General features: G+C 50.8%; 115 protein-coding genes, 1 tRNA gene and 2 pseudogenes (2 of these 118 cut by a window edge). 43 read left to right on the top strand and 75 right to left on the bottom strand.

Annotation, left to right across the window (positions count from 1 at the left end):
* The 3 genes from chlG to L103DPR2_RS05000 form a co-directional block, all read right to left on the bottom strand.
* A protein-coding gene (gene chlG / locus L103DPR2_RS05010; protein ID WP_055360030.1) for a chlorophyll synthase ChlG crosses the window boundary here: on the bottom strand, positions 1-726 show its 5' portion. 198 nt of this gene lie to the left of the window's left edge; the window shows 726 of its 924 coding nt (coding positions 1-726); its start codon is at positions 724-726; its stop codon lies off the left edge, out of view.
* A 102-nt stretch (positions 727-828) separates the two neighbouring features.
* Positions 829-2,223, bottom strand: coding sequence for a transcriptional regulator PpsR (gene ppsR / locus L103DPR2_RS05005; protein WP_055360029.1), 1,395 nt, complete (start codon positions 2,221-2,223; stop codon positions 829-831).
* Positions 2,224-2,340: 117 nt separating this feature from the next.
* Complete coding sequence (locus L103DPR2_RS05000; protein WP_156339859.1) at positions 2,341-3,156, bottom strand: cobalamin B12-binding domain-containing protein; 816 nt, start codon at positions 3,154-3,156, stop codon at positions 2,341-2,343.
* Positions 3,157-3,318: 162 nt separating this feature from the next.
* On the opposite strand from L103DPR2_RS05000, the gene bchF reads away from it, so the two are divergent.
* Genes bchF through L103DPR2_RS14305 form a run of 16 tightly spaced genes read left to right on the top strand, consistent with a single transcriptional unit; the run spans position 3,319 to position 20,402 of the window.
* Entirely contained in the window at positions 3,319-3,840 is a 522-nt protein-coding gene (gene bchF / locus L103DPR2_RS04995; protein ID WP_055360028.1) for a 2-vinyl bacteriochlorophyllide hydratase, read from the top strand.
* Complete coding sequence (locus L103DPR2_RS04990) at positions 3,837-5,135, top strand: ferredoxin:protochlorophyllide reductase (ATP-dependent) subunit N (RefSeq protein WP_082466722.1); 1,299 nt, start codon at positions 3,837-3,839, stop codon at positions 5,133-5,135. Before bchF ends, L103DPR2_RS04990 begins: the two co-directional genes overlap by 4 nt.
* A gap of 9 nt (positions 5,136-5,144) precedes the next feature.
* Positions 5,145-6,677, top strand: a complete 1,533-nt coding sequence (bchB, locus tag L103DPR2_RS04985; protein WP_055360027.1) for a ferredoxin:protochlorophyllide reductase (ATP-dependent) subunit B — start codon at positions 5,145-5,147, stop codon at positions 6,675-6,677.
* Complete coding sequence (locus tag L103DPR2_RS04980; protein ID WP_082466721.1) at positions 6,652-10,476, top strand: magnesium chelatase subunit H; 3,825 nt, start codon at positions 6,652-6,654, stop codon at positions 10,474-10,476. Before bchB ends, L103DPR2_RS04980 begins: the two co-directional genes overlap by 26 nt.
* Positions 10,473-11,384 (top strand): ferredoxin:protochlorophyllide reductase (ATP-dependent) iron-sulfur ATP-binding protein, encoded by a 912-nt coding sequence (bchL, locus tag L103DPR2_RS04975; RefSeq protein ID WP_055360025.1) that lies wholly within the window; start codon positions 10,473-10,475, stop codon positions 11,382-11,384. Before L103DPR2_RS04980 ends, bchL begins: the two co-directional genes overlap by 4 nt.
* Before the next feature lie 25 nt (positions 11,385-11,409).
* Entirely contained in the window at positions 11,410-12,117 is a 708-nt protein-coding gene (bchM, locus tag L103DPR2_RS04970; protein ID WP_055360024.1) for a magnesium protoporphyrin IX methyltransferase, read from the top strand.
* A complete protein-coding gene (locus L103DPR2_RS04965) occupies positions 12,114-13,532 on the top strand; it encodes a BCD family MFS transporter (protein WP_055360023.1) in 1,419 nt (472 codons plus the stop codon). Before bchM ends, L103DPR2_RS04965 begins: the two co-directional genes overlap by 4 nt.
* 29 nt (positions 13,533-13,561) lie before the next feature.
* Entirely contained in the window at positions 13,562-14,323 is a 762-nt protein-coding gene (gene puhA / locus L103DPR2_RS04960) for a photosynthetic reaction center subunit H (protein WP_055360022.1), read from the top strand.
* Positions 14,320-15,006, top strand: a complete 687-nt coding sequence (gene puhB / locus L103DPR2_RS04955) for a photosynthetic complex putative assembly protein PuhB (protein ID WP_055360021.1) — start codon at positions 14,320-14,322, stop codon at positions 15,004-15,006. Before puhA ends, puhB begins: the two co-directional genes overlap by 4 nt.
* A complete protein-coding gene (gene puhC / locus L103DPR2_RS04950) occupies positions 15,003-15,521 on the top strand; it encodes a photosynthetic complex assembly protein PuhC (protein WP_082466720.1) in 519 nt (172 codons plus the stop codon). The genes puhB and puhC overlap by 4 nt, the downstream gene beginning before the upstream one ends.
* The gene (acsF, locus tag L103DPR2_RS04945; RefSeq protein ID WP_055360020.1) at positions 15,518-16,600 is read left to right on the top strand and encodes a magnesium-protoporphyrin IX monomethyl ester (oxidative) cyclase; all 1,083 of its coding nucleotides are present in this window, start codon (positions 15,518-15,520) and stop codon (positions 16,598-16,600) included. Before puhC ends, acsF begins: the two co-directional genes overlap by 4 nt.
* Positions 16,594-17,379 (top strand): putative photosynthetic complex assembly protein PuhE, encoded by a 786-nt coding sequence (gene puhE, locus L103DPR2_RS04940; RefSeq protein ID WP_082466719.1) that lies wholly within the window; start codon positions 16,594-16,596, stop codon positions 17,377-17,379. Before acsF ends, puhE begins: the two co-directional genes overlap by 7 nt.
* Before the next feature lie 7 nt (positions 17,380-17,386).
* Positions 17,387-18,946 carry a phytoene desaturase gene (locus tag L103DPR2_RS04935; protein WP_082466718.1) on the top strand — a complete coding sequence of 520 codons (1,560 nt, stop codon included), beginning with the start codon at positions 17,387-17,389 and terminating at the stop codon, positions 18,944-18,946.
* Entirely contained in the window at positions 18,933-19,997 is a 1,065-nt protein-coding gene (locus L103DPR2_RS04930; RefSeq protein ID WP_055360019.1) for a phytoene/squalene synthase family protein, read from the top strand. Before L103DPR2_RS04935 ends, L103DPR2_RS04930 begins: the two co-directional genes overlap by 14 nt.
* A gap of 30 nt (positions 19,998-20,027) precedes the next feature.
* Positions 20,028-20,240 carry a hypothetical protein gene (locus L103DPR2_RS04925; protein ID WP_156339858.1) on the top strand — a complete coding sequence of 71 codons (213 nt, stop codon included), beginning with the start codon at positions 20,028-20,030 and terminating at the stop codon, positions 20,238-20,240.
* 18 nt (positions 20,241-20,258) lie between these two features.
* On the top strand, positions 20,259-20,402 hold the full coding sequence (locus L103DPR2_RS14305) for a hypothetical protein (protein ID WP_156339857.1): 144 nt from the start codon (positions 20,259-20,261) through the stop codon (positions 20,400-20,402).
* Between the two features lie 49 nt (positions 20,403-20,451).
* Here L103DPR2_RS14305 and L103DPR2_RS04920 read toward each other — a convergent pair whose 3' ends face one another.
* The 19 genes from L103DPR2_RS04920 to L103DPR2_RS04835 all read right to left on the bottom strand — a co-directional run bounded on the left by L103DPR2_RS04920 (position 20,452) and on the right by L103DPR2_RS04835 (position 36,475).
* The gene (locus L103DPR2_RS04920; RefSeq protein ID WP_055360017.1) at positions 20,452-21,813 is read right to left on the bottom strand and encodes a PucC family protein; all 1,362 of its coding nucleotides are present in this window, start codon (positions 21,811-21,813) and stop codon (positions 20,452-20,454) included.
* Positions 21,814-21,879: 66 nt separating this feature from the next.
* Positions 21,880-22,080, bottom strand: coding sequence for a light-harvesting protein (locus L103DPR2_RS04915; protein ID WP_055360016.1), 201 nt, complete (start codon positions 22,078-22,080; stop codon positions 21,880-21,882).
* Positions 22,081-22,089: 9 nt separating this feature from the next.
* Positions 22,090-22,239 carry a light-harvesting antenna LH1, beta subunit gene (gene pufB, locus L103DPR2_RS04910; RefSeq protein ID WP_055360015.1) on the bottom strand — a complete coding sequence of 50 codons (150 nt, stop codon included), beginning with the start codon at positions 22,237-22,239 and terminating at the stop codon, positions 22,090-22,092.
* 125 nt (positions 22,240-22,364) lie between these two features.
* Positions 22,365-23,228 (bottom strand): carotenoid 1,2-hydratase, encoded by an 864-nt coding sequence (locus L103DPR2_RS04905; protein WP_055360014.1) that lies wholly within the window; start codon positions 23,226-23,228, stop codon positions 22,365-22,367.
* On the bottom strand, positions 23,225-24,757 hold the full coding sequence (gene crtD, locus L103DPR2_RS04900) for a 1-hydroxycarotenoid 3,4-desaturase CrtD (protein ID WP_055360013.1): 1,533 nt from the start codon (positions 24,755-24,757) through the stop codon (positions 23,225-23,227). The genes L103DPR2_RS04905 and crtD overlap by 4 nt, the downstream gene beginning before the upstream one ends.
* Positions 24,750-25,562: a hypothetical protein gene (locus L103DPR2_RS04895; RefSeq protein ID WP_055360012.1), complete on the bottom strand. Its 813-nt coding sequence runs from the start codon at positions 25,560-25,562 to the stop codon at positions 24,750-24,752. Before L103DPR2_RS04895 ends, crtD begins: the two co-directional genes overlap by 8 nt.
* A gap of 8 nt (positions 25,563-25,570) precedes the next feature.
* Complete coding sequence (pufC, locus tag L103DPR2_RS04890; protein WP_231717684.1) at positions 25,571-26,638, bottom strand: photosynthetic reaction center cytochrome PufC; 1,068 nt, start codon at positions 26,636-26,638, stop codon at positions 25,571-25,573.
* Positions 26,635-27,612: a photosynthetic reaction center subunit M gene (pufM, locus tag L103DPR2_RS04885; RefSeq protein WP_055361854.1), complete on the bottom strand. Its 978-nt coding sequence runs from the start codon at positions 27,610-27,612 to the stop codon at positions 26,635-26,637. The genes pufC and pufM overlap by 4 nt, the downstream gene beginning before the upstream one ends.
* Before the next feature lie 14 nt (positions 27,613-27,626).
* A complete protein-coding gene (gene pufL, locus L103DPR2_RS04880; protein ID WP_055360010.1) occupies positions 27,627-28,469 on the bottom strand; it encodes a photosynthetic reaction center subunit L in 843 nt (280 codons plus the stop codon).
* A gap of 86 nt (positions 28,470-28,555) precedes the next feature.
* Positions 28,556-28,756, bottom strand: a complete 201-nt coding sequence (gene pufA / locus L103DPR2_RS04875) for a light-harvesting antenna LH1, alpha subunit (RefSeq protein ID WP_055360009.1) — start codon at positions 28,754-28,756, stop codon at positions 28,556-28,558.
* A 10-nt stretch (positions 28,757-28,766) separates the two neighbouring features.
* Positions 28,767-28,991 carry a hypothetical protein gene (locus L103DPR2_RS04870; RefSeq protein ID WP_055360008.1) on the bottom strand — a complete coding sequence of 75 codons (225 nt, stop codon included), beginning with the start codon at positions 28,989-28,991 and terminating at the stop codon, positions 28,767-28,769.
* 37 nt (positions 28,992-29,028) lie between these two features.
* On the bottom strand, positions 29,029-29,172 hold the full coding sequence (gene pufB / locus L103DPR2_RS04865; protein ID WP_055360007.1) for a light-harvesting antenna LH1, beta subunit: 144 nt from the start codon (positions 29,170-29,172) through the stop codon (positions 29,029-29,031).
* Between the two features lie 11 nt (positions 29,173-29,183).
* Positions 29,184-29,324 (bottom strand): hypothetical protein, encoded by a 141-nt coding sequence (locus L103DPR2_RS14300; protein ID WP_156339856.1) that lies wholly within the window; start codon positions 29,322-29,324, stop codon positions 29,184-29,186.
* Positions 29,321-30,817, bottom strand: a complete 1,497-nt coding sequence (gene bchZ, locus L103DPR2_RS04860; protein ID WP_055360006.1) for a chlorophyllide a reductase subunit Z — start codon at positions 30,815-30,817, stop codon at positions 29,321-29,323. Before bchZ ends, L103DPR2_RS14300 begins: the two co-directional genes overlap by 4 nt.
* Entirely contained in the window at positions 30,814-32,361 is a 1,548-nt protein-coding gene (gene bchY / locus L103DPR2_RS04855; protein ID WP_055360005.1) for a chlorophyllide a reductase subunit Y, read from the bottom strand. The genes bchZ and bchY overlap by 4 nt, the downstream gene beginning before the upstream one ends.
* 5 nt (positions 32,362-32,366) lie before the next feature.
* On the bottom strand, positions 32,367-33,374 hold the full coding sequence (locus L103DPR2_RS04850) for a chlorophyllide a reductase iron protein subunit X (protein ID WP_055360004.1): 1,008 nt from the start codon (positions 33,372-33,374) through the stop codon (positions 32,367-32,369).
* A complete protein-coding gene (gene bchC / locus L103DPR2_RS04845) occupies positions 33,371-34,324 on the bottom strand; it encodes a chlorophyll synthesis pathway protein BchC (protein WP_055360003.1) in 954 nt (317 codons plus the stop codon). Before bchC ends, L103DPR2_RS04850 begins: the two co-directional genes overlap by 4 nt.
* 61 nt (positions 34,325-34,385) lie before the next feature.
* Positions 34,386-35,573 (bottom strand): methyltransferase, encoded by a 1,188-nt coding sequence (locus L103DPR2_RS04840; RefSeq protein WP_055361853.1) that lies wholly within the window; start codon positions 35,571-35,573, stop codon positions 34,386-34,388.
* The gene (locus L103DPR2_RS04835; protein WP_055360002.1) at positions 35,570-36,475 is read right to left on the bottom strand and encodes a polyprenyl synthetase family protein; all 906 of its coding nucleotides are present in this window, start codon (positions 36,473-36,475) and stop codon (positions 35,570-35,572) included. The genes L103DPR2_RS04840 and L103DPR2_RS04835 overlap by 4 nt, the downstream gene beginning before the upstream one ends.
* A gap of 150 nt (positions 36,476-36,625) precedes the next feature.
* On the opposite strand from L103DPR2_RS04835, the gene L103DPR2_RS04830 reads away from it, so the two are divergent.
* The 4 genes from L103DPR2_RS04830 to hemC are packed head-to-tail and all read left to right on the top strand — an operon-like array spanning position 36,626 to position 40,863.
* Positions 36,626-37,954, top strand: coding sequence for a DUF3422 family protein (locus L103DPR2_RS04830; RefSeq protein ID WP_055360001.1), 1,329 nt, complete (start codon positions 36,626-36,628; stop codon positions 37,952-37,954).
* Positions 37,955-37,964: 10 nt separating this feature from the next.
* Entirely contained in the window at positions 37,965-38,873 is a 909-nt protein-coding gene (gene hemF, locus L103DPR2_RS04825) for an oxygen-dependent coproporphyrinogen oxidase (RefSeq protein ID WP_055360000.1), read from the top strand.
* A 35-nt stretch (positions 38,874-38,908) separates the two neighbouring features.
* Positions 38,909-39,910 carry a porphobilinogen synthase gene (gene hemB / locus L103DPR2_RS04820; RefSeq protein ID WP_055359999.1) on the top strand — a complete coding sequence of 334 codons (1,002 nt, stop codon included), beginning with the start codon at positions 38,909-38,911 and terminating at the stop codon, positions 39,908-39,910.
* Between the two features lie 17 nt (positions 39,911-39,927).
* A complete protein-coding gene (gene hemC / locus L103DPR2_RS04815) occupies positions 39,928-40,863 on the top strand; it encodes a hydroxymethylbilane synthase (protein WP_055359998.1) in 936 nt (311 codons plus the stop codon).
* 50 nt (positions 40,864-40,913) lie between these two features.
* Here the strand turns inward: hemC and L103DPR2_RS04810 are convergent, their stop codons facing one another.
* From L103DPR2_RS04810 to L103DPR2_RS14480, 5 genes and pseudogenes are all read right to left on the bottom strand, one after another.
* The gene (locus L103DPR2_RS04810; RefSeq protein WP_055359997.1) at positions 40,914-42,590 is read right to left on the bottom strand and encodes an FAD-dependent oxidoreductase; all 1,677 of its coding nucleotides are present in this window, start codon (positions 42,588-42,590) and stop codon (positions 40,914-40,916) included.
* Positions 42,587-43,780: an FAD-dependent monooxygenase gene (locus L103DPR2_RS04805; protein ID WP_055359996.1), complete on the bottom strand. Its 1,194-nt coding sequence runs from the start codon at positions 43,778-43,780 to the stop codon at positions 42,587-42,589. The genes L103DPR2_RS04810 and L103DPR2_RS04805 overlap by 4 nt, the downstream gene beginning before the upstream one ends.
* 9 nt (positions 43,781-43,789) lie before the next feature.
* Positions 43,790-44,779, bottom strand: a complete 990-nt coding sequence (locus L103DPR2_RS04800) for a Bug family tripartite tricarboxylate transporter substrate binding protein (RefSeq protein WP_055359995.1) — start codon at positions 44,777-44,779, stop codon at positions 43,790-43,792.
* A gap of 60 nt (positions 44,780-44,839) precedes the next feature.
* A complete protein-coding gene (locus L103DPR2_RS04795) occupies positions 44,840-46,567 on the bottom strand; it encodes a thiamine pyrophosphate-requiring protein (protein WP_231717683.1) in 1,728 nt (575 codons plus the stop codon).
* A 2-nt stretch (positions 46,568-46,569) separates the two neighbouring features.
* A pseudogene (locus L103DPR2_RS14480) lies at positions 46,570-47,547 on the bottom strand (Bug family tripartite tricarboxylate transporter substrate binding protein).
* Positions 47,548-47,755: 208 nt separating this feature from the next.
* Between L103DPR2_RS14480 and L103DPR2_RS04780 the strand changes: the two are divergent.
* Both L103DPR2_RS04780 and L103DPR2_RS04775 read left to right on the top strand, forming a co-directional pair.
* Complete coding sequence (locus L103DPR2_RS04780; protein ID WP_082466717.1) at positions 47,756-48,745, top strand: Bug family tripartite tricarboxylate transporter substrate binding protein; 990 nt, start codon at positions 47,756-47,758, stop codon at positions 48,743-48,745.
* Between the two features lie 8 nt (positions 48,746-48,753).
* A complete protein-coding gene (locus tag L103DPR2_RS04775) occupies positions 48,754-50,415 on the top strand; it encodes an FAD-dependent oxidoreductase (protein WP_055361851.1) in 1,662 nt (553 codons plus the stop codon).
* 13 nt (positions 50,416-50,428) lie between these two features.
* On the opposite strand, the gene L103DPR2_RS04770 is transcribed toward L103DPR2_RS04775, so the two are convergent.
* Positions 50,429-51,412 (bottom strand): amidohydrolase family protein, encoded by a 984-nt coding sequence (locus tag L103DPR2_RS04770; RefSeq protein ID WP_055359991.1) that lies wholly within the window; start codon positions 51,410-51,412, stop codon positions 50,429-50,431.
* A 125-nt stretch (positions 51,413-51,537) separates the two neighbouring features.
* Between L103DPR2_RS04770 and L103DPR2_RS04765 the strand changes: the two genes are divergently transcribed.
* On the top strand, positions 51,538-52,509 hold the full coding sequence (locus L103DPR2_RS04765; protein ID WP_055361850.1) for a Bug family tripartite tricarboxylate transporter substrate binding protein: 972 nt from the start codon (positions 51,538-51,540) through the stop codon (positions 52,507-52,509).
* Positions 52,510-52,554: 45 nt separating this feature from the next.
* Here L103DPR2_RS04765 and L103DPR2_RS04760 read toward each other — a convergent pair whose 3' ends face one another.
* The 14 genes and pseudogenes from L103DPR2_RS04760 to L103DPR2_RS04695 form a co-directional block, all read right to left on the bottom strand.
* Positions 52,555-53,022 carry a DUF3237 domain-containing protein gene (locus L103DPR2_RS04760; protein WP_055359990.1) on the bottom strand — a complete coding sequence of 156 codons (468 nt, stop codon included), beginning with the start codon at positions 53,020-53,022 and terminating at the stop codon, positions 52,555-52,557.
* A 44-nt stretch (positions 53,023-53,066) separates the two neighbouring features.
* Entirely contained in the window at positions 53,067-53,513 is a 447-nt protein-coding gene (locus L103DPR2_RS04755) for an FKBP-type peptidyl-prolyl cis-trans isomerase (RefSeq protein WP_082466716.1), read from the bottom strand.
* Between the two features lie 42 nt (positions 53,514-53,555).
* Positions 53,556-53,939 (bottom strand): VOC family protein, encoded by a 384-nt coding sequence (locus L103DPR2_RS04750; protein ID WP_055359989.1) that lies wholly within the window; start codon positions 53,937-53,939, stop codon positions 53,556-53,558.
* A gap of 87 nt (positions 53,940-54,026) precedes the next feature.
* On the bottom strand, positions 54,027-54,239 hold the full coding sequence (locus L103DPR2_RS04745) for a DUF4287 domain-containing protein (RefSeq protein WP_055359988.1): 213 nt from the start codon (positions 54,237-54,239) through the stop codon (positions 54,027-54,029).
* Positions 54,240-54,601: 362 nt separating this feature from the next.
* Positions 54,602-55,194, bottom strand: a pseudogene (locus L103DPR2_RS04740) (tripartite tricarboxylate transporter substrate-binding protein).
* 210 nt (positions 55,195-55,404) lie between these two features.
* Entirely contained in the window at positions 55,405-55,821 is a 417-nt protein-coding gene (gene arsC / locus L103DPR2_RS04735) for an arsenate reductase (glutaredoxin) (protein WP_055359986.1), read from the bottom strand.
* A gap of 471 nt (positions 55,822-56,292) precedes the next feature.
* The gene (locus L103DPR2_RS04730; RefSeq protein WP_055359985.1) at positions 56,293-56,880 is read right to left on the bottom strand and encodes a response regulator transcription factor; all 588 of its coding nucleotides are present in this window, start codon (positions 56,878-56,880) and stop codon (positions 56,293-56,295) included.
* The gene (locus tag L103DPR2_RS04725) at positions 56,873-58,453 is read right to left on the bottom strand and encodes an ATP-binding protein (protein WP_082466714.1); all 1,581 of its coding nucleotides are present in this window, start codon (positions 58,451-58,453) and stop codon (positions 56,873-56,875) included. The genes L103DPR2_RS04730 and L103DPR2_RS04725 overlap by 8 nt, the downstream gene beginning before the upstream one ends.
* Before the next feature lie 281 nt (positions 58,454-58,734).
* On the bottom strand, positions 58,735-59,739 hold the full coding sequence (locus tag L103DPR2_RS04720) for a transketolase family protein (protein ID WP_055361848.1): 1,005 nt from the start codon (positions 59,737-59,739) through the stop codon (positions 58,735-58,737).
* 11 nt (positions 59,740-59,750) lie between these two features.
* Positions 59,751-60,578: a transketolase gene (locus L103DPR2_RS04715; RefSeq protein WP_055359983.1), complete on the bottom strand. Its 828-nt coding sequence runs from the start codon at positions 60,576-60,578 to the stop codon at positions 59,751-59,753.
* 16 nt (positions 60,579-60,594) lie between these two features.
* Positions 60,595-61,854: a TRAP transporter large permease gene (locus tag L103DPR2_RS04710; protein WP_055359982.1), complete on the bottom strand. Its 1,260-nt coding sequence runs from the start codon at positions 61,852-61,854 to the stop codon at positions 60,595-60,597.
* Positions 61,851-62,375, bottom strand: coding sequence for a TRAP transporter small permease (locus L103DPR2_RS04705; protein ID WP_055359981.1), 525 nt, complete (start codon positions 62,373-62,375; stop codon positions 61,851-61,853). The genes L103DPR2_RS04710 and L103DPR2_RS04705 overlap by 4 nt, the downstream gene beginning before the upstream one ends.
* 59 nt (positions 62,376-62,434) lie before the next feature.
* Positions 62,435-63,424: a TRAP transporter substrate-binding protein gene (locus L103DPR2_RS04700; protein WP_055359980.1), complete on the bottom strand. Its 990-nt coding sequence runs from the start codon at positions 63,422-63,424 to the stop codon at positions 62,435-62,437.
* 27 nt (positions 63,425-63,451) lie between these two features.
* The gene (locus L103DPR2_RS04695) at positions 63,452-64,201 is read right to left on the bottom strand and encodes an SDR family NAD(P)-dependent oxidoreductase (RefSeq protein WP_055359979.1); all 750 of its coding nucleotides are present in this window, start codon (positions 64,199-64,201) and stop codon (positions 63,452-63,454) included.
* A gap of 150 nt (positions 64,202-64,351) precedes the next feature.
* Here L103DPR2_RS04695 and L103DPR2_RS04690 point away from each other — a divergent pair, with 150 nt between their 5' ends.
* Entirely contained in the window at positions 64,352-65,248 is an 897-nt protein-coding gene (locus tag L103DPR2_RS04690; protein WP_055359978.1) for a LysR substrate-binding domain-containing protein, read from the top strand.
* 293 nt (positions 65,249-65,541) lie between these two features.
* Here L103DPR2_RS04690 and L103DPR2_RS04685 read toward each other — a convergent pair whose 3' ends face one another.
* The 6 genes from L103DPR2_RS04685 to L103DPR2_RS04660 are packed head-to-tail and all read right to left on the bottom strand — an operon-like array spanning position 65,542 to position 72,308.
* Positions 65,542-65,823: a hypothetical protein gene (locus L103DPR2_RS04685; protein ID WP_055359977.1), complete on the bottom strand. Its 282-nt coding sequence runs from the start codon at positions 65,821-65,823 to the stop codon at positions 65,542-65,544.
* A 10-nt stretch (positions 65,824-65,833) separates the two neighbouring features.
* Positions 65,834-66,385, bottom strand: a complete 552-nt coding sequence (locus tag L103DPR2_RS04680) for an alpha/beta hydrolase (RefSeq protein WP_055359976.1) — start codon at positions 66,383-66,385, stop codon at positions 65,834-65,836.
* A 15-nt stretch (positions 66,386-66,400) separates the two neighbouring features.
* The gene (locus L103DPR2_RS04675; RefSeq protein WP_156339855.1) at positions 66,401-66,715 is read right to left on the bottom strand and encodes a hypothetical protein; all 315 of its coding nucleotides are present in this window, start codon (positions 66,713-66,715) and stop codon (positions 66,401-66,403) included.
* Positions 66,716-66,758: 43 nt separating this feature from the next.
* Positions 66,759-69,659, bottom strand: coding sequence for a DEAD/DEAH box helicase family protein (locus L103DPR2_RS04670; RefSeq protein ID WP_055359974.1), 2,901 nt, complete (start codon positions 69,657-69,659; stop codon positions 66,759-66,761).
* 1 nt (position 69,660) lies between these two features.
* Complete coding sequence (locus L103DPR2_RS04665; RefSeq protein WP_055359973.1) at positions 69,661-71,688, bottom strand: site-specific DNA-methyltransferase; 2,028 nt, start codon at positions 71,686-71,688, stop codon at positions 69,661-69,663.
* Positions 71,685-72,308 (bottom strand): GIY-YIG nuclease family protein, encoded by a 624-nt coding sequence (locus L103DPR2_RS04660; RefSeq protein ID WP_055359972.1) that lies wholly within the window; start codon positions 72,306-72,308, stop codon positions 71,685-71,687. The genes L103DPR2_RS04665 and L103DPR2_RS04660 overlap by 4 nt, the downstream gene beginning before the upstream one ends.
* A gap of 111 nt (positions 72,309-72,419) precedes the next feature.
* Here L103DPR2_RS04660 and L103DPR2_RS04655 point away from each other — a divergent pair, with 111 nt between their 5' ends.
* The gene (locus L103DPR2_RS04655) at positions 72,420-73,475 is read left to right on the top strand and encodes a hypothetical protein (RefSeq protein ID WP_055359971.1); all 1,056 of its coding nucleotides are present in this window, start codon (positions 72,420-72,422) and stop codon (positions 73,473-73,475) included.
* A 2-nt stretch (positions 73,476-73,477) separates the two neighbouring features.
* Positions 73,478-75,010 carry a hypothetical protein gene (locus tag L103DPR2_RS04650; protein ID WP_055359970.1) on the top strand — a complete coding sequence of 511 codons (1,533 nt, stop codon included), beginning with the start codon at positions 73,478-73,480 and terminating at the stop codon, positions 75,008-75,010.
* 39 nt (positions 75,011-75,049) lie between these two features.
* Here L103DPR2_RS04650 and L103DPR2_RS04645 read toward each other — a convergent pair whose 3' ends face one another.
* Entirely contained in the window at positions 75,050-75,595 is a 546-nt protein-coding gene (locus L103DPR2_RS04645) for a GNAT family N-acetyltransferase (RefSeq protein WP_055359969.1), read from the bottom strand.
* A 226-nt stretch (positions 75,596-75,821) separates the two neighbouring features.
* On the opposite strand from L103DPR2_RS04645, the gene L103DPR2_RS04640 reads away from it, so the two are divergent.
* On the top strand, positions 75,822-76,190 hold the full coding sequence (locus L103DPR2_RS04640; protein ID WP_055359968.1) for a hypothetical protein: 369 nt from the start codon (positions 75,822-75,824) through the stop codon (positions 76,188-76,190).
* Between the two features lie 164 nt (positions 76,191-76,354).
* Positions 76,355-76,861, top strand: coding sequence for a hypothetical protein (locus L103DPR2_RS04635; RefSeq protein ID WP_055359967.1), 507 nt, complete (start codon positions 76,355-76,357; stop codon positions 76,859-76,861).
* Between the two features lie 8 nt (positions 76,862-76,869).
* Here the strand turns inward: L103DPR2_RS04635 and L103DPR2_RS04630 are convergent, their stop codons facing one another.
* Both L103DPR2_RS04630 and L103DPR2_RS04625 read right to left on the bottom strand, forming a co-directional pair.
* Positions 76,870-77,442: a tyrosine-type recombinase/integrase gene (locus L103DPR2_RS04630; protein ID WP_055359966.1), complete on the bottom strand. Its 573-nt coding sequence runs from the start codon at positions 77,440-77,442 to the stop codon at positions 76,870-76,872.
* Between the two features lie 535 nt (positions 77,443-77,977).
* Positions 77,978-78,568: a hypothetical protein gene (locus L103DPR2_RS04625; RefSeq protein ID WP_055359965.1), complete on the bottom strand. Its 591-nt coding sequence runs from the start codon at positions 78,566-78,568 to the stop codon at positions 77,978-77,980.
* A 108-nt stretch (positions 78,569-78,676) separates the two neighbouring features.
* Here L103DPR2_RS04625 and L103DPR2_RS04620 point away from each other — a divergent pair, with 108 nt between their 5' ends.
* Positions 78,677-79,120 (top strand): DUF6641 family protein, encoded by a 444-nt coding sequence (locus L103DPR2_RS04620; protein WP_055359964.1) that lies wholly within the window; start codon positions 78,677-78,679, stop codon positions 79,118-79,120.
* Between the two features lie 112 nt (positions 79,121-79,232).
* Positions 79,233-79,415 (top strand): hypothetical protein, encoded by a 183-nt coding sequence (locus tag L103DPR2_RS04615; protein WP_055359963.1) that lies wholly within the window; start codon positions 79,233-79,235, stop codon positions 79,413-79,415.
* Between the two features lie 116 nt (positions 79,416-79,531).
* Here L103DPR2_RS04615 and L103DPR2_RS04610 read toward each other — a convergent pair whose 3' ends face one another.
* The 21 genes from L103DPR2_RS04610 to L103DPR2_RS04515 form a co-directional block, all read right to left on the bottom strand.
* Positions 79,532-79,897 (bottom strand): DUF6876 family protein, encoded by a 366-nt coding sequence (locus tag L103DPR2_RS04610; protein ID WP_055359962.1) that lies wholly within the window; start codon positions 79,895-79,897, stop codon positions 79,532-79,534.
* Positions 79,898-79,983: 86 nt separating this feature from the next.
* Positions 79,984-80,268: a hypothetical protein gene (locus L103DPR2_RS04605; RefSeq protein WP_055359961.1), complete on the bottom strand. Its 285-nt coding sequence runs from the start codon at positions 80,266-80,268 to the stop codon at positions 79,984-79,986.
* Positions 80,269-80,270: 2 nt separating this feature from the next.
* Positions 80,271-80,471 (bottom strand): hypothetical protein, encoded by a 201-nt coding sequence (locus L103DPR2_RS14475; protein ID WP_231717682.1) that lies wholly within the window; start codon positions 80,469-80,471, stop codon positions 80,271-80,273.
* Positions 80,471-81,871 (bottom strand): tyrosine-type recombinase/integrase, encoded by a 1,401-nt coding sequence (locus tag L103DPR2_RS04600; protein WP_055359960.1) that lies wholly within the window; start codon positions 81,869-81,871, stop codon positions 80,471-80,473. Before L103DPR2_RS04600 ends, L103DPR2_RS14475 begins: the two co-directional genes overlap by 1 nt.
* A gap of 67 nt (positions 81,872-81,938) precedes the next feature.
* Positions 81,939-82,553, bottom strand: coding sequence for a hypothetical protein (locus L103DPR2_RS04595; protein WP_055359959.1), 615 nt, complete (start codon positions 82,551-82,553; stop codon positions 81,939-81,941).
* 550 nt (positions 82,554-83,103) lie between these two features.
* A complete protein-coding gene (locus L103DPR2_RS04590) occupies positions 83,104-83,982 on the bottom strand; it encodes a sugar phosphate isomerase/epimerase family protein (RefSeq protein ID WP_055359958.1) in 879 nt (292 codons plus the stop codon).
* Positions 83,983-83,985: 3 nt separating this feature from the next.
* On the bottom strand, positions 83,986-84,915 hold the full coding sequence (locus L103DPR2_RS04585) for an NAD(P)-dependent oxidoreductase (protein ID WP_055359957.1): 930 nt from the start codon (positions 84,913-84,915) through the stop codon (positions 83,986-83,988).
* A 34-nt stretch (positions 84,916-84,949) separates the two neighbouring features.
* Complete coding sequence (locus L103DPR2_RS04580; protein WP_055361847.1) at positions 84,950-85,660, bottom strand: SDR family NAD(P)-dependent oxidoreductase; 711 nt, start codon at positions 85,658-85,660, stop codon at positions 84,950-84,952.
* A gap of 8 nt (positions 85,661-85,668) precedes the next feature.
* Positions 85,669-86,649, bottom strand: a complete 981-nt coding sequence (locus L103DPR2_RS04575; protein ID WP_055359956.1) for a Bug family tripartite tricarboxylate transporter substrate binding protein — start codon at positions 86,647-86,649, stop codon at positions 85,669-85,671.
* Between the two features lie 42 nt (positions 86,650-86,691).
* Complete coding sequence (locus tag L103DPR2_RS04570) at positions 86,692-87,876, bottom strand: dihydrodipicolinate synthase family protein (protein ID WP_055359955.1); 1,185 nt, start codon at positions 87,874-87,876, stop codon at positions 86,692-86,694.
* A gap of 8 nt (positions 87,877-87,884) precedes the next feature.
* Entirely contained in the window at positions 87,885-89,048 is a 1,164-nt protein-coding gene (locus L103DPR2_RS04565) for a Gfo/Idh/MocA family protein (RefSeq protein WP_055359954.1), read from the bottom strand.
* A 9-nt stretch (positions 89,049-89,057) separates the two neighbouring features.
* Entirely contained in the window at positions 89,058-90,422 is a 1,365-nt protein-coding gene (locus L103DPR2_RS04560; protein WP_055359953.1) for an enolase C-terminal domain-like protein, read from the bottom strand.
* Entirely contained in the window at positions 90,419-91,252 is an 834-nt protein-coding gene (locus L103DPR2_RS04555; RefSeq protein ID WP_055359952.1) for a sugar phosphate isomerase/epimerase family protein, read from the bottom strand. The genes L103DPR2_RS04560 and L103DPR2_RS04555 overlap by 4 nt, the downstream gene beginning before the upstream one ends.
* Positions 91,249-92,742 (bottom strand): tripartite tricarboxylate transporter permease, encoded by a 1,494-nt coding sequence (locus L103DPR2_RS04550; RefSeq protein WP_055359951.1) that lies wholly within the window; start codon positions 92,740-92,742, stop codon positions 91,249-91,251. The genes L103DPR2_RS04555 and L103DPR2_RS04550 overlap by 4 nt, the downstream gene beginning before the upstream one ends.
* A 9-nt stretch (positions 92,743-92,751) precedes the next feature.
* Positions 92,752-93,234: a tripartite tricarboxylate transporter TctB family protein gene (locus tag L103DPR2_RS04545; RefSeq protein WP_082466713.1), complete on the bottom strand. Its 483-nt coding sequence runs from the start codon at positions 93,232-93,234 to the stop codon at positions 92,752-92,754.
* 39 nt (positions 93,235-93,273) lie between these two features.
* Positions 93,274-94,275 (bottom strand): Bug family tripartite tricarboxylate transporter substrate binding protein, encoded by a 1,002-nt coding sequence (locus L103DPR2_RS04540; RefSeq protein ID WP_055359949.1) that lies wholly within the window; start codon positions 94,273-94,275, stop codon positions 93,274-93,276.
* 105 nt (positions 94,276-94,380) lie between these two features.
* On the bottom strand, positions 94,381-95,028 hold the full coding sequence (locus L103DPR2_RS04535; protein ID WP_055359948.1) for a TetR/AcrR family transcriptional regulator: 648 nt from the start codon (positions 95,026-95,028) through the stop codon (positions 94,381-94,383).
* Between the two features lie 49 nt (positions 95,029-95,077).
* Positions 95,078-96,043 (bottom strand): MBL fold metallo-hydrolase, encoded by a 966-nt coding sequence (locus tag L103DPR2_RS04530; RefSeq protein ID WP_055359947.1) that lies wholly within the window; start codon positions 96,041-96,043, stop codon positions 95,078-95,080.
* Positions 96,044-96,139: 96 nt separating this feature from the next.
* Positions 96,140-96,427, bottom strand: coding sequence for a DUF1330 domain-containing protein (locus L103DPR2_RS04525; protein ID WP_055359946.1), 288 nt, complete (start codon positions 96,425-96,427; stop codon positions 96,140-96,142).
* Between the two features lie 19 nt (positions 96,428-96,446).
* Entirely contained in the window at positions 96,447-97,706 is a 1,260-nt protein-coding gene (locus L103DPR2_RS04520; RefSeq protein ID WP_055359945.1) for a HipA domain-containing protein, read from the bottom strand.
* Positions 97,703-97,942, bottom strand: a complete 240-nt coding sequence (locus L103DPR2_RS04515) for a helix-turn-helix domain-containing protein (RefSeq protein WP_055359944.1) — start codon at positions 97,940-97,942, stop codon at positions 97,703-97,705. The genes L103DPR2_RS04520 and L103DPR2_RS04515 overlap by 4 nt, the downstream gene beginning before the upstream one ends.
* A gap of 227 nt (positions 97,943-98,169) precedes the next feature.
* On the opposite strand from L103DPR2_RS04515, the gene L103DPR2_RS04510 reads away from it, so the two are divergent.
* From L103DPR2_RS04510 to L103DPR2_RS04490, 5 genes are read left to right on the top strand one after another with little or no spacing between them, the layout of a single operon-like run.
* Positions 98,170-98,610, top strand: a complete 441-nt coding sequence (locus tag L103DPR2_RS04510) for a LexA family protein (RefSeq protein WP_055359943.1) — start codon at positions 98,170-98,172, stop codon at positions 98,608-98,610.
* Between the two features lie 27 nt (positions 98,611-98,637).
* Positions 98,638-99,921: a Y-family DNA polymerase gene (locus L103DPR2_RS04505; RefSeq protein WP_055359942.1), complete on the top strand. Its 1,284-nt coding sequence runs from the start codon at positions 98,638-98,640 to the stop codon at positions 99,919-99,921.
* Positions 99,922-99,951: 30 nt separating this feature from the next.
* Positions 99,952-100,887, top strand: coding sequence for a hydroxymethylglutaryl-CoA lyase (locus tag L103DPR2_RS04500; RefSeq protein WP_055359941.1), 936 nt, complete (start codon positions 99,952-99,954; stop codon positions 100,885-100,887).
* On the top strand, positions 100,880-101,959 hold the full coding sequence (hppD, locus tag L103DPR2_RS04495) for a 4-hydroxyphenylpyruvate dioxygenase (RefSeq protein WP_055359940.1): 1,080 nt from the start codon (positions 100,880-100,882) through the stop codon (positions 101,957-101,959). The genes L103DPR2_RS04500 and hppD overlap by 8 nt, the downstream gene beginning before the upstream one ends.
* Positions 101,960-101,968: 9 nt before the next feature.
* Positions 101,969-102,496, top strand: coding sequence for a VOC family protein (locus tag L103DPR2_RS04490; protein WP_055359939.1), 528 nt, complete (start codon positions 101,969-101,971; stop codon positions 102,494-102,496).
* A 21-nt stretch (positions 102,497-102,517) separates the two neighbouring features.
* Here the strand turns inward: L103DPR2_RS04490 and hrcA are convergent, their stop codons facing one another.
* Complete coding sequence (gene hrcA, locus L103DPR2_RS04485) at positions 102,518-103,522, bottom strand: heat-inducible transcriptional repressor HrcA (protein ID WP_055359938.1); 1,005 nt, start codon at positions 103,520-103,522, stop codon at positions 102,518-102,520.
* A gap of 28 nt (positions 103,523-103,550) precedes the next feature.
* On the opposite strand from hrcA, the gene L103DPR2_RS04480 reads away from it, so the two are divergent.
* Genes L103DPR2_RS04480 through rapZ form a run of 3 tightly spaced genes read left to right on the top strand, consistent with a single transcriptional unit; the run spans position 103,551 to position 106,993 of the window.
* Positions 103,551-104,447, top strand: coding sequence for an NAD kinase (locus tag L103DPR2_RS04480; RefSeq protein WP_055359937.1), 897 nt, complete (start codon positions 103,551-103,553; stop codon positions 104,445-104,447).
* A gap of 3 nt (positions 104,448-104,450) precedes the next feature.
* The gene (recN, locus tag L103DPR2_RS04475) at positions 104,451-106,115 is read left to right on the top strand and encodes a DNA repair protein RecN (RefSeq protein WP_055359936.1); all 1,665 of its coding nucleotides are present in this window, start codon (positions 104,451-104,453) and stop codon (positions 106,113-106,115) included.
* Between the two features lie 20 nt (positions 106,116-106,135).
* Positions 106,136-106,993 carry an RNase adapter RapZ gene (gene rapZ / locus L103DPR2_RS04470; protein ID WP_055359935.1) on the top strand — a complete coding sequence of 286 codons (858 nt, stop codon included), beginning with the start codon at positions 106,136-106,138 and terminating at the stop codon, positions 106,991-106,993.
* Here the strand turns inward: rapZ and mutY are convergent.
* Positions 106,969-108,045, bottom strand: coding sequence for an A/G-specific adenine glycosylase (gene mutY, locus L103DPR2_RS04465; RefSeq protein WP_055359934.1), 1,077 nt, complete (start codon positions 108,043-108,045; stop codon positions 106,969-106,971). The genes rapZ and mutY overlap by 25 nt on opposite strands.
* The gene (gene mutM, locus L103DPR2_RS04460; protein WP_055359933.1) at positions 108,030-108,845 is read right to left on the bottom strand and encodes a bifunctional DNA-formamidopyrimidine glycosylase/DNA-(apurinic or apyrimidinic site) lyase; all 816 of its coding nucleotides are present in this window, start codon (positions 108,843-108,845) and stop codon (positions 108,030-108,032) included. The genes mutY and mutM overlap by 16 nt, the downstream gene beginning before the upstream one ends.
* A gap of 77 nt (positions 108,846-108,922) precedes the next feature.
* On the opposite strand from mutM, the gene L103DPR2_RS04455 reads away from it, so the two are divergent.
* From L103DPR2_RS04455 to L103DPR2_RS04435, 5 genes are all read left to right on the top strand, one after another.
* The gene (locus tag L103DPR2_RS04455) at positions 108,923-110,623 is read left to right on the top strand and encodes a tetratricopeptide repeat protein (RefSeq protein WP_082466712.1); all 1,701 of its coding nucleotides are present in this window, start codon (positions 108,923-108,925) and stop codon (positions 110,621-110,623) included.
* Positions 110,624-110,646: 23 nt separating this feature from the next.
* Entirely contained in the window at positions 110,647-111,189 is a 543-nt protein-coding gene (locus L103DPR2_RS04450; protein WP_156339854.1) for a lipoprotein insertase outer membrane protein LolB, read from the top strand.
* Positions 111,186-112,064 (top strand): 4-(cytidine 5'-diphospho)-2-C-methyl-D-erythritol kinase, encoded by an 879-nt coding sequence (gene ispE, locus L103DPR2_RS04445; RefSeq protein ID WP_055359930.1) that lies wholly within the window; start codon positions 111,186-111,188, stop codon positions 112,062-112,064. Before L103DPR2_RS04450 ends, ispE begins: the two co-directional genes overlap by 4 nt.
* 41 nt (positions 112,065-112,105) lie before the next feature.
* A tRNA-Gln gene (locus tag L103DPR2_RS04440) sits at positions 112,106-112,182 on the top strand.
* A 109-nt stretch (positions 112,183-112,291) separates the two neighbouring features.
* Positions 112,292-112,897, top strand: partial view of a ribose-phosphate pyrophosphokinase gene (locus L103DPR2_RS04435; protein WP_055359929.1) — the 5' portion only. The gene runs 372 nt beyond the window's last position; 606 of the gene's 978 nt are visible here — the first part of the coding sequence; its start codon is at positions 112,292-112,294; the stop codon falls past the right edge of the window.

Genomic DNA, 112,897 nt, shown 5'->3' with positions numbered 1-112,897 from the left:
GAGCAATGCGGCGACCACCACTTGCGGTGTCCACATCATCAAGCAAGCGATGCGTGCAGCACCATCGGGGCCATATTTCACAGGCAAAGAAGCAATGCCCATTTGACGATCGCCTTCAATGGCTTTGAAATCGTTCAAGGTCATGATGCCGTGCGCGCCTAAGCTGTAGAGCAAGGCCAAACAAATTGAGTTCGTGCCAGGCCACGCACCGCCCAGCATCACGGCTGTGCCAGTGAGCCAGGCCAAGCCTTCGTAGCTGAGGGCACAAGCTGCAGCACCCCACCAACCATTGTTTTTCAGGCGCACGGGTGGCGCGCTGTAGGCCCACGAAAATGCAATGGCCAACGCACACGCGACAAAACCCCAAGTGCCCATCAGCGTCGCCCACAACAACGACAAGCCGGTCCACAACACGGCAATGCCCAAGCCCCATTTGCCGGGCATTCGGCCTGAAGGTATGGGTCTTTGAGGTTCGTTGATGGCATCGACATGGCGATCGAACCAATCGTTGACAGCCTGGCTGCTGGCGCAAACCAAAGGGCCCGTTAAAACCAAGCCCAACACGATCAAGGCCCAGTTGTCAGAAAGACTTTGGCCCGAGGCTACAGCGCCGCACGCAAAAGCCCACACAGGTGGAAACCAAGTGATGGGCTTGAGAAGTTCTGCAACCGTTCGTAAACTGGGCCGCTGTAGGGGTTGCGAGAGCGCAAGGATGGGATTGTCCATGCCCCCATTGTGAGAAGACTTTGAGAATTGTCAATTAGAATTGACACTATATGTCAATTAAAAAATACATCTCGCCATTTTTTGGCGAGGTGGCGGGCCGCTTTAAGGGAGCTCGGTGTCAGATTCCGTGTCGGACAAGATGCCAAAACGGCGCAGTTTGACATACAGACTTTGCCTCGAAAGCCCCAACATTTCGGCCGCAGAGGCCCTGTTGTTGTGGGTCAATTCCAAAGCGGCCTCAATGCACATGCGCTCAATGGTGTCGACCGTTTCGCCCACAATGTCTTTGATGGGTCTGCGGCCCACCAACTGAGACAACTCGGCAAAAGGATGTGGCGCCGCCGTTGTTGTGCCGGCAGCAACCTGCATGCGGCGGTCCATGTCGCGGACAAAGAAGGCATACATCGGCTCGGGCCGTGAGAGGTAAACGGCAGAAACTTCCACAGGCAAGGTCATGCCCGACAGGGTTCTAACCTCGGTTGCAAAATTGCGCACAGGCAAGTGCTGCTTGAGGGACGTGTTCAGCACCCCCCAGTCCACAGAACCCCTCAACAACCAGCGCTCCATCGATTGACCAATGACCTGCGATGAGGCTGTGAGACCCAACAAGGCCATGCCTTCTTCATTGACACTTTTAACCGTACCAACAGTGTCTGTGAGCAGCCAACCGTCTGGGAATTGCTCCATGGCTTCGCTGAGCACTGCAGAAGACTCTGCGTCTACCGAAGAACCAGCAGATGCTTCGCGCTGTGTCAAGCGCACCAAGTATTGCGCGCCACCCTCTTGCCTGAAGACCGTTGCAGAAACTGTGAGGGGCACATTCGCACCCATGAGCGTGGCTGAGCACATCTCAATGCGGCCTGTGGCCAATGCGGTTCGGAGCAAGGACTGAACCTCGCCCTGGCTGCTGGTCTCAAAACACTCTCGAAAATCGCGACCTACCAAACGCTTGCCTGCGTCTTTGAACAAGGCTTGGGCACCGACATTGGCTTCGATCAAGCGGTAAGAAGCTGCATCGATCATCAGCACGGCCTCAGGCGATGTTTCAAACAAAACCCGATAACGCGCTTCAATGTGCCGTAGACGCAAGTAATCACGTTCGACAGACTGTTGTGTTTCAACCAACCTGCGCTGCAATTCAGCCAAGCGCTCGAGGTTGCGGCCGACGGCCAAAAATTTGTTGCCCTTCAAAGGCACTGTGACGTATTGAATGGCCGCCTCGCCACCGGAGGGGGTGGGATGATTGACGTGACGCCAATTGAGGACTGCGTTTTCATCTGAGACTTGCAACAAGTCTTGAATTTTTTTCTTACTCTCGACGGTCACGGTGTCTGTCCAGCGCTTGCCCATCCAAGCCTGGCAGCCCAACGTCGCCATGGTGTCTTGCGCCGTAGAAACATCCTCAATGACACCTTCACTGTCAATGATCAAGCTGACGTCCGAAACCACGCCCAATAGCTTGGAAAATGTGGCTGGATCGAGGTTTTTGGTGTTCATTGAGACTGCAAATTGACTTCAGTGATGTGAAGTTGACACTTTTTATTGTTGCCGAAGCATACACTCAAAAATGCCATTGTTCCCTAGGGCAAATCTTAAGTATTGATACAAGACAAACTAAGGTGTCACGTTAATTTGACGCTCCATGTTGAAAAGGGTTTGGGTCACAGATTCGACGGCTTGCAAGGCGTTGCCTTTCAGCAGATGCGTGTCTGTCCATGTAATTTTTTCGGGTGCAAAACTCGCCACGGGGCCACCCACAAAGACTTGAACCGCTGTATTCACACAGTCTTTGAGCAATTCAGGCAGTGCAGCTTGAATCTCAGGCAGATGGCGCTCTGTGGACAGCGACAAGCCAATGACATCGAACCAATCCGCTTGGAAATTTCGTTTGAAATCGTTCATGTCTAAGGGGTTCACCAAGGTGACGTTCCAGCCTGCCCGCCTGAAAAACTCGCTCAACATGAAAACGCCCAAGCCATGTTGCGTGGTGGGCTCGGTCATCAGTAGCACGCTATAGCCGTTAGGATCTAGGCGGCCTTCTGTGACAAACTCTGCACTGAAATCATGCAACATTTGATGCAACCTCGAAAAGCCAATGGTGCACTCGGCAAAACTCAATCGGTCGGACAACCAGTGCTCGCCCAAGGCTTTGGCGCTTTCGGCAATGCCTGCAATGTAAATCTGCATCAAAGACAAACCTTGTCGTTGCCAACCCACAATGACTTTGCGGGTTTCTTCCAAACTTTGCAGGCTGGCATCGCCCAAAAGCACCACTTGGGCCTTGTCAATCCCATCGTTTCTACCAAAAGTGGTGCCCCCCACCAGGCGGGGACCCACATTCAGGTTGGATTTTTTGCCGTTCACAGAAGAGCCAGCACGCCAGCGCTCTGCATCCTGCCCTACTGAACGATCAAATTGATGCTGACTCACAGCGTTCACCCATTTCCTGAATTAACGCAGTCAGTGTCCCTGAAGTTCCTTCAGCTTCAATTCGGTGTAAACCCTACATAACATATATATTGTCAATTTATATTGACACTCGTCAGATTGAACCTTAAAGTTGGCTCAGTTCATCAGTCAATAAGAGGCGACATGCAGGATAAGCAAGCACAGGTTTTGTACACGCCCGAGCAACGCGCTCGGCGTGATGCAACGAAGTGGACACTTGTTCAAGGCTTGTTGGCGCCTGTTCAGTTCCTGATATTTCTCGTCAGCTTGTACCTGGTCCTCAGCAGTTTGCGCACAGGCGAGCACACCGATTGGGCCTTGGCCTCAGTGGTCATCAAAACACTGGTGCTCTACGCCATCATGATCACAGGCTCCATTTGGGAAAAAGTGGTGTTTGGCAAGTACCTGTTTGCCCACGCTTTCTTCTGGGAAGACGTGGTCAGCATGCTGGTGCTAGCCCTGCACACCGCCTATTTATGGGTTTGGTGGGAAGGCCAATGGTCTTCCACCGATCAACTGATGTTGGCGCTCGCCGCTTATGTCACCTATGGCATCAATGCTGCGCAATACATTCGCAAATTGCGCATGGCGCGTTTGCAACGCCCTTCAGAACCTTCCCGCGACCTTGAACACACGACCTCAACAGGTCCACAGGTAAGTCTATGAGCCCCGTCATTCCTATTCGCGCAGAAACCAGTATCGGTTGCACCGATGTCACGCCCTTGGTCCAACGCGGGCAACGTGAGGTTTTCTGCGGCCTCACAGGCATCATTTGGCTGCACCGAAAAATTCAAGACGCTTTCTTTTTGGTGGTGGGTTCTCGCACCTGCGCACACCTGATTCAATCGGCTGCAGGCGTGATGATTTTTGCCGAACCTCGTTTCGGCACCGCCATCATTGACGAGCGCGATTTGGCAGGCTTGGCCGATGTTCATGACGAACTTGATCGCGTGGTGCATCAGTTGTTGAACCGCCGCCCCGACATTCGCATGCTGTTCTTGGTGGGCTCTTGCCCCTCCGAAGTAATCAAGTTGGATCTGTCGCGCGCTGCACAGCGATTGAATCAAATTCATCACCCTGCTGTGCGAGTACTGAACTACTCTGGCAGCGGCATTGAAACCACGTTTACACAAGGTGAAGACGCATGCTTGGCCGCGCTGGTACCTGGCTTGCCCAGCATGAATCCCCAAGTGCCATCGCAAACCAAACCGCAACTGATGGTGGTGGGTACCTTGGCCGATGTGGTGGAAGACCAGCTTCGCAATTTGCTGGAGCAGATGAACATCACCGTGAATTTCTTCCCACCGCGCAACAGTCAAAAAATGCCTGCAGTGGGCGCCAACACGAAGTTTTTGTTGGCACAACCTTTCTTGGCAGATACAGCCAGAGCTTTACAGGACAGAGGTGCCACACACTTACCCGCCACTTTCCCATTGGGGATAGAAGGTACGACTGTGTGGTTGCAAGCTGCAGCACAAGAGTTTGGTGTATCACCCTTGTTGTTCGAAAAAGTGACCGCTGCGCCTAAGCAACGTGCAGAAAAAGCTTTAGCAGTGCACCGTCAAATGCTCGATGGCAAACGCATTTTCTTCTTCCCAGATTCGCAACTTGAAATTCCATTGGCGCGCTTCCTGAACCGCGAAATGAACATGGACTTGGTGGAAGTGGGAACGCCCTATTTGCACCGTCAACACATGGCCGCTGAATTGGCATTGTTGCCCACAGGCACCCGCATCAGCGAAGGTCAAGACGTCGACTTGCAACTCGATCGTTGCGTGGAAGACAAGCCCGACATGGTGGTCTGTGGTCTGGGCTTGGCCAATCCATTGGAAGCGCAAGGCATGACCACCAAGTGGGCCATCGAGTTGGTCTTCACCCCCATTCAAGGCTACGAGCAAGCCGCCGATTTGGCTGGCTTGTTCAGCCGGCCATTACGACGTCGCGAAAAGCTGGCGGCATAGGAGTACCAGATGCAACTCACGCTTTGGACATACGAAGGACCGCCCCACGTTGGCGCCATGCGCATTGCCACCGCCATGCGCGATGTGCACTATGTGTTGCACGCCCCACAAGGCGACACCTACGCCGACTTGCTGTTCACCATGATTGAGCGCTTGCCCCGCCGCCCGCCTGTCACGTACACCACCTTCCAAGCGCGTGATTTGGGTGGCGACACGGCAGAACTTTTTAAAGATGCGGCACGTCAGGCCATTGAACGCTTCAAACCTGCGGCCATGTTGGTAGGTTCTTCGTGCACCGCCGAGTTGATTCAAGACGATCCAGGCGGTTTGGCGCAAGCCTTGAAACTGGACATTCCTGTCATTCCTTTGGAGCTGCCTTCGTACCAGCGCAAAGAGAACTGGGGCGCCAGCGAAACCTTTTACCAACTGTGCCGTCATCTGGTGTTGAAACCAGAACAGAAAACTGCCAAGAGCCGTCCTAGTTGCAACATCTTGGGACCTAGCGCTTTGGGCTTTAGGCACCGTGACGACGTCAGAGAAATAAAGCAGTTGCTCGACAAATTGGGCATAGCCATCAACGTGGTGGCGCCTTTGGAAGCCACTGTGGCCGACATTCGCAAGTTGGCCGATGCCGATTTCAACGTGGTGCTCTACCCCGAAATTGGCATGAGCACCGCGCAATGGTTGATGCGCCAGTTTGATCAGCCTTACACAAAAACAGTGCCACTCGGCTCCAATGCCACACAAGATTTCATTCGCGAAGTTTGCGGCTTTGCGGGTTTGGAAGTGCCTGCCATTGAAGAGATGACAGCCCGTGCACGCTGGTACGCACAATCGGTTGACTCCACTTACCTCACAGGCAAGCGCGTGTATTTGTTTGGCGATGCCACCCACGTGGTGAGCGCAGCCCGCATTGCCTCCGAAGAGATGGGCTTTGAAGTGGTGGGACTAGGCACTTACAGCCGCGAGTTTGCCCGCGAAGTGCGCGACTGCGCCAAGAAATACGGCGTGGAAGCTTTGATCACCGACGACTACTTGGAAGTTGAAGCGCAAATTACCGAACTGCACCCCGAACTGATTTTGGGCACGCAAATGGAACGTCACATTGCCAAGCGCCATGGCATTCCGTGCGCCGTTATTTCGGCGCCCGTTCACGTACAAGACTTTCCTGCTCGGTATGCACCTCAGATGGGCTTAGAAGGCGCCAATGTGTTGTTTGACACCTGGGTGCACCCGCTCATGATGGGCCTAGAAGAGCACTTGCTGGGCATGTTCAAGCAAGACTTTGAATTCCATGAAGGTGCATCGCCCTCTCATTTGGGCAGTGCGCGTCCTGCAGAAATCATAGTGGAAGCCGCTTCACAAAAAGAGGCTTCCAACCAAGCCACTTGGAGTGTGGAGGCTGAAAAAGAACTGGGCAAGATTCCATTTTTTGTGCGTGGCAAAGCCCGTCGCAACACCGAAAAATATGCCCTCGACCAAGGCGTCGCAACCATCACTGTGGACACACTTTACGATGCCAAAGCTCACTACAGCCGTTGAGATGAAGGGTTCTTCATCCACCACCAAGTCAGCGCGCGCTGGCATGCGGGTGGTGATGCTGACGCTGGACACGCATTTGTCCAGTGCGGCGCAACGGTCTGCGGCCAAGTTGGCGCAAAAGCTGCCCGGTTTGGAATTCAAACTTCACGCGGCCAGTGAATACCGCGCCAGCGAAGATGCCTTGAAGCGATGCTTGCAAGACATTGATCGCGCGCACATGGTCATTGTGTCCATGCTGTTCATGGAAGATCACTATCTACCCGTGATTGACGCCTTGACCGCCAAGCGAGATCACTGCGATGCCATGGTCTGCATCATGTCGGCCCCGCCTGTCATGCAACTCACGCGGATGGGCAAGTTTGCCATGGGTGGCCAATCTTCTGGCTTGATGAGCCTGCTGAAAAAACTTCGTCCCAAGGCCAAAGAAAATACCGAAGAAAAGTCTTCAGGCAAGTCTGAAGGCGCAAAACAAATGGCCATGTTGCGTCGCTTGCCCAAGTTGCTGCGTTTCATTCCGGGTACAGCGCAGGACTTGCGCATGTTCTTCTTGACCATGCGCTATTGGCTGGCTGGCTCTGAACAAAACATCACCAACATGGTGTTGAGTTTGGTCAACCGCTATGCAGCGCCCGAACGTCAAAACTTCAAACTGGGATCGCAAGCTGAAGAACCCATCGAGTACCCTGAGGTGGGCCTGTACCACCCCAAAATGAAGGGCAAAATTTCTGAAAGCCTTCAGCAATTGCCCAAAGAACTGGATGGCAAGCCCACGGTCGGTTTGTTGCTCTTGCGCTCCTACTTGTTGGCTGGCAACGCCCTGCACTACGATGCGGTCATTGCCGCCATTGAGTCGCGCGGCTTGCGTGTTATTCCAGCCTTTGCCAGTGGCCTGGATTCTCGCCCTGCCATTGAGAATTTCTTTTTGCAAAATGGCAAATCCAAGATTGATGCCCTGGTGTCATTGACAGGCTTCTCTTTGGTGGGCGGTCCCGCTTACAACGATGCCAAAGCAGCTGAACAAATTTTGGCGCAACTCGATGTGCCCTACATTGCGGCTCACCCTGTCGAGTTTCAATCTCTAGACCAATGGGGCAGTTCACAGCGCGGCTTGTTGCCCGTCGAGAGCACCATCATGGTTGCCATTCCTGAGCTAGATGGCTCCACCATTCCCATGGTCTATGGCGGCAGACCTGGCCCTGCCGGCACCAGCTGCACAGGTTGCGAGCGCAACTGCCACTTCACCACTGAACACCAATCGCAAGACATGTTCACTTGCGCTGAGCGCACCGACATGCTGTCAAGGCGCGTTGAAAAGCTAGTGCAAAGCCGCTTGAAACAAAGAAGCGAGCGCAAGCTGGCCTTGGTCATTTTCAACTTCCCGCCTAACAGCGGCAATGTGGGTACAGCGGCTTATTTATCGGTGTTTGAGTCTTTGTTCAACACGCTCAAAACACTGAGCAACGAAGGCTACAACATTGAAGTTCCCGCCAATGCAGATGTGCTGCGCGACATGGTTCTGAACGGCAACCGCGAAACATACGGTGCCGATGCCAATGTGCATCACATCATTCCCTCCTCAGAGCATGTGCGCAATGAACGTTGGTTGAAGCAGATTGAAGCCCAGTGGGGCCCCGCACCCGGCAAGCTGTTGACCAACGGCCAAGGCTTGTTTGTGCAGGGCGTTCAGTTAGGTCAAGCTTTGGTTTGCATTCAGCCAGGCTTTGGCTACGAAGGTGACCCCATGCGCTTGCTGTTTGAAGCCGGCTTTGCACCGACGCACGCTTTCAGCGCTTTCTACCGCTACCTGCGCCAAGACTTCAAAGCCGATGCTGTGTTGCACTTTGGCACGCACGGCGCCTTGGAATTCATGCCCGGCAAGCAGTCTGGTTTGTCTGGCAATTGCTGGCCCGATCGTCTCATTGACGACCTGCCCAATCTGTACTTCTACGCCTCCAACAATCCCTCTGAAGGCGCCATTGCCAAACGCCGTGGCAGCGCCACTTTGGTGAGCTATTTGCCGCCTACTTTTGCAGAGTCTGGTTTGTACAAAGGCTTGTCTGAGCTTAAACAAACCCTCGACAGATGGCGCGCGCTGGACGACGAATTGAGCGAAGAGCGCAACGACTTGGCCGCCATGATTCATCAACAGGCTGTTGCATTGGAACTGCGAGTTCCTGCTTCTGTTCCTGCTGAGTTTTCATTGTCTGAGCCTTGGATCGATTCTCTGGTGGACCAATTGCTAGAGCTTGAGTACTCGCTCATTCCCGAAGGCTTGCATGTGATTGGTCAATTGCCCACACGCTCACAGCGCTTGGCCACTTTGAAAGCCATGGCCAAGGCAATGGAAATTGAAGAGCCAGAGTTACTCGAGCGTTTGGTGGATGGCGTCACAGAAGATCAACTCAAGCGCAGTGCCAAGCACCTCACAGCAGCGCAACAAGATGCCTTGCACCAATTGGTTCACTCCAATGTGTTGTTGAACCAAGAGAGCGAATTGAACGGCCTGCTGCGCGCCTTGGATGGTCGCTACGCTTTGCCCGCACCCGGTGGCGATTTGCTACGCAACCCCGATGTGTTGCCTACGGGTCGCAACTTGCACGGCTTGGACCCCTTCAAATTGCCCACAGCCTTTGCTGTACGTGATGGCCAAAAGCAAGCTGAAAAACTTTTACAACGCTACGCCCAAGACGGCTCGGGTTTGCCAGAGTCCATTGCCATGGTGCTGTGGGGGACCGACAACCTCAAAACCGAAGGCGGCCCCATGTCGCAGGCTTTGGCGTTGATGGGTGTGTTGCCCCGTTTTGACACCTACGGCCGCTTGGCCGGTGCGCAATTGATTCCTTTAGAGACATTGAATCGCCCCCGCATTGACGTGGTGATCACCTTGTCCGGCATCTTCCGCGACTTGCTGCCCATGCAGATCAAACTCTTGGCCGAAGCCAGTTTCTTGGCGGCCAGTGCCGACGAGCCTAGCGAGATGAACTTCATTCGCAAACATGCCTTGGCCTACATGGCAGAACATGGCGGCGACATTGAAGCCGCATCGCTTCGTGTTTTCGGAAACACCGAAGGCGCCTATGGCGCCAACGTGAACATGTTGGTGGACAGCTCTTCTTGGCAACAAGAAGACGAGTTAGGCGATGCCTTCACATCGCGCAAGGGTTTTGCGTATGGCCGAGAAGGCAAGCCTGTGCGCAACAACCAACTGCTCAAAAGCGTTTTGGCCGATGTGTCCTTGACCTACCAAAACCTCGACTCAGTGGAGTTGGGTGTGACCAGCATCGACACCTACTTTGACACCTTGGGCGGTATCAGCCGCGCCGTTTTGCAAGCCAAGCACGACCGTGATGGCGACGCTGCAACGGCACCGCCTGTGTACATCGTCGACCAAACACAAGGCGATGGCGTGGTGCGCAGCCTCACAGAACAAGTGGCCTTAGAAACACGCACGCGCATGCTGAACCCCAAGTGGCACGAAGGCATGTTGCAACACGGCTACGAAGGCGTACGCCAAATTGAAGTGCACCTGACCAACACCATGGGCTGGTCTGCCACTACCGGCCAAGTGCAACCATGGGTCTACCAACAATTGGCGCAAACCTTTGTGCTCGACCCTGCCATGCGTGAGCGCATGGCGCAATTGAACCCCACATCATCGGCCAAGCTTGCAAATCGCTTGATCGAAGCTTCTCGTCGCGAGTATTGGAAACCCGATGCTGAGACCATGAATGCCTTGCTGCGCGCCGGCGAGGAACTTGAAGACCGCCTTGAAGGCATTAAAGAGGGACAACCCGCATGATCGAAACGACCAGCATCCCAGTACAGAACATCAAAAAGAGTTCACGACTCGACGGTGAGGGCAGCGTTCAGTTTCAAATGGACCCCAACCTCAAAATTGGCACGGCCAAAGTGTTTGCCGTTTACGGCAAAGGCGGTATTGGCAAGAGCACCACATCGTCCAACTTGTCGGTGGCTTTCAGCAAATTGGGCAAACGTGTTTTGCAAATTGGCTGCGATCCCAAACACGACTCCACCTTCACGTTGACCAAAAAATTGATGCCCACAGTCATCGATGCTTTGGAAACCGTCGACTTTCACGCAGAAGAACTGCGCCTCGATGACTTTGTCTTCAAGGGCTACAACAACGTGATGTGTGTCGAAGCGGGCGGCCCGCCTGCCGGCACAGGCTGCGGCGGTTATGTCGTGGGTCAAACCGTCAAGCTACTCAAAGAGCATCACTTGCTCGAAGACACCGATGTGGTGATTTTTGATGTGTTGGGCGACGTGGTGTGCGGCGGCTTTGCAGCCCCCTTGCAACACGCAGACCGCGCCTTGATTGTCACGGCCAACGACTTTGACTCCATTTTTGCCATGAACCGCATTGTTCAAGCCATTGGTGCCAAAGCCAAAAACTACAACGTGCGTTTGGGCGGCGTGATTGCCAACCGCAGCGATGCCACCGACCAAATTGACAAGTACAACGCCGTAGTGGGTTTGAAGACCATGGCTCACTTCCCCATGTTGGACGAGATTCGCAAGAGCCGTTTGATGAAGAGCACGCTGTTTGAACTGGAGCCAACACCCGCAGTGAAGGCTGTACAAGACGAATACATGCGCTTGGCTGCCGCCTTGTGGCTGGGCAGCGACCCTTTGCCTGCGGTGCCCATGAAAGACCGCGATATTTTTGACTTGCTCGGTTTTGATTGAAGCGACTCACTGGAATCTGAAGAACATGAACACTCGCGCTTACGAACAACGTCGCAGTCAGATCGAACATTATTTCGATCGCACAGCTGCCGACGCCTGGGCTCGCCTCACCTCCAACGAACCCGTGGGACGCATTCGCGCCACCGTTCGTGCCGGTCGCGACACCATGCGCAACACCCTGTTGTCGTGGTTGCCTGAAGACTTAACAGGCAAGCGCATTTTGGATGCAGGTTGTGGCACTGGCGCTTTGGCCGTAGAAGCTGCACTACGCGGTGCAGAAGTGGTGGCCATTGATTTATCGCCGACGCTGGTGAAACTGGCTGGCGAACGCGTGGCCAGCGATCACCCTCAATTGCCAGGCAGCATTGAGTTTTTATCCGGCGACATGCTGAGCCCCGACTTGGGACACTTTGACCATGTGGTGTGCATGGATTCGCTGATTCATTACAACTGCGACCAGATCGCTGATGCATTGGCAGCGCTGGGTCAACGCACCCGTGGCAGCATGGTGTTCACCTTTGCACCCCGCACACCTTTGTTGGCCTTGATGCACAGCATGGGCCGACTTTTCCCAAGCTCGGATCGTTCGCCCTCTTTGTCACCTGTGGCGCATTCCGCTTTGCTGAACAAGTTGGACACCCATCCAGAACTTACCCAATGGCAAGGCGGTCGCATGCAACGCGTAGCCAGTGGTTTCTACACCTCTCAAGCTTGGGAGTGGTCACGCGCATGACACTGAAAATGCCAGCATGGTTGTCGGCTTATGCAACGCGCTTCATGCCGTTTGCAGATGCCGCCTCGCCCGATCTGCCTTTGGGCAGGTTGTTGCGCTTGTCCATGTTTCAGCTGGTCATTGGCATGATCACCGCTTTGTTGGTGGGCACCTTGAACCGCGTGATGATTGTGGAATTGCATGTGCCTGCTTGGTGGGTGGCCTTGGCAGTGGCCATCCCCATGGTGTTTGCCCCTTTGCGAACCCTCATTGGCTACCGCAGTGATACGCATCCCTCTGCCTTAGGACTCCGACGCATTCCTTATTTGTGGACAGGCAGCTTGCTGTTGTTTGGTGGATTGTCTGTGATGCCTTTTGCATTGCTTTTGTTGGCCGAAGCTGTGCCAGAAACTTTGTTGCTAGGACAACTGGGCGCTGGACTGTCATTTATCTTGATTGGCACCGGCCTTCAAGTGACGCAAACGGCCGGCATGGCACTGGCCAACGACGTGGCGCAAGAAGACAAGCGTCCCCGTGTGGTGGCTTTGCTGTATTGCATGTTGCTGCTGGGCATGATTGTGAGCAGCGTGTTGTTCGGCTTGTTCTTGGCCGACTTCACGCCCCTCAGAATGATTCAAGTCATTCAAAGCTCTGCTGTCTTGGTCATTGTGGTCAACCTGATTTCGATGTGGAAACAAGAATCCCGTCAAGCCAAACGCGGCGCGCGCGCGCCCGGTGGTTTCAGCGCCAGCTGGAAAGAACTGATTGCCATGCCCCAGATGCGCCGGTTCTTGTGGACCGTGGGTTTGGGCTCTCTGGCCTTCAGCATGCAAGACATTGTTCTAGAGCCCTACGGTGCCGAAATTTTAGGCCTGGACGTCGGCAACACCAGCTCTCTCACCGCCATGGGCGCCATCGGTTCTTTGGTGGCTTTTGGTTTGTCAGCCAAATGGTTGGCCTCCGGCTGGCACGCATGCCGACTGGCCAGCTTTGGCATCTTGATTGGCCTGCCCGCCTTTGCCTTGGTCATCTTTGCAGCCCCCACCGAGTCTGTGGCCATGTTCCGCACTGGTGTGGTCTTGATTGGTTTTGGCTCTGGCTTGTTTTCTGTCGGCATGCTGGTCACCGCCATGTCTTTTCAGAACGCACGCATGAGTGGTTTGATTTTGGGCACTTGGGGTGCTGTGCAAGCCACGGCCACAGGCGCTGCGATGGCCATGGGCGGGGCCCTGCGAGATGTGGTTTCAGAAATGGCTTTGTCGGGTCATCTGGGTGAAGCACTCAACTCACCTATCACCGGCTACAGCTTTGTGTACCACTTGGAAATTTATTTGTTGTTTGTGGTGTTGATTGCCTTGGGGCCACTGCTGAAAAGCAGCAGCCGCGAAGCAAGGACACCAATTTTGAAATTTGGTTTGGCTGAATTGCCAAATTGATGGGCATTGATTTAACAAGGAGCAGTCTTATGGAAACAGGCGCTATTACGCAGTATGTCGACGTGGCACAACTGGTGCTTTACGTATTTTGGGCATTTTTCGCAGGCCTGATTTATTACCTCTTGCGCGAGAACCACCGCGAGGGCTACCCCATGGACTCTGGCCGTGAGAATGGTCCCAAGCAAGAGGGCTGGCCACCTGTGCCCTCACCTGTCACTTACAAAACCCACGACGGTCATGTGATGCTGTCACCCGACCTGAACCGTCCTGATGGTCAATACAGTGCACAACCCACCACCCAATGGAATGGTGCCCCCATCGAACCCGTAGGCGATCCTTTGTTGGCAGGTGTCGGCCCAGGTGCTTGGGCGATGCGCGCTGATGTACCGGACATGGAACACGGCGCCCCCAAAATTGTGCCTTTGCGTTTGGCACCCGACTTTTCTGTGGCGCATCAAGACATTGAGCCGCGTGGCTTGGCTGTCGTTGGTGCTGACCGCAATGTGGCGGGTCATGTGGTGGAACTTTGGGTGGACCGCATGGAAATGATCTTCCGTTACATCGAAGTGAAATTGGATGGCTCTGAGAAAACGGTGTTGCTGCCCATGAACTTTGCCAGGATCAAAAAGCAAGGCATTCATGTGCATGCCTTGTTGGCGCATCAATTTGCCAATGTGCCGCAAACCAAATCGCCTGATCAAATCACCATGCTAGAGGAAGAAAAGATCACGGCCTACTTTGGTGCCGGCACTTTGTACGCAACTCCTGAGCGTCAGGAGCCCCTGCTGTGAGAGCCAAAAACATCAGTGCGACGCACGAGCATGAGTGGGAAGCAGCCCCTGGCTTGCCTTCCACGCTGCCCGAAGGTGAACACATCGTTTGGCAAGGATCGCCCGATTGGCAACAGTTGGCGATACACGCTTTCCATGTCCGCAAAATTGCCATTTACTTTGCACTGATGGTTGGCATTCAACTGACGCACCTTTGGGGCGAAGGTCTTGAAGGTCACGAGTTGATTGTCCCCATCGTGGTCAGCGCCTCATTGGCCATGCTGGCACTGGCATTGCTGACCACCTGTGCATGGTTTGCTGGCAAGAGTTCTCTCTACACCTTCACCAACAAGCGTGTGGTGATGCGCATCGGCATTGTGCTGACGCTCACCTTCAACTTGCCCTACCGCCGCATTGCGGGCGCTTCGGCCAAAGGCTATTCAGACGGCTGTCAAGACATTGCGTTAGAGCTGTACGCAGAAGATCGAATTGGTTGGGCGCATTTGTGGCCGCACCAAAAGGCTTGGCATGTCAAGCACCCCCAGCCAACGCTGCGCTGTGTGCCCCAAGGCGAAGCCGTCAGCGCTTTGCTTTTCAGCATGTGGCGCGAACACCATCAGGCCGACAAAGTGGTCACAGGCGCAATGAACGTGACGCCTTCCAACGACGGCCGTACGCATCAACCACAAGGCGCCATGGCATGACACGCGAAACGACCTTGCCTTTGGCAACGCGCTCGACGCCCACATCCGCTTCATTGCCTTGGGCTGTGAAGCTGCTCGGCAGCATGTTGCTGCTGATTTTGTTGGCCGTGGGCTTTGCAAGATGGCAAGGTATTTCAGACAAACAAGTCGACGCTGCCACTGTTTGGCAGCGTGATTTGATTTTTGTGGATGGCCCACAAGGTTCAGTGGTCGTGAAAGATGCCAAGAATCAAATGGAGATTGCCAAGTTTGAAGGTGAACAGGGGTTTCTGCGCAGCACTTTGCGCGCCCTGGCGCGTGAGCGCAAACGCCAAAGCATTGGCCCCGATGCACCCATGCAATTGCTGGGACGTGCGGATGGCCGCTTGACATTGCTTGACCCCAGCACCCAACAACGCATTGACTTAGAAGCCTTCGGCCCCAGCAATGTGGCTGTCTTTGCAGGCTTGCAAAAAATCGGTCTTGCACCAATACAGATTGTTCAAATTTCAGGAAATGACAGGAGCTCCCAATGAATGCCTCAGCCGTTCGCAGCATTGAAACCGTTGAAGATGCCAACAAAAAGGCAGTTCATGACGATTTGATCAGCCCCCGCTTTTACACCACCGACTTCGCTGCCATGGACCGCATCAACATTGAGCCTGTGCGCGCCGAGTGGGACAAGATGATGGCCGAGTACGAAGGCGACAACAACCACGATCACTTTCAGCGTGATGCTGCTTTTGCAGACGAAGTGCGCGACAACATGGCCAAACTCTCGCCTGAAATGCGCCAAGAGTTCATGGACTTTTTGGTCAGCTCGCTCACCTCAGAGTTTTCAGGCTGCGTGTTGTACAACGAAATTCGCAAGAACGTCACCAACCCTGACATCAAACAACTGATGACCTATTTGGCACGCGACGAATCGCGCCATGCGGGTTTCATCAACTTGTCTTTGCGTGATTTCAATTTGGGCATTGACTTGGGCAACCTCAAGCGCACCAAGAAATACACCTACTTCAAACCCAAATACATTTACTACGCCACCTACCTGTCCGAGAAGATTGGCTATGCACGCTACATCACCATCTTCCGCCAGTTAGAGAAACACCCCGAAAAACGTTTCCACCCCATCTTTCGATGGTTTGAACTTTGGTGCAACGATGAGTTTCGCCATGGCGAATCCTTTGCGCTCATCATGCGTGCCAACCCCAAGCTTCTAAGCGGTGGCAACAAACTGTGGATTCGCTTTTTCTTGCTGGCTGTCTACGCCACCATGTATGTGCGAGATCACACACGCCCCATGTTGCACGAAGCCATGGGTTTGGATTCCAGTGAATACGACTACCAAGTGTTCCGCATCACCACAGCCATCACGCAGCAAGTGTTCCCGCTGGCCTTGGACACCGACAATCCTAAATTCCGCCGCGGTCTTGAGCGCTTGTTTGCCATTTCTCAAGACATGGAAAAAGCCAAAGCGCGTGGTGGTCTCATCGGTAAATTGCAACAAGGTGTTTGTGCTGTCAAAGCATTTGGCACCTTTGCCGGTCTGTACATGATGCCCGTCATTCAGCAAGACTTGTCGCCACAAGTTCGCATGGAACCCGCATGGTAATGGACGTCGTTTGGGCCTGTGTTTTCACAGCCATGTGCTGGTGGTTTGGCACAGGTGTGATTTTGTGGCTCGATCGTTTACCGCCTGCAAGCTTTCGCTGGAGTTTGTTGGGCTGGAGCATGCTCTTGATTTTGAGTTTCAAGGGCGTTTATGAAAGCATGCGCGAGGTCAGCGTTGCCAATGCTTACTTAGCTTTTGGCAGTGTGATTGTGATGTGGGGTTGGCACGAATTGGCTTTCCTCACAGGATGGATCACCGGCCCGCGCAAGGTCCCCTTGACCGAAGGCGCCCAAGGCTGGCAACGGTTTCAAGAATCGGTGCAAGTCATGCTTCATCATGAAGTGGTCTTGCTCATCAACTTCGGCATTTTGTGGCTGATGCAAATGGACCAACCCAACCATGTAGCCCTTTGCACATATGCGCTGCTGTGGTTCATGCGTTTGTCGGCCAAACTGAACCTCTTTTTTGGGGTGCCACAAAACGGCGCACAGTACCTGCCTGCGCATCTGGTTTATTTGGCCAGCTACTTTCGCTCACGCCTGATCACCCCTTGGTTTGTGGTTTCCATCAGTGCAGCCATTGGCACTTGGTGTTGGTTGGTTTGGCAAGCCCAGCAAGGCGCCATGGCCATCACCACAGGTTGGGTCATGTTGGCCACCCTCTTGGGCTTGGCCATTGTGGAACACCTCATCATGATTTTCCCATTGCCACTTGAGCGGCTTTGGGGTTGGGCCATGGGCCAGTCCTCGGTGGAATCAGCTCTCTCCACCCCACCTTAAGGCTTTCATGAACGCATTCAATGCCAATGGTTTTTCGCATCCCGGTCTGAACGCAAGGCAGCCCGGGGGCAACGACGGCAGCTCGGATGCCAGGCCCATGGCTGTCATCATTGGCAGTGGCTTTGGCGGCTTGGCCGCAGCCATTCGTTTGAGTGTCAAAGGCTATCAAGTCAAAGTGTTGGAAAAGCTAGATGCCCCGGGTGGCCGCGCTTATGTGCACCGTCAAGATGGCTTTACCTTTGATGCCGGTCCCACCATCATCACCGCACCGTTTTTGTTAGAAGAGCTTTGGACACTGTGCGGTAAAAAGTTTGCAGACGACGTGTCGCTGGTGCCCATGGACCCGTTTTATAGAATTCGCTTTGACGATGGCACTTGGTTTGATTACAGCGCCGATGAAGCCAAAATGTTGGACGAAGTGGCACGCTTCTGCCCCGAAGATGTTCAAGGGTATTTGGATTTTGTGAAAGATGCAGAGCGCTGCAAAACACTTGGGTTTGAAGGTTTGGGCTCGATTGCCTTTGACACCTTGGGCGATCTGATCAAAGCCATTCCCTCCTTCCTCAAAATGGGCGCTTGGCGCAGCATTTACGCCTTGGTGGCCAAACACTTTAGCAATGACAAGCTTCGCACGGTCATGAGCTTCCACCCCTTGCTGATTGGTGGCAACCCTTTCTCGGTCACAGCGGCTTATGCCTTGATCAACTCCCTCGAAAGAACCTGGGGCGTTCACTCTGCCATGGGCGGAACCGGCGCCATTGTGAAAGCCATGGTGGGTTTGCTGGATTCACGCGGCATTCAATTGCGCCTGAATGCACCTGTCACACAAATTCGCATTGAAAACGGCAAAGCGTGTGGTGTTGAGTTGGCGTCGGGCGAGTTCATCGCCGCCGACATTGTGGTGAGCAATGCAGACACAGCATGGACATACAAGAACTTGGTGGCACCGCAACACCGCCGCCATTGGACCAATCGCAAAATTGAAAATGGTCGCTATTCCATGGGCTTGTTTGTTTGGTACTTTGGCACCTCCAAGCAATACCACGATGTACCACACCACATGATGGTGCTAGGTCCGCGCTACAAAGGCTTGCTCACAGACATTTTCAAGCGTCACCATCTGGCCAAAGATTTCAGCCTGTACTTGCACCGCCCCACCGCCACCGATCCGTCCTTGGCGCCAACAGGTTGTGACACTTTTTATGCGCTGTCGCCAGTTCCGCACTTGGACAGTGGCACCGATTGGGTCCAATACGCTGAAACCTACCGCGCCGCCATTGCGGAAGCCTTAGAAGCTTCCGTTCTGCCTGGATTGCGGGAATCCATCGTCACTTCCAAAATCACCACGCCGCAAGACTTTCACGATAACTTGTGGTCCTATAAAGGCGCTGGCTTTGGACTAGAGCCTTTGCTCTTGCAAAGTGCGTGGTTCCGTCCTCACAACCGAAGCGAAGACATTCCGGGTTTGTACATGGTGGGGGCTGGCACACATCCAGGAGCGGGCGTGCCTGGGGTGTTGATGTCGGCCAAGGCACTTGAAACGGTGGTACCCCATGTTTCAGTTTAATCCCATCCCCAACACGGCCAACCTCGAGGCCTGCGTCGCCATGATGAAGGGCGGCTCGAAAACTTTTTTTGCAGCCAGTCGATTATTGCCCCCTCGCATTCGAACAGCCTCCATTGCCTTGTACGCTTTTTGCCGAGTGGCCGATGATCTGGTGGATGAAGCCTTGCCCGGCCAAGCACCGCTTGACGTTCTGCGTGAACGCCTCGACGCCATCTATGCAGGCACGCCTAAAGACCATGTGGAAGATCATGCTTTGAGCATGGTGGTTCAACAATATGAGCTGCCCCGACATTTTTTAGATGCCTTGATTGAAGGCTTTGCGTGGGATGCCAAAGGCCGGCGTTATGACAGCATTGAAGAAGTGCACGACTATGCGGCCCGCGTAGCAGGCAGCGTTGGCGCCATGATGTGCTGGATCATGGGTCCGCAAAACACAGACACCCTTGAGCGCGCGTGTGAACTGGGTGTGGCCATGCAGCTGACCAACATTGCGCGAGATGTTGGCGCGGATGCCGCCATAGGCCGAATTTATTTGCCGAGACGTTGGCTGATTGAAGCCGGTGTGCAGCCTGAAGAATGGTTGCAAAACCCTATCTTGACCCCCGGCATCCAAATCGTTGTGGCCCGCCTGCTTGAAGAAGCAGATCGCCTGTACAAGCAAGCCCAACCCGGCATTGCCGCATTGCCCCCCGATTGCCGTTCAGCCATTCTGGCAGCCAGCATGATTTACAGAGAGATTGGCGTTCAACTTAAACGCGAAGGACTGGACTCGGTCAGCACACGCACCGTGGTCAGTACCACGCGCAAATTGGTGTTGCTGGCCTCCGCTTGGACTCAAGCCGCTTGGATTCGAACGGCAGAAAACCAACCCAAACCTTTGCAGGCCATTCAATTTTTAGCGCTGCACAACCAAAACACACAAGCCAGTGCGCAATGGGTCGGGGCTTACTTTCCCAACCGTGCCATGCCGCAACGCGTGGCATGGGTTTTTGATTTACTCGAACGACGTGAAAACGAGCGCCTGCAAGGGCGTCAACGGCTTCACTCTTGATATTGCAAACCATCTAACAAGGAGAAGATGATGAAAATTCAAAGCGGACTGAACGTTGTCAGTGCTTTCTTTTGGACATTTTGGGCAACGCTGTCGTTGGCTGGCTTGATTCAGCACAGCGATACAGGGTATTTTTATGTGTTTGCGGCAGCGTTGGTAGCCTGCCTGGGCATGCACCGCGTCACGATGAAGGCCATCGAGAAATTCATGGCCATGCACGCCAACAAATCAGCATCACACTGATTTGCATGAAGGTACCTGATGCAAGTTGATGCATTGCACATCAACTTGCAGACTGGCCGTTTTCGGCCAGCTTTGCGTGCGCAGGTTTACTTGCGTGGGCGATTGAACCAATTGGCCAACATGAACAGACAGAACACCACGTACATGATGATGAGAATGTGAGTTGTTTGCATCGTATCTTCCTTTGCCTATTGCTGATGAATTGGAATCTTTAAGAATTTCTTAATAAGGGCTTCATGGCCACCAAGGTGAGAAGCAGCATCACAACTTCAATGCCATAAACAGCGGAGTAACCCGTCACAGAATTGGTCCATTGTGCCACGCCATCGCGCAGCAAGCCACCCAAGGCCATGCCAATGCCCGAAGCTGTCGCCTGAACGGCTCCCCATGCACCCATGGCCAAGCCCACTTGATCGGGCGGTGCCAAGTTCATGCTAGCGGTCAAGGTACCGTGCGCAAACAGGCCGCCCCCCAAGCCAATCAAGAACACACCCAAAATAAACAGTGGGACCGACATCAGAGGCGCTGCCAAAATAATGAATACAAAAGCAGGCAACCCTGTCCATGCGCCCCAGCTGGCCATTTGATACGGATCTGCACCTCGGGTAATGACCCGAGACGCCCAAGCGAAGCCGATCAATCCACCCAAAGCCAAGGTGAAGGTCAGGAGTGTGGTGGAAGACACGCTGAGTTTGAGTATTTCGCCACCATAGGGCTCCAGCAGCACATCTTCCATGGTGAAGGCCATTGAGCCTAAGCCCACAGCCAAGAGCCTTCTAACGGTGTGGGGGCCTTCACAAAATAATCGCCAAGAATCCTGGAACGATGCTTCAGGCGACGCGCCTGGCTGCCTTTGGCGACTGCGTGCTTCTTGCTTCCACACCGCCACCACATTCAAGACCAGCGTGATCACTGCCACTGCTTGAACCACTCGGATCAATGCGCCAGGGCTGTAATCGGCCAATAAATCGCCTAATACCAACGCACTGCCCATCATGCCCATGAGTTGCATGACATACATCAGTCCCACCACTTTGGCCTGCTTCTCTTGCGGTGCCAAATCGGTGGCCAATGCAAGACCTGCCGTTTGGGTGGTGTGAATACCCACCCCGACCAAAATGAAGGCAACGGCTGCGCCAAACTGGCCCACCCATTGCGGCGCTTGGGCAGACTGTCCGGCACCCGACAAGACCAACAACGCAAAAGGCATGATGGAGAAGCCACCAAATTGCATGAGGGTGCCCATCCAAATGAAGGGCACGCGGCGCCAACCCAGATGCGAACGGTGGTGATCAGATTGGAAACCAATCAAAGCGCGAAACGGTGCAATCAGCAAGGGCAAAGCCACCATGAAAGACACCAAGCTTGTGGGGACGCTCATCTCGACAATCATCACGCGATTGAGCGTGCCCACCAGCATGACCATGGCCATGCCGACAGAAATTTGAAACAAGGAAAGACGAAGCAAACGGGACAGTGGCAAATCTTCACTGGCAGCGTCTGCAAACGGCAAGAAACGTGGGCCCAACTGACTGGCCCAAGAAACAACCCACTGGGTTCTTGTACGGTTCATTTTGAAAATTCAAAAGAAAGTACCAAGCGCGGTAAAGCGCTTGGTCTTTCGTCGGGGAACACCCCGTTACTTTTTAACTGCCGGTTCAGCGGCAGGTGCTGCAACTGCAACAACCTTACCAGCTCCGCCATTCAAAAAGCCTTTCACCCAAGTGGTGTTCAGTGTCAGTGCCAGGTGCACGCTGAATGAGGCAATAGCCACAGCAGCGATGAACACTGGAATGCCAACTGAAGGTTTCACCACGGTCCACATTTTTGCGTAAATCATGGTGACTCCTTATTTAAGCCAGGGTGAATAGATATAGGCCAACAGATGGGCAAATGCGGCAACCATGCCGAAAATCTGTGTGCCTTGGATGAGATTACGGTGAATCTCTTCTGATTCGGCCTCGGTCAAACCGCTGGGCCCTACTTTGTCAGATGACATAGCATTCTCCTAGGAGGAAGACGTGCACAACCCGCACGAGGGTATTCAGGGTCGGGTGACCCAGAATTCGGAATATCACGCTGCATCTGCAACGTGATGGAATGACTGAAAAGCTTGTTCAACATTCAAGCTCTCCTTGGCATTCGAAATGGCAGCATCGCCTGCACCACAGGCGACAACAAACGGGGCACTGACAAGGTCTCGTGAAAGGCCAGCAGCTTTTCGCCGGCGTACGAGAAGTTCAGCAATGCGCGTTGATAAAAAGGGGTGTCTTCGAGTTGCTCATGAACCGAGACTGGCGTGTCGCTTCGCATGCGCCTTCCAATTTGCCAACCTGTCTTGCGCAGGGTTTGCACTGGCGCAGAAGGCACGGCTTCGACTTGGCCTTGCGGTGTAAACCGCAGCGAGAGCAGTTTGTCCTCTTGATCTGGCCAAGCCATGTCGTAGAACACCAAACTGCTGTTGTCTTTCATCTTGGCGCGCGACCAATTCCAAGTGTGAAAAGCCTCGGTGATGGGCTCGTCGCCTTCATTGGAATCGAGATAGGCCTGACCCTTCCATTGCAAGTTGGGTGAAGTTAAATTCACCTCCACACGTGCAGATGGCGCAAGGGGCCCCCAGCGATGTGCGCCTTGTTGATCAATGGGCACCGAGAAGTTGAACAATTGTTCTGGCCATACGCGAATTTCGCCCTGAATGCTTTGCAGCCAAGGCGTTGAAACTTCATCGATCTGAATGCGCAATGAATCACCATCCCACGTCACAGAACTAGGGCCAATGACAAATTCTTTGGCGTCACGTGAGCAGCTTTGTTTGCCGCGCTCCGTCATGGCCCAGCGGCTTGCACCTTTGCTGTAAATGGCCACATTCAAAGCACAATAATTTTCGGGATCGGCCTGCCCTGCGCGCCTGGCCCACGTGTAATAAGGCGAGAACACACTGCCCACAAATGCAATGAGTGTCATGCCGTGTTGTCCGTCGTCACTCATAGCGTCGATGTACCACCAGAGGTAGCCGTTTGCGGGAACCGATTGGTCAAACCGTGGCTGGCCATCAGGGCCTCGGCCGCCAATCGACCGGACATCGCTGCCATGGGCACGCCGGGTCCCGGATGCACACTGCCCCCGGCCAGAAACAGGCCTGGGAGGGGCGTTTTCGATCCAGGACGAGAGAACAGACTGGTCCATCCATGCGTGGCCTGGCCATACAGCGCGCCCCCCGATGCTAGAAAGCGCTGGTGAAATTCCGCTGGACTGGTCCGCACACAATTGAAAGGCGTGATTTCCAGTTTCAAGCCCAAACGCTCTAAATGTTGGAAGCTCTCTGTTTGACATTGTTCTAAGGCCTCCTCGTTCAACCCGTTCACATCGCCCACCGCAGGTGCATTGACCAAACACAGCAAACGCTGTGGCGCCTCTTGCGACACATGACCGGGTTGGTCTTGCGCACAAACATAAACCGTGGGCTGATGGGGCAAGCGTTGGCGCTTGAAGATGTCTTCAAACTCGCTTGAATAATCGTCATGGAAAAAGACGTTGTGGCGATCCAGCGCAACACCTTGGGCTTTGGCATGAACCGACCAAGTCAAAGCCGACAGTGAACGCGGCGGCGCTTTAGAAGGCACCGCACTTCGCACTTCGTTGGACAGCAAGCCCTCACGCAAAGCAGATGCATCGCCATTGAAGACCACCGCATCGGCTGGAATTTCTTCTCCGCTGCTCAAGCGAACGCCAGAGACACGGCCTTGTCTTTGCAAAATTTGGCTGCAAGCGGCGTTGTATCTAAACTGCGCACCCCGCGCCTGTGACAAACGTGCCAAAGCTGCAGACAATGAGGTCATGCCACCTTTAGCCGACCAGACGCCGGCCATCTCAACTTGGGCAATCAATAACAAGGTAGCGGGGGCTTCCCAAGGGGAAGAACCACAGTAAGTGGCATAACGCGCAAACAACTGGCGCAAGCGCTCATCTTTGAATTGCAGACACATCTGCTGCCAAAGGGTTCGCAGGGGCCCCAATTGCGCCAACTGTCCCAAGCCCTGCGGACCCAAGCGGGTCATCAGCGACAACATGTTGGGCCGCGCGGAACGGATGACAGGCCCTTCCAAATTGCGGTAAGTTGCTTGTGCAGTTTGACAAAATTTTCGAAACAGCAAAGCTTCAGAGGGGCTGGACCATGTTTCGATGTTGGCTTCACTCTCTTGCGCGTTGGCAGACAAATCAAGCTGACTGCCATCTGGCCAAAAATGCCTGGCCAACACCGACAAGGGTGTGAGCGAGAGTTCTTGCGACAGGCTGGTGCCTACCTCTTGAAACAATTCGTCAAAAACCCAGCGCATGGTGAAAACCGTTGGGCCACTGTCAATTTTGGCGCCTTGCACCTCGCGGGTATGAACCTTGCCACCCGGTACCGATGAGGCCTCCAGAACGGTCACGTCGTAGCCGTGGTGTGACAAGTGCAAAGCACTGGTCAAGCCGCCCATGCCAGCGCCCACAATGACCACCCTTTGTTTAGACATGGGCCGCCTCTTGCTCACTCGAGTTGGCAGCCAACTTGGTTTGCACAGCGTCCATGCCCAGGTCATCACCAAAATCTTTCCCCATCCACTGGCCACTCATGCCCAGCACCTGCATGTGAACAAACAAGGATTCAGAGAAGAAATCGTTTTTGTAGGCCGCTGTGATGGCCGTTTGATGCGAGCCCTGAAATGCGTAGTCACGCATGGCTTGTTGGTCTTGCCACAAACTGAAGGTGCATTGCCTCACGAGGGGGATTTCTCCCAAGCCCATCGATAACAAACAGCCTTTTGAATTTTGCAAATCTGCCTGTGCTGCTGGGGCATAGCGCCAAAAAGACATGGTCTTAGAAGGCACGATGCTAGCCCGCGTTAAGACGGCCAAAGGTCGGGGCTTGTTGCCGGACAGGACCGCGCCGAACTTGCGACTGACTTCATCGGTCAATGGCCATTTCGCTTGATCCCACGCGCCACGTGCTGAGGTTACGGCAAGCAGGCCACACCAACTTTCACGGGCTTTTTCGCGCATGGCACTGACGTGGGGGCCATGCAAAAATTTAAGCGCCGAATCGGTGTTTCTAAAACGGCAAACCAATCCTTGATGTGAAGGGCTGGGCCGAATGCTAAAGCCACCAGCATGACCACTGCCCATCACTTTGGCAAACAACAAGCCTGGCACTTGCTTCAACGCTGAGGGGCCAGCCACCAGTCGCATCCATCCCCAACTGCGGTGCTGCCGCACGTAGTCCACCAGCACGATCACAACCACGCCTGAGACGTCAGTGTTGACAAATTCAAGCGTGTTCATGAATGTGCTTATTTGGTTGCAACCGTGGTGGCGGTCACCTCGGATTGACCACCCAGCTCAGGGAAGTCTTTGGCCATCTTGGCGCCATTCAAAGGTTTGTAAGCACCTTGGTGGCACGTGGCGCAATTGACCTTGGCCACATCGCCCAGTTCACCCTTGCGGTGCGCAGGGAAAGTGTCTGTCAAGGGCGCCATGTAGTCCTTGTTCAAATCACGGGCCATGCGAATACCATACCAAGCCGTTGCACGTTGTGGCGGATTGCCTTTCCAACTCACAAACGACTGGGTGTTGTGACAGTACGTGCAGTTCACACCCAAAGAGGTGGACATGTGCGTCATCAAACCGTAGGTCCACTCAGCTTGTTTGATCGATTGATTGTTACCCGCTGGCAATGCGGTTGTGGCACCCACGCGAATGTTTTGCGCATCCAACAAGAACGGCGTGAAAGGGTCATTGGGCAGTGAGCTCAAGTTGACCACTTTGGAAGGTTCGTTCTGCCCTGCCTTGTCGCCCATGAAGTTAGAGCCATAAGGTTGGTGATTGGCCTTGAACCAAATTTCTTTAGGCACAGGCTGACCACGGTGACAGGTATAGCAAGTGACGCCTGTAGCACTCACGTGCGGCTGCCAATCTTTGTTGATGTGGCGTGTCATTTCCACCATGCGCCTTGCCACCACCTTGGTGTACTTGCTGTCTTCTGCAAAATTGGCAGGGTTGTGACAGTACAAGCAACCTTGTTCAGGCGGCGCCACCCACGATGACATGGACACCATCAAGCGTGTGAATTGACCCACACTCAAATCGCCCAAGACCTTGACGTTTTTGTAAACCGATGAAGCCTTGGGACCGGATGGATCGCCTGCAGGCAAAGCAAAAGGTGCCGCATGCTTTTCAGCATTTTCTTCAAGGGTGGTGGGGTTGTAAATTTGCACCATGCCTGTACCGCGATAGCCGCGCTGTACAGATTCCATCGGCGGTCTTTCACAAGCCGACAGTAGCAAGGCCACCACGAGCAACAGCAGCCCATGAAATCCTTTGCGAAATGCATGCATTCCCGATGTCATTGAATGGTTCATGGCTTAACTCCTGTGGCCAAAGAAGGATCCATCACCATGGGGAACACTTCAGGGTATGGGGGTGCGACGCCATGCTTGATGGCCCAGAGGTACCAGTTGTCCACCACAGTACCTGTCAGCAAAATGCCAATACCGCCTGTGATAGGACACAACACCGCAAACCACCAAGCCCAGCGGTGAATGGATTCCATCGTGGCGTTGAAGCCCATGGTCCAACGCCAGAACAAGGCAGCACGCTCAGAGGCTGTCCCGCGATCGGTGATTTGTTCAATCTCGCGTTCGCCGCCAAACCGAGTGACCGCCAAAATGGTGGCACCGTGCATGGCGAACAGCAATGCTGAGCCATACAAGAAGACAATCGACAAGGCGTGGAAGGGGTTGTAGAAAAGATTGCCGTAACGCAAAGAAAATGCGGCCGTCCAATCCAGGTGCGGGAAGATACCGTAAGGCACAGCCTCACCCCATGAACCCATCAAGATAGGACGGAACAAGCCCAATACCAAGTACAACCAGATGGCTGCAGCAAAGGCCCAGGCCACGTGTGTGCCCATGCCCAACTCGCGAGCACGGCGATACGTACGCGCCCACCAGAGGAACAATGATGCAGTTAAGAAGACGCCAGTAATAAGCCACCAACCGCCTTGATTGAGTGGCGGCATTTGCAAGCCATAACTTGGCGGTGGCGGCTCTAGGGCCAACCAAAACAGCTGACGGATGAATTGAATGGGATCGTAGTTGACGGAGGCCAACATGTTGAAGCCAATGGTGACAAAGGCAATCAAGCCACACACCAGTGAAGCAAGGCCCAGGCCGCCCAAGTAAATGGGGCCCAGTTGGGCATTGCCAATTTTGCCAATCCAGTAATTGAGGACAGGCTCTCCCAAACGCGGGCTATTGCCCTGACCTAACTCAACGCCATGGTGAACAGGGCCAACGGCTTGAACGGTGGTGAACAGGTTTTGATATTGCGGCATCTTTTCGCTCCTGTTTATTTGGTCACCGGCCACTGCGACCAGATAGGAAGGTTCAACCACCAGCTCCACCATTCAGGCCAGCCTTTGCTCCAGAAGGGGCCGCTCAGCACAATGCACAAGGCACTGAAAAGAACGGCGGCCAGTGCCAAGAACAGACCCAAACGGTGAATGCCCAAGGTACCAATGGAGTAGCCAATGATGTCGCGGAAGAAAGTGTCCTCATGCTCTGGCGTGCGAACGGTCTCGCCTGGCGCAGGGTTGGTAGAAGACAAAATCAGACCACCGTGCAATGACAAAGCAAACACGCTGGCAAAAAAGAAACTCACCGCAATCATGTGTGCGGGGTTGTAGTGAAAGTGCAAATATTGGTAGCCCACGTTGGACACCCAGTCCAAGTGGCTGTAAATGCCGTAAGGGAAACCATGTCCCCATGCGCCCATCAACACAGGGCGTATGACCACCAAGGTGACATAACCAAAAATAGCCACACCAAAAGCAAATGGCACGTGGTACCCCATGCCCAGCTTTCTGCAAATTTCAACCTCGCGCAGCATCCACGAGACAAACGCCCCGATGGCACAGACTGTGATGAGCTGCCACAAGCCGCCCTCCAGCAAAGGTGCGAAACCCAGACCGTACGAGATGTCCGGTGGTGCAATGCTGATTTGCCACAGATTCCAAGTGGGGCCTTGCGAGGCACCCCACAAAATCATGGCAGTTCCTAGGAATGCAAAAAAGATGGTGGTGATTCCAAAGAATCCCACATAGAAAGGACCGACCCAAAAGTCAAATAAATCCCCGCCCACCAAGGTACCCCCTCGGACGCGATATTTTTTTTCAAAGTTCAGCATGGCCATGGTTCGGTCTCCAGCTTTTTAAAAACTCACTCAGGTGCTATTTGCGCAGGACGTACACAAACAGCACCCGTACTTCTTTAATCCGATCAGGACTTTGCAGCAGGAACCGCAGCAGGCATTGGCGCGTTTTGCGCCGCTGTTGCAACCGGTTTCTTTGCACCGTCTAACCAGTTAAATTTGTTGGTGCTGAGCAAAATGAGGTGAATCATTGCTGCCAGACCAAACAAGAAAATCCCTTGAACCACCATGGCTCGCAGGGGATCGAAAAGTCGCCAAATTCGCCACATGATGTATCTCCTAAATGATGTGGGACATGAAGGTATAAACCGCAGATTTCACACCTTGGCTCATGCTCTTTGCATCTTCAGCACCGGGCAAATAATTTCGCCAATGGATACCAAAAAGGTTGCCCAAAAGAACCAACACGAACAAAACCGCAAAGCCCACCATGAAGATGGTCCAATACGCTTTTGACTCAGTGTCAGATGACTGCACAGAGTTGAGTGACGATGTGTCTTGCATGAAGTTTCCCCTTCAAACGGATGAAAAAATATCTAACTTAGAACCAGGGTCGCCACGCCCAAACCAAGATGTGTGCCAATACAGCCACAGCCGTAAAGCCCACTGCACCTTGCATCCAGTAGTGGTGAAACTCCTGAGCTTCTTCGTCGGACAGTCCTGAAATGGATGCCTTATTCGACATATTTGCTCCCTTCAATACGGCCTTGCGGCCAAAGTGCGCACAGCCCGCGCAGATAGGCAGCCGCAACCCGAAGGCCACGACATCTCGGTTGACGCGCCACTCAAGGCGGCGGTGTCAAATGTTTTCAAATCAACTTTCAAGCTGTGCGTCATGCAGTCACTCCCATGCCCAGGGCGTGTCCTGCTGCTTCAACATGCTCACGTGTGACGGTTTCGCCACCCGTGATGCGAGAAATTTGTTCTGCTTGATCCCGCAAGCGTTTGGCTGCGGAAATTTGTACCAACACGGGTTGGTGCTGGATCAGATCTCGCAACAGGTTTTGGGCGTCGTCTTGCCAAGTGGCATTGGGCGTGACCAAACCACGCGCCTGCGTGGCTTCGACCTTGTCCATGTCCGTGCCCAGCGGCAGGATGTGAAACAGTGCATCAAACAAGGCGTTGCAAACCTCTTGAATGAGGTAGGTTGCACCGCTGTAGCCCATGAATGGCGTCCCTGTGTGGCGACGAATGATGGCGCCAGGAAAGGACGCAGGAATGTACGAGGGCTTCATGGGGCCTTGGCCTGCCATTTCGCTCATGTACATGCGCTCGTTGTAGCTGCCAAACAAAATGAGGGGCGTTTGGGTATGCACCAACTCACGCACTTTGGCGTTGTCTGTTTTGTTACCCGCAGTGCGTGACACACTGAAGCGACAAGGCAAGCCCATCTCACCTTCTAGGAAGTTCTTCAGCCCTCTTGTGTAGGTTTCACCTGCGACCACGGCAAAGCTGGCTGTGCTGAAAAAGTCCTGCGTCACCGAACGCCATAGATCCCAAAGCGGTTTCAGGGTGGTATGGCGTTCCCGTTCGATGAAAGGCTCGGGATCGATCTCGAGCATCTGCCCAAGCTTGCGCAGGAAACGCGTGGTGGTGTGCAAGCCAATGGGCGCCTGCAAATAGGGGCGCTCTAAAGCTTCACACAGCATGCGACCGAACTCGCGGTACATGCAAACATTCACATCCGCATCGGCCAGTTTGGGCACATCGGCCAAATGACTTCCAAGTGGGAACACCATGTTGACTTCAGCGCCAATGCCTTCAATCAAACGGCGAATTTCCGCCAAGTCACTGGCACTGTTGAACGTGCCGTAGGCGGGGCCAATGATGTTGACCCGGGGTTTTTCGCCTGCGGGACGCTCACTGAAAGGTTTGCGCGCAGGTATTTTGCGCAGGCCATATTCGCTCCACAACCAATACATGGCGCGGTTGGCGCATTGCCATTGGTCTTCATCGATAGTGCGCGGCAAGAAGCGTTGAATGTTGGTGCCTTCTGGCGTGACGCCGCCACCGATCATCTCAGCGATGGAGCCTGTGACCACCACGGCAGGCAAGTCGGGATCCAATGTTGCATGAGCACGCTTCATGGAACCTTCAGTGCCTTCGCGACCCAACTGCTCTTCTGCCAAGCCAGTCACCACAATGGGCAACTCGTGCGGTGGCAAGCCATCGGTGTAATGCAACACAGAGGTGACTGGCAAGTTTTCGCAGCCCACAGGGCCGTCGATCACAACTTGCAAACCTTTGATGGCGGTGAACACATACACCGCGCCCCAATAACCGCCTGCGCGGTCATGGTCCAAAATGAGAGGCGACTTGACGGTGCTCATGTTCCCATCGCCTCCGATTTGCGTTTTTGAATTTGCTTTTCAAGCAAGCGGCGAGTTTCTTTTTTGAACTCCGGCCGGTCGACGGGCACAGACTCCCAAACGCCTGCATTCGGGCCTAAGCCCACTTCACCGAAGAAGGCTTTCATTTCGTCAAAGCGATGCTGATTGCCAATGGCCGACTGCACCACTTGCACCAAAGAACCCGCACCTGCTACACCCATTAAAGGACGAGCAGAAATCAGGTTGGTGAAGTACAAAGATGGAATACTGAGTTCTTTGGCCGCTTGAACCAAGGGCGTGGTGCCAATGGCCAAGTCGGGACGGAACTCGTGAACGGCCGCCATGTCTTGCTCAAGCGATGCGCGCATCTGCACTTGCACGCCGTGTGCTGCCAGCCATTGCCTGTCGTGTTCATTCCAAGGTGTGGCGGGGCAAGCTGAACCGACGTAGCGAAGGTCAGCACCGCATTCCACCAACAAGCGTGCCACCAACAACTCAGAGCCTTCATAGCCACTGAGCGTGATGCGACCTTTAATGGGCTTTTGCGACAACAAACCGCGCATGGCGCCCAGTTGTTGATTGCGTGCCACATCAATTTGATCTTGGGCAATGCCTGCCGAAATACCAATGTTTTGCAGCCAGTCTTGCGTGCCTTCTAAACCAACGGGTGCAGAACCGACAACAGGACGGCCTGCTGCTTGGAACTCACGCACACTGGCGGTGTAAAAAGGATGGATGGCTGCAGCCACTGAGCAGTCAAGCGCTGCATACAGCTCGCGCCATTCGCGGGTGGGAACCACAGGACCTGCTGCCAAGCCCATGGGCGCCAGCATTTGACCAATGATGACGGGGTCGGCCGGGAACATCTCACCCAGCAAGGCAACTGTAGGCACCGCAGAGCGTCCACCTTTAGGCGAAGCCACAGGGCCATTCATCACCTCTTCACGTGCGTACTTCAGCATGGCGCCTGCCAACACGTCTTTGGCTTCTGCGTGCGTTGGCACACCAAAGCCTGGTACATCGATGCCAATGATGCGAACGCCGTTGATCTCTTTGGGCAACAACTGAAGTGGTACACCACTGGCAGTCGGTACACACAAGTTGATGATCACCACAGTGTCAACTTTATTGGGATCGGCTTCGGCATGAACTGCTTCGCGAATGTCTTCAAACAGTTTGCCTGTGACCAGTGTTTCGGAGTTGAAAGGCACATAGCCCACACTGCGTCTGGCACCATAAAAGTGCGATGTGAAGGTGAGTCCGTACACACAACAGGCAGAGCCCGACAAAATGGTGGCTGTGCGCTTCATGCGAAGGCCAACGCGCAACGAACCAAACGCTGGGCACATGCTTTGCGGTTGGTCGTGCGGTCCCGCATCGGCTTTGCGGGGATAGTCTTTGGCGTATTGGTCCAGCACCTCTGACTTGCCGGCACTGCGCGCAGCTTCCAGCATTTGGTCTGCACCCGCATGACAGCCTAAGCCGTCTGCAGGCGCCTGCGCTGCTTGCGCAGGCACAGCTTGGATAGGAATGGTACGTGCCATGGTGCTTAGGCCTGGTCGTAAATAACTTCGAGGCTGGGCTTGATGACTTCGTTTTTGCCCACCATGTCAAACATGGTGGCTGGCTCCAACACCACATTGCGGCCTACGGTGTCAGCGCTGAACAAACCTAACAACTCATCTTGCGTTTGTGGCTTTGGACGCATCGGTGGCGCTTCAGCGACGTTCTTCGCCAAATCAGCAAAAAGGGAGCCCCACTCACTGTCGGGCTTGCCAATGATTTCGTAACTGGCACTCTTACGGCGAATGTCTTCGTTGGCAGGAATAGCGGCGAGCACTGGAATGCCAGCGTTGGCAGCAAAAGCTTGCGCTTCGCCTGTGCCGTCGTCTTTGTTGATGACCATGCCGGCCACACCCACGTTGCCACCCAGTTTGCGGAAGTACTCCACCGCTGAGCAAACGTTGTTGGCCACATACAAGGACTGCAAATCATTGCTGCCCACCACAATCACTTTTTGGCACATGTCGCGGGCAATGGGCAAACCAAAGCCGCCGCACACCACGTCGCCCAAAAAGTCGAGCAACACATAGTCAAAGCCCCAATCGTGGAAGCCTAATTTTTCAAGCGTTTCAAAACCGTGGATGATGCCGCGGCCACCGCACCCACGACCCACTTCGGGGCCGCCCAGTTCCATGGCAAACACACCATCGCGCTTAAAGCACACATCGCTGATGCTGACGGCTTGACCGGCCAGTTTCAAACGTGAAGAGGTTTCAATGATGGTGGGGCAAGCCTTGCCACCAAACAACAAGCTGGTGGTATCACTCTTTGGATCACAACCAATCAGCAAAACTTTTTTGCCTTGCTGCGCCATCATGTAACTGAGGTTGGCCAGTGTGAAGCTCTTGCCAATGCCGCCCTTGCCGTAGATGGCAATGATCTGCGTTTCCTTGGTCACCTCTTTCGTGCTGATGGGCTCTAGAGGCTCTGCGGCCTCACTGCGAAGTCGATCAACAAATTGAACGGTGTGCTCGGTGGTAGTTTGTGTGTTCATGCGTGTGCGCTCCAATCAAGGACCATCTTGAGACAAGAAACATCACCGAACGCGGTCTCATACGCAACGGTGGCAGAGTTGGAAGTTTGGACGTGAGTGACCAAACCTTTGAGTGACAGTTGTCCGTTGTTCACCAATTCATTGACAGCCAATAAATCGGGACGCTTCCATTCGGCAGCAACGCGAATTCGTGCTTCACGCATGAACGCGGGTGCGTAGGCAAATTGCAAGTTGTCTTTGTAAAAACCTGCCAACACCACTTCACCGCCAGGACGAATTCTTTGAATGAGTTTGTCGAGCAATGACGAATCACCACTGACGTCATAAATGGCCTGATACCCTTTGTGATCATCGTCTTGAGGGTTAACGACCTTGTAGCCTTCAGCACCTTTTGCACGCTCGGCATTGGTTTCCCAAACGGTAGGCGGTGGGAAGCCAGCAGCCACTGTGAGGCGCGCCAGCAAACGGCCCATGACGCCGTGACCAATGATCAAATCGGGTGGGTTGTACGGCTCTTGCTGACCGCCACCCGATACCGCGTGATACGCCGTCGCGGCCAATGCAAACAGCACAGCATCGCTGCCAAGGTCGTTGGCCACAGGCAGTATTTTTTGATCTGAAACCACCAAGCGCGATGCAGCACCGCCAAACAAGCTTCGAACACCTGTGAAGCAGTTGGCGCCGGGGACAAACACGGTTTGGCCTTCTTTGAGCTTGGCGCCTTGAGGGGCACGCACCACTTGACCCACGGTTTCGTAGCCCGGCACAAGGGGGTAACCCATGCCGGGAAATGGCGGCATGCTGCCATCCCACAACATGCGCTCTGTGCCCGTGCTGATGCCACTGTATTGCACAGCCACTTCGACTTGGCCTTCTTGCAAAGAAGGCAAATCCAATGCCTGAAGCGACAATTGCTTGGGGTTGTCAAATACGACTGCGGTGGCTTTCATAACTGTATTCTTTGCGTTACATCAATTTGTGTCAAACGATGTTTACATATAATCATATTGATTAGGGTAAACACTTAGACTTTCTGCCCACAATGAGCTGCGCATGGATGGGCATGGCGTTGGGCAAGTGCTCAATCTGGCCAAATCCGGCCTCTGCCATCAAATGCATCAGCTCTTCAGGGGTGCGAAGGCGCCCTGCGCCCATGGCCAGCAGGTAAAAGTGGAAATACGCGTCCGACTGGGCCGGGCCGGCATAAGACTCCGACAGGGCTTGCGCCATGGGTTCTGCCAACAAGAGGACTCCACCCAATGGGAGCGCTGCATGAATTTTTTGCAGCAACTGGCGCACCACGTCGTCAGGGTGATCGTGGGCCACGCGCACCAGCGTGATCAAATCGGCGCCTGTGGGCAAAGCGTCGTGCAAAAAACTGCCTGGGTGAAAACTCATCCGATCGCTCAAACCACGTTGCTGAACGTTGGCTTTGGCCAGTTCCAACACGGGTGGCAAATCAAACAATTTGACTTTCAAGTGGGGTGCATGCACAGCCATTTCTGAGGCAAAACGGCCCTTGCCAGCACCCACATCCAAGACGCATTGGTGCTCATCAAAGAAATAGCTGGACAAGATTTCTTCGATCACAAAACCTTGAGATGCCGCCATCAAATCGGAGTACCGGCTGAACTTGTCTTGAGGCTCACGCGTGGCAGCATTGGCGTCGTGCGCATAGGGCCAATAGGCCGCCATGTCGCCTTGCCATGCGTTGTTCAAAAAGCCCACCGGATCTTGCATGTCGGCGTACAGCAAATGGTTGTGCTCAATCATGGCGGCAATGCCGTCGTGCGTTGCCAAAGGCACGCCCAATGGGCCTAAGCCAAAACGTGCGCCACTTCTGCACTCCAACAAATTCAGCGAGACTGCCGATAAAAGCAGGCGCTGCAAGACGGGCGCAGGCATGTTGACGCGGGCTGCAATTTGGTGCAAATCGGCCGGCGCTTGGTGCAACATTTTGAACAGGTCGAGTCGAATGCAACCCAGCATCACCTGGGTGTGCACAAAGCCGGCCATCAAATCAAACAGCTTTTGAGTGCGACGGCGCGTCACCCAGCGCGTGAGCGGATTGGTGAGTGAAAAACTGTAAAGACGTGGACTGGCATAGAGCCGCTCTAGCCACGCCAAAAATCGATCATGCCAAGCGTCAGCCCCGTGCCCGGAGGCTGGCAAACTGGCCAAGTCAAGTTTGTGATTCACGCCCATTTGACAGCCTTGGCCAATGCAGCTTGCTTGCGGTAGTCCTCACACATCGACTTGGGGACCAATCGCTCTGACTCATGCAGCACCAATTGCTTCAACATGTCGCGGCAATTGCAATCCGGAATCGAGTCACCCGCTTTGGCGATCAAGCTGTCAAAGTGATGAATGGCGCCTTCCAAGCCCAAAGCTTGCGCCGAACTGGGCCTTGCATTCAAGACATCCTGCCCTGCTGGTTTACCCAAACTGGCCACATCGCCCAGAACATCGCGAATGTCATCGGCTACTTGGTAGGCCTCGCCCAAATACGCACCCAGCGGCGCCCATGGCTCATGCGCTTGACCGCTGGCAATGGCGCCAGCACAAGTTGCAGAAACAAACAGCGCACCCGTTTTGGCGCGTTGATACTGCCCCAAATCGGCCGTGGTTTCACACTCCCAGGCCTGGCCCGCCACAATGCCATTTGGCAAACCCACGCCTCTTGACAGGTTGTCCATCAATTCAATGAGACGGTCTGGATAGGTCCGGCCAGCTTGCAACAGCGCTTGGTAGGCCATCACGATCAGGCCATCCCCCGTCAACAAGGCCAAAGGCTCCGAGAAAGCCTTGTGGACCGTGGGTTGTCCCCTACGGAAATCGGCATTGTCAAAGGTGGGCATGTCGTCGTGCACCAAGGATGCACAGTGCATGAATTCCAAGGCGACAGCGGCCGCATTGGTCAACTCGGGGGCATCGTCGCCACAGGCGGTGGCAACGGCCATGCACAGCTGGGGGCGAATGCGTGCACCGCCCGAAAACACCGCATGCTGCATGGCGGCTTGAAGCCGTTGGGGTGCACCAGCGCCCGCAGCGGCGTCGAAATGCAATTTCAGCGCCGCTTCCGCTCTTGTTAATAGACTCATGACACCCCCAGAGGAACCGTCAACGAAACGTGACAGAATTAGATGTCAATATAGTAATACGTTGAGAAATGTCAATAGATGTTGACACTTAGTTTATTTTTGGCTGATTTAGGGCCAAATCATGGGGTGAAAAACCCCTTAGGGAGCGATATGCATGAACGTTCATTGCCTTGTTTGCCCATCGACGATGCGCAACGCTTTGTGCTGCACAACGAAATTCACACGCGACCCTCTGCCACCTTCAAGCTGCCAGCCCTGATTGTTTATGTTGCTGTCTTGAATGCAGGTGTCAGCGTCTCGGACGAATGCCAACACCTGCGGCAATTGGCCGGTCAAGACAGTTTGGACATCGACCAAATGAAGGGCAACTTTTTGCAACTTCAAAGTGATCAGTTCAAAATCATTTGGGAACGCCATACCGAATTCACGCGCTACACCATTGTTCAGGCATTGCCCGTGCATGCGCATTGGGGCAGCACCTTGCCCGACCTGGCCACCCACGTTGCCACGGGCATGGCTTGGTTAAAAGGCATTCCCGGCAAAACCATCACAGCCATTCACTTGGCCATGCTGAACGAAGGCATGGACGATCCAGATGCCATCTACAAATCCAAATTGTGGTTGGGCGAAGGAACCGTCATTGGCGCCAAAATGGGCCGCACCGCCGACGCCAATTCACACTCACACCTGATCACCAATTTGCGCATTGGCGCAGATGGCTTTGAAAGAATATTGGTGATGGCTGCACCCGGCACATCCGAGAACAGAGCCGGACGTATTGCACAGCGATTGTTGGAACTTGAAACCTATCGCATGATGTCTTTGCTCAGCTTACCTGTGGCCAAGCAATTGGCAAGCAAGTTGGCAACCACAGAAGCACAATTGGTCGAGATCACCGCGCGCTTAGAAACCAATACCGTCAGCGACGAAGTCCTGTTGAGCGATTTGGCCAGTTTGGCCGCGCAAGTGGAAAGCACCACCGCTGAACACAGCTACCGTTTCTCGGCAGCACGCGCCTACGATGCCATTGTCAAAGAACGCATTTCTGAAATGCGTGAACGTCCCTTGTCGGGCATTCAAACAGTAGGCGAATTCATGCAAAGACGCTTGGCACCGGCCATGGCCACTGTCAATGCCACCTCCGAGCGTTTGGCTGCCCTGGCCCAACGTGTGTCACGCGCCAGCGCATTGCTTCGAACACGCGTCGAGATTGCGGCTGAAGCACAAAACCAGCAACTGCTGGAAAAACTCACACGCGGACAAGCGCTGCAACTCAGACTGCAATCCACTGTGGAAGGCCTGTCGATTGCAGCCATCACTTACTACGTCGTCAGTCTCTGCCTTTACCTGGGCAAAGCATTGAAGGCGGCTGGCTTGAACATCAACCCAGAAATGCTGGCTGGATTTAGCACCCCCTTAGTTTTGTTGGTGTGTTGGCGAATGATCCAACACATCCACCGAAGCTTGAAAGAACTTTGAGATTGAGAACATGGACACTCAAGTCGTTAGAAATTACTTAACATCCTTGCAAAGCAGCATTACCACACGCATTGCCAACTTAGATGGCGGCAGCTTTTTGTCAGATCACTGGCACAAGCCACCTGGTGAGCCTTTGCAAGGCAGTGGCATCACGCAAATCCTTGAAAACGGCGCTGTGTTTGAAAGAGCAGGCTGTGGCTTTTCTCATGTAACAGGACCCAAACTGCCACCTTCTGCCACACACGACAGACCTGAGTTGGCGGGCGCCCCCTTTGAAGCCATGGGTGTTTCCTTGGTTTTTCATCCACGCAATCCCTACGCGCCAACAGTGCACATGAATGTGCGCATGCTGTCAGCCAAAACAGCAGACGGCCAGACCGTGGCTTGGTTTGGTGGCGGCATGGACCTCACGCCCTACTATGGTTTTGAAGAAGATGCAGTGCATTTTCACCAAACGTGCAAAGACGCATTGACGCCACACGGTGCGCATTTGTACCCCCGCTTCAAAGCTTGGTGCGATGACTATTTTTGCTTGAAACACCGCAATGAACAACGCGGCATTGGCGGTGTTTTCTTTGACGACTTTTCAGAGTTTGGCAGCGAGAAAAGCTTCGCTGTTTTGAAAAGTGTGGGCGACGCATTTTTAAGCGCCTATATGCCAATCGTTGAAAGACGCAAGGACACACCCTACGGTGAGAGGGAGCGTGCACACCAGCTTTACAGACGCGGCCGCTACGTTGAATTCAATTTGGTTTGGGACCGCGGCACGCATTTTGGTTTGCAATCAGGTGGCCGTACAGAATCCATTTTGCTGTCTATGCCGCCCTTGGTCAGTTGGTCTTACCAGCACCAAGCGCCAGCTGGCACCCCCGAACACGATTTGATGCAAAACTTCATCGTGAAACGCGATTGGGTTTGACATCCCACTGCTCAACCAGAGATGACATCCACACCATGACAAACTCCTTTCCCGCCCATCGCCCTCGCCGTTTGCGCCGAACAGACTTTAGCCGCCGACTGGTGAGAGAACATGCACTCAGTGTCAACGATCTCATCTATCCGGTGTTTGTGCTTGAAGGCGAAAACCGCCGCGAGTCTGTCAAATCAATGCCCGGCGTCGATCGCGTCAGTCTGGATTTGCTGATGCATGTGGCAGAAGAATGCGTTGAGTTGGGCATTCCTGTGATGGCGCTTTTTCCTGTCATCAGCGCACACCTCAAAACACCCGATGGCATCGAGGCGACCAACCCCAAAGGTTTGGTGCCGCATGTGGTGGCCACTTTGAAAAAACATTTTCCAACGCTGGGCATCATGACCGACGTTGCGCTCGACCCCTACACCAGCCACGGACAAGACGGTTTGCTGGACGAGGCGGGCTACATCCTGAACGATGCCACTGTCAAAGTGCTCACACAGCAAGCTTTGGCACAAGCGCAAGCGGGTGTCGACATGGTGGCGCCCAGCGACATGATGGATGGCCGCATTGGCGCCATTCGCGAAGCACTTGAGGCACATGGCCACATCAACACCCAAATCATGGCGTACAGCGCCAAATATGCCAGCGCCTTTTATGGCCCGTTCCGCGATGCCGTAGGTTCAGCCGCCAATCTGGGCAAGAGTGATAAAAAAACCTACCAAATGGACCCCGGCAATTCAGACGAAGCCTTGCGCGAAGTGGCGCTTGACATTGCTGAAGGCGCCGACATGGTGATGGTCAAACCTGGCATGCCCTACCTCGACATCGTAAGACGGGTCAAGGATGAGTTCAAAGTACCCACCTTCGCCTATCAAGTGTCTGGTGAATACGCCATGCTCAAAGCAGCTGCGCAAAATGGCTGGCTCGATCACGACGCCGTGATGATGGAAAGCTTGCTGGCATTCAAACGGGCCGGCGCTGATGGCATCTTGACTTACTTTGCCATCGACGCTGCCAAAAAATTAAAGACTTCCAACTGAAATCAAAGCACTTCTTTATGACCTCCACCATCACCATTGCAACCCGCGAAAGCCGACTGGCTTTGTGGCAAGCACATCACGTGAAGCAATTGCTTGAAGCACAAGGCCATCAGGTGTCATTGCTGGGCATGACCACTCTAGGCGATCAGATTTTGGATCAACCTTTAAGCAAGGTGGGCGGCAAAGGCTTGTTCATCAAAGAACTTGAAGTTGCACTGGCAGATGGCTCGGCCCACATTGCGGTGCACTCCTTGAAAGATGTGCCCATGGATTTACCGCAAGGCTTTGCACTGGCGTGCATCTTAGAACGTGAAGATCCGCGCGACGCCTGGGTTTCGCCTCATTTTGACTCCCTCGAAAGTTTGCCTCAGGGCGCCGTTGTTGGCACCTCCAGCTTGCGCAGAACCGTGTTGCTGCATGCCCTGCGACCTGATTTGAAAATCGAACCCCTGCGTGGCAACTTGGACACACGCTTGCGTAAACTCGATGAAGGTCAATATGCCGGCATTGTGTTGGCCACAGCGGGACTCAAACGCCTAGGGTTGGCTGAACGCATTCGACATAGCTTTGATTTAGACCGCATGATGCCTGCCGCAGGACAAGGCGCCATTGGCATTGAAATTTGCGACGATCGCCCCGACTTGGCAGCGCTGTTGACACCCTTGAATGATTTGCCAACCGCCATCAGGGTGTATGCAGAGCGCGGTGTCAGTCGCACCATGGGCGGAAGTTGTTCAATGCCATTGGCGGCCCACGCCACACTTGAGAAGGGTGTCTTGGCCATCAGCGCTGCATGGGGTGATCCCCATAACAGCCATGCCCCATTGATACAAGCCAAAGATCAATGCGAGATCGACCTGAACCATCCCACAGTACTGCAGCAATCCAGTGAATTGGGCATCAGAGTTGCACAACAACTGATTCAAAAAGGGGCTGTTGCCGTCATCAAATGAATTGGCATCAGGCCCTGGGATTCAAGCAATTGAATGATTGAAGCTTTGTTTCAGTGCGAAGCAAATCCACACAATTTTGCAATCACCCCTTGAGCAGTTTCTAGGTTCAAAGCATCACCTCGCCAAACTGTGTGCGCATCCGAGCGCACCAGCACAAAAGCATGGCGATACTCAGGCGGCACATTCGCTTGCGAGGAGACGTCGATGACAGCCAAAGGCATGCGCGCGACTGCGGCTTGCCCTTTCAAGGCTTCGACTGTTTCGCAAACCGGGTTGACAAAGCAAAGCAAGGTGTAGGCTGGCCCCAAGGCGTCATAAACTGAGCGCCCCTCTGCCAGCCAGAAATGCGGTGCACGACAACCGGGAACTGAGGAGGATTGAAAGCTGCCCATGCTGTAATCGGGCGCGCGCTCTTCGTCATAGACCATCACAGGCGACTGATCGTAGTAGTAGCCGAAGTTCAGCCCTGCACAGCAATACTGCTGAACATTCAAGTCGTACAAATCTTGGCCAAACTCGGTGCGAGCCGCTTGACCAGCCGGACTGTCTTCTTCCAGATTCTCTGGAATTTGCCGGCGTCGTTGGCTCATGGCATGCGCATGGTTCATGGCAAAGCGCGACACTTGCTCGGTGATGGGATGTCGCTCTTTTTCATAAGCACTCAAAGCTTGTGGCGCCGCCCAGCCTTCTAGTTGTGCTGCCAAATGCCAGGCCAAATTGGCCGCATCTGCCAACCCTGCATTCATGCCATAGCCTGCATAGGGTACCCACAAGTGGGCGGCATCTCCGGCCACAAAGACTTTGCCACTTTGCAACTGATCACTGACCAGCCTTCGCCCAATCCAGTCTTCCTTGCTCATGACTTGATATTCGAAATCATCACCCACACCCAAAATGGTTCGGATGGCCCAATCTCGATCGACGGCCTCAAAATCCACCTCATGGTCGCGCAAGTAGTTGTGAATCAGCCAAACCTCTTTGCCATCAATGGCGTAGATGTTGCCGCTACGGCGCGGGTTGACCGTGAACATGGCCCAAGCCGGTGCAGCTTTCATTTTCGCAATCAGTCCCGGGGCACGGATGCAAGTGCTTTGAACCCGTTGCACCACTTCGTCGCCGACCAATTTGGCGCCAATGCCTTTACGGACCATGGAGCGTCCGCCATCGCAGCCCACCAAATACGAGGCTTGAATGGCGAAAGCAGGTGCATCAGGCTGTTCCAAGTTTTGAACTTGCGCGGTAACTTGGTGTTCATCCTGTTCAAAGGCAATCACCTGGTGCTTGTACAAACAAGTGATCAAGGCTTGCTTTTGAACATGCTGCCGCAGAATGGGTTCGATGTAACGCTGATTGATTCTGTGCGGAGGCTCTGGTGTTGGCCAATGGCCATCCGGACCTGAGTGATCGGTGAGGCGTGTGTTTCGGCCTGGGATGTGAATTCTGGCAATCTCTTCACCCAAGGTGCTGGTTCTGTAAGACACACTGTGCGGGTAGTCATCTGGCAGACCTGCTGCGCGCAAGTCTTGCGACACCCCCAAGGCTCGGAACAGTTCCATGCTGCGCGCTGAAATGTGGTTGCACTTCACATCGGGCAATACCTCTGCGGCGCGCAATTCCACCAAGACACTGGCAATGCCTCTTTGGGCTAAACACAAAGCCATGGTCATGCCCACGGGGCCAGCGCCCACAATCAACACAGGTGTGTTGAATTTGATGTCGGCGCTCATACTGTCACCTTCAATGCATCGTATTCAAACAGCCAGTCGTAGCGTCGGCGAACTTTTTCGGGCTCCCATTCAGTGCTGACATAGTCAACCGCTTTGTTGGCATCGGAAAGTTGGGGGTTGTGAAAGCGCTTGGCGTTGTCACTAGAGCGGTTCACGATGTCGGCTGTGCGTTGCCAACGCAGTGCTTCAAATTTCTCAAAGGCTTCTGGGGCCGTTGAATAAGCGTCTAAACAACGCGCCATGACAGCAGCATCTTCGATGGCCATGTTGGCGCCTTGCGCTAAAAAAGGCAAGGTGGGATGTGCGGAATCGCCCACCAGGCAAATCGATCCTTGCGCCCATCCTCTTTGTGGGGTTCTGCCAAGCAAGGCCCATTTAAAGGGTTGCTCAATTTTGCGCATCAACGCAAGCACATCCTCATGCCAGTGACCAAAGTCTTGAAGCAGCTCTTCGTGCGTGCCCTGCTCTGTCCACGATTCACCCTGCCAGCCCTCTTTTTCAATGATGCCCACCACGTTCATCAGTTGGCCACCGCGAACAGGGTAAGTGATGACATGCGCACCCGGCCCCACCCAATTGGTCCCCACGGGCGCTTGTAAATGCGACGCAATGGATTGAATGGGAACCAAACCACGCCAAGCCAACAAACCTGTGAATTGCGCTTTGTCTTCGCCCAACAACTTTTCGCGCAACACCGAGTGAACGCCATCAGAGGCAATCAAGCCATAGGCTGTGTGGCGACTGCCATCTTGCAATTCGAAACTTGCACCGCCTGAGGTACTTTGCGCAGACACCACCCGGGCATTCAACCTCACCGGTGCATCCGACCTTGCGTTGAAAGCATCTAACAACACTTTGTGCAGGTCACCTCGGTGCACCATCCAATAAGGCGCGCCAAAGCGCGACAAGCAATCATCACCCAGGTCAAACAACTTCCAACGTTGACCTGTATTCCACATGCGAATCTCTTTGCCCTGCGCTTTAGACACCACTTGGCGCAAGGCATTTTCCAAACCCAAACTTTGAAGAATGCGTGTGCCGTTGGGTGAAATTTGCAGGCCTGCACCCACCTCGCCTAATTGCGATGCTTGCTCATAGACATCCACCTTCCAACCCAACTGCAACAAAGACAGCGCAGTGGTCAGGCCTGCGATGCCAGCGCCAGCAATGGCGATTCGCTTGTCATTCATTCAGAACCATCACTCAGCTTTGATGTTGTTGTCTTTGGCCACTTGGGTCCAAAGTTGAATTTCTTGCGAAATGGTTTTGGCCAAATCTGCAGAAGAGCTGCCCACAGCTTTGATGTCCAACTTGGCCATGCGCTCTTGCACATCAGGCAAGGCCATGATGCGCGCCACTTCTTCTTGCACACGCTTCACAATCGGCGCCGGCGTGCCTGCAGGCGCCAGCAAGCCACTCCAGAAATTGACCGACACATCCACGCCCTGCTCTTTCAAGGTTGGCACTTGAGGGTAGGCGGCCAGGCGCTGCTCTGAGGTCACACCCAGTGCACGCAATTTGCCAGCTTTCAACAAAGCGGCAATGGGGCCCGAGTCAATCAAGGTCATTTGCACTTCTTGGGTGAGCACCGCATTGATGGAGGGGGCACTGCCTTGATAAGGCACGTTCATGGCTTTCAAGCCCGTTTTGGTTTTGACCAACTCCATCACCAGCTGAAACGAAGCGGATGGGTACGAGTAATTGAACTTGCTCGGGTTGGCCTTGGTGAGGTTGACCAGTTCGGCAAACGTCTTGGCAGGTGATGCTTCGTTCACCGCCAAAATCATGGGGAAAGAACCCACCAATGAAATGGGCGTCAAATCGGTCATGGGGTTGTATGACAGTTTGGCTACCAAAGCGGGATTGAACACAATGGGTCCACTGGCCGCCATCAGCAAGGTGTAGCCATCGGGGGCCGCTTTGACCACCAACTCGGTCCCCACAATGGCACCAGCACCAGGTTTGTTTTCAACCACCACAGGTTGACCTAATGCCGGCGCTAATTTTTCGGCCACCACGCGGGCCAAGATGTCGTTGGCGCCACCGGGCGCATAAGGCACCACAATGCGCACCGGCTTAGAAGGCCACGCAGTTTGTGCATGCACCACGCCAGCCAAACTGGCCAACAAGGTCAATGCCGTTCCAACAACAGCCATGCGCTTGCTTGAAGAAAATTGGGTGTGTGTCATGTTTGTTTCCTGTTCAATCTCAATGCTTTGGAAAAACTCAATCTTTAACGAGGCGTTCAGTTAGAGTGGGGTGATGCGCACATGCAGCAGTGCGCTTTGTCCAGCGTCCAAGGCCGCCAAGCAGCGTGCCACAGCGGCAGCAACATCCGCTGGATCTGACAGCCTCTCGCCATGCGCGCCTGCGGCTTCTGCAATGGCTGCGAAATCTGTGCCGTAACCCAAATCGGAAGCAAATTGATTGGTCTCTTTCGCTTCCCCTTGGGGGTACATGCGCAAGGTCGACTCCTTCACAGCCGACCATCCGCCGTTGTCTAGAAGGACCGTCAGGATGGGCAAGTTGTATTGACGCGCCACTGCATACACCGCACTGGGGTTGCTAAAGTAAAACGAACCATCGCCCACAAAATGAATCACGCGGCTCTTAGCTTGCGCCAATTTAATGCCCAAAGCCGTGCCTGCGGAAAACCCAAGTCCACCGCCCGACAGGCCGACCAAACTGCCTGGCAATTCACGCGGAATTTGCTCAAAGACCGCCATGGTGTTGCGAATGGCCTCATTCAAAATCACATCGTCCGGCTTGATTTGTTGCGCCAATGCCGCACACAGGTAGTGCGGATTGATGGCATTCAAGGTGCCCGGTGCACTGGCCAATGCAGCCACTCGCTGCTGATTGGACTGATGTGCCTGTTGAAGTGCTTGACCACGCGCTTGCGCTTTGCGTTTGAATTCGGCACTTGCTGTTTGCTCAATGACCGCAATCAATTGCTGGAGTAACTTGACGCTGTCGCCTTCGATGCGTGCATTCAAGGGGAAGCCCCACATCGGAATGTCGCGCTTGATGGCATCGACATCCAACTGCGCCCAATAAGCTTTGGGATTGACGCGCGTTGTTTTGGGAATCCAAGGCACATCCACGTCAACCATCAAACCAAAGTCGGCCTGCTCTGTAAAAGCTGCGGGGTTGTAGCCTGCAAAATAAGGTGAATCTCGGCGGATGTTCAGATAGATCGTGTTGAACTCACAAACACGCATGCCGCACAAGGTCGCCAATTTTTCAATCAAAGCAGGCGCCTCATGGTTTCTGCCTGCATAGGCCGTGACCAGCATCGGATTTTCTGAAGCCATCAACTTGTCCGCAATGGCTTGCACCGCCGCCAAATCAGCACCCTGCGCTTTCACAGGCAAATGGTTTTGATGACCGTAAGCACCGATGCTGCTGGCATCTACGGGCGCCGCCAAGACCTCGCGGGGCAGTGTGAGGTACACCGGTCCTGTTGGATCGCTTTGCATCACCGCCCCTGCCCTTGAAACAACCTCATGCGCCATGGCGGGCCATGCCAAGTTGTATTCCCATTTCACATAGGGCCGAACCACACTGGCTTGGTCAAAAGGCTCTTGAATGAAATGCACATAGGTGTCGCGACCACCCGTGGCTTGATCGAATGTGCTCATGGGCGCACGACCCGCAATCAACAACACTGGAATCCGTGTGCGGCACAGGTTGTGCAGGCCCATGGCCGCGTTGGCAGTGCCAGCATCCACGTGCACCAGCACCGCCTGTCCGCGGCCTGTTGCTACGGCATAACCGCCCGCCATGTGAACCGCCGTGTTCTCGTGCGGACACAAGATCAGTTTGGGAAACGAGCGACCTTGTGCACGCCAATGCGCCATCTCTTCAATCAGGGGGGCGTGGTCTGTGCCCAAATTGCAAAACAAATAGTCAATGCCTAAATCAACCAAGCCTTGAAGCAAGTCATGGGAAGCTGTGCGTGTGTAGGTGTCGGTCATGGTCATTTGTTGAGGAGGCCAGCCGATTTGACAACGGGCAACATCGATTTCAATTCAGATTCAATTCTTTGGCGAACCACCTCGGGGCCGGCACTGTCGCTTTCATGGCCCAGCTTGCTGAAGGCTTCGCGGGTGCTGGGCATGTCCAAGAACTTTTTCACTTCTTGTCCAACGCGCGCCACAATGTTGGCAGGCGTTTTGGCAGGCGCATACAAGGCCAACCAAATTTCAAACTCATTGCCTGGATAGCCTGCTTCAGCCAAGGTGGGCACCTCTGGCATAAAGCGGGAGCGCTGATGCGAGGCCACTGCCATGGCACGCAACGTACCCGCTTGAATTTGCCCTTTGACTGGCGCCAGGTCGGCCATCACCATCACCACACGGCCCGTGACCAAGTCGGAAACGGCTGGCGGGAATCCTTGGTAAGGCACGTGAATCATGTCCACGCCAGCGCTTTGCGTCAGCATGGCGGTGCCCACATGGCCCATGGAGCCGATGCCGTTGCTGGCATATGGCAATTGGCCTGGTTTGGATTTGGCATCGGCCATCAACTCTTTCAGCGAGTTGTACTTGTTGACCGGCGATGTGATCAGGAAAAAAGGCAAACGCGACACCATGCTGACGGGTGCAAAGTCTTGCTATGGGTCAAAGGGCAACTTGCCAGGGTGAGTGAGGGGCAGCAGGGACATGGTGGAGCCACCTGTCAGCAGAAAGGTGTAACCATCGGGTGCTGCACGTGCCACCATGTCCGCACCGATCACGGTGCCGCCACCTGGCTTGGGATCGATCACGGTGGACTGACCCAACACGGTGGTGAGATGCTGCGCGACCAATCGGGCCGCGGCATCCACACCGCCGCCGGCTGGATACGGCACCACGATGCGGATGGGTTTGGCCGGCCACTCTTGCGCAAAACTGCCAAAAGGCAACAAGCCCAGCAGGCAGAGGAGGATGAGTTGGCGAATCAAGGGGATCTGCATGATGAGGTCACTTCCACAAAAACTGTGTTGTCACGCTATCACGCCCCTTAAGGGCGGCAAAGCATGAAAACCCCAAGTTTGTGAGCTTCCGTCACACACCTACGCGCTCTGGCTCTTGTGGCGCTGAAGAATAGCGAGGATGGGTTGAACCACCCATTGCCAATGCAAAAACGCACCGCTAAAGTTGTCGCCAATTCAAGGAGCATTTATGTACAGTCGCATGATTCAATGGAAGTCTTTGGTCTTCAGCGCTTTATTGGGCTTGACGATTTGCCAAAGCGGCTTTGCACAATCCAATGACTATCCCACCAAGCCCATCAAAGTGGTGGTGACCTTCCCCCCGGGTGGCAGCTCGGATGCCATCATCCGAATCTTGTCCACGCGCCTGAACGATAAATTGGGACACCCACTGGTTTTAGACAACCGACCTGGTGCTGGTGGCAACATTGGTTTAACCGCAGTGGCCAAAGCCGCACCCGATGGTTATGTGTTGGGCGTAGGGGCTGCTGGCGGGCTGACCGCCAACGTCAGCCTCTACCCCCAAATGCCATTTGATGTGACCAAAGATTTTGCGCCCATCACCATGTTGGCCTCCATTCCCTTCGTGCTGGTGGGTCATCCTTCAGTGCCAGCCGACAACCTGCAGCAGCTGATTGCGTTGGCCAAATCACAACCGGGCAAAGTGTCGATTGGCCACGGTGGCAATGGCACCGCCATGCATCTGTCGACAGCCTTGTTCACCCAAATGGCCGACGTCAAATTGATCGAAGTGCCTTACCGCGGTTCTGGACCTGCCGCCATGGACACGCTGTCGGGTCAAATTCAATTGTCGATCACCGATTTGGCAGCAGCACTGCCCCACATCAAAGCGGGCAAGCTCAAAGCCTTTGCGGTGACCAGTCCCAAACGCTTGAGCAATTTACCCGACGTGCCCACCTTGTCTGAAAGTGGTCTCACTGGCTATGACTCTACCGGTTGGTTTGGCTTGGTGGCGCCTACCGGCACACCGCCCCAAATCATTCAACGCCTGCACGCCGAATTCACAGCAGCTTTGAACGATGAAGCGATCAAATCGCAAATGCGTCAAAACGGCATGGAACCTGTTGCCACGTCGATCGAAGGCTTTGATGCATACATCAAAAGCGAAACCCAAAAATGGGCGCGCGTGATTCGCCAAGCCAATATCAAATTGAATTGAAGTTCAACATGTCTACAAAATTTGACAGCGATGTCTTGGTGGTGGGCGCAGGCCCCGTGGGCTTAACACTGGCCACCGATTTGGCGCAGCGCGGCGTCACCGTCTTGATGGCTGAAATTCGGGAATTTGCCCAACCACCCAATGTGAAATGCAACCACGTTTCAGCGCGCAGCATGGAGCACTTCAGACGTCTGGGCATAGCGCCAACATTGCGCGCTGCAGGTTTGCCAGAAGACTACCCCAACGACGTGGTGTTTCGCACCAGCATGACGGGCATGGAACTGACGCGCATTCCCATCCCCGGCAGAAGCACGCGTTATACAGAAACCCAAGGTCCCGATACAGGCTGGGACACACCCGAGCCGCCGCACCGCATCAACCAAATCTATTTGGAACCTTTGCTGTTGAAGCATGCTGTGTCGCACAAGGGCGTGAGCTTGCGCAACCGAACCCAAGTGACCGACATCGTGCAAGACGAAGAAGGTGTCAATGTCAGCTTGCTGAATTTGGACACCCAAGAAAGTCAAACTGTACGCGTACGTTACGTGGCGGGCTGCGACGGTGGCAGTTCGTTTGTGCGCAAAAAGATAGGTGCCAAGTTAGAAGGCACTGAAATGATTCAGCGCGTTCAGTCGACCTACATTCACGCCCCCGATTTGATCCATTTGCTGCCAGGCAAACCCGCTTGGTGCTATTACTCGGTCAATACCCGCCGGTGCGGCACCGTGTTTGCAATCGATGGCAAGGATAACTGGTTGGTGCACAACCATTTGCACCCTACCGAGCCCGAGTTTGACTCCGTTGACCGTGACCAATCGATTCGCAACATTTTGGGTGTGGATGCCGATTTCAAGTACGACGTCATCACCAAAGAAGACTGGGTGGGTCGTCGCTTGTTGGCCAACCAATTCCGCGATCGCCGCGTGTTTTTGGCAGGCGATGCAGCGCATTTGTGGGTGCCCTATGCGGGCTACGGCATGAATGCAGGCATTGCCGATGCCACCAACTTGGCATGGCTGTTAGACGCCGCCATCAAGGGCTGGGCAGCGCCCTCCATTTTGGACGCCTACGAAGCCGAGCGCTTCCCCATCACAGAGCAAGTCTCGCATTTCGTGATGAACCATGCGCAGAAAATGATCAAAGCACGCCGTGCCGTGCCACACAACATTGAAGCCATGGACGCAGAGGGAGAAGCCGCTAGAAAAGCCACAGGTGACGAAGCCTACGAGTTGAACGTTCAGCAATTTTGCTGCGAAGGTCTTAACTTTGGTTATTACTACGAAGGCTCACCCATCATTGCGCATGAGGAAGAGGCTGCGCCAGCTTATTCCATGGGATCGTTCACACCTTCCACGCTGCCGGGTTGCCGTACGCCTCATTTCTGGCTGGATGACGGCACTTCGCTTTACGACCTGTTGGGCAAAGGTTACAGCCTGCTGCGCATGGACGACACAGTGGATGTGCAAGGCTTTTTAGACCAAGCCAAGGCACAGAATGTGCCCATGACCTTCGTTGATTTGGTCAAGCAAACTCAAATTCCTGAAGCCTACAAGCACAAATTGATTTTGTGCAGAACCGATCAACACGTGGTGTGGCGTGGCAACAGCCTGCCCGATGCAGCAGAAGACTTGATGGCCCTGCTGAAGGGTCAGGCCACTGCCATGGCCTGACGATCGTCGTGGCTTAAGTGATGTTGAACACGCGTTCAGCATTGCTACCGCGAATGGCTGCACAGGCTTTGTCGGACAGCTTGGCCGTGTTGGCGAACGAGCCTTTGGTGTCGTGCACTTGGTGCGGCCAATCGGTGCCAAACATCACGTGGTCTTGTCCCACCACCGAGATCAAATACTCCAACGCACCCAAGTTGTAAGTGATGGTGTCGTAGTAAATGTGACGCAAGTAGTCTGTGGGCTTTTGCTTCATTTGACGGCGTGAAGCAATTTCCACTTCATCGCCTTTTTCAAATCGGCCCACCAAATAGGGCAAGGTGCCGCCGCCGTGCGATGCAATGATTTTGAGTTTGGGGTACTTGTCAAAGAAGCCTTCAAAAATCATGCGCGTGATGGCCAGCGTGGTGTCAAACATGAAACCCACAGACCAGCTCAAATCGAATTTGGTCATGTCCATCATGTCCACGCCAGGCGGATCGGTGGGGTGTACCAACACGGGCAAGCCGCGTTTGTCGATCTCGGCCCAAATGGGCGCAAACATAGGATCGGTCAGGCTTTTGCCAGAAATATTGGCCAAGACCATCACACCGCTTGCGCCGTTGCGGCAGGTGCGGTCTAGCTCCTCAATCGCCCTTTGAGGATATTCCCAGGGTAAGGATGTAAACCAACGAATGCGGTCGGGGTAGGTCGTTTGCGCTTGGGCCATGGTGTCATTGGACTCGCGGGCTGCACGGCAGCTGATCTCTTCATTGCCCCAATACACATTGGGACAAGTGAGCGACACCACTGAAATGTCGATGCCTGCAGCGTCCATGTGCTTGATGCGCAGGTCGTAATCGAAATGACCCTTTTGCGGAATGACCACCGGTGTGTCCCCGCGAAAAACCTCTTGCTGACCGTCTGGCCTTGTTTTGATGTTGTACTGGCCGCCTTCGGCTTTCAGCAGCTCCAGCCACTTGGGGGTAAACATGTGCGTGTGAACATCAATGACTGACATGGTCTTGGTCTCCGTTGAATGAATATTTGGCTGACATCATGAAAACCCCAATGGGCTTTGTGCCTGATTATGGCCAAACTTGGTCTTTTCAGTTGTCCATTGATTTCACCACGATAGGAATTCTCATGAAGCGTCAATTTTTGAAACTTGCTCTGTTGAGCGCTGGCATGGCATTGGCTGGCTTTTCGGGTACTGCAATTGCACAAGACAAACCGACTTTGAAAATTCTCGTGGGCTTTCCGCCAGGTGGCTCTGTTGACGTGGTGGCCCGTTTGTTGGCCGAACGCATGCGCACCTCGCTCGATCAGAACGTCATCGTCGAAAACAAACCCGGCGCCGCGGGTCGCATTGCACTTGGCGAACTGAAGCGCGCCAATCCCGATGGCAACACCTTGGCCTTGGTGCCCTCGGGTGGTTTGGTCATCATGCCTTGGTTGTACAAAAACTTGGGCTACGACCCTGTCAAAGATTTCTCGCCCATTGCGCGCGTCACCACGTTTGACTTTGCAGTCACCACAGGCCCCGGTGCCCCCGCAACAGACATCAAATCTTTGATGGGCTGGCTGAAGGCCAATCCAGGCAAAGCCAACTACGCAACCTCTGGCGCAGGCACGGTGCCTCACTTTGCAGGTCAGTTGTTGGCCCAAGAATCCAACACACCCATGACGCATGTAGCCTACAAAGGTGGCGCGCCCGCCGCACAAGACCTCATAGGTGGCCAAATTCCCGTCATGATTGACACCGCCTCCGAAACACTCGAGCACCACAAAACAGGCAAGCTGAAAATTGTGGCTGTGACAGGTGAATCACGCTCTGCTGCTTTACCCGAAGTACCCACCTTGAAAGAAGTCGGCATCAATGTGGTGGCCGATGCTTTCTTTGGTTTGTATGGCCCTGCCGGCATGCAAGCCGACCGCACACAAAAGATCAGCGATGCTGTGGCGCAAGCTTTGAACAATCCTGAAATTCAAAACCGCATCAAAGGCTTTGGATTGGTACCTAGTTATGCCAATGCCGCGGCTTTGACAGCTTCGCAGGCCACACACTTGAAGCGTTGGGAAGCGCCTATTAAGGCTTCGGGTTATACCGCGGAATAAGCTACGAGTTCCTATCGCAGTGCTCAAGGCCCTAGGACTTGGGCACTACATCACTTCAAAAAAGCGCATGACCACTTTGTCGGGATGCCTTGCACCAGTGCCAATGAACAATTTTTCGCTGATCCAAGACAGCGATTTTGAAGCTGTTTCAAATTGGGGTGTGCAGCGGAAGTAAACAAGTTGCGGGTCTACTTTCTCGCCGCGAATTAATCGCGCCATGACCTCGGGTGGTGCAGTGCGAACAGCGCGATTTTGAACAAAAATGAAATCGCCGGCATCCGTTTCCAAAACGTACCTTGCATCGAGTTCTGCCAAACTCTGATTCACAATCATTTGAAAATCTGCACCACCGCGAAGCACGCGGGCCGTCCAGCCATTGCCATGAACTTCGCCGCCCAAGATGGGGATGACACGGCGCTGCCCATGCACAGTGGCACCAACCTCTTGCGGCTTGTCCACTTGAACCGACAGATCGGCAAAGAATTTGAGTTCGGGGGTTGGTAAATCAAACATGAGTAGAGTCAGTTTTGGGCAGTTTTCAAAAAGATGGCGTGAATTTATCGACCCGCAATGGCAATCAGTTCAACTTCAAATTGCAGCGTTGCGTTGGGCGGAATGACGCCACCAGCACCCCTGGCGCCATAGGCAATACCTGGCGGGCATGTCAACTTGGCCTTGCCACCCACCTTCATCAATTGAACACCTTCGGTCCAGCAAGGAATGACAGCGTTCAATGGAAAGTCGATGGGCTGATTGCGCTTGTAGGAGCTGTCAAATTCCTTGCCATCGGGAAACGTACCGCGGTAATGCACTTTCACCTTATCGGTGGCGGAAGGACTTGCGCCCTGTCCGTCTTGCAACGATCGGAACACCAATCCGGAAGCGGTAACTTTGGCGCCTGACTCTTTGGCCGCCACATGCGCAAAGTCGCTTTGCGCAAGTGCAGAAGAAGCAGCAACGGCACACAAAGCCAGTGCAGTGAAAGTAGCTTGAATTGAATGCATCTTGAATGTCTTTGGTAAGTTGTCTGAATTTTTTCTGCAAGCTTACTTGGCAGGACGATGCAAAACGCAAATCTTGTTGCCAATGGGATCGCGAAGGTAGGCCAAATTCAAAGTGCCAAATGAACCTTCACGGGGTCCTGGTGGATCTTCACAGGGCGTTCCACCGTTGGCAATGCCGGCTGCATGAAATGCGTGGACTTGCTCTAGTGTTTCTGCCAGAAAGCCAATCGTGCCACCATTGGCGGGCGTAGCGGGCTGGCCGTCCAGAGGTTGGGTGATGGAAAAAGAACCCTTGGGGGTGCGGTAGAAATAACGCGTGTTGTTATTGATCACACCAGGGCCGATGCCCAAAGTGCCAAGCACTGCGTCGTAAAACTTTTTGGATGCCTCGAGGTCATTGGCGCCGACCATCACGTGACTGAACATTGATTTTTCCTTTGGTTAATGGGTTTTAGCAACTTGAATCATTTTCATTCAAATTGAAGTGTTGAGGTATCAGTATTAAGCAAGGGCTTATTTCTGCTGTGCAAGACAATACGCAACGATGGCATTGGCGTGCCCGTGACCCATGCCGTGTTCACTCTTCAGCCAACTCACAAGTTCCATGTGTTTCAAACATTTATGTTGCTTCACAAGCTTGATCCAATGGTCTATGGGTTGCCCGTATTTCTTTTCAATGGATGGAAAGTAAGAAGCTGGGCCTGTCGCTTTGAGTTGTTCGCTCATCTCGTTTCTTTCATTAACTGATAACCATCAGACTGTCATGCAATAGACCGCCACCACAGAACCATTTCCAACGGTAGCAGCTTGTCCATCAAAGGGCTTCATGACGCTTCTTTTTAAGGATTTTTGCATTATTGCGCAACCATTGACCTGATATTTTAGGACTGGAATCATAGGCAGGACGTAAAAAAACCCTGTCATTCCTGACAGGGCTTTTCTTCATTCAAAGTGTCAAGCAGTGTTGCCATTTACTCAGGCTGCAAATTAATGGCCTTGGCAATACCTCTGTAGCGAGCCGTGTTGTCTGCATAAATTTTATTCATGGCAGCCAGCGGCTGTGGACGAGGAACAATCATCGACTGCGCCTACAGTGCTTCGCGCACTGAAGGGTCGTTGGCCACTTCACTCAAAGCCTTGTGCAACGCCTGCACCACGGCTTCAGGTGTATCTTTGCTCACAAAATAACCAGACCACATTTCAAAGACAAAATCTTTGAGTGCTTTGCTTTCGTTCAATGTAGGCGCTTTCTTGAACATGCTTTGGCAGTCTGCAGACAGCACACCCACCACTTTGAGCTTGCCCTCTTCCACCAGTTGGACATGTGCTCGCCCAGCAAGTGGTAAATGGAGCCAGGACCCACGCTGGCGAAAGTCATGGGTGCACCAGATGCTGCAGCCTTTTTGGCGTTGGCCACCAGTTCATCGCCGTTATTCACGGGTAAGTCTTTGCGGGCTAAGACGGCCATGGGATTGATGGTGATCATTTGCACCAGGCGAAACTCATCGCTCTTGTACTTCACCGCTGCGTTGGCCAATGGGGCCAAGATCAGCTCGTTCGGGCCACCTTGAAAAATGATGTGACCATCGGCAGGGGCGTTCAGCACTTTTTGTGCGGCAATGGCGCCACTGGCACCGCCTAAGTTTTCAATAATCACCGGTTGACCCAGGTGTTTGGCCATCCGCGGCAGTGCGCCTCACTTGGTAGAGGTAGAAGTCAAGCTGACGCCCTAGCTGAATGACCACGCCAGGTTTGGATTGGTCACTTTGGCGAACAAGGGGGAGGCTTTGTACTTGAATGAAATACGCAAGCTGATGCGGCAGAGTTTCAAATAAGCTTTTGATTCACTCTTTTAGAAAGCTCTTCAAGAATAGACAGTTAATCAGACAACTTAGACACGCATGCCCTTTTCATTGATCACCACTTCACCATCTTCTTTGGTAAATGCGCCGCGCTGGGGTTCTACAAGAATATCAAGCACGAGCTCAGAAGGACGACACAACTTGGTTCCAAGTGATGTCACCACGATTGGACGATTGATGAGGATTGGATGCGCCATCATGAAATCCAACAAATCATCGTCAGACCATTTTTCGTTTCCCAAATCTAGCTCTTCGTACGGGGTGCCTTTCTGACGAAGCACATCCCTGACTGGCAAGGACATGTCAGAAATCAACTTCTTGAGTTGTTCTTTTGAAGGCGGTGTCTCCAAGTAAAGAACCACCTCAGGTTCGACACCAGCGTTGCGAATCAGGGCTAAAGTATTGCGCGAAGTGCCGCACTTTGGGTTATGGAAGATTGTGACCATCAAGAACTCCTAATTAGCTCAACTTTATCATTTCAGAACTTCGCATTGAGCAGGATAGCTTATGGCCAATGATGCAAGATGAATGCCGTTCGTTCTGATTTGTTATCTTTTTCTGATGAGATTGGAGGAGGAGCAGGTAAGCGCCAACTTGATTTAAATTGACGCATAGCAGACTGAACGATCACTGGAAACTGAGTGGACCCTTCATTGATTAGTTTTCATTCACATCAAGAATAAAACCTACAACAAATAAACCAAGTGAAAAGAAATACAAGCCTGTGAATTCGTCGGTCAACGAATGGACTATGAGTGCAACGACCAGCAACAAGGTGCCAACCATTGAACAGCCAATAGCGAAGAGGTTGGAATTCGAAGTGGGCATTTGCAACTTTCTGTAGTTGCCCCAATGTAGAAAAACCACCCCAGTTTGTAAATTCGCCCCAAGCCGTACGGGCAAGCCCTTATGTCAACTTAAGATTTGACCGAAATGCGTAGAAGGTCAGCAAGCGTCTTTATTCCCAGTTTTTCCATCACCCTAGCCTTATGAACCTCTACCGTTCTCGGACTGATTTTTAGTAATTCTCCGATTTCACGATGACTTTTCCCTTGGGAAAGAACATGAAAGACTTCTTTTTCCCGAGGAGTCAGCAAGCTCAGCTTTTGATTTTGATGGATATGTTCGGTAGTGGCAGATAAATTCTGAAATGAACGATTGATAGACTCCAAAAGCTGTTCAAGTACAAATGGCTTTTCCAAAAAGTCCACGGCATTGCCTAAAAATGCTTCACGCATCACTTGAACATCTGCAAAAGCAGTTAGAAAAATGATTTGAACTGGTGTCTTTAAACTGAGCAAACGGTTTTGTAGCTCAAGTCCGCTCATGCCTGTCATCTTCAAATCCAAAATGATACAAGCGGGGCGATTGGGCAAACTAGATAGGAAAGACTCAGCACTTTCATAAGTCCGGCAGTCGTAGCCTTTCAAACCAAGCATTAAGCTGAGTGAGTCACGCACAGATGCATCATCATCAACAATACATATCAGCTGGTTTTCAAACATCTATTTTGTTCCCAGTTGGCAATGAAACAACAAAACATTTTTTAGGTTTTGATCGGTACGAAATTGATCCGTCATTGTTTTCAATCAACGACTTACTGATAGACAAACCTAATCCCAAACCATCTTTTTTTCCACTGTAGAAAGGCTTAAAAATAATTTCAGTTTCGTAGATATCAAGAGTTTTACCTGAATCAAAAATACTTATTTCAACTCGCTGCTGCTTATTTAATGCAAACATTACCTCAACGAGTCCATCCGAGTTGGCTGACTCTATCGCATTCTTGATCAAGTTGCCTAATGCCGTTTTCACTTGAGTGATGTCCACCATCACCCACACGGGTTCGCTGAGCTTTTCAATCTTTAATTGAACATTTAACTTTTGAGCGTAGCTTTCTAACTGCGAAACTGCATCTATCACCAACTGATCAACATCTACCAACTTAATGTTTGAAGCACCTCCGATGAAAAAACTTCTCAAACCACGAACAATCTCAGACGCACGAATCGACTCTTTGATGATTTGATCTAGTGTTTTTCGCAATGTATCTTTGTTTTTTCCGTTTAACTCGGTGTGTTCACTTGACGAAAGCAACATCGCAGATTCAGCATAGGCATTGATAGCACTCATTGGCTGATGCAGTTCGTGCGCAAGAGATCCTGCCAACTCACCCGCTGCCACCAACTGCAATGTTTCTTTCAACTTTTCTTGTGTATTCAATCTTTCGTCAACAACAGTACCAATAAGCAAACCTGTCATAGATAAAGTAAACATCACAATTTGCATATCAATCAAATCACTGGGCAACACGCCTATCTGTGTAAAACTGATCACTAAAGGTACTTGAATCACCGCCGCGGCAAATGTAGCACCTGGCAAAGAATGCGCCGCACCAATCAAGCCGACTGCAAAGAATAGTGGGAAAAAATATTTCATCTGCAATGCAATAGGCAAGGAAAAAACAAAATATTCACAAATTAGGAGCCCCAAGAACAATAGCCAAAATGATTGACTTTTAAACATTTGCTTAAATTGCTCTTGACGGTATGGATTTAAAAACAGAAGAGACAACGGAAGTACAACCACCAGCCCCAATAAATCACCGACAAAAAAACGATAACTCGCCTCAACAAAATCGTCTTTGACTAATTTTCCAATTAATGTTTGAAAGCCAACATACAAGATTGCTGTAACTACCGCGCCAATCACGCTGACCAAACTCAGTTTCAAAACCTCTACTCGGTTTTGCAGTCTCGGAACACCTTTCATCAGTTTGATCAAGACATAAGAAATACTTGAGTAGCAGCCAATCAATATCGCATTTCCAATCAAAACAGAAGAAGAAAAGATAACTGAATCGCGGATTAGCCAATCAGCAAATCCAATTGTGAAAAAAACCCACGGAGCCCACATCAATCCAGCCCAAGTTAGGAAAAGTACTTGAACAGCGGCAGGCGGATTCCAAGGCGTGATGTTGAGCTGCCCCATAGGATGAATAAAACTTAGCCAGTCAACGCATACATACACAAGCGAAAACACCATCGCTAAAATTAAGTTTTTGATTGAATGAGTCATTATTTGTAAAGTTATACCTCAGCCTTATATCAGCTAACTACAAATAGAACTTTGCTCAACAGTCAACAACTTAAAGAAGCCGAACCAAGTGTGAAAGTTGTGCAGCATGAAAAAAGCGACTCGAATGAGTCGCTTTTAAAGTGGTGGGCCCACCAGGACTTGAACCTGGGACCAAAGGATTATGAGCAGCTTCAATAAAAAATAACCAATATAAATCAATAGGTTACATGCACTCAACAGAGGTGTGGAAGCAAATGTGGAAGTACAAAACCCCACATCAATTAAATCAACCAAGCCTTCAACCTAGCACCCATCTTCTCTGCAGAAATGCCATACCTGTCGTGCAAAGTGGGTAATGCACCGGCATCTAAGAACGCATCTGGCAGCCCAATGAATTTGAAATTCTGCGGATGCACACCCTCTAGCATTAAGAGGCTAGCCACTGCTTCTCCCAAGCCACCAATCACCGAGTGATTTTCAGCAATCACCACCAAACGACCAGGACGAGAGACCTCTTTCAGGATAGTTTCAGTGTCCAAAGGTTTGATGGTGGGCACATGCAACACAGCAACATCAACTTTATCTGCCTCTAATTGCTGCGCCACTTCCAAAGAGCGCATGGTCATGAAGCCACTGGAGATGATCAAAATATCTTTGCCATCGCGCAAAGTTTTGGCTTTCCCCAATTCAAACTTGTAGTTGTACTCATCCAAAACCAGAGGCACATTACCGCGATGCAAACGCATGTAGACGGGTCCTTGGTGTTCGGCAATCTGCGGCACAGCTTGTTCTAAATCAAGGGCATCGCAGGGGTCCACAATGGTCAAACCTGGAATGGCGCGCATCATCGCCAAGTCTTCAGTGGCTTGATGGCTAGGTCCATAACCTGTTGTCAAACCCGGAAGTGCACAGCAAATTTTGACGTTCAAATTTTCTTCAGCAATGACTTGGTGAATAAAGTCATACGCGCGTCGCGTTCCAAACACGGCATACGTTGTGGCAAAGGGTGTGAGTCCCTCTTTTGCCATGCCACCAGCCGCCGCCATCAGGAGTTGCTCTGCCATGCCCATTTGAAAAAATCGCTCAGGATAAGCTTGAGCAAACAAATGCAAATCCGTGTACTTGGCCAAATCGGCAGTTAGGCCTACCACATTGGGCTTGTCTGCCGCGTATTCCACAAGTGCTTTGCCAAAAGGTGCAGCCTTTACACGCTGCCCCTCAGATGCGATCGAGGCAATCATGGCTGACGTTGTCAGACGCGGCTTTTTTTCTGTTGCGGTATTCATCTCAAGCATCCTCAAGGTTTTGATTGATCAAGCACAGCAATGGCTTGTTGCCACTCAGGTGCATCAACTCGAATAAAGTGATTTTTTTCACGTACTTCCAAAAATGGAACGCCTTTGCCCATTAAGGTATTGCAAAGAATGACGCGTGGTTTTGCTTCTTGAAGGTTTCTTGCGGTGTCGAACGCTTTGAGTACAGCAGGCAAATCATTGCCATCCACCCTCTCAACATGCCAACCAAAAGAAATCCATTTGTCTGCCAAGGGTTCGAACCCAAGGATTTTGCTAGAGGGACCATCTGCTTGCTGATTGTTAATGTCAACAATGCAAATCAAATTAGATAAACCATGGTGCGCAGCAGACATGGCTGCCTCCCATGTTGACCCTTCGTCCAACTCTCCGTCAGACATCGAGTTGTAGACAAACGCAGGGTTGTTTTTGTGTCGCAGGCCCAAAGCCATTCCAACTGCAATGGGCAAGCCCTGACCGAGTGAACCACCTGAAATTTCCATGCCAGGTGTGTATGTGGCCATGCCAGACATTGGCAAGCGGCTGTCGTCACTGCCATAAGTTTCAAGCTCGGATTCTGGAATCACACCGGCTTCAATTAACGCCGCATAAAAAGCGATGGCGTAATGACCGTGCGAAAGCAAGAAACGATCACGCCCTTCCCACTCCGGCTCGTTCGGACGAATGTTCAATGCATGGCCATATGCGACGGCCAATACATCGGCATACCCAAGGGCCTGCCCGATATAGCCTTGTCCCTGCACCTCACCCATGCGGAGCGCATAGCGGCGAATTCGATATGCACATTCTTGAAGCTCTTTTAAATTTGACATTCTGTAATCTCATCAATCAGTAAATGGTCAACCAAGGCAAATAGGCAAAACCCAAGAGTAAGCCGATGGCCACGAGGTAGAAAGGAATCAGTTCAACCACCACATCACCAATGCGTACTTTTGCAATGGTGCTGGTAATGAACAAGGTGGTACCAATGGGTGGGTGATACAAACCAATCGAAAGATTGACGATCATCATGATGCCCAGCTGAATTGAATCCATGCCAACAGCAGATGCGAGCGGCACAAACATGGGCGTTAACAACAACACTGCAGCAGGCAGATCAATGAACATACCTGTCGCAAGCATGATCAAGTTCATGGCCAAAATGATCAACCAAGGTGACTTCAATGTCTCGGTAGCAAATTTGGTGAACTCTGCTGGAATTTGCTCATAAGTCACAATCCAACCAATCACGCTGGAAGCCATGATGATCAATAGCACAACACCAGTAGACACACCTGCTTCAACAGCAGCATGCTTGAGCTTGGCCCACGATAAATCGCTGTACACCAGACCTGACACCAGCAGAGCGTAGAGCGTTGACATCACACTCACCTCTGTAGGCGTTGCAATGCCAAACCGCAAAAAGACAATAATCAACACCGGCATGGCCAAAGCGGGTCCGGCTTGACGCAGTTGAATGGCGAATTCCCGCCAAACGAATGGCGATGTGTCACGCGGGAAATTGCGTCGACGACCTTGTACGTAGCAAACCAACATGAAACCGCCACACATCAGTAAGCCCGGCAGAATGCCCGCTACAAACAAAGCACCAATAGAAGCACCAGAGACCAATGCATAAACAATCATTGGAATGGAAGGTGGAATCAAAATGTCAATGGTTGCTGCTGCAGCCAATGTGCCAGCAGCAAACGGCGCTGGGTAACCCAATTTTTTAAGCCACGGAATCAGCATGGAACCAATGGCAGAGGCATCAGCCACTGCGGAGCCCGACACGCCACCAAAAATGGTAGATGACAACACACCCACTTGGGCTGGACCGCCATGCACTCGGCCAATCATCATGGTCAGCAAATTGACCAAACTTTGTCCCAGTTTTCCGCTCACCATGAGCGCACCTGTCATCATGAAGAATGGAATGGCAATCAGCGGAAAACTTTGGGTTTGAGTGATCATCTGCTGAATGGCCAAATCAACTGGTACCCGTCCAGCAATCCAAAGACCACACACCGAAGCCAAAACCAAAGCGTGTGCAATAGGAATGGACAGCAGCGCAACCAGAATAAACAATCCAATGATCAACGTCGTCATGCGCCTACTCCTGTGAAATTGTCTTCTTCTGAATCGTTGTCTCTATCGTTCTCACCACTCAAAATGCCAGGAATTTGAGACAGGGTCACGATTGCCAGCAGCACAAACCCAAGCATCAAACAACCCACGGTGACGGAGCCGGGCACACCCATGATGGGCGTGCGTTCATCTGCCGCAATTTCCATCAAAGGCACTGCAATCCAAGCCAACCAGGCATACAGATAGGCCACCGCCAAAGCGCCGGCAGACAGCACCCACCGCCGCGCAGCACCCATGCGTTGAGTCACGATGACCACAGCAATGTGGGAGCCATGTTGGGCCGCCAAAACAACGCCAGACATGATCATCCAAGGAAAGAGCAATTCAGGTAGCTCAGAAGCCCAGGCCAAGCTGGACCCTGCTGCATAGCGCAAAGCCACATTGGCGCTTAGGATGAAGAACGTCACACTCAATGTAATGTAGAGAACAGTTCGACAAGCGAACCCCACCACACCATTCAACAGATGGATCAATGATTTCACGACAGGCTCCCGCCAGCACGTACTGACGTGCTGGCAATGATTGATGAATGACTATCCGATTAACGTGATGCAGCGATCACTTTTTTCAGATAAGGAGCAATGGGTGTTGCCAGCCATTTTTCGTCCACTTTGCTGGTGGCTTTGGCAAAGGCTGCTTTGTCGACAGTGGTCACTTGGACGCCCTTCGCTTTCAGATCAGCCAAGAGTTTGTCGTCAGCCTCTTGTGACAACTTGCGTTGCAACGCTGTTGCCTCTGTCGCTGCTTCTTGCATCACTTTGCGATCAGCTTCAGACAAGCGATCCCATGTGCGCTTGCTGATCAGCAAAGGGGTCATCTGGAACATGTGGCTGGTCAGAGCCAAATGCTTTTGTACCTCGTACAACTTGCTAGCGTGGATATTGACCAATGGGTTTTCTTGACCATCCACCACACCTTGTTGCAAAGCAACATACAGCTCGGCAAATTTGATTTGCTGTGGATCAGCACTCAGCGCCTGCATGATGTCCACCAAAACAGCGTCGGGTGGCGTGCGCATTTTGAGGCCCTTCATGTCCTCAACTTTGGTAATGGGGCGTTTGCTGTTGGTCATGTGGCGAATACCGTTGTCCCAGTATCCCAACACAACCATGCCTTTTTCTGCAGATTTGTCTGCCAGTTCCTTGCCCAGAGGGCCATCCAACACCTTGAACGCTTGAGCCGGTGTAGAGAACATGAAAGGCATGCCATAGGCAGCGTACTCTGGTACTGCAGCAGCCACTGCACCTTGGGAATTGGCTGTGATGTCCAATGCGCCTGTGCGGATAGCCGTAACCATGGCGGCATCATCACCCAGCTGGGCAGAATGAGCGACTTGGATGTCAATGCGGCCGTTTGTTTTGGCCTTGACCACTTCAGCAAACTTGACCGATGCTTCGTGTCGAGGATTGCCAGGAGCTGCGCCATGACCTAAAGTCAGTTTGACAGCAGATTGAGCGAATGCAGCAAATGCGGTAGCGGACAGCAAAGTTGCTACAAGCACTGAACGGCGGAAGTTCGAAATTTTCTTCATGTTTGTCTCCTGTTACTTTTTATGAAATCAGTGAATCAGCATGCCGCCGTTCACATCGAGCGTGATCCCTGTGCAATATGCAGACAGGTCACTGGCCAAGAACACGCAAGTACCCGCTACATCTGCAGCGGCGCCCAAACGGTTCAATGGAATTTGCTGACGAATGGAATCTTTTTGCTCTTCGGACAACTTGCCTTTACTGATGTCAGTGGCAATCAGGCCGGGCGTAATGGCATTCACACGAATGTTGTCGGGTCCCAGTTCGCGGGCCATGGCACGTGTCAAACCCAACACGCCCGCTTTGGCCGCGGAGTAGTGGGGTCCACCTAAAATGCCACCGCCACGCTGTGCAGAGACGGATGACACCGACATGATGGAGCCGCTCCTTTGTTTTTGCATGAATGGAATGACAGCTTGTGACACCAGCAAAGTTCCGCGCAAACTGACATCCAAAACGGCGTCATAGTCGCTTTCAGAAATCTCTACTGTTTTGCGCGGCTGGGTGATGCCAGCGTTGTTCATCAGAATGTCAATGCGGCCATATCGTGCAATCACCTGCGCAACGGCATCGTCAACTTCCTGTTTTTTCACGACGTTGCCCACCACACCCATGTGATCTGGCCCCAGAGTGGCCGCAGCCTTAACTGGATCGGCTTGCGACAAATCCATGATGACAACCTTGGCACCGTGTTCAGCCATCAACTTTGCAGTCGCAAAGCCCAAGCCATTTGGACCAGCGCCGCCCGTGATCAATGCAACTTTGTCTTTCAGCAACATGTTTGTCTCCATTCTTTTGTTTAGAAAATCTCGCATTTCTTGCGAATGGGACGAATTCTGGTTAAAGTGAATGATGAAGTAAAGCGACAAATTCTTAACTTAAGATGAATAATATTCATCAATTAAAAAACCTGCTTCTCGAGACACACCATGCGATCTTCTATCCCTCCCCTTAGTTGCTTGATGGCGTTTGAAAGTGCTGCACGTCGCTCAAGTTTCAAACTCGCTGCCATCGAGTTGAATCTCACGCCATCTGCCGTCAGCCATCAAATTGCAAAACTGGAAGAATTACTTGAGATCAAATTGTTTGACCGAACTGGCAGGCAGATTCAACTCACGACCTCGGGCCAAGAATATTTAAGCCGTTTGTCAGGAGCGCTAGACACCATCAGTGTGGCAACGGACAATGCGCGCAAAGGTGTGAACAACACCTTATTCGTCCATTGCAGCCCCAGTTTTGCAAGTCTGTGGCTCATGCCTAGATTGACGGATTTTGCAAAAACATATCCGGATATTTCTCTCACCTTGTCTTCTTCAGTCATGCCTTCCGACTTTGACAGCGCTCAGGTGGACTTGGACATTCGATACGGATTGCCGGTATGGGAAGGTGTGAAAGTGGTGCCCATTTATCAAGAGCGTTTGCTACCGCTGGCCAGTCCAGAATTCATCAAACAGCACAACATCAAAAAACCCGAAGACTTGATCAACCTGCCGCTGATCAATTCTTCAGTGAACATCTTGCAATGGAATGATTGGTTTGCCAGCAGAAAAATTGACTACATCCCACCGCAATACGCCTATCGCTTTGAACGTACCTTCATGGCTTTAGAAGCCGCTGTGCAGGGTCTAGGTGTTGCTTTTGACAGTAGCTTTATGGCTGATCGACTGATTCAAGCGGGCACACTGGTCCCTATATTTAAAACCGAATGGAGCTTGAAAGTTGAGGCCCATCACATGGTGTTTCCAAGTCGTCACATGCACAGACCAGAGGTGATGAACTTTATTGAATGGGTTCAAAAGCATACGGGATACCACAAGCGAAAATAACAAAAAGCCACTGACTTAAAAAATCAGTGGCTTTCAATATGGTGGGCCCACCAGGACTTGAACCTGGGACCAAAGGATTATGAGAAGTTTTACAAAATAAATATCGTTATAAATCAACAACATACAACGTCATTTATCAGGTGTGTAGCAAAGTGTGTAGTGAAACGTATCGTTTTTAGTTACAAATAACTTCCAACAATTTCAGTTCGCAGAATTATTCCGCTACAAAAACTTTTCAGAAATCGCTTTGGCAGTACACAACAACTAACCTTCTGACACAAGTGTAAACGCACTTACCACTTGTCATCGTCGTCTGTGTTGAACCCAAACTTGTCTTCTCTGCGGTCATTGAACACAGCACCTAAACCTGTCGCTGTGCTTCCCATACGTGTACTGCCATCAGTGCTGAAACTGCCCATCTGTGTAAACACTGAACCGTCACTGCCTACAGTTGTTGAACCCATCTTTGTGTAAGTTGTACCGTCAGATGAGATGCTGGTTGTGTCAGAGACTTTTTGAATCGTCTCACCTGTGTCTGACACAGCAAACCTTCCAAAGATGTTCCAAAACGACATAGCAGTCTCCTTAGTTGAACCACTTATCCAACAAGTCACCAACATACTCTTTTGGCAACATATGTCCAGCGTTTGGAACAACCGTCACATCAATACCCAACATTGAGCCAAACGTTGTCACGTTTGCGGGATTGCTCTGCCAGTCCTCTGAGCCAACGTGAACCTCGCATTGCTTTGGAATTGGAAAACTGTTTGCCTTCGCAAGTTGTAGAAGTTTGTCAGCAAGTGGCGGTATGAAGTTCATTCGTGTCTCCTCGTTAGAAAACTCACCAACGATTGGAGAAAGCAAGATCACCTTGCCAATGTAAGGCTCCATTTGTGCTTGTGCGTGTAGGAACAAGTAGGCACCAAAAGAGTTGGCAATGACACGTGCGTCCTCTTGCCAGAAGTTACTTTGTAAGTCACTAACAACAAGATCAACTTGTTGCTGAAAATCTAACTTTCTGAACTCACCAACTAACTCTCTACCTGCTATCTCAAAGCCCCTACTTAGCAAGCCTTGCCCCAAGCCTGCGTCTAAGCGACCGCCCATACCTGTCAAGTAGTAAACAGCGTTGTTCATACAAGATCAACGCCCTTAAGTAGACAAATTAGAGACAATTTCGCCTGTGTAGTTCTTAACCAACTCAGAACCTTCTGCTTGATACTTCAATTCAATGCCACGTGTTTTCAGTCTTGTTCCAAACCATAAACAATAGACGATAGCAATTGACCAACCGTCTTTTGAATCCTTGTGTTTACTCGTCTCAACTTCATCAACAAGAAAAACACCACTGAACACAGCATTTCTGTATGTTCCTTTTTGAACTTTAAGAACAGTGGCGTTTGAAACAGTTTGCCATCCCGTAGGCTTAGCAAGTGGCTCAGTGTCACGTGCCAGCGAACGACTCATTAGGGGAGCACTTGTAAAGAAAAGCATAAGTCCCTTTCGTAGATCAAATCAGCTTTTGCTGATCCGCAGTGGATGTCTGTCTCACTCTTGCGTAGTTAAGCAACTCGCTTACCAAACCATTACCCTTCAAATACTGCTCAACAATTCCCTCACCCACAAGTGCGTAATGCCACATTTCATTGTTTCGTTGCTCTGGCAGAAGCTTGTTAATACGCTCACAGTACAACGTAGCCGCCTTTAACTTTCGTTGAACATTAGCCTTCGTCACATCGCTTTGTGCTTTAGTCTCAACCAAGTAAACGTTAGTCCCGCAACGCACAATGAAGTCAGGCGAGTAGCGACCCAACATTCCATCTTCTTTTACGTAGCGAAGCCATAGGAAGTCGTGCTTGTATTCGTGTAATTTACAAAATGCCTGAACACTACTGTCCTTGTTACACCACTCCATAAACTTAAGCTCCAACCCGCCACTTCGTTTTGGAAAAGGCAACCGTTCATAGATGCTTTTAACGGTAGCAATTGAAGAAGTCTCACTAACTGTTAAGGTCTTAACACTACTCAACAGCCTGTGCTCAACCTGTGCGTCTTCTTCAAACGTTTTGTCAAAGCTTTCTGAAAAAGCTAATGCTGTGACACGCACAATGTGATCAAGCACATCACGTAACAGTAGCACTCGCCAGTTTTCATCAGCAAATGGATCAAATTCAGAACTAAACAAATACTGGCGAATGTAAATGTCAATCGCTTGTGCGAGCTTTACTGTGTCAAAGCCTATGAATGGTTTATTGACATTCTTGCGACCACCCTTTTCTACGGGATTAGATAGGGCGTAACTAATGCGATGAGTCACACGTGAAAGGTAGTCGTTGTAGCCCTCTACGTTCAATATAGAGCCACTGACTTTGTAGTTACCAAACATAGTCTCGCTCTGTAACTCAGTGCTAATCCAGTTATCACCTTTGCCAATGATTGACTTGAGTTCTGCGATTCCCATCTGCTTAAAAGGCGGCAGATTCTTTGGATGAATAACTTGCTCTTCAATCAGTTCCTCAGCATCACGCAGAATGACTGGTATTTGAAAATCATATTCTTCGTAGCCGTCAATAAGCCCAACGTTGATCAGATCACCACTTGCTGTTGTCGAAGAGTCATCACTGACTTCACCAACTAAGTTCCCAAGCATCTGCTTATACCAATCTCTGTAACGAGGGTGTTCAACGATTGACAGCACATCAATCAGATTTTTAGGTTCTTTGCCTTTGTCAAAAAGCTCCCTGTTCTCACGTCTCATCTCCGTGTAAACATCTTCACCACGCCACATCAAACGTAAGCCACGTCCAACAATTTGCTCTAATAAAATGTTTGCCGCAGAGCTACGCAATGGAACAATTACACAGATGTTGTTAACGTCAAAGCCTTCACGCAACATCAACACACTAACAATTACACGAGGCTTAGGATGTTTGTCTACATTGAAGAGTTGCTCTTTGACTTCTTTCCATTCACCCTCACTTAGTTCCGCTTTTTTGCCGCTATCAATGCCTAAGACGTCTTCTGTTTCTAAGCCTTCAGCAATTAAAAAATCAACGACCTTCTCCGTTACTTTTGTGTCTTCACAAACAACCAACATTTTTGGGCGACGATTCTCATCAATGAGTTTGAATGCCTCCTCAAGTCGTCTTAGCTTAGTTAAGCCAGCACGAAGCATTTTTCGCTGACCTTCACTTAACTGAACTTTGCCCTCTTCATCACGCTCAGCCTTAAAGTCCAAATCTTCTAAGTCATTGACTTCTTTACGCACATCCAAAGCAATGCTTTTAACAAGGCACAATTTGATTGCCTCAGTTAAATCAAAGTCTGAAATGATGTGAGGGAAAAATGCTTTCTTAGCTTTTTCACCAGTTCCTATTTGGTTATAGGGCGTAGCAGAAAAGTCAACTTGTATGAAACGCTCGCCTTTAGAAGCGGCAATAGCGATCAAACTTTTTTGCCATTCAACCTCTGTTAACTCGCCGCCTTTTCGAACTTCGTGTATGTGATGTGCTTCATCGTTGAAATTCATCAAGTCTGGTAAATACTTCAAGTACTCAAGTACACCACCTTTATTTGCCTTGTTGTCTAAGACATCCAAACTATTACCAGCTGTAGTATTAGGAACTATAGGCAGTTGATCTTTAATAACAGCAACTGGATCAATATCTACTCCATAGGTATCAACCTCTGGCTCTGACTCGTCATCCTCAGTTATCAATGCGTTCCAATTTGTCACAGCGATTAGTCCATTGCTTGTGACCTTTTTCCCAATCTCACGTTTTTCACACGTGTTGTTATTTACAAAGCTAAAAACTGCCTCTCTGTAGTTGTCTGGTATGAACAGCTCACTATATATTTTTATGTCTGATGTATCAAAGTTACGAACGCCATCTTTAACCTTTCCCTTCAAAGCGTCTAACAACCTGTCGTAAACGATAAGACCAGGTGCGACTAACAAAAAATTTTTGGTAAATCTGAGATCAGATGGATTTTCTAATTTGTTGATGATTTGCCAAATCATCAGTGCTTGTAAGACCCACGTCTTGCCTGTGCCAGTTGCCATTTTTAGGCAATATTTTGGATGGTTGTATTTGCTTTGACTTACGTGTGTTAGCAAGCTATCTTTTACCAAAGCATCAGGTGCGAGCGTTTTGTAGAGATCTTTCAGTGAAGTCTTGCTTAAAACTTCGTGTGCGTAGATAGTATTGAGTATTGATTGACGTTGACCAGTATGAAAATTCAAGCCTCTACGTAAATCAACAAAGTCTTGTAGGAACCAAAAGCGAAGAAGGTTTGCTGTTGCTTCACTTACCATTTCATATATGTCAGCAACACCACTTTCTAATCCAATACAAGATTCGTTGACTTTTAACGTTAAAGCTTCTGAGAGGGGAAGATAATCTTTCTTCATATCAAACCTCAAAATCAACTTCAGACTCAAATCCAAATACATCCACAGCACGTACGCAAATTCTTCTGAGTCCAATCAACGGATCAGTTTTTATAACAGCCTTTCTTACCACGTGTAAATCGTCTCTATCTTTATCAGTATTTCCTCTGTAATCTTGCCAAACAGAGCGGAAAATCTCTCCGTCATAGTTGACATCAATCGCCCAGTATTCAATCAAAGACAAAGGATCATTGTTCACAATACTTTGTAATTTTTTTCTGTTGTCCTCATCTAAATTGATTGCTTCTGGTGACAAAAGCACATAATTTTCAAGCTCAACTTCGATAAGGTCCTCTTCACCTTTTGTGACAACTGGTTGCTTTGCCGTTAAGTATTGGAGACTAGAAAATCTAATAGTATTTTTTAATTTTTCAAAGCTTCCGCGTTTTCTTAATCTATCCATCAAATCTGGCGGTATAACCAAAACTTCAATTTTGCTATCTTGTAATTGAGAAACAGAATGTCCAATATCAGATGCGAAATTCCAACCTAACACAATAACCTTATCCCACCCGCCCATTAACTGATCACGCAAAGCCTGTGCTTTTTTGAGCGTAGGTAATCCAGTAATTTTATTGGGAGAATCACAAATAACTAATGTTTTCCCTATATATCCTCTATCTTTATTTGGATTATTATCAACTGGTAATGGAATAGCCCCGTAAAGATCTAAGACAATTTTGGCAAGTTCGCCCATACCAAAACGTTTTCCTAACGTGCTTTTCACCGTTTCAACTTGATAATCCCCAATAGCTTGATATATAAACGGCTGAGCATTCATATCGATCAAACGTTTTCGCATTACCATACAAGCAGGTTTACCCAAATCAGTTATTAGCCATCGTCTTTTCATACGTTCAGCGACTGCGGCTGTAGTACCTGATCCACCAAAAAAATCAGCTACATAATCTCCTTCTACTGTGAAGAAATTCATTATTCGTTCAATTAGCCTTTCAGGCTTTTGTGTGTCGAAACCAATTCTTTCTACAGCTTGTGAGTTGATTGGCGGCAAATCATCCCATAACGATTGAATGGGCTTCCCCTTCCACTCATCTAAGTATTGACGACGCATAAGTCTGCCACCAGGCTTAGCTGGGAATTCCAATCTATCTTCAGCATCCATACGCATCATTGTTTCTAATGAAACCGCCCATCCATTTGGCGGTGGCTTACACCCTTTATATTCATAACGTAAATTTGGACGCGGAGCGGGGTTTCCTAAATTATCAGTTTTGTATCGTCGCCCATCTTTATTGACCTTTGTATATCTCTCTTTAACATAAGCCTCTCCATTCTCAAATGAATATTGAGGATTAAATGTGTAATCTTCGCTCATTGAATAAATGAAAATAGAATCTACTACCACTCCCATTTTTTTTCTGTCAGCATTAGACTGCCCAAGTCTTCGCTGCCAAATAACTTCATTTAGCATTCGATCTTTACCAAATATTTCGTCTAATATTATTTTTACATAATGAGAAACACTTGGTCCAATATGTACTGCCAATATTCCTTTGTTTGACAGCATTTCTTTCATCAAAAATAAACGTGGTATCAGCATTTCTAAGTAAGATGAAGTTCCTTCAGACCAAGTATCTCCATATGCGTATTGTTCAATAACTGTTGGTTTTTGTTCAATTTCACAATCTGGCAGTTTGACTCTAGTTCGATAATCAGTTTTAGAATCAAAAGGTGGGTCAATATAAATTAGATCTAATTTACCTCTAATGCTTTCATTAAAATCATTACCCGTTAATAATGCTGACATAGCAAGTAAATTGTCACCATAAATCAACCTGTTTGTAACAGTATTTGTATCAGTACTTTTCAATCTACTGAATAGATCATTGATAGAAACATCACGTGAAGGATTCACTATTTCACGTGTCAATAGGCTAATTTTTTGCTTACCTTCTGATTCTTCAAGTATTTGCTCCGCAATTTTTCTACTGCGTTCAAATATTTTGGGTAATTTTTCTAACAAACTCATTCTTGTTCATCCTCAATTCTTAATCTTCTGGCAGTGAGAGTTTCACCTTCAAACTCCCAATAATCGCTTCCACTAACAGCTGCCCATTCATATCCCAATCTCTTTACAGCAATAAGAGCTGAAGCACTTGGAGACATTACTTTTCCATCAAAGTCAACTTTCCCGTCAGCAACGACTTGGCAAGTTATCTTGTTATCTTTGAGGAATGTCAGTACTGATCCAGTCTTTATTCCCAATTCAGTGAATCGCAAACGAGTTCTTCTCTCTTCAGTCGCAACAGCCTTTTTCAATGCTTGTACGTCTTCAGCGTCAACTACAACGTCATAGCGAGGTGTTACATCTCGCAATTCAGCCAACTGTATTGCCTCACGCACTTGATTAGGGTCTATGCGAAAAAACTCTCTGTTGTTGCGAATTCGCTTGTCAGCAAAGATTCGATGAAGTTTGCCTTCAACCAACGCAGAGTTAGCAACCTCACCAGCGTAAAAACACTGAAACGGCAGAGGCATACTTGTGTTGTCAAGTTCACGTATTCGTTGCTCAACACTGGTCGTTGTACGCCCAATCTTTACCAAACCTTCCATTGCCTCATTTGTGAGCACGTAAACGGTTTCAGCCATCACTTCACTTTCTACAAGATGGTTTTTGGGTCAAAATTGCCTCAAAGCAGTATAAAGTCTGAGGACTGGCTTTACTACCTTTTTAAGTAAAAACGACCTTTTGGAGCATCAATGAACACCATAGTCATCAGTAGTCAAAAAGAGTTGGCGGAGTGGCGTACTCGTATTGAGTCTGCGTGGCAAAAGAGTGTTCAAAGTGTGATTGAGGTTGGGAACTTGGTCAAACAAGCGAAGGAGCAACTTGGTGTTAGTTACAGCCTGCTTGAGGCAGAACTTCCCTTCAGTTCAACTGTTGCGGCTTTCCTCATCAAAATTGCTGAAAACCCCGTCCTCAGCAACCCTTCGTACCACTCACGCTTGCCCAACGGCTACAACACACTCTACTACCTCGCAAGTGTAGATGAGAAACAACTTGTACAACAGTTAGAGAACGGCGAAATCACTCCTAACTTCACTCTAGCCAGTGCTAAGTTGCTACGAGAAGCCCAGCCCAAAAAGACAACCACCAAAGTCAAGTTTGCTGAACCTAAAAAACCAAAGACCATCACCTACGAAGTTGGCTCCATAAGCATTGCCGCACCAGCCAACACAGACCAATTCCAAGTGGACTTGCTAAAACTTCTTACTAAGTACGGCGGGACGATTACTCATACGCACAAGGACAACTCACTCGCTGAGTGGCATAGAAAAATTGTTCACCAACAAGCCTGTGAAATGATTGCTCAATCTGAGGCAGGGCTACAGAATATCAGTTACGAGGAAATTCGTATGCTTGAAGATGCGGCTCACTTTCTGACGAAGGACAAGAACCAAAAGAACAAGGCTGAACTCGTAATCAAAGATGAGCTGGTGATTCGTACTTGTCTTCCTGATGATTACAAGGACTTGGCAAAGATTAGAGCGTTACTTGGGATAGAGCAAGTGACACGCGGGCAATTGAAGAAGTGGTGTATTGACAATAAAGTGCCCAATCAATTCACAGAACTTTCAAGTATGGACAAGGAACTCTACATTTGGGAGCAGGTCCGCTTGGTTGCTGAACGCAAGGATGTGAAAGGCGGACTCAAACGCCTCAAAGATATGGCAAGCCGTAGCACCATCCCCAACATCAAATCGTTGGCTCAGAGGGCACTGAAAGAAGTCACACGCTTTGACAACAAGGCATAACGATGTCGTACTTCTATACAAAGAATGATGACCTCATCAAGTCCCCTCTGAACAAGTCATTTGGCGAACTATTCACTTGTACTGAAGAAGAGTTTGCGATTTGGGTTGATGAACTTTGTTTTGCTGTAACTCTTCAATGGGATGAATTTGGTCAACCTCCAAAGGCAGGTGTAAGACTTGAAGAGATGGGTAGTGAGTTTGAACGCATCTGTAAAGTAGATACAGACAAGATGTGGTTCAAAGACGAACAGACACGCAAACTTGATTGCGTCATTGACGGTGCTCGTGTTTCTATAGCCAACAGTTTTTTCCCAAACATTCTCAAAGCACAAGACACAGTTGGAGAAGGTAAAGCCGTCAGTGTGTATGACCTCTTTGCCAAACATTCAGCACGTGACAAGACATTGGCTGTGTTGACGAAATGTATACGTGAAGATGGCTTCTATGACTTTGCTCCAATCTACAGACCGCCCACATCTTTCAAAGGCGATTTAAGACGTGAGGCTCGTCGCATAGTTGAGGAAATTCTCACTGAAGAAGCAACTGGAACTGGACAACGTTGTCTTTGGATTGATGCGTCTGCCAAAGTTGAAAAACGTACGCCTCGCATCAACGTCAAAGAACTAAAGGCACTCAAAGCGAAAGGCTTGCTGAAGAAGCACCATCTAAACGGTGTGAACTTGAGTAAGGTCAGTGACGACAGTCTTTTTCGTATTCGTGTGTACGGCATCAATGAATCAGCGAAACGTGTACTGCCACTCATCTATAGGCACTTAGAACTTGGTGCTGGCATTGCCCCTAACAACTTTCCCTCATCCATCGCCCGTCTGCTTTACAAATATGCGACAGACAGATGTGTTGATCAAAAAGAGATCGTCATCTATGACCCAAGTATGGGCTTTGGCGGACGATTGTTAGGTGCGTTAAGTTTGCGTGATAGAGCCATTCATTACATTGGCACTGATCCAAATACAGAGAACTGGATCAAAGAACTTGGCATCTCTCGTTACGAATATATGGCACGTATATTCAAAAGTCACGTGCGTTACGGCAAAGAGTTCAAAGGCACTTACATCTGTAGTGGTAGTGAAGATGTTGCCAACAACGATGAGTTCAAAAAGTACAAAGGTAAAGTTGATTTCGTTTTCACTTCACCGCCCTACTTCTCCGCTGAGATTTACAGCAACGAACCAACTCAAAGTTCAATAAAGTACAAAGAGTATGACAGTTGGCGTGACAACTTTCTTAGACCAACTTTGAAGACTGCGGCAGAATGGCTAAAAAATGATCGCATTCTCGCTTTCAACATTGCGGACATAAATGTTGGCTCAAAACAATACCCACTTGAGCAAGACACAGTTGAGATACTAAAAGAATTTGGTTTGCGATATGAAGGCAAACTCAAGATGGTCTTAGCAGTTAGCCCATCAATGAAAGTTGGAAAAGAAACACGACAGCCAAGTATGAAGAATTTTTGTATCGTCAATGGCAAATGGCGAAAGTACGAACCAATATTTGTTTTCTATAAACCTTAATATATTTCACGCAATAAAAAAGCCTCTTACGAGGCTTTTTTATTTTCTATTTCTATAGTCAATATTTTTTCTTATTGCCGCTTCTTTTAATTTTTCAATTACGGCAATTGATATTTGCTCATCCTCACCAACTGTCCAAGCATAAGTAAATCCTAATGTTCGATAATAATACTGTTTGTTATAAAGCCTCTCTGTTTCCAAGCGAGCCATTACCACATTACAGTTAGCAATTACAAATTCCAATAATTTACGTAATACTAATTTACTTCTGTAAGGCTGCTTAACATACGCATCTGAAGCGTTCCATACTTGTCCATCGTAATAGTTTTTCCAAGTTTCCGTATAGTTTGTAATTCTGATAAATCCCGCATCTTTTCCATCTACTTCCGCTACAAAGTATCTACAAATCTCGCTAAACATAGCAGGATAAAGACCAATTGTTGAGCCTGAATATCCTTTTGTAAAATATTCCATCCACTTTCTTTTTTCCTTAATATTTGTGATTTCTCTAATTTTAATAAGTGGTGGAAATACATCAGAAGTTACATCACTTACTACACTTACTTCAACATCATAGTTAAACATAGATCTCTCCTTTATTCACAGCAACATTACTGTGAACTGGATCATTGAGGATCTAACAAAAATCATCGAGCGAATTCAAAAACTTTGTGATCCTTTATTCGTTTTTAAGTAAAAACGTGCGAAGGATCAACTTCTCGTTTCCTTCGCTCGACTCTTCTTAATGTCTATGTTGAGATCACTCCTGACAAACAAAGTTTTGTCGTTTTTTAACTTAAAAGGAGTTTTTATGAGTAAAGTAATTTTTGCGACTGGTGAACAGATTTATACAGCGGCTGTAGCGGGTGCTATGCGTGGGTATAACAGAAGTACTGATGAGCACAGCAAGTATGAGGAAGTTATTGACGAGCACTACAAGGCAATGCTTAGTGATGTTGGAAACAAGTCACAACGTCGTCGTATTCAAAAGCAAACAGGTAACAACTGGCGTAAAGCGTATTTGCCTCTGTCAATGGCATTAGTACACAAACACATTGGCGGGCAACCTTGTGAAGAACACGCTCGTGTTTATCTCCCAAGCAATCCCGCACGTGTGTTTGACATTCCATTGGATAAATGGGATGAAATGGCAAAGTTGAGTGAACAACTGTTCGCATAACTTATTTGTGAGACTGAAGTTTTCCATCATTACTCCAGTCTCACGTTTTTACGTAAAAACGATGAGTTGATCTTATAGAACTTTGATCGCTCGAAATCTCTCAACTGTTGTGTTGAGATCAATGTTGACAATAACTATCACTTTTAATTTATAAGGAAATTCAAATGAAAAATATCAAATCACAAACACTTAACAATACTGAAAAACTCAACGAGTTTGCTAATGAACTATTAGAGTCTTGTGGCATCAAACGTAATGTCAAAAGAATTGCTTATTACATAGACGAAGACTTGTCAGGTATGTACACAAATATCAATGAAGCGTCTGATGGGGTCACAGAAGCAAGTTATGGCGGAGTAATCTATCACTCTTACGAGTTGATTGAATCAATGAAGGCTACGTCATTATCTAAAGTATTTTTCACAAATGACGAAATCAACGAGTTATTAAAGTTAACGACTGATAGCATTTTGCTGAATATTCAGCGTAATGATAATTTTGAGCAGAAGTGGCATTTTGTATTTGAACTTACTGAAGAAAATACAAATAATTATTCTTTTACTTTAGATGTTTATGTAAATGTTGATAAAGTCAACGAGAAAATCAGAGATATATCTGCTGAGTTTCAAGTTGAATCTTTAATATTTAATAAATTAGCAAACAAATACTAATTTATTGCTCAAACAAGTTCAACCGCATTACGAAGCATATTGTCATTAGCGTCAATATATACGGCGGTTGTGCTCACATTACGATGCCCCATCAAACGCATTAACACACGTAAACCTACGCCCTGTGATGCGATTGATGTGGCATACGTTCTGCGTCCACTGTGACTACTCGCCCCATCAACACCAGCGGCTTTGTACAAACTCAAATAGTGTTGTGTCAATGTGTTCGCTGTGAATCCCATACGAGGATTCTTTTGAGTTGGAAACAATGACCGTTCTTTGTCATCTGTACGAATCAACTGAATGTAGTTAGCAAGTTCCTCTTTGAGTTTTGAACTCACAAACACAGTACGAGGATGTTTCCCTTTCGTTTGCTCTGCTGTCAAACGAATTTCATTTTTGATATTTCCATTTTGATCTAACACGTGTCCAACAGTCAGCGATGCGATCTCTCCAACACGCATTCCACTCAAATGACTTGTAAGAATCAATGCCCTATCTCGTTTGGCATATTTTTTCGTACTCACATAGTCAAGTACCTGTTTAATTTCCTGTTCGTTCAATGTTTTTGCTTGTGACATTTGTTGCTCCTTTGCGTAATCAAATAAATAACTTGAAATAAGCTTAATTTCTGAAGTTAGGTCTGAGCAACCTTTATGTAATCAACCCGTCAATCTGGCGGGTTTCTATGCTGTTTTGTTCAAAATCAACGACTTAATTGAACAACCGCACTTTTCAGCATTTTTCTTTGATTTCGTATTTATGAGTTTTCTGTGGCTTTTAGAACACAGATTGAAATACAAGCCCTACAAGCGTTTGTTAGCGAAGTCCACTACCAAAGTACCCAACCCATAAAAATCTACGCTTGTAGACGCTTTAATTCATTGCGTTTAAGTACTGCTATTTCTATCGTGTGTTGTATTCAATTATTCAACTTACAGTTTTCTATAGTTGATTCAGTTCGTTTGCTGTGTTCACTATGTGTCACTGTGTTTGTTCTGTGTGTTGTTTGATTCAATGTTTGAGTGTTTTATCTATGTATGAATCATTCAAGTGTGACAAAGAACTACGAACCCCTCATTCGATTCGTAGTCTTGTAAGAACCTTAAAGTGACTTCAGTCTGCGTTAAGGGCGGTGTGAGGAATCCAGCAGTTGCTTACATCCCAAATGCTGTTTGTGTCCCACGCCTTGCGTGTGCTTTGTTGTGCTTCTTTTAATGAGTAACCAGCCCAATGTGAAGCCTCGTCTACTTTGTAGTATTCGTATGCTTTCACATCAGTTGATTGATGTGCCTTATCGTGCCAAGCGTGCCTAAATAGTGTTTCAATGTCTTCTGTAGTGAGTACTGCGGGTAAGTTGCCTAAAGAGATGTTTACGTGAATTGTTTGTGATCTGTCAGTTGTTTGATTTGCCCCTTCAATCGTTACGAATGTCAGAGGCTTAAAGAGATTGGGATTTTGAGTTGGTCTATTAGAGTGAGTTGGATAAAGTAATTTGTAAAAGCAGTTCAATGCGTGTCTTGTGTCTTTGCTCGTCTGCTCCATCTTTGTTTTGATGTACTGATCTGCTCGCACGTGCTTGAAGCGTCCCACATCTGTACTCGCTACATAAGGGCGATGTAATGTGTGGGCAACAACAACGTGGCTGACGTGTTGCTCGTGCTGATTAAACATAGATTCAATGTCTTTTGCGTTGTACTGTCTCATACTCTTATTTAGTAAAACCAAAGAAAAGGAGACTGAAATATTGAGGTTGCTCTCCCAGCTTCTCTGAAACTAAAGTTAAGTTCTTATTAACTTTATAGGACGATCGTAATGAGCATTCTTTCAAATCTCAAGCTCGTAGCGAGCAAGAAAAAACAGGGCATTTCGCCTGTGATTCAACGCAGAAATAAGTTGAGCAACAAGATTTATGAACAGATTCAACTTGCTCAAGCACAAAAAGAGGGACGCACATACGCTCCCACTCGCTTGAAAACCTATGTGAACAAACAAACAGGTGAACGCAAGACCATTGAATCAGTTAAAAAAGTGCGTGAATGGTGGCACATCAATGACAGCGGAAAAATCAACCTGTTCTGTAAGTACGGAAGCAAACAAATCCAATTTGACGCAAAAGGTAAAAACGCAATTGAAGTGTCAAACGGTGATGAGTTGCTAACAGCACTTGAATCATTAAAATTGGCTGTTGAGCAAGGCGAACTTGATCAACAAATTGAAGCTACAAGTGGTGCACTCCGTGCAGGCTTTCTGAAGTGATTGATGAACTGCGAACCTATGTAATTTTTCAAGTAGACCATTCAATCAATTAGATTCACTAACTCGTGCTCCTTTTTGACTTACTGATAAGTATGTTGAGAAGGAGTTTTTTATGACCATAAATGAACTAAAAGGAATCAAACCAATTGGACCTATGACGCCTGAAAAGGCAAGAATTGAGGCACTAAAAAGAACGAAGGATGCGGCAGCGAAAAACTTAAAGGCAGAGAGAGAACGTCAAAAACTCGCAAAAGCGAGAGACACAATTTCTACGCTTGCTTTCAAATCCTTGTGATGTGTTGTAGGCACCGTACAAACTGTCGTTTTCAATTCCGTTTGCGACACGGTTTAACGGCTTTTTAAGGCAACGTTGTAGGGCTTTTTTGACGTGTTTTTGATGCCTAATTTGCTTCAGTACTCACTTGTCAGCATCAACACCCAAAACTCACCCGTCCAACAGCCGTAGAGAGTGATGGCAGATAATGGAAAATCTGTGTACTCTATCTTCTGCTTTGCTAACGCCCTACCGTTGCCATCCTCAATTGATACAGATGCTGATTGGTTAATTTTTGTGAGTTTTAGGCAAGTGAACCAATCTTTGTTGCTATCAACACCGCTCAAGTGAGATGCGTACACATCAAACAACCAAAAGCACTCTGCGGCTTCAGCAAGGTAGCGTGAGCCTTCTGTGAGCAAGACTGTGCGTGTCAATCTTGCTAACTGATCACAACCTGTGAACTGTTTCAGAGTTGCGAGCAATTCATTTTCTTCAACCATTTCTGTGTTCCTTTAAGGGTGAACACAGTATTAGTTCTAAGCATCAAATGGACAACCTGAGTCCCGCCAAAATGGCGGTGTATGCGTTATTTCAAGCCACCTAACGCTTCGTATAAATCATCGTAAACACGCTCTCGCACTCGCCTATCAAAAGCTTCTCGCTTAAGTTTTGTTTCAAATAGCAAATCAGAAACTGTTTCAGCGTAGGCTGTTTTTTTCTGTAGTTGATCTCCCAAAATATCAAAGATGTGATGTTCTATTTCTACATCAGCAAAGAAAAAATTCTTCTTTCCCAAATCGTACTCAATAGCCAGCAGTCTTTCTTTCAATGACTTCACCAACTCTTGTTGTAGGTCAGCGTATTTGTCCATCACTATTCCTGCTCCTTCCAACCTTTTTCACGTCCAAGCGACATTGATGCCCAATGTTCTTCAAGTGCCTCTTTTGGAATCTCTGCTACGTTAGGCGTCATACGACGACGAGATACCCATTCTTCATCGTAGTGATTCCACCCTGCTTCAGTTTGTGGATAGTCTGAGAATTTTGGAAATGGTTTTGTATTTGAGTTACTCACTACTTGCCCTTCTTTGTAGATTTCTTCATTGCTGTTTTTCTTGCCAGCAACTCTGCTTTTTTCTTTGCTTGTGCTGACTGATAGATTTCTTCAACAGTTGAAGTTGAGGCGATTCTTCGTCGTGTTTCTTGTCCACGCAATTGCTCTGTTGCTTCAATTACTTTCAGATGACTGTAGTGACGCTCAATCATCAGCACACTTGTACCCATCTGTTTGGCAAGCGTGTGAATTGGCACTTTATCGTGCGTCAGTGCCAGCGTTGCGTATGTGTGACGGAAACTGTAGAAAACACGGTTTTGCTCAGTCTTTGGGTCGTACAGCAAGTTGTGCTCATCCAAGTAACGCTCAAACATATGTTGAAACGCAGGACTTACGTCTTGCTTCTTTTCTTTTGTACGCAATACGAAGTCATCATTGTTTGGTGTCACAACATCTTTGAACGGATCAATGATGTTATTTTTGACGCCATAAACACGACGAGCAATTCGCTCCAGCACTTTGACAGTTGGCTGTCTTCCAACAATTTCACGTGTACCAGTCTTACCCGTAACAATTAACTCAACACCCCTGTTCAGATCAGTTAAAACAATCTCTTCTTTTTCACCATCATCTCCAACGACGAACTCACCTGTGTGCGTTTGTTTTGGATTCATAGTGAATTTGATCTGCTTCCATTTCAAGTTCATCAACTCTTTGCCTGGTCGTGCTCCCGTATCAATCAGCATCTCAGAATAGTCACGCATTATTTGACGCATCTCTTTGCTGTGTGCGTTACGTGCCCGCTCAACCCACGCTTCAAAGTTATTGATGACAGCCTGTATCTCAGTCAACGTGAAGGCTGGATGACGTGTGCTCTTCTTTCCTTTCGCCTCAAGTTTTGGACGATTGAGGTCAGTTAAAAAGTTACGCAAAACAGCCTCATCAAAAACCAAATTCAGTGCGGCGTTTTGACTGAGCATCGTGCTGTTACTTGGAATTCTCTCCATCATTCGTATGCGTTCCGCATCCAAATAGTCCAATGCCGTACTGTCAATGTTTGTGATTAGTCTGTTGCCCAAAATTGGGATCAGGTACTCATTGATGATGCGTATGTAATCTTTGTAGGAAACTTTGCCATCACCGTTGGCGATCTTCTGCTCCATACGCTGTACAGCAAGTTTGGCAACGTCTCTAAACTTGCGAGTGATGACTGGCAAGTTGTCACGCTTACGAATCTCAGCCGTAATTCGCAACTCTTTTGCTACCTCTTTTGCGTCCTTCAATTTCCGTTCTTTTGTTGACGCTCGTTGCCACACACCACCAACCTTGTAGCGACATTGCCAGATTGAACTGCGTTCACGTCTGTACAGGACGAGTTCGCCTTCTGTGATGATGTGTGTTGTCTCTTTCTTTGCGGACATAAACGCACTTTAATTTCAACTTGAAAAAAGAGCAACCAAGTAAGTGTGTAGTGTAATTTGAAAAAATTTACTCGTATACCTTTTTCAAATCCAATACTCTCGCCTCAAATTCAGCATCCATTACCTTCAACAACGCTTCACATAAAAAATCACAAATTGAAGCGATGTCTTGCGGCGACAGCCCTCTCACATTCGCAGTCAAATGTCCGTGCAGGTATATGTGTCTTACGCACTTAGCCAATAAAAAAACATTTCCGCTACCGCTATCTATGTACGTTTTCAATTTACTCTTCAAGTCTTTTCTGTCAATTTTGTCTTTGACAAACCCAAAGAACCTTCTTTCACTGTCTATGTCCTCAATCTTTTTGAGATTGAGCACAAATTTGTAGGTTCCTAAAAAATAACGAGGGTCAGGTATGTGAAGGGCGTACATCATCTGCTCAAACGCACTCCAATATAAGGACACTTTGGTCAATGCGTCGTAGCCTGCTTTTGTCGTGTCTGAGTATCCTTCAAGCAGTAGTCCTCTAAACGCCCTTGCTAATCTGTAACGAGCTTGGAATCTATTGACGTCTGCCGCTTTGTTAAAGAGCGGAGTCAATGCCGCTACCTTGTGTCTTTCCTCATATTCAGCCCAAAGTGGCGGGTCAAATTTAATGGGTGCTTTGACTATAAACGACACATAAGTCTCCAAAAAAAAAGGACTGCTTTTACACAGTCCTCCTTCACGTTGGTAGGGCGTGTTGGACTTGAACCAACGACCAAAGGATTCCGCTTTGTGTGACTTTCATCACTCGCTGGACTTTGCCTTCACCATATACATCGCTGTACTTAGGTGGGTGCCGTCAAGTCTCTACACGTTCAAAGTGCTTTCGCACTAAGCTTCGCTCGACATTGCCATATGTGTTGCCACACTTAGGTTTCATCGAATTTGACACCATCCCTTACACAGTTTCCACGTGTAAGGCACATTTGAGAAATATGAGTCCTCTGCTCTGACCAACTGAGCTAACGCCCCGTTACATCTATTGTACGTTTTTACCTAAAAAAACTTGCTTCGCCTAACTCAAAAAGTGTGTAGACGGTGTGTAGTGTATTTTTGACAAAAAAAATACACGTAAGTTGTTGATTTATATAGATATTTTACAAATACGAGAACTATTTTAATAGATTATGAGTCCTCTGCTCTAACCAACTGAGCTATAGGCCCTTGGGCGCTTATTGTAAGGCACTCAAACAGCGCTTCTGTGCCTTGCAATACAGGTATCAAGTACCTCTAAATGGTCTCTTTGCCACCAATTCTCTGTAGAAAAGATCTCAACCTCGCTAAAGCCCTGAAAGCCTTGGGCCTCGACCCAGCCCCTAATTTTGGGGATATCGATCACCCCATCCCCCATCATGCCGCGGTCGTTCAGTAAATCACGAGTAGGTGTAAGCCAGTCACAAACATGGAAGGCCAATATTCTTTTCTGACCAGCACGCTCAATTTGCTGCTGAAGTTTGGGATCCCACCATACGTGATACACATCAACCGCCACGCCTAAAGCGCCCGTCTTTAATGGGTCTAGTTTGTCACACACATCCAAGGCATGTTCAAGCGTATTGATACAAGCGCGGTCTGCCGCATACATGGGGTGCAGCGGTTCAATGGCCAAAGGCATGTTGCACGACTTGGCATAGGCCAATAATTTATCAATGCCCTCAAACACTTGATCGCGTGATTGTTGAATATTCTTATGCGCAGCTTGACCAGCTAAAGCGCCAGGCAAAGCGCCCACCACCAGCACCAAACAAGGCGCATTGAGTTCACAGGCCTCATCAACTGCTTGGCGATTGTCGGCATCTGCGGCTTGTATGCCTTCTGTCGTGGTGGCAGGAAACATGCCGCCGCGGCAATAGCCCGACAGTTTCAAGCCATGCGTTTTGACCAACTTAGAGACAGTGCCCAAACCAACGGCAGCCACTTGATCTCGCCATGGCGAGATGGCTTTGATACCTCGGCTCACACAGGCTTCAATGATGTCGGTCAATGGCAGGTCTTGGCCACGGCTTTTTCTAACTGTGGCCGTGTTGATAGAAAGCCATTCATGATTCTTTGAAAAGTCGCGCATGATTTATTTTTTCTGGGTTAATTGAGTTTTTTCACGTCGAATTTGGCGAATGATGGCGGCGTTGTCTAGCTCGCCATCACCTTGTGCAATGGCATTGCGCATCAACTGTGCATGGGCTTGTGAAAGTGGCAAATTTTGAGAACTCAAATCTGCCATGTCCAACATCAGCTGCACATCTTTCAAATGCTGCCTAATGCGCGACTGTGGTTCAAACTGTTCTTTGACCATCATGTCGCCCTTCACCACGGCAGCTTCAGAGCGGGCCGGAGTATTCAACACCAATTGCAAAAATGTTTCTGGTTGGATACCCATGGTTTGCGCAAAGACCATGCCCTCCGCCAAGGCGGAGCGGTTCAAACCTAAGACCAAATTGGTTGCCAACTTGGCTTTGGCGGCCATACCTGCGCCACCCACGTGCACTTGAGATGTGGCCAACGCATTCAATAAAGGCTTGACGCTTTCGATGTGTTGAATTTCACCGCCTAATAACAATGTGGCCTGGTCGTTTTCTATTTGCACACTAGAACCCGAAAGAGGCGTCTCTATGAATTGAATGTTTTCTTCAGACAACTGACGCGCCAACTCGGCCAGTTTGACTGGATCGCCTGTAGAGCAATCAATTAGCGTAATAACAGAAGGCGTTGTTTGAACTTGAATTTTCCGATGTTGAAGTATTTGTTCAACCACAGCCTGCACACCAGAAGTATCGAATACCGCCAGCACTAAGGTGTTGGTTAAATGAAGCATACTGCCAATTGATGCACTTGCTATAAATCCGGCAGCTTCAAACTCATGCATGGCTTCAGCGCGCACATCAAAACCGATGCACTGATAGCCTGCAGCTTTTAATCGCTTGGCCAGGGCAGTGCCCACCAAACCCAAACCAACAATTCCAACACATTGATCGGGCACAGAAGCTGAAGAGGTATTCATGCTGCGGTACTCTTCAGTTGAATGCTCAAATGAATCAACGTGACACTGAAGCGCCACCGCAAATGGCAATGTCTTGACCCGTAATGGCAGCAGCCTCAGGACGAGTTAGGTAAGCCACCAATGCCGCCACTTCGTCGGGTTGAATCAGTCGACCGATGGGTGGCAAACGCGGTGTAGTGGCAGCTCTAGCAGGATCCTTCAGCATGGGCGTATCGGTTGCAGCAGGCGAGACCACATTGACCGTCACACCCTCTGCAATACTTTCTGCAGCCCAGCTTCTGGCCAATGACAAGATAGCTGCTTTGGTAGCTGCGTACTGACTTCTGCCGGCAATACCGCCTGAGACACGGCTGCCCACTAAAACCATCCGTCCACGTCGAGCATGCTTCATGATGGGCAATATGCGATTGGCCAACCTTGTAGCCACATCAACGTGCAGTTGCCACATCAATTGACCAGCTTGCATATCAAGTTCACCTAGACTGCCAACTCTCAAAACACCAGCAGCATGCACCAACACTTGAGGAAGATGCTTGGACACAATTTGATCTAGTGCATCTTCCAGTTCACCCGCTTTTGTTAGATCAAGTGTCCATGAAGAAAATTGAGCGTGATGAAGTGTAGAAGTTGCCACATCCATCCCGTGCACATGCCAGCCTTCACTCAAAAGCTTCAAAGCAATGGCTTGGCCAATACCAGAACTGGTTCCGGTCACAATGGCGCAAGGCGAAAGCAGGTCTGGCATGAAGGCGGTCATTCCACTGCGATTTTCTTGTCGGCAATGATTTTTCCGGAGATGGCAATGTCGTCGGCTTGGAATTTGGCAAACTCTGCAGCACTGCCACCCGCGGGCACAATGCCGTCTGCAATCAAGCGATCGCGCATTTCACCCGACAAGGCTTTGTTAACTGCCGCATTAAGTTTTTGAACCATGTCAGCAGGCAATTTGTTGGGACCCCACAAACCGTACCAACTGGCGCACTGGAAATCTGGAATGGTTTCAGACACGGTAGCCACATCGGGCAAATTAGGAAGGCGCTTGGTAGATGTCACGCCCACCACTTTGAGCTGACCATTTCTGTGAAACTGAACTGATCCTAAAACAGGATCAATGAAGCCTTCAATTTGACCACCCACCAAATCTGTCATGGCTGGACCAGTGCCTTTGTAGGGAACAATGGCAATTTGCGTACCGGTAGCTTGTTCCAATTTGACTGTACACAGATGTCCCGCAGAGCCAATGGAGCCTACTGCAAAGTTCATCTTGCCAGGATTGGCTTTGGCTGCAGCCGCCAGTCCTTTGACGTCCGATACGCCTAACTTGTTGCTAACCGCAATAGACAGCGGAGCTGAGGCGACCAAAGCAATGGGTGTGAAATCGGTTTGCACTTTGTAGGGTACCGACTTCATGGTCATGGGCGCCGTTACAAACGTGCTGGCATTGAACAACAAGGTGTAGCCATCGGCATTGGCTTTGGCCACTACGTCTGCACCAATGATGCCGTTGCCGCCAGGACGGTTTTCCACCACAAAGTTTTGGCCCAGTTGCTCGCCCACCTTGAGTGCCAGCATACGGCCAATTTTGTCGAGCGTACCGCCGGGTGGAAAGGGAATGATGACTTTGACTGGTTTGTCGGGATAGTTGGCGGCAGTCTGTGCCCAAAGGTTGGCAGAACTAAAGCTTAAGGCCAGGCCCAAGCTGACAAGGGTTAATGGGTATGTCAATTTTTTCATGATGTCTCCTCTTTATTTTGAACGTGAAAGTCTCGTTTAAAATTATTCAACACCATGCATTGCCAGCATGGTTTTCATTCGGTGCAAAGCCAATTCTGGTTGCTCTAACAAATTGGCAGCATCCGCCAATTTGAACAATTCAGCCAAATGAATTACTGAACGTGTGCTCTGTTGCCCACCCACCATGGTGAAATGTTTTTGATGGCCATTGAGCCAAGCCATGAACACCACACCTGTTTTGTAAAAACGTGTGGGTGATTTGAAAATATGGCGCGACAAGGGCACGGTAGGACCCAAAATGGCGTGAAACTTTTCTAGATTGCCCTGCGCCAACTCTCCTAACGCAGCGCTAGCTGCAGGTGCAATGGCGTCAAAGATTCCCAACAAGGCGTCGCTTTGGCCATGAACCAAGTGCTCGCCTTGGCCATCGCCCGCTATCAATTCAGCATAGTTGAAATCATCACCGGTGTACATCCTCACACTGGCAGGTAGGCGCCTTCGCATCTGAATTTCTTTGTCTTTGTCGAGTAAAGATATTTTGATGCCATCCACTTTGTCGGCATGCGCTTGAATAATGCCCAGCGCCGTGTCCATGGCTTTGTCGGTGTCTTTGGTGCCCCAATAGCCAGTAAGCGCTGGGTCAAACATGTCGCCCAGCCAGTGCAGCAGTACGGGCTGTTTGGCTTGGCTCAAAATTCTGTCGTAAACACGTTCGTAGTCGGCCGGCGATTTGGCCACCCGCGCCAGAGCACGGCTAGCCATGATGATGAGCTTGCCACCCAACTTTTCAATGGCGGCCATTTGGAATTCATATGCGGCAATCACCTCGTCTACTGTTTTGACGGTGTCCAAATTCAAATGATCTGTACCACAGCCTGAAGCCAAAAATGCGCCAGGCACATCTTTAGAAGCTTCAATAGAACGCTCAATGAGCGTCAGCGATGTGGGCCAATCCAAGCCCATGCCTCGCTGCGCTGTATCCATAGCCTCTGCCACACCCAAGCCCAATTTCCACAAATGTTTTCTGTAGGCAATGGTGGCATCCCAGTCCACAGCGCAATCTAACCAAGGGTCGTGTGGGGCTAATGGGTTGGACACCACGTGAGCTGCCGAATATGCAATGCGATTGAACTTGATACCTGGCTTGGGTTGAATAGGAGTGGTGCCGACCAGTTCATAGCTCTGAAGCTGGCCATGTGCGTTGGGTAATTGAATGCGTTGTGCCATGTTGCACCTTAAATTTTGAGAGGTGCTACATCAACCCAGCGACGCTCTTGCCAAGACTGCAAGGCGGCTTCCACCAGCTGAACCCCTTTGGCGCCTTCAGGCAAAGTCCAGCGATAGGGTTCGTTCTCAACAATGTGACGAATAAAGTGTTCCCACTGAATTTTGAAACCGTTGTCGTAGAACTGCGTATCGGGCACCTCTTGCCATTGGTCTGTGAAGTTCATGGTTTGCTTCACATCGGGGTTCCAGACGGGGCGTGGCGTGTTGACACGGCTTTGTGCTTTACATGCTTGCAGTCCTGCCACTGCTGAGCCATGCGTGCCATCCACATGGAAAGTCACCAAGTCTTCACGATTCACACGTGTGGTCCAAGAGCTGTTCACTTGCGCCACCACATGCTCGCCTTGATGGCCTTTCAATTCAAAGGTGGCATAGGCTGCGTCATCTGCAGTGCATTCATAGGGCTTATTGGCCTCATCCCAACGCGTTGGGATGTGTGTGGCACCCAAACAAGATACTGATTGAACTTCGCCAAACAAGTTGTCCAGCACATAGCGCCAGTGGCACACCATGTCCAAAATAATACCGCCGCCGTCTTCTTTTCGGTAGTTCCAGCTGGGTCGTTGAATAGGTTGAAGGTCACCTTCAAACACCCAATAGCCAAATTCAATGCGCACACTGAGCATCTTGCCAAAGAAGCCAGCTTTCCTGAGCATGTCGAGTTTGCGCAAACCGGGCAAGAACAACTTGTCTTGCACCGCGCCATGCTTGACGCCTGACTTTTCTGCTAAACGCGCAATTTCGACGGCTTCGTTCAAATTAGTAGCGATGGGTTTTTCGCAATACACATGCTTGCCCGCTTGAATGGCTTTGGCCAACAAGGTGGGGCGCATTTGCGTAGTACCCGCATCAAAGAAAACGGTGTCGTCTTTGTTGGCCAGTGCTTTGTCTAGGTCTGTGCCAAAACGGCTAATGCCATTGGCTTTGGCCAGTGCTTCAATTTTTTCAGCATTGCGGCCAATCAAAATAGGATCAGGCATGACCTTGTCGCCGTTGGACAAAGTGACACCACCTTGATTGCGAATGGCTACGATGGAACGAATCAAGTGTTGATTCATACCCATGCGTCCAGTGACGCCATGCATGATGATGCCAAGTCTTTGTGTTGACATGTTGTTCTCCTAATTTGCTTGAATTGAAATGGGGTCGAGTGATTGCCAATCGGGCCAAGCCTGATGGCCGAAACCTGTTTGGTGCAAAGATGCAATGTGGATTTGCCCCTGCTGAACGTTCAGGTGCACACCCGCGCTGCTGCCGGTGTACAAGTCTGCATGTGCTCTTGCAAAATCGTTTGATTCATTTAGGGGCGCAATACCAAAACCTTTGACGTAATGGTGCCCATTGCGCTCAATGTGCTGCACGCCCAAGCTGGTTGCCAACAAAGTATCTTGTTGAACACCCAAACCTGCTTGGCAAGTCAGGTCTTCGCCCGACAACAAGCAATGAGGCGTTTTTTGCACCAGTGAGGCACTGTGCAATGAGCGGTAAATGCCTTTGCAAGCCTTGCTAGAAATGCCTCTGTAGCCCAAGGCCAATCCTTTGGCGAGCACATCGGGATGGTCATCAGACTCATCCAAGATGACCGGAATGTTGAGAGGCATTGATGGGATTTTGTCTTCCAATGCAATGGCTCTAGGTAGCGGCTGTTCAATGAGCAAAGTACGTTCTAGCAAACGTTGAGTGGCTTCATGCTTGGTCAATGCGTGAACAAAGACGCTAAGTGACTCAACATTCTGAAATGTCTCATTGCCGTCTAAGGTCACTTTGTAATCTTGGACCTTGCTCAATACAGCTTCAATTTTGGCAAGTCTTTCGAGATCTGCTTCTAAGTTGCCGCCCACTTTTAATTTGAAATACTTCAAGCCATAAGCCTCAATGGCTTGGGTCAATGAGTTCGGTAAGCCGTCTTCTAAGGCTGTCAACGGTTCTGCATCTGTCAGCCTATCAGCCAGGCCGACGGTATGCCTTAACCACACCGAGTTGGCAGTATGGAGCTTTAAAGAACCAGACCAAGGGTCACCTAGAAGTCCCAGACTAATTCCAGACACCCAAGATTGATTTTGAGAGCGCAACACAGCGTCTGCGATGGCCTTGTCTAGAAGCGCTGGACCAAACTGTCCCACCAATCTTGGATGACCTTGCGCGAGCATTTGGTCAATCACGATTTGTGTTGCCGACTCAGACAAGCCGTAAGCCGATTGGGCTGAACCCTCAGCTAAATAGGCATCTTTGGCTTTTAAAACGCACAAACGCAATTGATCGAAATTGTCGTCTTGGGTTCTTTGTGGCGATTTATCAAACCACTTAGGGACCATCAACTCTGCAGATGCACCCTGCCACTCAACGCCTTCGATACTGAGCGTCACTTTGACAAAAGCTTGTGGACAGGCCGTGACTGTTGCAGCCCCAAACCTAAAAGGTAGACGCAAAGTAACTGGCCTTTGAAAGACTTGAATGTCTTTAATTTGAAATGCAACCGGCTTCATGACACGGCCTTCATCAATCCTTGAACATAACCAGCGCTGAATGCAGCACACCCAGGACCATCGGGTTCATAAATGAAGGGCTCAACCGCAACCCATCCCTGGTAATTCAGTGATTTCATTTTTTGAAACAAAGGCAGCAAGTTGGTATCGCCCTGCCCTGGACCTTTTCGGTTGTGATCGTTCACTTGCACATGCGCAATGTGGCCACTTAGAAAGTACTTTTCAAAGACCTCATCCATAGGTAATGATTCGGAGTAAGTGCTGGCACTGGCATCCAACATGGTTCGAATGTAGGGCGACTGAATGACATCGACCAATTGGCTGGCTTGCTCGACTGTATTGACCACAGGGGTTTCAAAGGGCGACAAGGGCTCTAAACAATAAGCAACACCCGCTTGCCGTGCGAATGGCTCTAACAGGGTCAGTGTTTCTTGAACGCGATCTAAACAGTCTTGAACAGTTTGACCATTTTCTGGCGATCTTTGCTTGGGTGAACCGTGCACTAATGCAGTTGCACCACATTCATGGGCATAGGCAATGACTCGCTTTAACCAATCTTGTGTTTGAAGCCGAACCGATGCGTCGCTGCTGACCAAACTGAGGCCATCGGGCTTGACCAAAAGCCAATGAAGACTTGAAATCACAATGCCTGCGTCGCTGGCTTGTTGTTTTCTGAGAGCGGCATCTTTCTCGTTGAAAGTGGCACTGTCTTCAAACAAGGTGAAGGGCGCAATTTCAATGCCGCTATACCCAAGCTTAGCCGTCAATTCGCATTGTTCAGGGAAACTCAACTCACGAATGACCTCATTACAAAGAGCTAACTTCATCATGCGCCTTTGTTGATTTTTTTAGCTCTGATATCCAAAATTTTCCAAGCAATGGTTCCAAAAATAAGCGCAGCAACAACCCCAGAAATGGGTCTTGTAAAGAAGGGGGAAATATCGCCATCGGACAAGATGAGTGCACGTCTTAAATTCTTTTCAAGCAAGTCACCCAACACAATGCCAAGCACCAGCGGTGCCATGGGGTAGCCGAAATGTCTAAGGCCAAATCCAACCAAGCCAAAAATCAGCATGACGTAAACATCAAACATTCGCCCGGCAATGGCAAAACTTCCAACCACGCACAGTACAAAAATAATGGGAATCAAAAAGTTTTGCGGCACTCTTAAGACTTGAACCAGTGCCTTAGTGAGTACCAAGCCATAGATCAAAATGCCAATGGTGGCAAATAGCATCATGGCCACCACGTCGTACACAAACTGAGGGTTCTCAATCATGATCATGGGTCCAGGCTTGACGCCATGAATGATCATTGCCGCCATCAACACAGCTGCCGGCGCAGAGCCGGGAATGGCCAATGTGAGCACAGGAATGATGGCGCCAGGCACACAGGCGTTATCACCCGTTTCAGCGGCCATCAGGCCTTCAATCGAGCCTTTGCCAAACTGCTCTTTTTCTTCACTGGATCTTTTGGCTGCAGCATACGAAGACCAAGCAGCCACATCCTCACCGACGCCCGGCACAATGCCAATGCCAGTTCCGATCAGGCCTGACCGCAAAATGGTACGCCAGTATTTTGTGATGTCTCTTATTTTTGGAATGACCGTGTCGAATGCACTGATTTTGATAGGCGCTTGACGCTCTTTGATGGCCGTCAGAAGTTCTGCAAAACCAAAGGCGCCTACCAATGCAGGCACCAGTTGAATGCCACCCGCTAAGTCGCGTGCGCCATATGAAAACCTCTCAAAGCCATATTGTGGTTCTTGTCCAATGCCAGCAATAAACAAACCTACGATGCCAGCAATCCATCCTTTGAGTGGATCATCGCCTGTTAGTGTTCCTGCAATGATGACGCCGAACAATGCCAACCAGAAAAATTCGTAAGCACCGAATTTCAATGCCAAGTTTCCAAGCAAGGGCGTAAAAAACGCCAAGAAAAACATGCCAATTAAAGTACCTAACACTGACCCTGTAGTTGCAATGCCCATGGCCCTTCCGGCCAAGCCTTGCTTGGCAAGTGCATAACCATCGAGACAAGAAGCGGCAGAGGCAGGCGTGCCCGGGATGTTCAAAAGAATGGCAGAACGCGAACCGCCATAAATAGCGCCCACATAGGTACAAATCAAAATTAGCAAAGCTTGATTTGGCGGCAGCTTCAAAGTCAGCGTGGTCATTAACGCTAGCGCCATGGTGGCGGTAAGGCCTGGCAATGCGCCCATGATCACGCCTACCAAGGATGACAACAAGGCATAGAAAATAATTTCGGGCGTCGAGAAATTGGCGATGGAATGACCAAACGCGATAAGTCCATCAAACATCGATCGACCTCAAGGTAATCTGACCAAGAAAACTTCTTGGAACAAGAAAAAAACAACGCAACTGGAAATCACACCATTGATGATGGCACTTGTCAGGCGCTTTAGCAAAGGTGTTTCTTCATTGGCAAACAAAAAGGTAAACACACCAACAAATAAGGCTGTGGCAACCAAAAAGTGAGCGTGTGCAAGCAGCACCAAACTAAATACCAACATGCAGGCCAAAGAGATGGCAAATCTCCGGTTGAACAAAGTCTCTGCATTGGGATCTGACGCAACTTTATTTTTAATACCGCGCAAGATCATGAATAGGCCCAGCAACACAATGACGCAAGAAATAATGCCCGGCACAAAACCTGGGTAGGTGTAGAGCGTTGCACCCATGTTGTCGAAGCGCTCCATCCTGATGGACTCCATCAGGATGAAAGCGCCCACCGCAACCCAGCAAAAACCTCCCCACAGATCAGACCGTGAGGAGGATGAGGCTTTAGACATTGTTGATTTGCTTATTGAGTGGAATGCAAGTCATTGAAGTTATGGCTTAGGTATGCCCACCGTATCGGGAGATACCTTGGCTTTACCGGCTGCGTGCTGAGTCCATGCATACGCTTGAATCGCAGGGAACACCGCGGTTTGCGCCTCAGCACCATGCATCGGTGCAAACATAGCACCGCGAGATTGCGCGTAAGTACGCAAGGCCGCGTTTTTGACCATTTCAGTGGCCCAAATTTTGTCCAGTGTTTGAGTCACTTCGGCGGGCACCGACTTGGGTACAAAAATACCAAAGTAATTGATGGGATCTTTGAAGCCTGGAATGAATTGAGACAGGGGCGGCACAGTGCCCACGCCTTCCATTTCAAGCGGCTTGTCGCTGACCACTGCCAACGGACGAATTTTCTTGGCGCGAATCATGTCGGTTTGTTCGGCAGCCAATTGCGTGGTCACCTGTGTTTCGCCTGAACCTGCGGCCACGGCTGCTGGTGCGCCACCGTCGTAAGTCACGTGTTTGTAGGTAATGCCTGCGGCACGGGCCAAAGCCTCAATGGCGGCATGACCGCTGGAGTTAACACCCGCAGTAGCGACTGACACTGAACCAGGCTTTTCTTTCATGGCCTTGAGTAAGTCAGGCATGGTTTTGTAGGGCGTGTCAGCATTGACGCCAATGACTGCCACGTGGGCCACATTGAGATACAAGTTCCAATCTTTGATGCTGGTATCGATCATGCCCAAGACTTTGTAGTTGCCCAAGTCTTTGGCGCCACCTGCCGTCCAGGTGTAGCCATCTTTGGCGGCTTCTAATGCATTTTTAGTGCCCACCGAGCCCGAGGCGCCCGGTTGATTCAAGATGATGATTTTCTGACCCAAGTGTTTTTCGAGTTCAGCCGCCGTGACACGCGTGACCTGATCGGTGGAGCCACCAGGCGCCCAAGGCACGATCAAAGTGATGGGTTTTGTAGGCTTCCATTGTGCAAATGCAGGCGTGGCAAGCAAGGCAGCCAACATCAAAGCAAATACAGGTCGACGGGTGAATTTCATGACATATCTCCATTGGGTGAAAAATCATTGCGGTGAAATGAGCAGGCAATTCACCATTCAGTTAATTCTAGAGAGGGCTTAAGGCCTGTCAATATCCAATCAAATCTAGTTCCTCAGGACATACCCTAGGATCACTTCGCACATGTGTGACAAGCGTTCGCTCTTGGCTTTGGGGCTCATCAAGTCGCGGCCAAAGATGGAAGACAAGGTGGAATTGTTGGACAAATAGAAATAGGAAAGTGCAGCAATAGAAACATAAAGCTGCACAGGATCAATACCGCCCCGAAACTCGCCAGAGAGCCGACCCTTTTCTAAGATTTCGCCCAGCAACTCAATCAGCGGTGAGTTAAGCGCCCGCACATTAGGTGACTCTTGAATATGTCTTGCTTTATGCAGATTTGCACTGTTGAGGAGGGTTAAAAACTCCGGATGCTCTAGGTAGTAATTCCAGGTGAATTCAACCAGGGTTCTGACTGCCATGGCTGGCTCAAGAGATTGCAAATTGAGCTTCTTTTCTCTTTCGCGAATCTGCTCGTAAGCACTTTCCAGCACAGCTTGAAAGAGTTGATCTTTGTCTGTGAAATAGTAGTAGATTAATCTTTTATTCAGGTTGGACCGCTCTGCAATGCGATCAATTCTGGCGCCGCCCAAGCCAAATAGCGCAAACTCTTCGAGGGCTGCATTGAGGATGATTGCGCGAGACCTTTCAGCGTCTCGCGTCTTGATAACTTGTGAAGATTTTTGGACACTCATGCCCCGAATAATTAACCAAATTGTTAATTAAGTCAAGGACATGTGTTGATCACGCAGCGACAGGCTTGAACTGATACCCGTTGCCACTGGCTTCCATCGTGCCAAACGCTGGGAACGGAAAGTGGAAGCCACCCGCCATCATTTTGTCTTTGACCAACATGTCAAACACACGGCGACGAGACACACGTGCCATGGCAGGGTTCATGTCAAACAAGACAGCCCAATCGGGTGCGCGGGCAAACAGGGAAGGCACATTGGTAATGTCGGCCACATAGGCAAACGATTGGCCTTCAGAGTCCATGCGGAACAAGGTGTGGCCTGGGGTGTGGCCGAACGCCGCCACAGAAGTAATACCAGGCGCCACCGCAGCGCCGGATTCAAACTTGACCAACTGATCGCCACCCAAATTACCCAATGCACGGCGAACGCCCATGAAGGCGCCTTTCATGGCGGGGGGTGCGGCTTCCATGCGGGCATCGTCCATCCAGAAAGCGTGTTCTGTGGCGGGCACGTGGACGCGGGCATTGGGGTACACCAATTCGCCGGCTTTGTTGCGCAAGCCATTGATGTGATCACCATGGTAGTGGCTCAGCACCACGTTGTTGATGTCGGAGGCTTTCAGACCAACGGCAGCCAAGTTGGCGGCCAGTTTACCGGTGGTGGGCGGGCCATTGTCGGCAAAGCCGGTGTCAAACAAGTAGCGCTGATCGCCATTGATCAATAAGAAGGGGTTGTAGGGCACATCGATGTAATCAGTGGGCAGGTTTTGGCTGGCCAACAAAGCTTTGACTTGCTCCAGGGGGGCATTGGTCACAAACTCTTCGCCCAAGGGGCGGCGCACAGCGCCATCGTTCAAGGCGATGATTTCCATCTTGCCTAGCTTCATGCGCTTGTGGCCAACGGCAGGCAGGTCGGGCAAGCCGAAGTTGGGGGCCGACTGTGACCACACCGATGAGAAAGTAAGAGCGGATGCGCCGGCAATGCCAGCACCCAAAAACAAGCGTCTGTCCAACATGATGAGGTCTCCTCAGTTTTATAAACACTCAATATACCAATGGCGTACTTAGAAGTGCGCTCGTACTTTGAAATAACCCTTCCAGTGCCTTGACACTTACAAGCCCTGTACAGCTACCAAGCGCGCGCGACTGCATTCATCGCGAATGCTTTTAAGGCCCTGGTAGATGGGCCCGTTGTAGAAGCTTTCAAACGCAGCGATGTCGGGAAATTCCAAAATGACGATGCGCCGAGGCTCCCAGTCACCTTCGTAAACGCGGTGCTCGCCGGCCCGTGCCAAGTACTTGCCACCCGCAGCTTCTAGGGCCGGTTTAACGCCCGTCATGAATTCTTGGTAGCGGGTTAAGTCAAAAATTTCCACATCAAAAATCACATAAGCGCTCATAGGGTCTCCTTGTGTTTGATCAGCTAGATGTCATGGACAAAGCAGCTTTGCTATTAGAACGGATGATGGCGCCGATTTTTTCTATCAGCAAAGTCTCAGCAGTGCTTAGCTGAAGCTGGCGAGTTGCTGCACCCACCGTTTTCTCCCAAGACTTGCCAATGTCTTTGGCCATTTTTCTGAACAATGCCATAGAGGGTTTAAAGCCAAATTCACAATCGGCACAAAACGCCTCCCATGAATGTGCGCCTACGGCTTGGTAGGTGTTTTCATCGCCAATAAAAAGTGCCAAATCGTTGTCACCGTAGGCCTGCACACACAAAAGGTCATAAAAAGGCGCAAGCACATACCCCTGACTGTTAATCATTAACGAAATATTTTTGGCATGCGCGTCACTGTTGCCGATCAAGTAATTGAACATGACCCAGCGTTGTACAGACAACAAGTCTTTACCCGAGAGCTTCAAATCTCGAAACGCATGCACAATTTTTTTAAGGCTGACGAACCCACCTTGACGCTCGTATTTCCAGTCAGAGCCGACGTCCAACAACTGGCAGGCGTCAATCTGATGCAAACAAATGATCTCTTCATTGACAACAACACGGTCATAGCGCTGCACGACGTAAAGCGCTTCAGGCAAGCGAAGTAAATAAACAGGTGGCACAGGCAATTGCATTTCTGCAGCCAATTTCATGCACAGGTATTCATTGATCGCACTGGGCTGGTAGCGCACCAACCTAGAGTCTGGTTTGGCGATGTGCGTGGTAGGTGCGCCAGCAACGCTGTCGTATAAAAGACCACGCTGATCGTCGTAACGCAAACCAACTTTGTCTTGCGCACCAGCCAGTGACATTCGGGTTTGCGCGTTCGAAGTCAGGAGTGCTTGCTTGTCTGCACGTGCGTTGACCCTGGCACTGAGTTGCGCTTTTGACAGCTCGCTGTATTTTTGTAGTTGATTGGGGGTGACATGATCTGGCAATACAGACAAAACGCCCGGTAAATCGGCTCCCAACTCACCGATCAACTCCAAGGTGTTGGCACCTCGAAGCTGAATCTGATTCAGGACCTCATCCAGTGGCGTTCCCTCTGGTAATAAATTGCCAAAGAAGGTCTTGACCGCGTCGCCTCTATAAGGCTCCTTGCGCAATTCAAACTGCGGCGCAAGCAGAAAGGCATCTTTGGCCTTGAGCCATTCTTCGTCATATTGAAAAAAATACTGCGCCATCTCATGGCCTAACCACCCCATTGGTTGGGCGTTAGCCCACACACGCAGTCGGATCATGATGGGTCGCCTTCGGTCTGCGACAAGCCTGTGATGTGAAAGGTGAGCCCTAAGCCACTGGCCAACCTCACAAGCTTGCCAAGACTGCAGCTTTCTGGATGGGCCTCCACATCTCGAATGAATGAAGTACTCACACCGCAAACTGCAGCAGCCTCTTCACGAGACAATTTTTGTCGTTTGCGCTCGGTTTCTAGCGCTTTGGCCAACTCATGGATGCGTGATGTTTCAATCTTCATAATTTGATCTTATAAGAACACATTAATTTGATAATGGCTTTTTAACCCATATTTTGCTCCAATGAGATCAAAATTATTAGAAATTTATCCAATGATTAACTATTTGATCCTTAGAGAACAAAATAAATTGAAAATTATCGCAGTGCCTTTGAATTTTTCTTGCTATTTCATTTTTCTCTTCAAAATTTCAGCTTGAATGCTGTATTTTCGTACAGTATATTTGAAGCATGCCTACAACTGCTTTCATCACACCTCAGCCAATAAACCCCACCGCCCCCAAGCTGTGGCTCAACATGTGCGCCTGGAAAGTGCCCGCTGGCTTTCCCTCGCCCGCAGCCGACCACACCCAAAAACGCATTGACCTCAACGACCACCTCATTCGCAACAAAGAGGCCACGTTCATTTTCAAAGTAAAGGGCGACTCCATGGTGGGCGCGGGCATTTACGAAGGTGACGCCCTCGTCATCGATCGCTCCATTGAAGCCAAGCACAACAACATTGTGCTGGCCGTGCTCAACAACGAGTTCACCGTGAAGCGTTTGTACAAGCGCGGTGGCGTGGTCAAGCTGGTCGCCGAAAACGCTTTGTACCCACCCATTGTGGTCAAGAGCGGCGAGGAGCTCAGCGTTTGGGGCGTGGTCACTTACAACTTGCACAAGCTGTATTGACACCTCATCAACCTGTCGTGCATCGCTATGAGTTCTGCCCCACAAGCACCCGTTCAACAACTGGCCCTGGTCGATTGCAACAACTTCTACGTCAGCTGCGAACGCTTGTTCCGCCCCGACCTGCGCAACGTGCCCGTGGTAGTGCTGTCCAACAACGATGGCTGCGTGGTGTCGCGCTCCAACGAGGCCAAGGCTTTGGGCGTGCGCATGGGCCAGCCTTGGTTTGAGTGCAAAGCATTGGTGGCAGAGCACGGTGTGTTTGCACTCAGCAGCAACTACGCTTTGTACGCCGACTTGTCCAACCGCGTGATGCAAATTTTGAGCGAGTACTCGCCGCGCTCGGAGGTGTATTCCATTGACGAATGTTTTGTCGACCTCACCGGCACACCCAACTTGCGCGAGGTGAGTTACGCCATGCGCCAGCGCGTGATGCAGTGGACGGGTATTCCAGTTTGCGTGGGCATTGGGCCTACCAAAACACTGGCCAAGCTGGCCAACCATGTGGCCAAGAAGCATCCACGCTCGCAAGGTGTGTTCAATTTCAACGCGCTCACTGAAGCACAAAAAGACAAGCTACTCACACAATTGCCTGTGGAGGAAGTGTGGGGCGTGGGTCGCAAGCTCACCAAGCGTTTGGCCGAGTACAACATTCACACGGTGCAAGATTTAAAAACCGCACACACGCCCACCTTGCGCGCCGACTTTGGCGTGGTGATAGAAAAAACCCAACGCGAATTACAAGAAATACCCTGCGTCGATTTGCAAGAAATTACACCCGACAAACAGCAAATCATTTCCAGCCGGTCGTTTGGCAACATGGTCACCGAACTGCCTGTTTTAAAAGATGCGCTGTCGACGTTTGTGGCCAACGCCTGCGCCAAACTGCGCGCACAAAACAGCCAAGCGGCTGTCATTCAAGCGTTTTTACACACCAATCGTTTTAGAAAAGACTTACCGCAGTACTCACCCAGCTTGGCCGTGCCACTGCCCTACCCCACCAACGACAGCCTGGTCATTTTCAGATGGGTAGACGCGCTGTGCGAGCGCATGTACAAGCCCGAGTACCAATACAAAAAAGCCGGCATTGTGTTGAGCGACATCAGCCCCGTCACGCACTACCAAGGCGACTTGCTAGAAGAGCCTGCGCCTGCGCAAGGTACGCTCATGCAAACCTTGGACGCCCTGAACCAACGCTTTGGCCGGGGCGCAGTGAAGGTGTCCACGCAAGGCGCCTACAGCGGGTGGCAAATGCGGCAAGAAAGACGATCGCCCAACTACACCACCGATTGGACAGAGGTGCCAGTGGTCTAGAATGAATTTCTCGCCATTAAAAACACCACCATGCCCACTTTGCCCGCCACTGCCATCGTTCGAGAAGTCGGTCTGCGCGATGGCCTGCAAAGCATTCAAACCATTTTGCCCACAGCGCAAAAAATAGAGTGGGTCAAGCAGGCCTACGCGGCTGGTCAGCGCGAAATTGAAGTGGGCTCTTTTGTACCGCCCAAACTCATGCCGCAACTGGCAGACACCTGGGACGTACTGGCCTTTGCCAAAACACTGCCCGGCCTCGCGGCCTCTGTGCTCATCCCCAATTTGAAAGGTGCCGAACGCGCATTGGAAGGCGATGCCGACCTGATGGTCTTGCCTTTGTCGGCCAGCCATGCACACAGCCTGGCCAACTTGCGCAAAACGCCCGATGAAGTGGTGCAAGAGCTGGCGCGCATTCGCGCAGCACGCGATGCCTCTGGCAAGAAGACCCTTATTGAAGGGGGTGTGGGTACTGCGTTTGGTTGCACCTTGCAAGGCGAAGTGAAAGTGGAAGAAGTGCTGCGCCTCATGCAGGCCTTGTTAGACGCTGGCGCAGACCGCGTGAGTTTGGCCGACACCGTGGGCTATGCCGACCCGCACTCGGTCAGCGTGCTGGTAGAAAAAGCCTTGCGCATCGCTGGCAACAAACTCTGCTGCGGCCACTTTCACGACACGCGCGGCTTGGCACTGGCCAACGCCTATGCCACGCTCAGCCTGGGCATTCAACGCTTTGATGCGTCGCTCGCCGGCATTGGCGGCTGCCCCCATGCACCTGGCGCCAGCGGCAACGCGGCCACCGAAGACTTGGCCTTTATGCTGGAAGCGTGTGGCGTGAAGACGGGCATCGATATTCCCAAACTGTTGGCCTTGCGCCAGCAAGTGGCTGGATGGCTGACAGGGGAACAAACCAATGGCACTTTGTGGCGCGCTGGCTTGCCCAAGAATTTCAAAGGAGCACTTCATGGCTGATTTGTTTGACAACCCGATGGGTTTGTGCGGTTTCGAGTTCGTAGAGTTTGCATCTCCCGTGGCGGGTGTCATAGAGCCCTTGTTTGAAAAAATGGGCTTCTCTTTGGTGGCCAAACACCGCTCCAAAGACGTGGTTCTGTACCGCCAAGGCGACATCAATTTCATTGTCAACCGCGAACCCAGAAGCTTGGCGGGCTACTTTGCCGCAGAGCATGGTCCTTGCGCTTGCGCGCTGGCGTTTCGAGTCAAAGACTCGCACAAAGCCTACGCTCGTGCGCTAGACATGGGCGCGCAACCCGTCGAGGTGCCGACAGGGCCGATGGAGTTAAGACTGCCCGCCATCAAAGGCATCGGCGGTGCGCCCCTGTATTTGATCGATCGTTACGAAGACGGCAGGAGTATTTACGACATCGACTTTGAATTCATTGAAGGTGCAGACCGCCACCCCGTGGGCCATGGCTTCAAAATCATTGACCACCTTACCCACAATGTGTACAAGGGTCGCATGGCGTTTTGGGGCGCTTTTTACGAGAAGATTTTTAACTTTCGCGAAATCCGTTACTTCGACATCAAAGGCGCACATACCGGCCTCACCAGCCGCGCCATGACGGCACCCGATGGCCTCATTCGCATTCCTTTGAACGAAGAATCTGGCAAAAATGGCGGACAAATTGAAGAGTATTTGATGCAGTTCAACGGCGAAGGCATTCAGCACATTGCGTTGCGCACGGACGACCTGATGAAAAGCGTTGACGCCCTGCAAATGGCCGGCATTCCGCTCATGACGGCCCCCAACGACATCTACTACGAGATGCTGGAAGAGCGCCTGAAAGGTCATGGCGAACCAGTGGCAGAATTACAGGCACGCGGCATCTTGTTGGACGGCTCCACGGCCAATGGCGAAAAGCGTTTGTTGTTGCAAATCTTCTCGCAAACTTTGTTGGGCCCAGTGTTCTTCGAATTTATCCAGCGCAAGGCCGATGAGGGCTTTGGCGAAGGTAACTTCAAAGCATTGTTTGAGTCCTTGGAACGTGATCAAATTAGACGTGGCGCCCTTCAAATAGACGCCTAAAGGAATGTCATGAAAATTAGCAGAATTCACCACGCGGCTTATCGCTGCAAAGACGCCAAAGAAACCGTCGAGTGGTACGCCAAAAACTTGAACATGGATTTTGTGCTGGCCATTGCCGAAGACTTGGTGCCCTCCACCAAAGCGCCCGATCCTTACATGCACATCTTTTTGGATGCAGGTGGTGGCAACGTGCTGGCCTTCTTTGAATTGCCCAACTCGCCCGAAATGGGCCGCGATGAAAACACCCCTGCGTGGGTGCAGCACATGGCCTTCGAAGTGGACAGCATGGAAACCTTGCTGGCCGCCAAAGCCAAGCTAGAGGCCAATGGCGTTGAAGTGTTGGGCCCCACCAACCACACCATCTTCAAAAGCATTTATTTCTTTGATCCCAACGGTCACCGTTTGGAACTGGCCACCAACACCGGCACGCCCGAGATGTACAAAACCTTGGACGAAGTGAAGTGGGACATGCTGAACGAGTGGAGCAAAACCAAGCGCGCACCCAAGCATGCGGCTTGGATGCATGAACCTTCTTGATTGAAAAACGAGTCAGTCGATTTACTTCGACTGACTCAAAGCGTTGCCCACCATCTTGGACGTGATGTCCACAATTTGAATCATGCGCTCGTAGGGCATGCGTGTCGGACCAATAACGCCTAACGTGCCCACCACATGGCCGTCCACCTCATAAGGCGCACTGACCACCGACAACTCTTGCATGGGCACAAACTGGCTTTCACCGCCAATGAAAATACGCACACCATCAGCCTGACTAGACACATCGAGCAGTCGCATGAGCTGCGTTTTTTGCTCAAACAAATCAAAGGCCTGACGCAAGTTGCCCATGTCGCTAGAGAAGTCACTCACCGACAACAAGTTGCGCTCGCCAGAAATCACCACATCGCCTTCGTCTTCACTCAAAGCCTCTGAACTCATTTGCACCGCAGCCTGCATGAGGCTGGCAATTTCAGACTGCAAGTTGACCAGCTCTTGCTTCACACGCATGCGAACTTGTTCGATGGCCATGCCCGCGTAATGCGCGTTCAAATAATTGGACGCTTCAATCAACTGGCTTTGTGAATAATCAGCCTCGGTAAAGATGACGCGGTTTTGCACGTCCCCTTCGGGCGAGACAATGATCAGCAACACGCGTTTTTCAGACAAACGCAAAAATTCAATGTGCCTGAACACCGACGCACGTTTAGGCGCCATCACCACACCCACGTAATGCGACAAACTGGACAACAGGTTGGCGGCGTTGGCAATGACCTTTTGCGGTTGGTCAGGCGCCAGCCTTTGGGTGGGCAATTCGCCCTTTTGAACCGTCAACATGGTGTCGACAAATAGGCGATAACCCCTATTGGTGGGCACCCTGCCAGCCGATGTATGCGGACTGGCAATCAGGCCCAACTCCTCGAGGTCGGACATGACATTTCGAATGGTGGCAGGGGATAATTCAAGCCCGGACGCCTTGGACAGCGTGCGGGACCCCACAGGCTGGCCGTCCGCAATGTAGCGTTCAACCAGCGCTTTGAGCAATAACTTGGCACGATCATCTAGCATTCGGTCATTTTAATGATGTAATTTGCGAATGAAGTCTAAATTTCGTCACGTTGCGCTTTTTGGCAAGTACCACGCCGTGGTTTCTGGCGCGGCTTTGGAAAGCTCGCGTCGGGTACTGGACGATGTGGCCCAATTCATCAGTCGCATCGGCGCCGAAGTGGTGCTGGAAGCCGGCACCGCCGAGCATCTAGGCCTCAACCTCTACCCCACCCTCAAAATGGCCGAAATCGGCCAGCAATGCGATTTGGGCGTGGTGATTGGTGGCGATGGCACCATGCTGGGCATTGGCCGCCAGGTGGCGCAATACGGATTGCCGCTCATTGGCATCAACCAAGGTCGCTTGGGCTTTATCACTGATATTCCCATGGGCCAGTTTGAGCAAACCCTCCAGCCTATGCTGGTGGGCCAATTTGAAGAAGAGCAGCGCAGCATGCTGCACGCCAAGGTGTGGCGCGACAAGCATTGTGTGTTTGACACCTTTGCCATGAACGACGTGGTGGTCAACCGCGGTGCCACCTCGGGCATGGTGGAACTTCGCATTGAAGTCGATGGCCGCTTTGTGGCCACGCAGCGTGCCGACGGCCTCATTGTGGCCACGCCCACAGGCTCCACCGCTTATTCCTTGTCGGCCGGTGGCCCGCTCATGCATCCCACTTTGGGCGGCTGGGTCATTGCCCCTATTGCGCCGCACACACTGTCCAATCGTCCCATCGTGTTGCCGGACACCTCGCACATCAGCATTGAAATTGTGTCGGGCCGCGACGCCAGTGCCAACTTTGACATGCAGTCTTTGGCCAGCCTGTTGTTGGGCGATCAAATTACCGTCGAGCAGTCAATTCACAAAGTGCGGTTTTTGCATCCACAAGGATGGAACTACTTTGACACCTTGCGCAAAAAAATGCACTGGAACGAGGGAGGCGTTTAAGCCATGGCGCTGCGTCACATCAGTCTGCGCGATTTTGTCATCGTGCGCCAACTCGACCTCGATCTATCGCAAGGCTTCAGCGTGCTCACAGGCGAAACAGGCGCTGGCAAATCCATCCTGATCGATGCCCTGCAATTGGCACTCGGCGAACGCGCAGATTCCAGCGTGGTGCGCGAAGGTGCCGCGCGTTGCGAAGTGTCAGCTGAATTTGACTGCCCGCCGCAAGCGAACGCGGTTTTAGAAGAAGCAGGATTCGAAGTCGCTGACACACTTTTGCTCAGACGCAGCGTCGACCCTCAAGGCAAAAGCCGCGCATGGGTCAATGGCAGCCCAGCCACTGCCACCCAATTGCGCGCCTTGGGCGAAATGCTGCTCGACATCCATGGCCAACACGCCTGGCAAAGCCTCACGCGCCCAGATGCAGTGCGCGGCTTGCTTGACGCCTATGCGGGCATCAGCACCGATGCACTCAAAACTGCTTGGCAAACTTGGCGTCAAGCCCAGCAAGCGGTGCAACAAGCCAAGAGCGCACAAGATTCCTTAAGCCGTGAGCAAGAGCGCTTGGCCTGGCAAATTGGTGAGCTCGACAAACTGGCACCCGCCTTGGATGAATGGGAAGAGCTCAACACGCAGCACACGCGCCTGTCGCATGCGCAAGCCCTGATTGATGCCGGCCAGTCGGCCTTGGCCGCCCTGGATGGCGACGAGTCAGCACGCATGGGCAGCCTTAGCGGCGCCATTGCTTTGCTGTCCCAAGCCATCAGCAATTTGCAAGATCAAGCCCACGTCGAGCCCGAATTTCAAAGCATTGCAGAAGTGCTGCAGTCGAGTTTGGCCCAAGCCGAGGATGCAGTGCATTCACTGCAAAGTTATTTGCGCAAAACCGATTTAGACCCCGATCGATTGAACGAGCTGGATCAGCGCATGTCGCAGTGGATGTCTTTAGCGCGCCGCTACAAACGCCCCCCCGAAGAACTCGCGGGCTTGCTGGCAGGTTGGAAACAAGAGCTCAATGCCTTGGAAGCTGCCAGCGATTTAGAAGGCTTGGAAGCACAAGCCAAAGCGGCCGGTCAAGCCTATCAAACCGAGGCTAAAAAACTGTCGCAACAGCGCAAAAAAGCGGCGCCCAAATTGTCACAAGCTGTGACGCAGGCCATGCAAAACTTGGGCATGCAAGGTGGCCGATTTGAAGTGGCTCTGATTGCATTAGACGATGCTGCGCAGCATGGCTTGGAAGACATTCAGTTTTTGGTAGCGGGTCACGCTGGCAGCACGCCTCGCCCTGTTGGCAAGGTGGCGTCTGGCGGAGAACTCTCGCGCATTGCCTTGGCCATTGCCGTCACCACCAGCGAGTTGGGCGAAGCAGGCACCTTGATCTTTGACGAGGTTGACTCGGGTGTTGGCGGTGCTGTGGCCGAAACAGTAGGCCGCCTCATGAAGCAATTGGGCGTGCACCGCCAAGTTCTGGCCGTCACCCACTTGCCCCAAGTGGCCTCTTGCGCAGACCACCATTTGCTGGTGAGCAAGTCGAGCAGCAAAGAAGGTGTGAGCAGCAACGTGTCGCACATTGCCGGTGAGCAGCGCGTGACCGAAATTGCACGCATGCTGGGCGGCGAAAAACTCTCTGCCACCACCTTGGCGCATGCGCGCGAAATGCTGACCAAGTAAATTTCTGAAGTCTGGACATCATGGAAATCGTATTGATCACTGGCATGTCGGGTTCCGGAAAGTCCGTGGCTTTGCACGCGCTGGAAGATGCAGGTTTTTATTGCGTCGACAACCTGCCACCCGAACTGCTCATTCCGTTTGCTGAACTAGAGCGTGATCAAAAAGAACAGCGTGTGGCCATTGCCATTGATGTGCGCAGTGCCACTTCTTTGCCCATGATGCCGGGTCAATTGGAAGTCTTGCGCAATTTAGGCTTTCAAGTCACGTCCATTTACCTCGATGCTGCGTCCGACACTTTGCTGCGCCGCTATTCCGAGACACGACGTCGCCACCCTTTGTCTGGCAGAAATGCGGCCGAAGGCGAACGCGCGCTGACCGAATCCATTGAGTACGAACGCGAGCTCTTGTCCAATCTGCGCGAATCTGCGCACATCATCGACACCAGCTTGCTGCGCGCCGCACAGCTGCAAAGCTATGTGAAATCTTTGGTCAGCTCGCCCGCTGCCAAACTCACCTTGGTGTTTGAATCCTTTGCCTTCAAGCGCGGCATCCCACTCGATGCCGATTACGTGTTTGATGTACGCATGTTGCCCAACCCGCACTACGAGTCGGCGCTGCGCCCCATGTCGGGCAAAGACGAGCCTGTGCAAAAGTTTTTGCAAAGCTATTCCGAAGTCAATTTGATGCAAAGTCAAATTGAGAGTTTTTTAGACCAATGGTTACCTGCGCTTGAAAAAGACCACCGCAACTACATCACCGTGGCCATTGGGTGCACGGGTGGTCAACATCGTTCGGTTTATTTGGTCGAAAAACTCAGCCAGCGCTTTGCTGCCAATTGGCTGACTTTAAAGCGTCACAGAGAACTCGACAGCAAGTGACGCACGGGCTGTGGCAAGCCCAACGAGGTCCATTCTTTTTCTGACCACCACGCGCCCTCGGACAACACAGGCGCTCCTTTGACTGCTTTGAGTTTGACCACGTGACAATGCAAATCTTTGTGCGTCAGCACATGTTTGAAAGCAGGCAACACGTCCCACTTCAAAGCGCCAGCAAGCGAAGCCTTTTGCAATGACGGCGTTAAAGCAGCTTGCATCGCTTCCTCTGAATCAAAGACAGGCAAGCTGTAAAGGCTGGCCCAGATGCCAGACGCAGGTCTTTTTTCCAACCACACCTCACCCCGCGCGTTTTGCGCCAGCATCAGCCACAGCACTTCGCTGCTGCGTTTGAGCTTGCGCGTTTTGACGGGATACTTTTCGGGTTCGCCAAGTGCATGGGCTTTGCATTGCGTTTGCACAGGGCATTCATCGCAATGGGGCTTGCGCGGCAAGCACACCGTGGCCCCCAAATCCATGATGGCTTGTGAGTAGCGCGGCATGGCGGTTTGGAGGTTTCGAGTAGGTAGCGCCTCTTGCGCCATTTGCCACAACACTTTTTCGTTCTTGGCCACCGACAAATCATCTGCGAAGCCCCACACGCGCGTGAGAACACGCTTCACATTGCCATCCATGATGGCCACACGTTCCGAGAAACAAAACGACGCCACAGCGGCCGCAGTGGATCTGCCGATACCTGGCAAGGTGATCAAGGCTTCTGAATTGTTTGGAAACTCACCACCAAAGCGTGACACCACATCTTTGGCGCATTGATGCAAATTGCGCGCACGGCTGTAATAGCCTAATCCACTCCACAGGCCCATCACTTTGTCTTGGGGCGCTGCCGCCAAATCGGCCACAGTGGGAAAATTTTCTAAAAACTTGGCGTAGTACGCCAGCACTGTACTGACCTGCGTTTGTTGCAACATGATTTCAGACAACCACACCCGATAAGGATCACGTGTGTTTTGCCAGGGCAAGTGGTTGCGGCCATGCACCTTCTGCCATGCCACCAAGGTCTCGGCCAAACTGACCGCAGGTTTTATCGCTTTTGGCATACGGGGCAGTAAAAAGTAGAGCGCTGCCCCTGCACAATTTGCTTGATGGGCGTTTCACATGTCCGGCAAGGCAAGCCCGTTCGGCCATACACCGCGGCTTCCAATTGAAAGTACCCGGTGTTGCCCTGCGCATTCACAAAATCTTTGAGGCTGCTGCCGCCCTGTTCGACGGCGCGTGCCAACACTTGGCGAATGGCCGCGTGCAACTTGGCCACCCGAGGGCCGCTCACTTTGTCGGCTTTCACAGTAGGTTTGATACCGGCCATGAACAAGGCTTCCGAGGCATAGATGTTGCCAACACCCACCACCACATCACCCGCCAACAACACTTGTTTGATGGGCGCAGAGCGCTTTTTAAGCCCTACTTGAAACAACTTCAATTCAAAGCCATCGGTCAGGGGCTCCATGCCCAATTTGCTGAGCAATTTCAGGGCAGGCTCGTGATGTTCTGACGCCGACCAAACGGCAGCGCCAAACCTTCGAGGGTCGTGCAAGCGCAAAGTACCCTGGGTGGTGACCAAGTCCATGTGATCGTGTTTGCCAGCAGGCGCCTGCGTTGGGGCGAAATTCAAACTGCCCGACATGCCCAAGTGCAGCATCAACACGCCGCGGTCCATGTCCAGCAGCAAGTACTTGCCGCGTCTGCGCACGCGCAAGACGCTTTGCCCCACCAAAACCGAAGGGGCCACACCCAAAGGCCAACGCAATGGCTTGCCCATGTGCAGGGCCACAACGCGCGCGCCTTCAATCCGGCTGGCAAAACTGAGCCGGGTGACTTCTACTTCGGGCAATTCAGGCATCGAATCGGCAGACAGGACAGAGTGAAAATAAAGGGCCAAACCCTGCGTCGCAAGGGCTCGTGGATTATGATGCCTCTATGAAGTATTGGTTTTCATCGATTGCATTGGTCTGGGCCACAGCGGGGGTATGTGCAGAACCGCCCATTGAAAACTCCAACCTCAATGCGGTTTTGTTTTACCAACTGCTGTTGGGCGAACTCAATGTGCAAGCAGGTGAGCCGGGTGCTGGCTTTGCCATCATTTTGGATGCAGCGCGCAAAACCAAAGACGAAGCACTTTACCAACGCGCCACCGAATTGGCATTGCAATCTCGCTCAGGCGAGGCAGCCTTGCAAGCCGCCAGAAGCTGGAAGTCCAGCTTGCCTGAATCGCAAGAGGCCAACCGCTACATCTTGCAGATTTTGTTGGCCCTCAATCGAATTGAAGAAGCAGGTCGGGCGCTCAAAACCAGCATTGCTAGCCTACCGCTAAGCGAGCAGTCCAATGCCATAGGCTCTATCCCCCGCGTCTTCAGCCGCGTACAAGACAAAAACTTCGCCGCCAAAATTGTGGAGCAGGCCCTGTCGAGCGCCATTCAAAATCCCGAAACAGCTGCGACAGCTTGGACCACCATTGGCCGCATGAAGCGTGACGCAGGCGAAATTCAACCGGCCGCCGAAGCCGCACGCGCAGGTCACGCGGCCAATCGCCGAGCGCCTGGCCCCATCATGTTGGCTTTGAGTTTGCTCAACTTCGTGCCCGACGAAGTTCAGCCCATGATTTCGCAGTACATGTCGGGCGACGCCTTGCCCGATTTGCGTTTGGGCTATGCCCGCACTTTGATTGACTTGGACCAAATGCAGCCTGCGTTGGCTCAACTCTCTCAACTCACCAAACAACATCCTGAATTTGCACCGGGCTGGTTGTTTTTAGGCTTGCTGCAAAGTGACTTGTCGCAAGTGCTGCAAGCAGAGCAATCGCTTCAACAGTATTTGAAGTTGGCCACCAACGCCAATGATCCCGACCGCATGGGCGGTGTTTCAGAGGCGTATTTGGCTTTGTCTCAAATGGCCCAAAAACAAGGTCGTTTTGCAATCGCAGACGAATGGTTAGCCAAAATTCCAGCCGAAGCCGACCCCTTGAAAGTGGCCAGTCGCCGCGCCGCTTTGTTGGCACAACAAGGCCGCAAAGCAGAAGGCCTGAAAGTGCTGGAGCAAGTCAAAACCAGCAACCCGCAAGAAGTCAGGCTCAAAGCCTTGGCGCTGTCTCAGTGGTTGCGTGAAGACAAACAAATTCCCGCAGCGTTTGCCACGATTGAAAAAGCTTTGGCCCAATTTCCAGCCGATACCGATCTGCAATCCGAAATGGCCATGCTGTGTGAAAAGTTGGGCCGCTTCGAGCAAATGGAAAGTCTGCTGCGCGGCATGATCAAAGCCAAACCCAATGACCCCCATGCCTACAACGCCCTCGGTTACTCTTTGGCCGACCGCAAAATTCGTTTGGATGAAGCCCGCGAACTCATTTTGAAAGCGGTGCAACTGGCCCCGCGCGACCCCTTCATTCAAGACAGCTTGGGTTGGTTGGAATACCGCGCAGGCAATCTCCAAGAAGCGCTTCGAATTTTGGAAGCCGCATTCAAAGCCCGCCCCGATGCAGAAATTGCAGCGCATTTGGGCGAAGTGCATTGGAGCTTGGGTCAAAAAGACAAAGCGGGCACCATCTGGCGGGAAGGCCTGATGCTCAAGGCCGACAACGAAACCCTGCTTGAAACCCTCAAGCAATTCAACTTCAAACCCTGAACGTGCTGAAAGCCGGACTGCGCATGAAACGCTTGGGGTTAATGAGTTGCATGGCCAGCGTCTTGCTGTCGGCTTGTGCTGCCAGCACGGTGGCAACCCCAACCTACACACCACCCGCCTCTGCACCTGCAGACAATCAGGTGGTCACGGTGCAAGCCGACACCCCTGCGCCAGCCTTCAAGGCAGGCCGCTTTGCATTGCAAATTGACACGCAACCACCTCAGTCCTTCATCTCTTCCTTTGATTTGACAGGGGGTTGGCCCGATGGCACCTTGAACATCTACAACCCACTGGGCCTGCAAATGGCCCGCTTGGAGTGGACGGCACAAAGCGCCAAACTGATTCAGGGCAGTCAAGTGGGCTATGCGGCCAACCTTGAAAGCTTGGTCTACAAATTGACCGGTACACCTTTGCCCACGGCCGCATTGGTCGATTGGCTGGGCGGCAAACCCACACCCGCCGAGGGCTGGAACGTCGATGTCAGCGAATGGCATTTGCGACGCCTGGTGCTTGAACGCGTTCAACCCGCACCCCGCACGGTGCTTCGCATTGCCTTTGAACCATGAAGTCGCTGCAAAACGTTTTGGCGCCAGCCAAACTCAATTTGTTCCTGCACATCACGGGGCGCAGGACAGACGGGTACCACCTGCTTCAGTCGGTTTTCATGCTGATCGATTGGTACGACACCCTGCACTTTGAGGTTCGTCCCAATGGGCAAATTAGCAGAGAAGACCTCAGCGTTCCCCTGCCCGCAGACGACCTGATCACCCGGGCCGCACGCTTGTTGCAACAAACCAGTGGCACCTCAATGGGCGCTCACATTGCCATCGACAAATCCATCCCGGCCCAGGCGGGCATGGGCGGCGGCTCATCTGATGCAGCCACGTGTTTGCTGGCCTTGAACAAGTTGTGGAACCTGAATTACTCGGTGAACCAATTGGCCCAATTGGGACTTCAATTGGGTGCCGATGTGCCCTTTTTCATCAGGGGTCACAACGCTTGGGTCGAGGGAATTGGCGAGATCATGACCCCTGTCACCTTGTCGCCCGCCCAATTTGCGGTGGTCAAACCACCAGAAGGTCTTGAAACTTCTAAAATTTTTGGGGATCAGGCATTAAAGCGGGATACAAAGCCTGCTACAATTTCGGTCTTTGCAGCAGACCCGTATGGCTTTGGCCACAACGACCTGCAACCAGTGGCCCAGCGCCTCTGCCCCCAAATCAGCGAATCTATCGCCTGGCTTGAAACAGCCAGACTGGCTTCAGCTGTTGTCAAAGGCAGAATGACGGGCTCCGGGAGTGCAGTGTTTGCGCAAGTGCCACGCGGCACGGATTTAAGTCAAATGCCTCAAGTTCCAGCAACTTGGCAAAATTGGAAAATCCGAATGTGTGGCAATTTGGAAGTTCACCCCCAAAAGGGTTGGGCCTCCAGCGACGATTGATCGGTCGGTAGTTTTGGTTTTCCATCACTGCCAACCCGTGTAGGGGAGTCGCCAAGTTGGTTAAGGCACCGGATTTTGATTCCGGCATGCGAAGGTTCGAATCCTTCTTCCCCTGCCAAATATTTGCACGCAGTCACATGCGTCCAATACGACACAGTCAAACGTGTCGTGGATTGAAATTTATGCGCTAACCCGCATCGGCCCATCATTTGATCGCTGAGACGCTCATGCTGCCATCCAACACAAATTCAACATCAGACTTCATGGTCTTTACGGGCAATGCCAATCCTGTGTTGGCGGCCGAAGTTGCCTACGAGTTGGACATTTCGCTGGGTTTGGCCGATGTCGGCCGTTTCTCAGACGGTGAAGTGACTGTCACCTTGAACCAAAACGTGCGTGCGCGCGACGTGTTCATCATCCAGTCCACTTGCGCCCCCACCAACGAAAACCTGATGGAACTGCTGATCATGGTCGACGCTTTGAAGCGCGCCTCAGCTGGTCGCATCAGCGCCATCATTCCTTACTTTGGCTACGCCCGCCAAGACCGTCGCCCACGCTCCACGCGTGTGCCCATCACGGCCAAAGTTGTAGCCAACATGTTGCAAGCGGTGGGCGTCAATCACGTCCTCACCATGGACTTGCACGCCGACCAAATTCAAGGTTTCTTCGACATTCCCGTCGACAACATTTACGCCTCGCCCGTGCTTTTGGGTGACCTGCGCCAAAAAAACTACGAAGACCTCATTGTGGTCTCCCCCGACGTGGGCGGCGTGGTTCGCGCACGTGCTTTGGCCAAACAACTCAACTGCGATTTGGCCATCATCGACAAGCGC

The sequence above is a fragment of the Limnohabitans sp. 103DPR2 genome (assembly GCF_001412575.1).
Classification (GTDB): Bacteria; Pseudomonadota; Gammaproteobacteria; order Burkholderiales; family Burkholderiaceae_C; genus Limnohabitans_A.
This window is presented reverse-complemented; position numbering and strand designations above follow the sequence as displayed.

What these genes read in the sequence shown, in the direction of transcription:
- ppsR (WP_055360029.1), bottom strand. Translation starts at nt 2,223, where the DNA reads ATGAACACCAAAAACCTCGATCCAGCCACATTTTCCAAGCTATTGGGC.
- bchF (WP_055360028.1), top strand. Translation starts at nt 3,319, where the DNA reads ATGCAGGATAAGCAAGCACAGGTTTTGTACACGCCCGAGCAACGCGCT.
- L103DPR2_RS04990 (WP_082466722.1), top strand. Translation starts at nt 3,837, where the DNA reads ATGAGCCCCGTCATTCCTATTCGCGCAGAAACCAGTATCGGTTGCACC.
- bchB (WP_055360027.1), top strand. Translation starts at nt 5,145, where the DNA reads ATGCAACTCACGCTTTGGACATACGAAGGACCGCCCCACGTTGGCGCC.
- L103DPR2_RS04980 (WP_082466721.1), top strand. Translation starts at nt 6,652, where the DNA reads ATGCCAAAGCTCACTACAGCCGTTGAGATGAAGGGTTCTTCATCCACC.
- bchL (WP_055360025.1), top strand. Translation starts at nt 10,473, where the DNA reads ATGATCGAAACGACCAGCATCCCAGTACAGAACATCAAAAAGAGTTCA.
- bchM (WP_055360024.1), top strand. Translation starts at nt 11,410, where the DNA reads ATGAACACTCGCGCTTACGAACAACGTCGCAGTCAGATCGAACATTAT.
- L103DPR2_RS04965 (WP_055360023.1), top strand. Translation starts at nt 12,114, where the DNA reads ATGACACTGAAAATGCCAGCATGGTTGTCGGCTTATGCAACGCGCTTC.
- puhA (WP_055360022.1), top strand. Translation starts at nt 13,562, where the DNA reads ATGGAAACAGGCGCTATTACGCAGTATGTCGACGTGGCACAACTGGTG.
- puhC (WP_082466720.1), top strand. Translation starts at nt 15,003, where the DNA reads ATGACACGCGAAACGACCTTGCCTTTGGCAACGCGCTCGACGCCCACA.
- acsF (WP_055360020.1), top strand. Translation starts at nt 15,518, where the DNA reads ATGAATGCCTCAGCCGTTCGCAGCATTGAAACCGTTGAAGATGCCAAC.
- puhE (WP_082466719.1), top strand. Translation starts at nt 16,594, where the DNA reads ATGGTAATGGACGTCGTTTGGGCCTGTGTTTTCACAGCCATGTGCTGG.
- L103DPR2_RS04935 (WP_082466718.1), top strand. Translation starts at nt 17,387, where the DNA reads ATGAACGCATTCAATGCCAATGGTTTTTCGCATCCCGGTCTGAACGCA.
- L103DPR2_RS04930 (WP_055360019.1), top strand. Translation starts at nt 18,933, where the DNA reads ATGTTTCAGTTTAATCCCATCCCCAACACGGCCAACCTCGAGGCCTGC.
- L103DPR2_RS04925 (WP_156339858.1), top strand. Translation starts at nt 20,028, where the DNA reads ATGAAAATTCAAAGCGGACTGAACGTTGTCAGTGCTTTCTTTTGGACA.
- L103DPR2_RS14305 (WP_156339857.1), top strand. Translation starts at nt 20,259, where the DNA reads ATGCAAGTTGATGCATTGCACATCAACTTGCAGACTGGCCGTTTTCGG.
- L103DPR2_RS04920 (WP_055360017.1), bottom strand. Translation starts at nt 21,813, where the DNA reads ATGAACCGTACAAGAACCCAGTGGGTTGTTTCTTGGGCCAGTCAGTTG.
- L103DPR2_RS04915 (WP_055360016.1), bottom strand. Translation starts at nt 22,080, where the DNA reads ATGATTTACGCAAAAATGTGGACCGTGGTGAAACCTTCAGTTGGCATT.
- pufB (WP_055360015.1), bottom strand. Translation starts at nt 22,239, where the DNA reads ATGTCATCTGACAAAGTAGGGCCCAGCGGTTTGACCGAGGCCGAATCA.
- L103DPR2_RS04905 (WP_055360014.1), bottom strand. Translation starts at nt 23,228, where the DNA reads ATGAGTGACGACGGACAACACGGCATGACACTCATTGCATTTGTGGGC.
- crtD (WP_055360013.1), bottom strand. Translation starts at nt 24,757, where the DNA reads ATGTCTAAACAAAGGGTGGTCATTGTGGGCGCTGGCATGGGCGGCTTG.
- L103DPR2_RS04895 (WP_055360012.1), bottom strand. Translation starts at nt 25,562, where the DNA reads ATGAACACGCTTGAATTTGTCAACACTGACGTCTCAGGCGTGGTTGTG.
- pufC (WP_231717684.1), bottom strand. Translation starts at nt 26,638, where the DNA reads ATGAACCATTCAATGACATCGGGAATGCATGCATTTCGCAAAGGATTT.
- pufM (WP_055361854.1), bottom strand. Translation starts at nt 27,612, where the DNA reads ATGCCGCAATATCAAAACCTGTTCACCACCGTTCAAGCCGTTGGCCCT.
- pufL (WP_055360010.1), bottom strand. Translation starts at nt 28,469, where the DNA reads ATGGCCATGCTGAACTTTGAAAAAAAATATCGCGTCCGAGGGGGTACC.
- pufA (WP_055360009.1), bottom strand. Translation starts at nt 28,756, where the DNA reads ATGTGGCGAATTTGGCGACTTTTCGATCCCCTGCGAGCCATGGTGGTT.
- L103DPR2_RS04870 (WP_055360008.1), bottom strand. Translation starts at nt 28,991, where the DNA reads ATGCAAGACACATCGTCACTCAACTCTGTGCAGTCATCTGACACTGAG.
- pufB (WP_055360007.1), bottom strand. Translation starts at nt 29,172, where the DNA reads ATGTCGAATAAGGCATCCATTTCAGGACTGTCCGACGAAGAAGCTCAG.
- L103DPR2_RS14300 (WP_156339856.1), bottom strand. Translation starts at nt 29,324, where the DNA reads ATGACGCACAGCTTGAAAGTTGATTTGAAAACATTTGACACCGCCGCC.
- bchZ (WP_055360006.1), bottom strand. Translation starts at nt 30,817, where the DNA reads ATGAGCACCGTCAAGTCGCCTCTCATTTTGGACCATGACCGCGCAGGC.
- bchY (WP_055360005.1), bottom strand. Translation starts at nt 32,361, where the DNA reads ATGGCACGTACCATTCCTATCCAAGCTGTGCCTGCGCAAGCAGCGCAG.
- L103DPR2_RS04850 (WP_055360004.1), bottom strand. Translation starts at nt 33,374, where the DNA reads ATGAACACACAAACTACCACCGAGCACACCGTTCAATTTGTTGATCGA.
- bchC (WP_055360003.1), bottom strand. Translation starts at nt 34,324, where the DNA reads ATGAAAGCCACCGCAGTCGTATTTGACAACCCCAAGCAATTGTCGCTT.
- L103DPR2_RS04835 (WP_055360002.1), bottom strand. Translation starts at nt 36,475, where the DNA reads ATGAGTCTATTAACAAGAGCGGAAGCGGCGCTGAAATTGCATTTCGAC.
- L103DPR2_RS04830 (WP_055360001.1), top strand. Translation starts at nt 36,626, where the DNA reads ATGCATGAACGTTCATTGCCTTGTTTGCCCATCGACGATGCGCAACGC.
- hemF (WP_055360000.1), top strand. Translation starts at nt 37,965, where the DNA reads ATGGACACTCAAGTCGTTAGAAATTACTTAACATCCTTGCAAAGCAGC.
- hemB (WP_055359999.1), top strand. Translation starts at nt 38,909, where the DNA reads ATGACAAACTCCTTTCCCGCCCATCGCCCTCGCCGTTTGCGCCGAACA.
- hemC (WP_055359998.1), top strand. Translation starts at nt 39,928, where the DNA reads ATGACCTCCACCATCACCATTGCAACCCGCGAAAGCCGACTGGCTTTG.
- L103DPR2_RS04810 (WP_055359997.1), bottom strand. Translation starts at nt 42,590, where the DNA reads ATGAGCGCCGACATCAAATTCAACACACCTGTGTTGATTGTGGGCGCT.
- L103DPR2_RS04805 (WP_055359996.1), bottom strand. Translation starts at nt 43,780, where the DNA reads ATGAATGACAAGCGAATCGCCATTGCTGGCGCTGGCATCGCAGGCCTG.
- L103DPR2_RS04800 (WP_055359995.1), bottom strand. Translation starts at nt 44,779, where the DNA reads ATGACACACACCCAATTTTCTTCAAGCAAGCGCATGGCTGTTGTTGGA.
- L103DPR2_RS04795 (WP_231717683.1), bottom strand. Translation starts at nt 46,567, where the DNA reads ATGACCGACACCTACACACGCACAGCTTCCCATGACTTGCTTCAAGGC.
- L103DPR2_RS04780 (WP_082466717.1), top strand. Translation starts at nt 47,756, where the DNA reads ATGTACAGTCGCATGATTCAATGGAAGTCTTTGGTCTTCAGCGCTTTA.
- L103DPR2_RS04775 (WP_055361851.1), top strand. Translation starts at nt 48,754, where the DNA reads ATGTCTACAAAATTTGACAGCGATGTCTTGGTGGTGGGCGCAGGCCCC.
- L103DPR2_RS04770 (WP_055359991.1), bottom strand. Translation starts at nt 51,412, where the DNA reads ATGTCAGTCATTGATGTTCACACGCACATGTTTACCCCCAAGTGGCTG.
- L103DPR2_RS04765 (WP_055361850.1), top strand. Translation starts at nt 51,538, where the DNA reads ATGAAGCGTCAATTTTTGAAACTTGCTCTGTTGAGCGCTGGCATGGCA.
- L103DPR2_RS04760 (WP_055359990.1), bottom strand. Translation starts at nt 53,022, where the DNA reads ATGTTTGATTTACCAACCCCCGAACTCAAATTCTTTGCCGATCTGTCG.
- L103DPR2_RS04755 (WP_082466716.1), bottom strand. Translation starts at nt 53,513, where the DNA reads ATGCATTCAATTCAAGCTACTTTCACTGCACTGGCTTTGTGTGCCGTT.
- L103DPR2_RS04750 (WP_055359989.1), bottom strand. Translation starts at nt 53,939, where the DNA reads ATGTTCAGTCACGTGATGGTCGGCGCCAATGACCTCGAGGCATCCAAA.
- L103DPR2_RS04745 (WP_055359988.1), bottom strand. Translation starts at nt 54,239, where the DNA reads ATGAGCGAACAACTCAAAGCGACAGGCCCAGCTTCTTACTTTCCATCC.
- arsC (WP_055359986.1), bottom strand. Translation starts at nt 55,821, where the DNA reads ATGGTCACAATCTTCCATAACCCAAAGTGCGGCACTTCGCGCAATACT.
- L103DPR2_RS04730 (WP_055359985.1), bottom strand. Translation starts at nt 56,880, where the DNA reads ATGTTTGAAAACCAGCTGATATGTATTGTTGATGATGATGCATCTGTG.
- L103DPR2_RS04725 (WP_082466714.1), bottom strand. Translation starts at nt 58,453, where the DNA reads ATGACTCATTCAATCAAAAACTTAATTTTAGCGATGGTGTTTTCGCTT.
- L103DPR2_RS04720 (WP_055361848.1), bottom strand. Translation starts at nt 59,739, where the DNA reads ATGAATACCGCAACAGAAAAAAAGCCGCGTCTGACAACGTCAGCCATG.
- L103DPR2_RS04715 (WP_055359983.1), bottom strand. Translation starts at nt 60,578, where the DNA reads ATGTCAAATTTAAAAGAGCTTCAAGAATGTGCATATCGAATTCGCCGC.
- L103DPR2_RS04710 (WP_055359982.1), bottom strand. Translation starts at nt 61,854, where the DNA reads ATGACGACGTTGATCATTGGATTGTTTATTCTGGTTGCGCTGCTGTCC.
- L103DPR2_RS04700 (WP_055359980.1), bottom strand. Translation starts at nt 63,424, where the DNA reads ATGAAGAAAATTTCGAACTTCCGCCGTTCAGTGCTTGTAGCAACTTTG.
- L103DPR2_RS04695 (WP_055359979.1), bottom strand. Translation starts at nt 64,201, where the DNA reads ATGTTGCTGAAAGACAAAGTTGCATTGATCACGGGCGGCGCTGGTCCA.
- L103DPR2_RS04690 (WP_055359978.1), top strand. Translation starts at nt 64,352, where the DNA reads ATGCGATCTTCTATCCCTCCCCTTAGTTGCTTGATGGCGTTTGAAAGT.
- L103DPR2_RS04685 (WP_055359977.1), bottom strand. Translation starts at nt 65,823, where the DNA reads ATGTCGTTTTGGAACATCTTTGGAAGGTTTGCTGTGTCAGACACAGGT.
- L103DPR2_RS04680 (WP_055359976.1), bottom strand. Translation starts at nt 66,385, where the DNA reads ATGAACAACGCTGTTTACTACTTGACAGGTATGGGCGGTCGCTTAGAC.
- L103DPR2_RS04675 (WP_156339855.1), bottom strand. Translation starts at nt 66,715, where the DNA reads ATGAGTCGTTCGCTGGCACGTGACACTGAGCCACTTGCTAAGCCTACG.
- L103DPR2_RS04670 (WP_055359974.1), bottom strand. Translation starts at nt 69,659, where the DNA reads ATGAAGAAAGATTATCTTCCCCTCTCAGAAGCTTTAACGTTAAAAGTC.
- L103DPR2_RS04665 (WP_055359973.1), bottom strand. Translation starts at nt 71,688, where the DNA reads ATGAGTTTGTTAGAAAAATTACCCAAAATATTTGAACGCAGTAGAAAA.
- L103DPR2_RS04660 (WP_055359972.1), bottom strand. Translation starts at nt 72,308, where the DNA reads ATGGCTGAAACCGTTTACGTGCTCACAAATGAGGCAATGGAAGGTTTG.
- L103DPR2_RS04655 (WP_055359971.1), top strand. Translation starts at nt 72,420, where the DNA reads ATGAACACCATAGTCATCAGTAGTCAAAAAGAGTTGGCGGAGTGGCGT.
- L103DPR2_RS04650 (WP_055359970.1), top strand. Translation starts at nt 73,478, where the DNA reads ATGTCGTACTTCTATACAAAGAATGATGACCTCATCAAGTCCCCTCTG.
- L103DPR2_RS04645 (WP_055359969.1), bottom strand. Translation starts at nt 75,595, where the DNA reads ATGTTTAACTATGATGTTGAAGTAAGTGTAGTAAGTGATGTAACTTCT.
- L103DPR2_RS04640 (WP_055359968.1), top strand. Translation starts at nt 75,822, where the DNA reads ATGAGTAAAGTAATTTTTGCGACTGGTGAACAGATTTATACAGCGGCT.
- L103DPR2_RS04635 (WP_055359967.1), top strand. Translation starts at nt 76,355, where the DNA reads ATGAAAAATATCAAATCACAAACACTTAACAATACTGAAAAACTCAAC.
- L103DPR2_RS04630 (WP_055359966.1), bottom strand. Translation starts at nt 77,442, where the DNA reads ATGTCACAAGCAAAAACATTGAACGAACAGGAAATTAAACAGGTACTT.
- L103DPR2_RS04625 (WP_055359965.1), bottom strand. Translation starts at nt 78,568, where the DNA reads ATGAGACAGTACAACGCAAAAGACATTGAATCTATGTTTAATCAGCAC.
- L103DPR2_RS04620 (WP_055359964.1), top strand. Translation starts at nt 78,677, where the DNA reads ATGAGCATTCTTTCAAATCTCAAGCTCGTAGCGAGCAAGAAAAAACAG.
- L103DPR2_RS04615 (WP_055359963.1), top strand. Translation starts at nt 79,233, where the DNA reads ATGACCATAAATGAACTAAAAGGAATCAAACCAATTGGACCTATGACG.
- L103DPR2_RS04610 (WP_055359962.1), bottom strand. Translation starts at nt 79,897, where the DNA reads ATGGTTGAAGAAAATGAATTGCTCGCAACTCTGAAACAGTTCACAGGT.
- L103DPR2_RS04605 (WP_055359961.1), bottom strand. Translation starts at nt 80,268, where the DNA reads ATGGACAAATACGCTGACCTACAACAAGAGTTGGTGAAGTCATTGAAA.
- L103DPR2_RS04600 (WP_055359960.1), bottom strand. Translation starts at nt 81,871, where the DNA reads ATGTCCGCAAAGAAAGAGACAACACACATCATCACAGAAGGCGAACTC.
- L103DPR2_RS04590 (WP_055359958.1), bottom strand. Translation starts at nt 83,982, where the DNA reads ATGCGCGACTTTTCAAAGAATCATGAATGGCTTTCTATCAACACGGCC.
- L103DPR2_RS04585 (WP_055359957.1), bottom strand. Translation starts at nt 84,915, where the DNA reads ATGAATACCTCTTCAGCTTCTGTGCCCGATCAATGTGTTGGAATTGTT.
- L103DPR2_RS04580 (WP_055361847.1), bottom strand. Translation starts at nt 85,660, where the DNA reads ATGCCAGACCTGCTTTCGCCTTGCGCCATTGTGACCGGAACCAGTTCT.
- L103DPR2_RS04575 (WP_055359956.1), bottom strand. Translation starts at nt 86,649, where the DNA reads ATGAAAAAATTGACATACCCATTAACCCTTGTCAGCTTGGGCCTGGCC.
- L103DPR2_RS04570 (WP_055359955.1), bottom strand. Translation starts at nt 87,876, where the DNA reads ATGGCACAACGCATTCAATTACCCAACGCACATGGCCAGCTTCAGAGC.
- L103DPR2_RS04565 (WP_055359954.1), bottom strand. Translation starts at nt 89,048, where the DNA reads ATGTCAACACAAAGACTTGGCATCATCATGCATGGCGTCACTGGACGC.
- L103DPR2_RS04560 (WP_055359953.1), bottom strand. Translation starts at nt 90,422, where the DNA reads ATGAAGCCGGTTGCATTTCAAATTAAAGACATTCAAGTCTTTCAAAGG.
- L103DPR2_RS04555 (WP_055359952.1), bottom strand. Translation starts at nt 91,252, where the DNA reads ATGATGAAGTTAGCTCTTTGTAATGAGGTCATTCGTGAGTTGAGTTTC.
- L103DPR2_RS04550 (WP_055359951.1), bottom strand. Translation starts at nt 92,742, where the DNA reads ATGTTTGATGGACTTATCGCGTTTGGTCATTCCATCGCCAATTTCTCG.
- L103DPR2_RS04545 (WP_082466713.1), bottom strand. Translation starts at nt 93,234, where the DNA reads ATGTCTAAAGCCTCATCCTCCTCACGGTCTGATCTGTGGGGAGGTTTT.
- L103DPR2_RS04540 (WP_055359949.1), bottom strand. Translation starts at nt 94,275, where the DNA reads ATGAAATTCACCCGTCGACCTGTATTTGCTTTGATGTTGGCTGCCTTG.
- L103DPR2_RS04535 (WP_055359948.1), bottom strand. Translation starts at nt 95,028, where the DNA reads ATGAGTGTCCAAAAATCTTCACAAGTTATCAAGACGCGAGACGCTGAA.
- L103DPR2_RS04530 (WP_055359947.1), bottom strand. Translation starts at nt 96,043, where the DNA reads ATGTTGGACAGACGCTTGTTTTTGGGTGCTGGCATTGCCGGCGCATCC.
- L103DPR2_RS04525 (WP_055359946.1), bottom strand. Translation starts at nt 96,427, where the DNA reads ATGAGCGCTTATGTGATTTTTGATGTGGAAATTTTTGACTTAACCCGC.
- L103DPR2_RS04520 (WP_055359945.1), bottom strand. Translation starts at nt 97,706, where the DNA reads ATGATCCGACTGCGTGTGTGGGCTAACGCCCAACCAATGGGGTGGTTA.
- L103DPR2_RS04515 (WP_055359944.1), bottom strand. Translation starts at nt 97,942, where the DNA reads ATGAAGATTGAAACATCACGCATCCATGAGTTGGCCAAAGCGCTAGAA.
- L103DPR2_RS04510 (WP_055359943.1), top strand. Translation starts at nt 98,170, where the DNA reads ATGCCTACAACTGCTTTCATCACACCTCAGCCAATAAACCCCACCGCC.
- L103DPR2_RS04505 (WP_055359942.1), top strand. Translation starts at nt 98,638, where the DNA reads ATGAGTTCTGCCCCACAAGCACCCGTTCAACAACTGGCCCTGGTCGAT.
- L103DPR2_RS04500 (WP_055359941.1), top strand. Translation starts at nt 99,952, where the DNA reads ATGCCCACTTTGCCCGCCACTGCCATCGTTCGAGAAGTCGGTCTGCGC.
- hppD (WP_055359940.1), top strand. Translation starts at nt 100,880, where the DNA reads ATGGCTGATTTGTTTGACAACCCGATGGGTTTGTGCGGTTTCGAGTTC.
- L103DPR2_RS04490 (WP_055359939.1), top strand. Translation starts at nt 101,969, where the DNA reads ATGAAAATTAGCAGAATTCACCACGCGGCTTATCGCTGCAAAGACGCC.
- hrcA (WP_055359938.1), bottom strand. Translation starts at nt 103,522, where the DNA reads ATGCTAGATGATCGTGCCAAGTTATTGCTCAAAGCGCTGGTTGAACGC.
- L103DPR2_RS04480 (WP_055359937.1), top strand. Translation starts at nt 103,551, where the DNA reads ATGAAGTCTAAATTTCGTCACGTTGCGCTTTTTGGCAAGTACCACGCC.
- recN (WP_055359936.1), top strand. Translation starts at nt 104,451, where the DNA reads ATGGCGCTGCGTCACATCAGTCTGCGCGATTTTGTCATCGTGCGCCAA.
- rapZ (WP_055359935.1), top strand. Translation starts at nt 106,136, where the DNA reads ATGGAAATCGTATTGATCACTGGCATGTCGGGTTCCGGAAAGTCCGTG.
- mutY (WP_055359934.1), bottom strand. Translation starts at nt 108,045, where the DNA reads ATGCCAAAAGCGATAAAACCTGCGGTCAGTTTGGCCGAGACCTTGGTG.
- mutM (WP_055359933.1), bottom strand. Translation starts at nt 108,845, where the DNA reads ATGCCTGAATTGCCCGAAGTAGAAGTCACCCGGCTCAGTTTTGCCAGC.
- L103DPR2_RS04455 (WP_082466712.1), top strand. Translation starts at nt 108,923, where the DNA reads ATGAAGTATTGGTTTTCATCGATTGCATTGGTCTGGGCCACAGCGGGG.
- L103DPR2_RS04450 (WP_156339854.1), top strand. Translation starts at nt 110,647, where the DNA reads ATGAAACGCTTGGGGTTAATGAGTTGCATGGCCAGCGTCTTGCTGTCG.
- ispE (WP_055359930.1), top strand. Translation starts at nt 111,186, where the DNA reads ATGAAGTCGCTGCAAAACGTTTTGGCGCCAGCCAAACTCAATTTGTTC.